This window comes from Sphingobacterium sp. NPDC055431, from assembly GCF_053644255.1.
In genome coordinates, this window is sequence record NZ_JBSHLH010000011.1 from 39,472 (window position 1) to 140,918 (window position 101,447).

Sequence of the window (101,447 nt, forward strand, 5' to 3'; positions counted from 1 at the left end):
TATTACCTTCGCCCCCCCTAGCTGTCGTCCTGACGAAGGAAGGATCTCGGAATTTTACAGACATATCAATTGCGGATGGCATTGGCGTACAGGTCCTTTACCTTCTCCCCCCCCTAGCTGTCGTCCTGACGAAGGAAGGATCTCGGAATTTTACAGACATATCAATTGCGGATGGCATTGGCGTACAGGTCCTCAATCTTCGATTGAGAATGACAAGGTCATGGGGGAGAAACGTACAGATTCTTCACTGATCGTTCAGAATCAAAATACGCTATTGAGGGATTCAGAGCGAAGCGAAGAATCTATTTTTTAATTTATTTTGGATCGTTGTCATCGTGAGCACAGCGAACGAACTGTTTTTTTTAATGAAAATTGATTGAAAAACATTTCACCCACGCTGTAGGCTCACCATTACAAATATCCAATTTCTATAAAGATGTTAGCCTCCCTGTGGGTTTTGCTAGATTCAAGCTTTCATTGAGACCATAAAAAAAGCGGATATCTACATTCAGATATCCGCTCTCTAAGAATAATCTATTATGGATTAACCTTTTTTAGCTTCCGCGTAACGTTTAGCTACGTCATCCCAATTTACTACGTTGAAGATCTCTTCTAGGTAGGCTGGGCGTTTATTCTGATATTTTAGGTAGTAAGCATGTTCCCATACATCGATACCAAAGATTGGAGTACCTTTTACTTCAGCAACATCCATCAAAGGGTTATCTTGATTAGGAGTAGATACTACAGCCAGTTTACCGTCTTGACCAACGATTAACCAAGACCATCCTGAACCGAATCTACCAGCACCTGCTTCTTGCAATTTCTTTTTCAATTCTGCGAATGAACCGAAAGTAGCATTAATATCATTTGCTAAATCTCCTGTAGGCTCACCACCTGCATTTGGGCCTAAAACCTTCCAGAAAAGATCATGGTTCCATACACCGCCTGCATTGTTTCTCACTGCTGCTGGGTACTTGCTCACATTCTTCAGGATTTCTTCCAAAGAAAGGTTTTCTGCATCGGTACCTGCAATAGCTTTGTTCAAGTTGTCTACATATGCTTGGTGGTGACGATCATGGTGAATGATCATTGTTTCTTTATCGATAGATGGTTCTAATGCGTCTGCTGGGTAAGGTAACGCCTCTAATTCAAATGCCATAACGTTTATATTTTATTTATTAATTATCAATACACGAATATAACAATTTAAGCGCGTTTTTGTTTCGTTTAGGCCCCAATTTGTGGATAACTCAACGTTTATTACGAAAAAAAGACATCATGAGTTCGGCACATTCCTTTTCCAGCACACCCGACTGAATGATCGTCTTGGGATGGATGATTTTTTCATGGATACTGGAATAGCCTCTCTTTTCATCGCGGGCCCCGTAGACAATCTTGCTGATCTGGGTCCAATAGCTTGCACCGGCACACATTACGCAGGGCTCAACCGTCACATAAAGGGTGCAATCCTTCAGATACTTTCCTCCGAGAAAGTTCGCTGCTGCCGTAAAGGCCTGCATTTCTGCATGGGCTGTTACATCATTCAACCTTTCGGTCATATTATAGCCCTTGCCAATGATCTTTCCATTGGACACAATGATGGCACCAATCGGGATTTCATCTTCCTCAAAGGCTTTCTTGGCAAGCTTCAAGGCTTCCTGCATATACTGCTCATCAAGACTGGGGATACCTTGTTGAGGAGTTTCTTCGAAATTGTACACCTTCATTACTTCAGCTTTGCACCGTTCGGAACCTTTCGTTCCACGGTTGTCAAAATAATATCTCCATTCTCATCCTCGAATCCCGTTACCAAGCACTCGGACATAAAATTGGCAATCTGTTTTTTAGGGAAATTCACGACTGCCACGACTTGTTTACCAATGAGCTCTTCCTTGGAATACTGTGCAGTGATTTGGGCGGAGGACTTGCGGGTCCCGATCTCCTCACCAAAATCTACCAGCAATTGGTAGGCTGGCCTTCGGGCTTTTGGGAAATCAGAAACTTCCAATATTGTCCCTACCCGTAGGTCCACCTGTTCAAACTCTTCCCAACTGATCAACTTCTCCATATCCTTCCTTATAGTCTATTTGACTCCAGGTCGGTCAATTCTTTGGAAAGGGTAAACACGACATAGTCTACATTACGGTTCAATCTTTTGGCAAGACGTTTCAAAAGTTCTTCCTCTTGGCCTGGACTGTATTGCAAGTCTTCTTCGGAAAGAGTGTTATATTTTCTTTTCAGTTTTAGTTTTAATATGGGCCATTCTTCGGCACTGATCTTGAAATTATACATATTAATATGCGCTTATTGAATAAAAACTACTAATTTAGTGTTTGGAATTAGTAAATATATAAATTTTTGATATGAAAAAAATCTTACTTGGATTAGCTGCCTTATTCTTATGCGTTCAGGCAACGCAAGCACAATTATTACCGAGCTTAAAGTTGGGTATTAAGGGCGCAGTAAACTTTTCGAGCTTGAAATCGGATGGTTCATGGTTGAATTCAGATACAAAAGCTGGATTCCAAGCAGGTATTTGGGGACGTGTAGGTGTTGCAGGTTTCCACGTTCAGCCGGAGTTGTACTATACGCAGAAAAAAGCTGGATATGAAACTGAAGATGGAACAAACAGTGAAGCAACCTTCAAGAGTGTTGATTTACCAGTTCTTTTAGGTACTAGAATTGGCTTAGGTCCAATCGGCGTACGTATCCAGGCAGGTCCAGTATTTTCATTCGCTCATGAGGGAGATATCAAATCGGTAGCCAATACAGATGCTTACAAAAAATCATCGACTGGAATCATCGGAGGTGTTGGTGCTGACATCAGCAAATTCACTGTTGACTTGAGATATGAACATGGCTTGAGTAATATGAGCAAAGATAATGCGCACAAGCAAAAGATCAGTATGTGGTCAATTGGAGTGGGTTACTCCTTCTTGTAAGCACTTAATAATAAAAAGTTTTTGGCCTGATTTGATAAAAATCGGGCCTTATTTTTTGGCGAAAATTAGAACCATTCTAAATTAGGTCTTTTTTATACATAAATCTCATTTATATGTCATCAAATAGATAGATTTGCGTACTTAAATTAAATTCATAGTAATAATGAGTAAATCAAAGCCAGTATTAACATCTTCACTAGGGAAGAAACTAATCATGAGCTTGACGGGATTGTTCTTATGTACTTTCTTGATAGTTCACTTGATCGGTAACTTACAACTATTTAAAGATGATGCGGGGTATGCGTTTAACAATTACGCTTATTTCATGACCCATTTTACCCCGATTAAAGTAGTATCATACCTACTTTATCTTTCTATCATTGTTCACGCGGTTTATGCTCTTATCCTAACTACAAAGAACAAAGCAGCACGTCCTATTGGTTACAACCAGTATGATGGAAACGCAAACAGCGCTTGGAATTCTCGTAACATGGGAATCTTGGGTACTGTTTTACTAATTTTCATTGTTACACACATGCAAAACTTCTGGTTTCAGTACAAATTTGGAACTACTCCTTACGTAGAGTACCGTACTGAAATCTCAACGGGCAACCAAGAGGTTTTACAGTTAGACGATATTCCTTCAGATTACATCGGGTATGTTCAATACGAAGACGCTGGATTTGAAGTAGTTAAATCTAAAGATTTATACAGACAAGTGGCCGTTACTTTCCAAAACCCTTTATTGGTTGGATTGTACCTTTTAGGAATGGCAGCATTAGCTTTCCACTTGATCCACGGTTTCCAATCTGCATTCCAAACGATTGGTTTTAACCACAGACGTTACAAAGGCATCATTAAAACAATCGGAATATGGGTATTCGGAATTATTATTCCAATCCTATTCGCGTCAATGCCATTGTATTTTTATTTTGTTAAATAGGTTATTTACAGATTACGCAATAGCAAGATCTTATAAATAAATAAAGGATATGTTAGATTCAAGAGTACCTTCAGGCCCTTTGGCCGAAAAATGGTCAAAACATAAATTTGAGATGAAGCTGGTCAACCCAGCCAACAAGCGTAAGTTTACCATTATCGTTGTTGGTACAGGTTTGGCAGGAGCATCTGCTGCCGCTGCATTAGCAGAATTAGGCTACAACGTTAAAACATTCTGTTATCAGGACTCTCCAAGACGTGCGCACTCTATTGCTGCGCAAGGGGGTATTAACGCTGCGAAAAACTATCAAAACGACGGTGACTCAGTTTACCGTCTATTCTACGATACGATCAAGGGTGGTGACTACCGCGCTCGTGAGGCAAACGTATACCGTTTGGCTGAAGTTTCGGTAAACATCATCGACCAATGTGTTGCTCAAGGTGTTCCTTTCGCACGTGAATATGGTGGTCTATTGGACAACCGTTCATTTGGTGGTGCACAGGTATCACGTACGTTCTACGCACGTGGTCAAACGGGACAACAATTATTGCTAGGTGCTTATTCAGCGCTTAACCGCCAGATTGAAGCTGGTAAAGTAAAATCCTACACTCGTCATGAAATGCTAGATTTAGTAAAGATCGATGGCGAAGCTAGAGGTATCATTACACGTGACCTTATCACCGGTGAGATCGAAGCTCACGAAGGTCATGCGGTATTATTATGTACTGGTGGATACGGAAACGTATTTTTCCTTTCTACAAATGCAATGGGCTGTAACGTAACGGCTGCATGGAGAGCGCACAAACGTGGTGCATTCTTTGCTAACCCTTGTTATACTCAGATCCACCCTACTTGTATCCCAGTTACCGGTGACCATCAATCCAAATTGACTTTGATGTCAGAGTCCTTGCGTAATGATGGCCGTGTATGGGTTCCAAAGACAATTGAATTGGCAGAGAAACTTCGTAAAGGAGAATTGAAGCCTAAAGATATCAAAGAAGACGATCGCGATTACTTCTTGGAAAGAAAATACCCTTCATTCGGTAACTTGGTACCTCGTGACGTGGCTTCACGTAACGCTAAGGAAATGGTTGACGAAGGACGTGGTGTTGGTAAAACTGGAGTAGCGGTATTCTTGGACTTCGCTGAAGCGATCCAACGTTTAGGAAAAGATGTAGTAGAAGCTAAGTATGGTAACTTATTCGACATGTATTACCAAATTACTGACGAAAACCCATACGAGCAACCAATGCGTATCTACCCTGCGGTTCACTATACCATGGGTGGTGTTTGGGTTGACTACAACTTGATGACAACGGTACCAGGTTTATACTGTTTAGGAGAGGCTAACTTCTCTGATCACGGTGCTAACCGTCTAGGTGCTTCGGCATTGATGCAGGGTCTTTCTGATGGTTACTTCGTAATCCCTTACACTGTAGGTGATTACTTAGCGAAAATCGGAAACTTCAAACCTGTTGACAAAAACAATCCTGCTTTCGAGCAAACCCGTAAAGAGGTTGAAGAAAAAATCAACAAGTTATTGGCCCTTAAGGGTAGCAAAACGGTTGATGATATCCACAAGAAATTAGGCCACATCATGTGGGAATACTGTGGAATGGCTCGTACAGCAGAAGGATTGGAAAAAGCAAAAGGCTTGATCCAAGATCTTCGCAAAGAGTTCTGGACTGACACGAAAGTATTGGGACAAAACGAAGAGTTGAACATGTCCCTAGAAAAAGCTGGCCGTGTTGCAGACTTTTTGGAATTAGGAGAATTAATGGTTGACGATGCTTTGAACAGAAATGAGTCTTGTGGTGGTCACTTTAGAGTGGAATCACAAACTGAAGAAGGAGAAGCAAAACGTAATGATGATGAATATGCATATGTTGCAGCTTGGCAATACAATGGTGATAACCAACCAGAGATCTTGCACAAGGAATCATTGGTATTCGAAAACGTTAAGTTAACACAAAGAAGTTATAAATAAGCCAAAGGGCTTCCTGTGAAGCCTTTTGCTACTCAAAAATATTATCATGAGTGCACATATGAATTTAACGCTAAAAGTTTGGCGTCAGAAAAACTCAAATGACAAAGGACAATTCGTGACTATCCAAGCTAAAGACATCGCTGATGATATGTCTTTCCTAGAAATGCTGGATGTGGTAAACGAAGACCTAACTCGTCAAGGGGAAGATCCTATCTATTTCGACCATGACTGTCGTGAAGGTATCTGTGGAATGTGCTCCTTAGTTATCAACGGACGTCCTCATGGACCTAAATACGGTATTACAACTTGCCAGCTGCATATGCGTTCTTTCCACGATGGCCAAACTATCGTAATTGAACCATGGAGAGCTGCAGCATTCCCTGTATTGAAAGATTTAGCTGTTGATAGAACATCATTTGACAGAATCCAACAAGCAGGTGGTTATATCAATATCAACACTGGTGGACCCCAGGATGCCAACAATATCTTGATCCCTAAGCGTATCGCTGATGAGGCTTTCGAATCGGCAACTTGTATCGGATGTGGAGCGTGTGTTGCTGCATGTAAAAATGCTTCAGCTATGCTATTCGTATCGGCTAAGATTTCACAATTCGCATTATTGCCGCAAGGTCAGACTGAACGCTATGAACGTGCTCAGGCAATGGTTGACCAAATGGACGCAGAAGGTTTCGGTAACTGTACAAATACCGGAGCTTGTGAAGCGGAATGTCCAAAAGGCATTAAATTAACAAACATCGCAAGAATGAACCGTGAGTATTTTACGGCGAAATTCTTCCGTCAAGAAGACGTTCACCAACACTAAGGTTGAATTTCTCTATAAAACTCCTCGTAAAATTATTTGCGAGGAGTTTTTTATTTATATTTACCCATTAGTAAAATCAGATAAATGGGTAATAAAATAAGAATCCTCTTACTAATCCTGACTGTATCTTTCCTCGCTACCGCCATCATGATCAACAAAATGGTAACCAAGGAAGATATGTTGGAATTGGATACCAGAACTCTTTCAAATAACATTCATCGATACGAAGACATTGTAGACGAGCTGTGGGCAGATTCTAATCTCATGAAAGCCTTCGTCAATGTTGAGGTCTACCCTACCCAAGTCCTAGATGTAGCCAAGAAATACGGCGACAAATACAAGATCTTCTTTTATATCTATAAGGACCATAAACCCATATTCTGGAGCAACAATATCTATGTTCCCCTTACGGATGGCGGCATCCAATCGGATGTGGTCTTTATACAGGAAGATAATCGATCCTTTATCCTCAAACGGAAGACATTAACCTCCAATACTTCTGTCCTCGCATTAATCCCTGTAAAGACCAATTTCTCGATTACCAATGAATATCTCGTCAATCATTTCTTCAATGAGCTCATTGCCACCAACAATCTGACCATTGCAGACTATACGGATACAGAGAACATAAAAAACATCTATAGCAAGACAGGGGCCTATTTATTCTCGGTTAAGCTAAATCAAGGGAAGCATGACAATATTTTTATGGATATCCAATTTATGTGTTGGGTATTCGCTTCGATCTGTTTCCTGATCTTGGTCAACAATATCTGTCTGATGATTGCAAAGAATGGCAGACCCTGGTTTTCACTTGCCTTCTTTACCTTTACTTTGATCCTGACCCGATATGTGGATCTAAACACAAACTGGCTGGCATCCTCATCAAGCATTGGACTCTTTGACCCTAAATATTACGCTTACAGTCCTCTCCTACCTAACCTCTGGGGTTTCTTTATGACCACCTTATTGGTAGGTTGGCTGGTTTTTTATTTCAGGGTTATCCAACCTTACCTTAGGATCCCATTGAAGAAACTGACTGGAAACCTAGCGACCATTACTGCCTTGCTTTCAATTTTGGGGATCTACCTGATCAGCAACTTACTGTTTTTCCATCTTTCTACCCTGATTACGAACAGTACCGCGGTAACATTGGACCTGACCAATTTACTTTCCTTTAACTCCTACAGCTGGTTGAACATCTTGATCATGTGCATCAACATGGTTATCCTGCTCTATTTCATAGATACGGTTGTCAATATCTTAAAGTCAATCCTACCGAATACAACATCCTTTCTGAACATTCAATTGATTGCTTTGGTTACAGCGATCATCTTGAATGCCATTTTTGTTGGCGACAATACCTTCTTTAACATCTTCTTGGCCGGCATCATCATGCTAAGGGCCTATAGTAAACTGAAGGTAAACCTGGCCATGTCCACTTTTATCCTTACCCTGGTTTTCCTAGCGTTCATGACCACCTCCGTCTACACCCGAAGCTTGGAGTCAAAGGTAGAAAGGGAAATGAAGGTGACGGTAAATCAGTTGGAGGCAGAAGACGACCTAAATGCCACTGCCCTGTTTGTGGATCTGGAAAGGAAGATAACAGCTGACGAAGGATTGCGACAATCTTTCGCCATCAGCTTGCCAAACACACAGATTGACATTATCAATGAATATATCAAGAACACCTATTTCAGTGGTTACCTTTCGAAATTTGAGTTCAACGGTTATTATTATTACAATGACCAGGCCCTAGGCAACTATGAGAACAATAAAATCGATGAATATCGAGAGAAGGTAATCAATAAGTCCACCAAGGTTCAACAGACCGAACATTTCTACCGTGTCCGTAGTGACTTGGGAACCCATGAATATTTCCTGCAATTTGATATACCAGTCGATACGACCGAAGACCGTGTGGTCCAAGTATTCATCAACCTCAAGAACAGGGCCTATGGCACGACGATGCCTTATCCAGAGATCCTTTCGGATAGCAAGGTGGAATTTATCAGGAACTACCAGAGCAATGCGACCTCCTTTGCACTATATCGTGATGGAGCATTGGTCACCCAAAATGGTTCATTCACCTACCCTAATAAGGATGATGCCTTTGGTGGGAAGGTACAGCAATACATAACAAGGGATGACTATAATGGCTACTTTAACCTGGTCTATAAACCGGATGCTAATACCACCCTTGTGGTCAGCACTCCGCAGCTAAGCTTATGGCAGTCTGTCGCGGTGTTCTCCTTCCTATTCCTATGCCTGTACATCTATTTCCTGATATTCGATGGTATCAAATATTTCTTTAGTACCATTACACAGAAATCATTCAATTTCCGAAGTATCAAATACCACTTCAAATTATTGATAAACCGTATCCAGTATAGTACGCGGATTCAGACCATGATCATTGGTGTCGTGATCTTTGCGATCGTAATCTCTGGATTTATTTCCTTTATCAGTATTTCGGGTCAATTGGAAAAATCGAAGGTGCAGCAACGTCTAGGTTATATCATGGATGTGGTAAAAAAGATTGAGAATAAGATCCAATCTTCCGATAACCTATCCGAGGCTGAAATACAGGACTTTGTAAAGAATTTCTCCGAAACCTCGGTCACTGACATCAACCTCTATAACAAAAACGGAAAGTTGATCTTTACCTCCCAACCCAAGATCTATGATATGGGATTGGTTTCACGGTTTATTAATCCGATCGCGTTCAATAACCTGAACGTTCTCAAAAAAACGGATTCCTTTATCAAGGAGAATGTTGTGACCTTTGAATACAATTCAAGTTATGCAACGATTAAAAACAATGAATACAACAATATCCTCTTCTTAAATATTCCATACTTTACATCCGTAGAGGAAGAAAATGAAAGCCAAAACTTATTGTTGAATACCCTCTTGAATATCTATACCATCATTATCCTAGGGTTAGGTTTCTTAACGGTCATGGTTGCCAACTCCATTACCAAACCATTGAGCTTGATCGGTAAAAAGCTTTCCCAAACGATATTCAGCAATAAACCAAACGAACCATTGTACTGGGAGCGTGATGATGAAATCGGCGCCTTGGTCAAGGAATACAATTTTATGATCGTGAAGCTGGAGGAAAATGCCAAACAGTTGATGAATGCTGAACGGGAATATGCTTGGCGCGAGATGGCTAAACAGATTGCACATGAGATCAAGAATCCATTGACTCCAATGAAATTGGGGATCCAACAATTGACACGTAGTTATACGGAGGATGATCCGAGGTTTGAAGAACGGTTCTTTAGGATCTCAAATTCCTTTATTGAACAGATCAACAGCTTGAGCAAGATTGCTACTGAGTTTTCAAATTTTGCCAAGTTACCAGATACCAATTTAGCAAAGATTAACCTGATCGAGAAGATCAATAAATCTGCGAACGTCTACCATAACAACCATAATACGTACATTAAGATTATCAATAACACGGATGATGAGAATGTTTATGTATTGGGAGATAGGGATCAATTGCTGAGGACCTTCAATAACTTGATCAAAAACTCCATTGAAGCATCGATTGGAAGAAAAAAACATCTGATCAGCATCTTGATCGAGCATTTGGACCAAAAGAAAGTCAAGATTATCGTGAAAGATAATGGGATGGGCATTCCGGCCGATGTGATTCCAAAGATATTCCAACCAAACTTTACAACGAAAAGTTCCGGGACAGGACTTGGATTGGCTTTTGTTAAGAAAACCGTCGAGTCCATGAATGGAGACATCTCCTTTGTGACTTTTGAAGGCATAGGAACGACTTTCACTATTATCCTGCCTCTTTATGAGGAAGAAGATAAATAAAGGTTTAAAAGCCAAGAAACGGCTGTTATTGGGAAGGGCTATGGTTAGCTTCTGATGAGAGCTTTGGAAATAAAAGCTTTTGTTGGGATGAAGGCTTTTTCTACACCCTCTTTGTGTCACCTTGAAGGGTCTCGGAACTATTCATGCTTCATTTAAAATAGTTTCCTCATCTTACGATTTCGGATTGACTTCAATCCTTAAAAAAAATAATAAAATAGATTCTTCGTTTCACGCTGAACCCCTCTTTAGCGTATATTGATTCTGACCGTTCAGTGAAGAATCTGTACGGATTTCCCCTTCATGACCTTGTAATTCTACATCGAAAAGGGAGGACCTGTACGCCAATGTAAATTATTGTAGATTGAAGAACCTTGCGCCAATGCAATGTGTTTTCAAATGGATTTTGCATGGTTCCGAGATTCTTCGTTCCTCAGAATGACCCCAAAAAGGGATTAAAAATGGAAAAAATATTTCACCCACACTGTGGGTTATCCGATTAACGATCAGATTCTCTACAAAGATTCCACCCCTTCCAGGGGTTCCCAATTTATACAAACATACATCCTTCCGAAGGAAGCACTTTAGCCACCGGCTCATTTCCAGTGGCGGAAAAATGGATAGAATGCCGTCGACTTGTGCGATGGGATTGGCCTTGGAATGCTTTCAGAAGATCATCCCATCAAAAGGGATGATCTTCTGAAAGATATTCCCGACAACAAGGCATTCTATCCATGTGCGCTGGATTGTGCGAAAAGCCACCTTAAATGGGCCGAAGGTTTTTGGTTACTTTTGGGCTCCAAAAGTAACAATGAGATCGGTAATCCTTAAATGGGCCGAAGCGTTACGGATTCGAGTTGTTTTTGGCATCCGTGAGCTCCTACGTCGGTTTGGTTACTTTTGGGCTTCAAAAGTAACGAAGAATCTAAATTTCTTTTCCTAATTTAATGACATTGCCCTTCGGGGAACCTTCTCAATGTAACACCGGAAAGGGGAACCAATACAATCATTAAATCTTACGATTCACCAAGCCGCTCCATTGGCACTCATCCACAAAAAACAAAAAAGGAGCTGAATATTCAGCTCCTTTCTTGTGTTTATATAATAACCTTTTTTATTTCAATACAACTGAGGAACGACCCATTATGGCATCATCCGCATAAAGCAATACCGTGTATGCTCCTTTTTGGAATTTGTGATTAGGATCAGACCACATAAATTGATATTCTTGACCGTTATTATTGAATTCAATGTTTTCTTTGAACGTATATTGTAATTTTTCACCATGCACTAAGAACAAATCCTCCGAGTTGGCAATTAGGTTACCTTTAGGGTTGATAATCCTAACATATACTTCCTTTTTCCCCATTGCCGCCAAAGGATTGTCCGCAACGGTAAAGTTGATCTGAAGTTTATCAATACGCTTAGCTTTATTTTCATTTTCTAAAGAGCCATTTCTTTTCTCTTCGATCCCGATGATATGTACATTGGATACTTTGATAGAAGAAGCTTTGGCAATTTTATCGGTAAGCGCATTTTTTTCCGTTACGAGCGTAGCAGCTTTTGCCTCGGAATCTTTGACTTGCTTATTGAGGTCTGAATTCGTTTCTGCCAACAGCTGATTTTTGATCTTCAAGGCCGTGACATCATCCTTCATTTTTGAAACCTGATCTTTCAACAAAGAAACATCAGCTTTGGCAGCCTCTATCTGAGGGCCAGTGATTTCATTGTTTTCGAGTCCTTTTCGTAAATCTTCAATCTTTTGCCTAGCGGACTGTTCTGCTGCAACCAAAGCGGCAGTACTGGTAATACCTTCAGATTTGATATTATCAAGTTCGGCCTCAATACGGTCTATTTCAATCTGTAAATTTTCTTTCTGAAGAGTCACTGTGTACAGTTTTTCACCAGAAGATTTATATTTTACATAGAAATATATATTGGTGGCCAAAAGGGCTGCAATTGCAATCACGAAAAAGTAGATCTTAGAATTATCCCTTTTTACTACAGGGGCGACTTGCGCTTCTTTTGTATCTATCTTGTTAACGTCTGTTTTCATTTTCCATTATCTCCATTGAACTGTTAAGTGGGGAGACACTAAACAATTACAAAATGAATATTTAATATTTATTTAACTTTCGGAAGCAAATATTGTTCCAAGTTGCTGCTATTCAAAATAATTTAGGATATCAAAGCCCCCTTTTTTGAGATATTCCTCTCTTTGCATAAGTTTGAGGTCAGAGAGTACCATTTCATTCACCAACATTTCAAGGTCGTATTTGGGTTTCCAACCTAATTTGTTGTTTGCCTTACTCGGATCACCAATCAATAGATCGACCTCCGTAGGGCGGTAATAAGCAGGATCTACTTTTACAATAGTTTGACCTAGCTTAATTTTCTCAGGATCAAGACCTAGCTCCTTCAATCTTTCGTTATCACGATCAATAATAACGCCTTTCTCAGCTTCTGCTTTACCGGAGAATTCCACTTCAATCCCTAGCTCAGCAAAGGCCATCCTGACAAATTCACGTACCGTAGTCGTCACACCGGTAGCTATAACAAAGTCTTCAGCCTTATCCTGTTGCAAGATCAGCCACATGGCTTCAACATAATCTTTGGCATGTCCCCAATCACGTTGTGCAGAGAGATTGCCTAAGTAAAGTTTATCCTGAAGACCTAATGCAATTTTCGCAGCAGCACGAGTAATCTTTCTAGTCACGAAAGTTTCTCCCCGCACAGGGCTTTCATGATTAAAAAGGATACCATTGCAGGCATACATATTATATGCTTCGCGGTAGTTCACCGTAATCCAATAGCCATAAAGTTTTGCAACGGCATATGGACTTCTTGGATAAAATGGAGTGGTTTCACTTTGAGGAACAGCCTGAACTAGCCCATAAAGCTCCGATGTAGAAGCTTGATAGATACGGGTATGTTCTGTCAACCCCAACAAACGGACAGCCTCAAGGATCCTTAGCGTTCCAAGTCCATCGGCATTTGCAGTATATTCTGGGGTATCAAAGCTCACTTTCACATGGGATTGTGCAGCGAGGTTATAAATTTCAGTAGGTTTCGTTTCTTGAATGATCCGGATCAGGTTGGTTGAATCTGTAAGATCGCCATAATGCAGGACGAAATTACGTCCTAATTGGTGCGGATCTTGGTACAAATGGTCGATACGGTCGGTATTAAACAAAGAACTTCTTCTTTTCAATCCATGCACGACATAGCCTTTTTTTAATAAAAACTCTGCTAAATATGCTCCGTCCTGTCCGGTAATACCGGTAATGAGAGCAACTTTATTACTTTCTTGACTCATTCTGATTGTTATAACTTGACAAATATAGAGATTTCAGACAAACGATTGAGAAAAACCTTACCGAAACCTGATAAAATGGCTTGCATAAAAAAAGCCGTAGATTTCGCTACGGCTTACATTCAAAAAATTCTTTTTGTGGAATTATTCTCCGGCTCTACTAAATTTAAGAACCAAGTTTCCAGTTTTACCGTCATTCAAATCTACCGGCAAACGCATCTCCAAGGAGTTTTCATCAGCATAAGACAAATCCAAACGGTAACCACTTGTTACGTTAGAAGCTTTGTCTCCAGCATAGATTTTCTTGAATTGGAATGCAGGCTGACCACCTGTTTTACCGGGATTGAAGATAGACCAAACAATGGTACGTACAGTTCCACTAGCACATAGGTTTCCATCCGCATTAAAGGTGATGCTTCCTCTTTGGTTTCCGCCAGGAAGGTTCCATAGCGAACCGATGAAACAATCAACCGGTGCTTCATCAAACATATTTTTAACGGTATAGCTGCTTGGGATGTTTTCGCGGGTCACGGAATTCAATGTCCATGTTCCTTTCACTCCCGAACGCCATTGTGATGCCGATGGGCCTGTAGCAGAAACAGCTCCTGATTCAGTACCACCTGTAGCGCCTTTTCTTGGTGCTCCACAACTACCTAAAACCAACAAAGCTGTTAGTAAAGATAAAAACGAAATAATACGTTTATGCATATTACAAATTTTAAAATAGTATAATAAATGTATATTAGTAAACAAAAAACTCAATTTTCATTGATGAACAACACTTCCAAAAATCATACCATAAGCAAAATTGTAGCCAAGGCTATTCTTCGTTTGATGATGATTGTTTTAATTGTCGGAATTGTATTCGCTTTTAGCAAAGATGCTAAAATACTGGATAATATTTCTTTAAATTTCCCAAACAAATGGGCTATATTTGCCCCCATTTCCTTATTCATTATCTTTATCATTTTGATGTTCATGATGTTAAAGGAAAAATACAGACGGATTGATTTGAATTGGTTATTCAGCTTGTGTGGAGGATTTCTGCTGATTTACCTGATTTTATTCTATTCCCGCATTTACCCGATGCTATAATTACAGCAAAAATTAAATGGAAAAATCAAAGATTTGGGAAATCGCAAAAAACATCCTAAAGGTACTGATCACAGCGGGTGCTCTGTATTGGGTTTCTACAAAAATATCATTCAAGGACCTTACTGAGGTATTAAAAGACAGTAATCCCCTATACTTATTCTTTGCCCTGTTGGCATATATATGCTCCATTTTAGTAGCATCCTCACGGTTGAACTCTTTCTTTAAAGCGATAGGACTCAAATTGACCGAACGCTATAATTTTAGACTCTATCAATTAGGCCTGCTCTATAATTTCTTTCTACCTGGAGGAATTGGTGGAGATGGCTATAAGATCTTTTTCTTAAAGAAGAATTTCCAGATTTCTCGTCGGCAGGTATTGGGTGCAGTTTTTTTTGATAGGTTATCGGGTCTTTGGGCCTTAAGTATCATCACCGGTGCCCTGATTATCTTCATGCCAAGGTTAGCCATACCAAATGCTGTTACCATAGCAGTCCTTTTTATAGGAACTATCAGCTACCTGTATGTGCTCCGTCTATTCTTCAAGCAGTTCCTTAAGAATTTTATCACGACCCATTTTAAGGCCTTATGTGTTCAGGGTTTTCAAACCTTGACCGCAACCTTCATATTATTGGCCATGAACTTTGATGGCAAGTTCTCTCCCTACCTATTGATCTTTATGGTCTCTCAATTGGTGGCTATTGTACCTTCCATTGGGGGAGCGATCGGACTAAGGGAATCTGTCATATTCAGTTTGGCAACCTACCTTAAATTGGACCCACATATCGCGGTAACCATTAGTTTGATATTCTATATCATATCTTTATTGGTTGCCTCAAGTGGTATATACTATATATTCAGGCCACAACGATTGGGAGCAGATAAATTACCATCTGCAAAAGAAGTAGAGGAAGAAATAGATAAAGAAGAGGAATAATAATGGCAAATATCATCATAACAGGCGCTAGCAGTGGAATAGGATTTGAAGCCGTGCTAGATTTGACCGCGAATAAGGAAAATAAGGTAATCGCCCTGGCGAGATCAGCAGATAAATTGAGAAAATTACATGAGATTGCGTCCTCATTGAACCATGATGGCGGAACACTCTATCCGGCACAATTTGACATTGTGTTTGACAATTATCCTGAATCTTTGGTCCCATTTATCCAATCCAAGTTTGACAAGGTTGATATCCTGATCAATAATGCAGGGGCGCTGATCAATAAGCCATTTTTGGAAACAAGCATGGAAGATGTTGCCCAGATGTTCCAATCCAACCTATTGGGGCATATACAGATGATTAAGCATATCGTTCCGATGATGAAAGAAGGAGGCCATATTGTCAACATCAGTAGTATGGGTGGGTTTCAAGGGTCTGCAAAATTCCCTGGCTTATCAGCATATTCCGCAAGCAAAGGGGCTTTGGCCATCTTAACGGAATGTTTAGCGGAAGAGTTAAAGGATAAAAATATTAAAGTGAATTGCCTAGCCTTAGGTTCATCACAGACTGAAATGTTTGAAGCAGCTTTCCCAGGTGTTGAGGCGGGAACCTTAGCTTTTGAAATGGGAAGATATGTCGCTGAGTTTGCCCAAAACGGACATAAATATTATAATGGAAAGATCCTTCCTGTTGCAAATACGACCCCTTAAATAAAAAAATACAAGAAATTAAAACGGCTATCATGGTACATGATAGCCGTTTTTTATTGTTTAAACATCGAATTGCTAAAATTAACTCCTCGCTTATAAAAGCGCTAATATTAAAAATTTTGACTATCATTTATTTGATTATTAAATTTTTCTATATTTAATTTAATAATCAAAGCCTAAAGGAGTTAGAACAGCTCCTCAAGTGAACACTAATCACTAACTGAAACTTATTTTATGAAAAGAAAACTACTTTTTTTCTTATCGTTGTGTCTGATGCATTTCATTGCATTTGGACAAGACCAAACGATTACAGGAACAGTAACTGACGCTGTAACCAATCAGCCCATTTCTGGAGTTACCGTTCGTGCAGTTGGAAGCAACTCTGCAGCACAGACCGATGCTCAGGGACGCTATGAAATCGGTGTAAGTGCTTCTATCAAAGCCTTACATTACACTTTTGTTGGCTATAGCTCCCAACAGCTGAGCATCGACAACCGAAAAAACATCGATGTTCAATTGACACCTGCTGCTGCAGACCTGGAAGAGGTTGTGGTAGTGGGTTATGGTACTCAGATCAAAAAGGACATGACCGGATCGGTCGCCAGTGTAAAAATGTCTGATTTGGAAGATGTACCTCTACAAACTGTTGAAAGTGCCCTGCAAGGTCGCGCACCTGGGGTATTTGTCAACTCAAGCTCTGGAAAATTAGGACAGGCCCTACAGATCCGTGTTCGAGGTATTTCCTCGATCTCAGCAGGTACTCAACCTCTGTATGTCATCGATGGAGTGCCAATTATTTCTTCTGCCATGGGTACTTATGATGAACCAGATAACCCATTGGCAGCCATCAGTCCTGATGACATTGAATCCTTGGATGTATTAAAGGATGCTGCTGCTACAGCAATCTATGGTGCCAGAGGTTCGAACGGTGTAGTGATCATCACGACCAAAAAGGGTAAAGCTGGAAGGACAAAATTTGAGTTAGGCTACTTTGGGGGGTTCAGCGATCCAACCAAAAAGGGTGAATTCCTGAATGGAACCCAGTATAAGGAATTATTGGGCACTGCCCTGAACAATGGCGGATACATCGGAACCGGTGAAGACCAATATCCTACATTAGCTGAATTTTGGGAGGATTGGACCGGGTCGGATGATTGGGACAAAAACTACAACAGCAATTGGGTAGACGAAGGATTGAGAAGAGGTGGAATCCAACAATACAGCCTAAATGTATCTGGAGGGGATGAAAAAACAAGATTTATTGCTTCTGGAAGTTATAACGACAATAAAGGTGTTATTATCGGCAACCGCTTTGTAAGGACCTCCGGCCGTTTAGGTTTGGACCATTCGGCAAATTCCTGGCTAGATGTTGGCGGTACGATCAATATCAATAAAATTGACAACTACCGTGTTAGCAGTGACAATGCCTTTTCAAACCCTTTACAATTAAATGCCCTTCCCCCTATCCAAGCGATCAGGGACGAGAATGGAGTATTGAACAATTATACAGTTTATTATAACAACCTGATTGATCTTGAAAATGGCAAAAACCTTTCAAACACCTACCGTACATTCGCAACGGCTTATGCCAGTGCTAAGATTAGCCCTAACCTGATCTTCCGTTCGGAATATGGTATGGATTTCCAAAACCTGGAGGAAGAAATCTTTCTAGGATCAAGAACCCAAGATGGTGGTGATGTTGGAGGTTACGGCTGGAATTACCAAGCCCGCTCAATCAATTTCAATACCAACAATACCTTGAACTATAGCAAGACATTCAATGAAATCCATGATTTCAGCGCGATGTTAGGTATGGCTTATCAAGAAGGACAATTAAGATCCACCATGGCTGAAGGTAAAGGTTTTCCTTCAGACCAATTCACTAAGATCATCAGTGCAGCAATAAAATCAAACGCCAGTTCATCTGAGTCTAGGTTCTCATTCCTATCTTACCTAGCGAGAGCTAACTACAAATTCAAGAACCGCTATTTATTGGAAGCGACCTTACGTATTGATGGGTCTTCCAGATTCGGTAAAGAATCTAGATATGGTTCTTTCCCAGCGGCTTCAGTAGGTTGGGTGGTTTCTGAAGAGGACTTCTTAAAAGGCAACTCAACCCTATCATTCCTAAAACTGCGAGCAAGTTACGGTCGTACCGGTAATGCCGAGATTGATAACTTTGGACCAAGGACACTGTACACAGGTGCTAACTATGCCGGTGTTCCGGGAACTGTTCCATTGAGATTAGGCGATGAAAAACTGACTTGGGAAAACACAACTTCAAGCAACTTCGGTGTTGACTTTGGTTTCTTCAACGATAGATTATCTGGAACCATCGATGCTTATTTCAAGAAAACAACCGACCTATTATTGGATGTGCCTATTGAATCTACCAATGGATTCACGACCATCCTTCAGAACGTAGGTGATATGCAGAACCGCGGTATGGAGTTCGCATTGAATTCTAAAAACTTTGTTGGCGAATTTAAATGGAGTACTTCATTCAATATCTCCTTCAATAAAAACAAAATCTTAAAGTTGGTTGATGGGCAGCCTATCTATCCAGGAGGTCGCTATTTGGGTAGAATTGAAGAAGGTATGCCTTATGGTTTCTTTTACGGCAAGGCCTATGCTGGTGTAGATACTGAAAATGGTGATGCTTTATATTATTTGGACGCAAGTCAAACGACAACAACCAACGAATACTCGGAAGCTGCTGATCAATGGATTGGCGACCCTAATCCTAAGTTCTTTGGTGGTTTCGGAAACAACTTCTCCTATAGGAGCTTCGATCTAGCCATCCAGACGCAATTTGTTTATGGCAATGATATCTACAATGCTGCAGGAGGTTTCCAATCAACCAATGGTGATTACTTCGATAACCAGACTTTAGATCAAATGGACTATTGGAAGAAACCTGGCGATGTGACCATGATTCCGCAACCTCGTTTTGATGAAGGAAATGGAACAAGACCTTCTTCTCGCTATATTCAAGATGGTTCCTACTTCCGTGTTAAAAATGTTGTCCTTGGTTATAACTTACCTTCTAGTATTGCCAACAAAGCTTATATGCAATCTGCTCGCATCTATGTTTCTGCTACAAACTTGTTGACTTTCACTAAATACAACGGTTATGACCCAGAGATCAACACGACCTTTGCCGGCAGGTATCAGCTAGGTACTGATTTTTATACAGCACCGCAGCCTAGAACGATCACATTTGGAGTTAACATTGGTTTTTAATCTTCTAAGCGAACTATCATGAACATCATAAAATATATTACAATTCCTGCTGTGGCAGTTGCACTGACCTTGGGATCATGCGGAAAAAAACTGGAGATTGAGCCTGTCGACGATATTTCGGCTGAAAAGGCACTTTCTACCCCTGCAGATGTAAACAACGCCCTCACCGGTGCTTATACCATTATTGCAGAAGGCGCATTATATGGAACGAACCTGGTTATGGTTCCGGATCTATTTGCCAGCCCTGGTTATTTAAACTGGACTGGATCCTTTTCAACTTATCGAGACATCTCGAATCAGAATATTATTGCAACCAATGAGGATGTTACCCGTACCTGGACCAATGCTTATCAGGCGATCAATGCCGCCAATACAGTCCTAGAAGCACTTCCTATCATCACTGATGAAGATATGAAGGCCCAAATTGAAGGTAAAGCTTATTTCATTCGTGGTATTATGTTCTTTGAACTTGTGCGTCTCTATGGCTTACCATATGAAGCAGGTGGAGCTAATTCAACCCCTGGTGTACCTATTCCCCTGAAAGCGGTTACTAAGTTTGAAGACCTGATCAAAGGGATTACGAGAAGCACAGTGACAGAGTCCTATGCACAGGCGGAAAAAGATCTATTGGCCTCCATCGCCAAATTAGCAGATTACCCTTCTGACCTCGCAGCCTCACAAGGGATGTTGGCACGTCTATATTTACAACAAGGCAAATATGACAAAGCCAGAGACCTAGCCAATGATATCATCGAAAGTGGAGAATATGAGCTATCTCCGACTTTGGAAGCTCCTTTCCGTACGCCAAATTCTTCTGAAGGCGTATTTGAGATTCAACAGAACGAACAAAGTAATGCTGGTTCTTCAAATGATGGATTAGCAACATTCTACTCTAGCTATTTGAACAATACAGGTGGAAAAGTTGGTCGTGGTGATTTGAGCATCTTGAATTCCTATTACAACACTTTTGATCCTACCGATAAACGCAGAACACAGATGATCTATGATGGCACTGGCGCCAAATCGGGTTGGTTTACCAAAAAATGGTACAATTATTTTGACAACATCCCAGTGGTTCGATTGACCGATTTGTATCTTATGCGCGCTGAATGTAACTTCAGATTGAGCACTGCCATCGGAGCCGATCCATTAGATGACATCAATGTACTACGTGAAAGGGCTGGACTCGAAGATCTAGAAGATCTGACCTTGGACGCTATCTTATTGGAACGTAGTAAGGAATTGGCCTTTGAGGGTCACAGATTGCACGACCTGAAGAGAACAAAAAAGAATATTGGTTCTCTTCCGTACAATTCTCCGAAAATGGTATTCCCTATTCCATATAGAGAAATCTCAGTGAACCCTGCATTGGTACAGAATCCAGGTTATTCACAATAAAAGATTATATAAAAATAGCGGTCTAAATTAGACCGCTATTTTTATTAAATACCTATACTTTATAAAGCTTTAATCCAAGCTGTAATCTCCTTTAACACTTCTGGACTAATTGTTTCTTCAATTTCAGCATATTCACCTACAGCCCCAGTTTTAGCATTCTGGAACAAATGGTTTAAGTTTGGGTAGACCTTTAAAAGGTCTTTTTTGTTTTTTGGAAGGTTGTCCGTTAGGCTTTCTATATTTCCAGCAGCGGGCACTTGGACATCCTTGCCCCCAAACGCTGCAAATGTAGGGATCTTGATCTTTTTGATAAATGGCACTGGATCTATCTTGATGAAATGACGGAACCATGGAGTCACCAAAGCAGCTAGCTGATCAGCACTTTCCATATTTTGGCTACCGCTTACTGAACGCATATTATTACGTATGGCGTCAAATGCCTTGTCGCCCGGAAGGTCGGAGGCCATAATCTCATAATTCTTCTTGATTATTGCACGTTCTGCTTCAGAAATATCCTTTCCTTGTGATTTCATGATTGCTGCATTCTGGAGAATCATCAGAGAGTCCATCCTTATCGTTGGACCAGCCAAGGTCACAATAAAATTCAACCCACTAGCTTGTTGCCCTGCGAGGATCGTGGCTATCAATCCGCCTTCACTATGGCCTATTATCCCAACTTTCATTGGATCTACTTGGGCTTGCTTGCGCAAGAAGCTCAAAGCTGCAAGTGCATCTTTTCCAAAATCACCCGTAGTAGACTTCGCAAAATCGCCTTGGGATTTCCCTACTCCTCTATCATCATAACGAAGAACCACAATATTGTTCTTAGTCAGGTAATCCGCCAATACCTTAAAGGGCTCATGGCCCATTAAAGTTTCATTCCGATCCTGGGGCCCGCTTCCAGAAACCAATATCACTGCTGGATATTTACCTGGTTCTTTGGGCTTGGTTATCGTTCCGGCAAGAGTTACCTTGTCTATTTTATTTTCAAATGTTACATCTACGGTATCATAAGGATATGGAGGATTTACGCGTTGGCTTCGTTTAAAAGTACCAGCTTCACTGGCTTGCTCAGCAGTAAGTTTGCTAAGGACTAATTCAGTCTTTAGCCCCCCTTGCTGAAACTTGCCATCGATTCTCATGCGGTCAGTGCTGATCTTTCCAGCATATTTTACGCCCATACTTTTCAGCTCCACAAATATCGAATCACCTTCGGCAAGAATGCTTGTCAAAGGAAATCTATTAGTGCTCTGTTTAGGACTCTGCATTGTCCCTTCCCAAGCTCCATTGTATTTAAATTCAAAGATTAATGGCAATTCCATCCCTGAAACCTGCAAAGCTCCCTTCCAGTTTCCTTCAAAGGATTGTGAAAATCCCATCGAACATGAACAAAACAGGACCAGTGCCAAAAAATAATTCTTCATATACTTAAAAATAAGGGTTTAATACATTCAAAATAACGTCCAAAACCAAAGTCAACAACACAATCGCTATAGTATGGAACAGTTTATTACTGTTGATGGCAATTTTCATACCTCTAACCAGTAAATGAAAAAAATAATAAATGGAAAAAATACTGAAGATTCCCGCCAAGGTGATGATCCCCAAATTAATAGGTGAAATATTTAGCTTATCAATATTACCTTTTTCAATTTCACCTTTAAGATCATCCATGATTCCCATTATGTATGGATTCAATAGAAAAAGGGCAATAACAACCAATACGCATTGCGCAATGAGCACTGAAATCAACACATCCAATAGTCTGGTCTTGGAATAATTGAACCTTGCATAGGCATACATTAAGGCAGTTAATGCCCCAGTATTGATAAGACCATAGATTAAATATTTCCAAAATGGCCTTGGATCAATAAAATGCAATTGAATAATCCCGTTGTTAATAAAATGGAAGAAAAACCCTAATATACTCAGCAGCAGAAAACCTAAACTACCAAAAATCAATAATTTACGACTAGTTACATCCTCAAATGGATTTAACATGATATTGACAAAATCTCTAGAACTCATCTTTGTAAGGTTTATATTGGTTTATTATTTTTTGGATCTCTTCAGGTTTTTGGGTCCCAATCATTAACTGGCTTCCGTCTTTCATGATCAATTGCAATCCTTGATCTCCTTTGGCAGAATAGGCTTTTCCCCACTTCCCTATTCTGTAACCCCAGCCTCCAAAATCCGCAAATGTATAGGTCCTAATATACGCAGAAGCAATGTCAGACCATGGAATAAATTTATTCCAGATAAAAGGGATGAAAACGATACGGATTCCTTCGGAATCATAGGTAGTCTTTAATTTAATCAGTAATAAGAACAGCAACACGATTACTGACAGCAGAAAGCCACTGGTTTTGAATACATCCATATAATAGGGACTGATGGCAAAAACTTGGGCAACTATAACCGCTAAAATGATTAAGAGCAACCAAGTGGTCAGCATATTTTGATTTTCTTTGAATTTCATGATTTTACTGAAGGTTTTTAACTTTATCTATCAATTCATCAAGCTTATTCCTAACGGTTGGATAGCTCTTTCCTAATTTATTGGCCATTTCCTTGAGACTTCCAGAGTTTAATAGAAACTCAATAATGAAGTCCTGTTCCTCAGGTTCCAAACGCATCAATAAAGGAAAATTAAATCTTCCAGCCACCTCTGTTTCGCAGTTGCTACAGTGCAATTTTACCACAGACATTTCATTATCGCATGCCGGACATTGAATAGGAAACTTCATATATTATAGATTTACTTAAATAAAGTTAAACATATATTTAATAATATTTAAACTTTGTTTAACATTTACAATTTAAGAATTGAAGAAAGGGATAAAATATACTAATTCGTATATTTGCTCAATTTTAGTTTACAGATGAGAAAGTTATTAGGATTTATCCTTACTCCGATATTTTATATTTGTTTTGCATTATCATTATTGATATTCCATCCCATTCAATGGTTATGCTTGAAACTAGGGGGTTATGCCGCCCATAAGAAAAGTGTTGATATCTTAAATGGCTTTCTGGTAGCATGTAACTATACCCTATTCAACAGGACACAGTTTATCGACAACAAAAACATTCCAGTTGGCAAACCCATTATCTTCATTGCCAATCACCAAAGTACCTACGATATCCCACCTTTGATTTACTTTTTGAGAAGATTCCATGGTAAGTTCATCTCTAAGATTGAATTGATGACCGCCAATATTCCAAGTATCTCCTTTAACCTAAAACATGGGGGAGCGGCAAATATTGACCGAAAAGATCCAAAACAGTCAATTGCAGAGATCTTGACCCTAGCCAATAACATGAAAAAGAATAATTGGTCAGCATTTATTTTTCCTGAAGGGACAAGGACTAAAACCGGAAAGATGAAGTCTTTCTCTGTAGGTGGAATTGCGACTTTGATGAAGAAAAACCCAGAAGCACTCGTTGTTCCAATTGCAATTAATGGGTCCTATAAAATGGTAGAATGGGGAGCATTTCCACTTAGGCCTTTCACCCACATGTCTTGGGAGGTTTTGGATCCCATTGATACCACGGGATTAAATCCAGAGGAGATTGTGAAGAAAGCCGAAGATTTGATCCGCGCCAAGGTGAAGGAAGAAAATCTGTAGAACTATTTGACGGTTCTGCCTTTCCAATCGTACTTACCTATATTTCCCACCACTCCGATATAGACAAAATAGAGCGAATGGACTACAGTTAGCAATGGTAGGTTCCAAAGCAGCTCCTTTCGGTTCACGAAGCTAAGGATGGGATAAAGAAAAGCCAGTTCCACCAACATCTTCATCATCAGGGAGGTTAATACCAGTTCACTAGCATCGTAAATACCAAACAACAGAAAGATCAAGCTCAGCAAAAAAGAAAGATTGAAGAGCCAGATACACACGCCCAATACAACTACCTTCTTGTCCTTATATTTGGTACTTTTTGAAGCCCAACGCTTTCTTTGGCTTAAGAATGATTTTAGGTTTTCTTTGGCATCGGTGTAAACTATTGCTTCTCTAGATTTACAGAAACCGATCCTGTCGGCATGTTTTTCCGCAACCTTATGCAGTAATAGCTCATCGTCGCCAGAAGCCAATTCATCAATACCATTAAATCCACCCATCTCAAAGAACAATGTCTTTCTATAAGCAAGGTTGGCACCATTACAGGTCGTTGGATTTCCGTTGCCTATTCCCGCTGCCCCTAAACCAATAAGGTAAAGGAATTCCAAGGTCTGCAAGCGTTCGAAATAAGATTGTTCCTGATCGTAACATACTGGAGAGGAAACCATCAGTTTATCTTGGCTTTCCATATATTGAACTATGCTCAATATCCATTTGGAGCCCATTCTACAGTCTGCATCGGTAGTAATGATTATATCACCAGAAGAAGCGTGAATAGCCTTGTTTATGGCAAACTTCTTATAAGAATTGAGTTTATTTCCTTCATTTAGGGTGATTAGCTTTACCCCACGGTCCGCATAACGGGTGACGATCTCTCCTGTCCTATCCGTAGAATGGTCATCAACCACGATCACTTCCAGTAAATCTTTAGGGTATTCCTGACTGACAATACAATCCAGCGTATTGCCAATGTTTGACTCTTCGTTCCGGGCAGCGATAATTACTGTCACTTTTGAAAGGGGCATAATGGATGTCAGGTGAAACATTGGCAGCTTCATCCAGCCATTGCGCATATAAAGGACCAATACCACATAGATAATGGTCATAATAAATAGGAAAAAACTAAGATTTATTATCACTGATATAATTCACGTTAAATACAAAAAACGACCCTATGATTGCCGGAAAAATGAGGTTAACAAACCAAACACATGAAACAATGGCCATCACTGCAATTTCTTGGGTCGTAATATACGCATACAAATTGCTGGCTACAAAACTACGAACACTAAAGTCAAAAATATCTAAGGAAGGAACGGCAGATTGAATAAAAAACATAATAAAGATCATTAATACCATTGAAACGAGCGGCAGCTCTGGTAATATGACCAACATCAAAATTATATATTGCGAAGTAAAAATGGCAAAGCGAAAAGCAGACAGCAGGAGCACATAGGCCAATTCTTTAACGGTAAAATCTTCCAGGACCGAGAAGAACGGCTTGATCTTCCGCAAAAACTTTACTTTCCCTACCAGATAATCCACCCAAGAGACATTGAAATACAAGATCAAAAAGGCCAATGCATAGATTGTGGCTATTAACCAAACCCCAAAATCCACTGAGGCAGGAGTTTCCAAAAAGGTCGTCACGAACCAAGCGATGCTCAAAGAACCAAAAACCGAAGTCAAAACCAATTGAGCAAATAATCCTACTCCCATGGCAACAGCGCCAGTAGCTCTGTTCTCGGGCTTCAACAACATAACCCGTCCACCGTATTCACCAATCCGATTAGGAGTGAATATTGCCCAGGTAAGTCCACAAAAAACTGATTTAATAGCCTTCCAAAGCCCTAACTTCTCTATCCTTTGACTTAGATATTGCCACTTTTTAACTTCAAGAAACCAATTGAAAAACATTAAGAGCACAACGACCAGCAATACCAATCGGATCGTAAGAGGGTCGATCTGATGGATAAGGTGTTCAAACTCCTTCAAGTTCTTTTGATTATTCACCTTGCTGACAACAAACCACATCGCCAACGCAACAATGGCTACTTTAATCAATAGATTGAGATATTTTCGCTGTGTCTTCGTCAATTTTGTCTAAGAAAGCACAATTTTAATAATTTTTTAATTAATAACCGTTTTTAGAAAGCAATGTTTAGAAAATCGTATTATTGCATATGCAAAAAGAACCGGCTAAAGAGAGGATTATTTTGGGAATTGACCCTGGAACGGTAGTTCTGGGTTATGGAATATTGAAGGAGGTGAATAAAAAAATATCCTTGATCACGCTTGGTGTCATAAAAATGGGGCATCTGGATGACCATGGCCTCAAGCTCCAACGCATCTTCAAAAAGACTAGCGCATTGATCGCAGAATACAAACCAGACTGTGTAGCTTTAGAGGCACCCTTTTACGGAAAGAACATCCAAGTCATGCTAAAGCTGGGTCGTGCCCAAGGAGTAGCGATGGCAGCTGCCCTGAACGCCGATATCCCAATCTTTGAGTATTCCCCCCGAAAAATAAAACAATCCGTTACAGGCAGCGGAAATGCGAGTAAGGAACAAGTGGCGGCCATGTTACAGACGCTACTTAGCTTCAAGGAAACTCCAGAGTTCCTGGATGCTACCGATGGCCTTGCTGTTGCGGTATGTCATGCCTTTCAACAAAATCAATCCACCGGTGGAAAAAACTATTCGGGTTGGGAAGCTTTCGTAAAGGATAACCAAAAACGAATCCGCTAAAGCTGGACCTGCCGTATGACATTCTTGACGTTGAGTTCAATAATATCGGTCATACTCTTGCATTTGAAGTAATTTTCATTCTCATAGAACCTTGCATAGCCTTCTTTCAGTTTCTCAATATTCTCTTTTGTTGAGAGTTGCTGTGTACTGGAGGCATCACGGAGGTCCTTGATACGATGCCTTTCGCTTCGAACCCGATGTACAATGGAAGATCTTTCTTCTTGCTGATACTGCAGGACCGTCTTCTCATTCAAATGGTCCATGGACAATTTGACATAAGGTAAGTTTTCCTTGAAGAATTGCGGAAGATACACCTTGATGTTCCCTTCATAGAATTGCTGGTCAAAATCAATCGCACGGATCCTAAATTGGAAATCATCAAAATCCGGAGTGATCTGCATCACGAAATTATAGGCCCGCATGTCCCCTAACATTGAGATCACACAACGTTCATTAAACTTGACAAATTCTTTCGCTATTCTCGTCTGGTTATAATCCGGAGCGCCCATCTTGGTCTTAGCAAATGTATCCCCAGGAATCCCCACAATATGTTCTTCCACCAAGGTATCGCGATCATAGAGATAATTGACTTGGTTTGGAGATACAATCTCTTCCAGCTCCAATCCATAGATCCTGGAGGCATCCGCTTGCTTGATATAGAAATAATCATAGACATCATTCAGTCTATTGACAATTTTGATTCGGAAGGGATGGGTATTACCAAAAGCACAGAATTCAATCTTTTCGATGACTTTATGCTGCACAATCCTGGTATTACCGGAAGCCTTCAATTGCGCATATACGATCTTGAGCTGGTCATATAGGGTATCTTGTATATGGGGCGGATATAAAGGGATTTCCCACAACGTATCATTGCCAAACTTGTCCAGGGAAGGAATCGTTTCTTGGAAATTCAAAAGATCGGAATAGGTCATGGGTAATTTACCATCCCGCTGATAAGCTTTTAGATATTTCAACAAACCCGTACCCACTGGAAAAATTGGCTTTTTCCTCGAAATCTTTACATCATCTTCTTTCATAACAAGCATTTGTGACTGAAACTAAAGTACGAAAAATAGTTGTTGTATACATCAATGAAAAAATGCTAAAAAAAATGACGTAATTTTATCATTCGAACATTAATATAACAATAATTGTTATTATTTTTGAAAAAATCAGAAAATTGAAAAATTTATTTGAAAGGCTTATAAATGGAAGAAGCTCCCCGGGCGAGGAGCTTCAACGCTAACCAATTATAAACCTATGTTATTTTGAGGGAAGTAATTACAAACTTTAGTGTTTTTTACCTCGTTTGTTATGACAAATTTAATTTTTTCAATAATTAAATAGAAATTTATTTTATTTTTTTAGATATTTTTAAAAACCTTATTACAAATTAACACACAAATACCATTTTTATGGAAAAAAACTATTCAAATTACGATTTAGACAACCTAGATGTTCAAATTTTATCCATTTTAATGGAAGATGCCTCAATTCCATATACAGAAATCGCTAAAAAACTAATAGTTTCTGGCGGAACCATCCATGTTCGCATGAAAAAAATGGAAGAATTGGGAATAATCAGAGGTTCTAACTTAATTATCAACCCTCAAAAGGTTGGATTTGACATTACTGCCTTCTTAGGAATCTATTTAGAGAAGGGTTCTCAGTATTCGGATGCTGTTGAACAGTTGAAACAAGTGAAAGAAGTGGTGGAATTACATTACTGTACTGGTCAATATAGTATGTTTGCAAAGATCATCTGTAAGGACACATCACATTTACGCAAAGTTTTGAATGAAGACATCCAAGGATTGAAAGGAATTCAACGTACAGAGACCATTATTTCCTTAGAAGAGAGCATCAAAAGACAAATCACCTTATAAGAACTGTATAAAAAGGAGATTTTTATCTTAGAACTACCATCTAGAGATAAAAAAAGCGGTCCAAGGCCCGCTTTTTTTATTGAATTTCTTATAATATCCCTTTCAGAAGGTCGATATAGTACCGGACCCCATCATTTATTTCTTGCAAATAAATAAATTCATCCGCAGTATGTGACCTCGCCGAATCTCCAGGTCCCGTTTTGATAGACGGAATATTCAATATGGCCTGATCACTCATCGTCGGACTGCCATATAATTCTTTCCCCAAAGATTTCCCGGATTGAACGATTGGATGTTCAATTGAAATCGAAGAAGGATTAAGGCGCGTAGAACGTGGCTCTACCGAAGACTTCACATGTTGTCTGATCATTTCCAAGACCTCCAGGTTACTGTACACATCGGTAGTCCTTACATCCACCACAAATTTACAGCTAGCCGGCACCACATTATGTTGTGACCCTGCTTCTATCATGGTGACACTCATCTTTACCGGCCCTAAAAACTCCGACTGTTTAGGAAATTGATAATTCTGGAACCAATTGATGTCTTCAATCGCATTATAAATCGCGTTTTCACCCTCTTCCCGTGCGGCATGACCAGATTTACCCGCCGCTTCACAGTCCAAAACCATCAATCCTTTTTCCGCCACTGCCAAATTCAACAGGGTGGGTTCACCAATAATGGCAAACTCACAAGGTTTGATGTGTTTATAGGCTTCTTCTAAGCCTCCTTTACCAGAAACCTCCTCTTCAGAGGAAGCTACCAAACAAAGGTTAAACGGCAAATCATCACGGTCATAAAAATAACGGAATGCTGCAATCAAGGAAACCAAACACCCACCGGCATCATTGCTCCCTAAGCCGTACAGCTTCCCATCCTCAACGATAGCCTTAAATGGATCTTTGCTATAGCCAGGGTTGGGTTTAACGGTATCATGATGCGAATTCAACAGGACATAAGGTTTTGAAGGATCTTCAAAACGGTTATAGGCGACCACATTGTTCCCTATCCTTTCAGTAGCTATGCCATGCTGCTGAAAATACTCCACAAGCAATTGAGCAGTCTGATCCTCTTCCCTACTGAATGACTGGGTTTCAATCAATCCTTTCAAGAGTGAGGTACTGTCTTCAATCAGTTGGGCAATATCAATCATTGTATAGGCCTCCAGCTTTTTTAGCAGACAATTTTATTCCTTTAATGAAAGCGGAACTGAAACCGTTGTGTTCCATTTCGTTCAATCCTGCAATGGTACAGCCTTTTGGAGAAGTCACCTTATCGATTTCACTTTCCGGATGGCTTTCCATCTGCAGCAACAGGTCGGCAGCACCTTTGGCCGTTTGAATGGCCATTTTTAAGGCGTCGTGAGCATGGAAACCGATCTCAACACCACCTTGTGAAGCTGCCCTGATACTTCTCAGGAAAAATGCGATTCCGCAAGCACATAGTGCCGTCGCGGAAGTCATTAAGTCCTCATTGATGACCACCACAGAACCTACCGACTCAAAGATCACCGAAACATCCTGGATTTTGTCCTCAGGAGCACTGTCAGTGGCAATACATGTCATGGACTGCCCTATCGCAATAGCCGTATTCGGCATTGCACGGATAACAACCTTATCTTGGCCCAATACATCCTTGATATCCTGGCAAGTTACGCCAGATACCACCGATATAATGGTTTGAGCGGGAGTCAGCACAGGAGCTAATTCATCCATCACCTTTCTGATCTGCTGGGGGAGAATGGCCAATACAATAAATTCAGACCCTTGAATCGCTTCAGGGTTTGAATCGCTCACCATAAAACCTTCTTCCTGTTCCACAGCCAAGGACGCCAGATTGCGCCTGGTGATGGTAATCTCATTAGCTTTGCAATATTTAGATTTCACCAGCCCTTTGGCCAATGACAACCCTATATTCCCGCCTCCAATAATTGTTATCTTATTCATTATATTTAAGTTTAGGCAATCAAGCAGGTTCCAAACTTCCGTTGCTGGAAGAGGTGCAAGTTATTGGCATGTCCGATATAGACATTACTAACACCCTTGGAAATCGCTTCAAATGCATTGTATAGTTTAGGGATCATTCCATCATGAATGGTCTTGCTATCTTTCAATCGTTCAAAATCAACCGAACGAATGGTCTCAATAACCGATTGCTCATCATTAACATCCAACAATACGCCATTTTTATCGAAACAATAGATCAATGAAACTTCATATAGTTTGGATAGCGCAACAGCCAAGGAAGATGCAATGGTATCGGCATTGGTATTCAATAATTGTCCATTACCGTTGTGGGTAATAGCTGAAAAGACAGGAATAAACTCCGCCTCCAATAGTTTTTTGATAGCCAATGAATCAATCGAATCAGCAAGGATATCACCTACAAAACCATAATCGATTTCCTTAACCGGTCTTTTTACCGCTTTGATCACATTTGCATCTGCTCCGCACAATCCTATGGCATTGCAATTGTATTTTTGCAGGGAAGCAACCAAGTTTTTATTGGTAAGGCCAGCGTAGACCATGGTCACGACATCAAGCATGGCAGCATCCGTAATACGTCTACCTTCCACCATCTTGGCTTCAATGCCCATATCTGATGCCATACGCGTGGCGATCTTTCCACCTCCATGCACCAGGATCTTTCGACCTGGCAATGCAGAAAATTTCTCTAAAAATTCCTCTAATTGTTCCGGGTTGTCAATGACATTCCCACCTATCTTGATAATATTTAATACCGACATCCTATATTTTAACCCTTCAAATCTTCCAACATTCTTTTCAATACTACCTGCGCAGCCCATACCCTATTGCTGGCTTCCTTGATCACCAATGAATTTGGACCATCCAATATCTCAGAAGATAGCTCCAAGTCCCTACGCACTGGCAAACAATGCATCACTTTTGCATCATTGGTCAATTTCAATTTCTCATTGTCCAAAAGCCAATTCCCATTGACCGGATAAACCTCTCCATACTCCTTAAATGAAGACCAGTTCTTCACATAAACAAAGTCTGCTCCTTCCAAGGCCTCATCCAGGTTCGTCGTGATATTGGCACCAGGAGTAAAGTCCTCGGAAAGTTCATAGCCTGCAGGATGAGCAATGGTAAAATCTACCAAACCTTCTTCCTGAGCACGGCACATCCATTCTGAAAAAGAATTGGGAACAGCTTGAGGTAATGCCTTCACATGCGGTGCCCAAGCCAATACAACCTTTGGTTTATCTGTTTTTTTATATTCCGTAATCGTGATCAAATCTGTCAAACTTTGCAATGGATGCCTCGTTGCACTTTCCAAGGAAACTACCGGAACTCCGCAATATTTGATAAATTTATTGAATAGGTCTTCCGAATAATCCGCTTCCTTATCTTTCAATGTAGGAAATGAACGCAGACCAAGAATATCACAATACTCTCCCATTACAGCCGCAGCTTCACGGATATGTTCCACTGTTGTTCCATTCATGATCACGCCATCGCGCGTTTCCAATGCCCAGCCATCCTTATCCATGTTCATCACCATGACGTTCATGCCAAGGTTCATCCCTGCCTTTTGCGTACTCAAGCGTGTTCTCAAACTTGGATTAAGAAATACCAAACCCAGCATTTTATGCTTCCCCAGGGTTTCATTGGAATAAGGGCTAGCCTTAATTTCTAAAGCCTCTGTAACGATGTCTTTCAGATTATCTACGTCTGCTACGGAAAAAAACTTCTTCATTTAATCTATTTTGATTTTTTATGCCTTTAATCTCTCTTCAAAAGCAGTTAAAAATTGATCAGCAATCTTATTGGTAATATTTAGTGCAGGCAACAGACGAATCACATTAGGTTTCGCCTCACCCGTAAAAATCTTGTTTTTTGACAACAAATCCTTCTTCACATGTGCCAATTCAGTTGGTAGTTCAATCCCAATCATTAAGCCTCTACCTCTCACTTCCAATACCTGATCAAACTTCTTAAGTTCTTCGATCAGATAACTGCCTACTTTTGCTGCATTTTCCATGAGGTTATCTTGCTTGATGATATCCAATACAGAAACAGCTGCTGCACATGCCAAATGATTACCACCGAAGGTCGTACCTAACATGCCATAAGAAGCCTTGAATTTTGGAGATATAGCAATCCCTCCGATTGGAAACCCATTGCCCATTCCTTTAGCCATCGAATAGATATCTGCATCTATTCCGGCATAGTCATGCGAGAAGAAGGTTCCAGTCCTTCCATATCCACATTGAACGGAATCCGCGATAAATACGGATCCATATTGGTCACACAGACTGCGGATCAGTTTCAAGAAAGGCACCGATGCTTCACGGATACCTCCTACCCCTTGAATTCCTTCAATGATTACGGCAGCTATTTCTTCGCCATTTTCCTTGAAGGCCTTTTCAAGTGCTTCTTCATCATTGAAAGGAAGGAATATTACATTATCAGTTTCATTTACAGGAGCAACGATAGCTGGATTATCTGTAGCAGCTACGGCTAAAGACGTACGTCCATGGAAGGATTTTGAAAAGGCGATTATCTTTTTTCGTCCGGTGTGAAATGATGCTAATTTCAAGGCATTTTCATTGGCCTCAGCACCAGAATTACAAAGAAACAAGGTATAGTCGGTCTTACCCGAAACTTCACCTAATTGTTTCGCTAATTGTTGTTGAATAGGGATCATGATTGAATTGGAATAGAATCCAATTTTATTCAACTGATCCGTGATACTTTTCACATAATGTGGATGGGTATGGCCAATAGAGATAACAGCATGACCTCCATATAGATCCAAATATTCAGTTCCTTGTTCATCCCAAACAGTAGAGCCTTGCGCTTTTACGATGTTGATAGGGTTAACAGGATAAACGTTAAATAGTTCCATGAAATGAAATAAATATGCTAAAGTTTAGTTTTTCAAATGTACAAATAATTAAATAGCTGAACTTACTATAAAAGCGTATAAAATAAAAAAGTCCTCTTGGATAAGAGGACTTTTCTATGATTCGTTTAAAGATTATTCATCAACTTTTTTTCCGCCGTCTAATTCGGCTTTAAGTTTTTCTAATTCTTCAAATTTTCCATCTGCAGCTAATTGTGCTTGTTCAGCCCAAGTAGTAGGATCTGCAGTGTTAAAGTTAGAACCAGCTTCAGTTAAGATTTCTTTAACTTTCTCAGCATCAGTTTTAGCTAATTCAGCGTAAGTTGCAATACCAGCAGCTGCTAATACCTCTGCAATCTTAGGACCGATACCTTCAACAATGGTTAAATCATCGCCAGCTTTAGTAGCTTTTGCCTCTTTTGATTCAGTTGTTGGAGTAGCTTTCTTTTTAGCAGAACCACGACGTCGAGTAGATTTTTTCTCAGTTTGAACAGTTTTACCGTAGATTTCGTTGTAATCAACTAATTCGATAAATGCCATTTCTGCGTTGTCACCCAAACGGTTCTCTAATTTAATGATACGAGTGTAACCTCCTGGACGTGATGCCACTTTTTCTGAAATCTCGCGGAACAAGATAGAAACTGCATCTTTGTCTTTCAAGTAAGCGAATACCGTACGACGTGAGTGTGTAGTGTCGTTTTTAGATTTTGTAATCAAAGGCTCCACATAAGTACGTAACGCTTTTGCTTTTGCTAAAGTCGTAGTAATACGTTTGTGTTTGATCAATGAAGTCGCCATGTTAGCTAACATCGCCTTACGGTGACTGTCAGTGCGGCCTAAGTGATTTACTTTTTTTCCGTGTCTCATTTTAGTTTTGATTTTGTGCGTACCGTTCTTTTTCTATAGACTGTAGTCCATATACTCCGGAGGAATTACGCAGCAGGTCGCTTATATTATTTAATTATTATTCTTCGTCCAATTTGTATTTAGACAGGTTCATACCAAATGATAAACCTTTTGATTTAACTAACTCTTGAATTTCGCTCAATGATTTTTTACCAAAGTTGCGGAATTTCAACATATCAGCTACATCATATGTAACCAATTCAGCTAAAGTGCGGATATCAGCAGCTTTCAAACAGTTCAATGCACGAACTGAAAGGTCTAAGTCTACTAATTCTGTTTTCAAGATCTTACGCATATGTAAGATTTCCTCGTCAACTACTTTAGTTTCTTCTTTAGTTTGTGACTCTAACAACATGTTTTCGTCAGAGAACAACATAAAGTGTTGGATCAAGATTTTAGCTGCTTCTTTCAAAGCATCTTCTGGATGAATAGAACCATCAGTAGAGATATCTAACAACAATTTCTCGTAGTCAGTCTTTTGCTCTACACGGTAGTTCTCAATGGTATATTTTACATTCTTAATTGGAGTGTAGATTGAGTCAATCGCAATTACTCCAACAGGACCATCAACCACTTTATTTTCCTCTGCATTAACGTATCCGCGGCCTTTTGCAACTGACAATTCAACTTCTACAGTTACTGAACTATCCATGTTACAGATGACCAAATCAGGATTCAATACAGTAAAATTATTGGAAAACTTCGTAATATCACCAGCTGTAAATTGATCTTGACCATTGATAACCACAAAGATCTTCTCGTTATCGCCTTGCTCACCTGATTTCTGGAAACGTACTTGTTTCAAGTTCAAGATGATCTCTGTAACGTCTTCTACTACGCCTTTAATCGTAGAGAATTCGTGCGACACGCCTGAAAATCTTACCGACGTAATTGCATATCCTTCTAAAGAGGACAATAAAATACGGCGTAAAGCATTACCAATAGTAACTCCAAAACCTGGCTCTAGTGGACGAAATTCAAAGGTACCATCAAAATCAGTTGATTTCTGCATGATAACTTTATCCGGTCTTTGAAATGCTAAAATTGCCATTTATGTTCTTTTAAGTTTATTTACTATTTATGAAAACAACAACATGCATCTATGACAATGCATGTTGTTATTAATTATTATTTAGAGTATAACTCTACAATTAAGTTCTCTTTAATGTTTTCTGGAATATCAGCTCTTTCAGGGAAATTAACGAATGTTCCTGTAAGTTTGTCTGCATCCCAATCCAACCAGCTGAATTTGTTGATTTTTCTTCCAGCTACTGAGTTTACGATTGCCTCTAATGATTGAGAACGCTCGCGAACTGCAATAACATCACCTGGACGGATACTGTATGATGGAATGTTAACTACTTGACCGTTAACAGTAATGTGCTTGTGCGAAACTAATTGACGAGCAGATGAACGTGTAGGAGCGATGCCTAAACGGTAAACGATGTTATCTAAACGTGCTTCTAATAATTTCAAGAAGTTCTCACCTGTAACACCTTGTTTTGCTGCTGCCTTAGCAAATAGGTTAGCGAATTGACGCTCTAATACACCGTAAGTGTATTTTGCTTTTTGCTTTTCTAACAACTGAATAGCGTATTCAGATTGTTTACCTCTTCTTTTTGATGGTCCGTGCTGACCTGGAGGATAATTCTTTTTTTCTAATGCCTTATCTGGGCCGAAAATTGGCTCTCTAAATTTACGAGCTATTTTGGACTTAGGTCCTGTATATCTTGCCATTTCTTATTCTGTTTGAAGTATCAATCAACCTATAGCTGACGAATCTTATCTTAAACAAATCTGTTATTAAACTCTTCTGCGTTTTGGAGGACGACAACCATTGTGAGGAAGTGGAGTAATATCCTTGATCGTGGTTACGTCGATACCAATACCTTGCAATGAACGGATAGCTGACTCACGTCCAGCGCCCGGACCTTTTACGAAAACTTCAACTTTACGCAATCCTAAATCATGTGCAACTTTACCACAGTCTGATGCAGCTTGTGATGCAGCGTATGGAGTGTTCTTTTTAGAACCTTTAAAGCCCATTTTACCAGCTGATGACCATGAAATTGTTTGACCTTGATTGTTAGTCAAAGTTACGATGATGTTGTTAAAAGTAGCGTTGATATGAGCTTGTCCTACAGGCTCGATAACTACGATACGTTTTTTAGTAACTTTTTTACTTTTAGCCATTTCTTACTTATTATTTAGTAGCTTTTTTCTTGTTTGCAACTGTCTTACGTTTACCTTTTCTGGTACGAGAGTTATTCTTAGTACGTTGTCCACGAACTGGAAGGTGTTTACGGTGGCGTAATCCACGGTAACAACCAATATCCATTAAACGTTTAATGTTCAACTGAACCTCTGAACGTAAAGCGCCTTCTACCTTAATCTCATCATTGATGATTGTACGGATAGCTGCTAATTGATCATCATTCCATTCTTGAACCTTTACATCTTGACTGATGCCTGCTTTCTCTAGGATATAAGCAGCAGTAGAACGACCAATACCGAAAATATAGGTAAGGCCAATGATGCCTCTTTTGTTTTTAGGTAAATCTATACCTGAGATCCTTGCCATATAATATTTTAAGCGATTATGTTAAAATTAACCCTGACGTTGTTTGAACTTAGGGTTCTTTTTATTGATTACAAATACTTTTCCTTTACGACGGATAATCTTACAATCCGCACTACGTTTTTTTATTGATGCTCTAACTTTCATTACAGTAAATTTTTAAAAGCTATTTTATTGAAGAAACTTACGTTTACTTATAGCGGTATGTAATTCTTCCTTTTGTTAAGTCGTATGGTGACATCTCTAACTTCACTTTGTCACCTGGTAATATTTTAATATAATGCATGCGCATTTTCCCAGAGATATGTGCAATGATTTCATGCCCATTCTCTAATTCTACGCGAAACATCGCGTTAGAAAGCGCTTCTTTGATTATGCCGTCTTGCTCAATCGAGGCTTGTTTAGCCATATAATCTATTATTTTAAATGATGATATACCCGCAAACAGGAGTGCAAAGATAAATAAAATAATTGAATACCAACTACTTTTTATTTAAAACTTTCTCTATCGCGTCAAAATTCAAAAGCACGTCCGGACTACCTTTTCTGATCGCCACCATCTGTTCAAAGTGTGCAGAAAGCTTTCCATCAACTGTACTCACTGTCCAACCATCATCCCAGAACTTGACCCCCGCCTTACCGGCATTGATCATCGGTTCGATACAGATTACCAATCCTTCTTCCAACTTCGGACCTGAACCACGTTTCCCGTAATTCGGAACCTCAGGTTTTTCGTGCAAATGAAAACCAACTCCATGACCTACCAATTCACGAACAATCCCATAGCGATATGGTGTTACATATTCCTGAACGGCAGCTGAAATATCGCCGACACGTTTCCCTGCGATTGCTTGATCGATCCCCGCTTGCAACGAACCTTTTGTTACTTCTAACAATTGTTTCGCCTCCTCAGAAATCTCTCCTACAGCAAAAGTATAAGCAGAATCACTGATAAAACCATTCAAATTCACCCCTCCGTCAACCGTTACGATATCCCCATCTTTCAGAACATAGTCACTCGGAAATCCGTGCACGACCTGGTCGTTCACAGAAATACACAATGAATAAGGAAAGCCTTGATAGTTCAAGAAAGCTGGTGTCCCTTTATGATCTTTAATAAAATCAAAGGCAAACTTATCTAGGGATAAGGTCGTGATGCCCGGTTTTACTAATCCTGCAATTTCAGCAAGTAACTGCGAGAGTACATTTGCTGACTCTCGCACTTGCTCAATTTCATCTGCTGTTTTATAATATACTTTAGACATTCAAAATTATAATGCGGATTGATCATAGCCTTCAACTGTAGTCGCAGTGCTTCTACCTTTGACGCGGCCTGTTTTCATCAACCCATCATAATGACGCATTAACAAATGACTCTCAATTTGCTGAATCGTATCCAGTACAACACCTACTAAGATCAATAGGGATGTACCACCATAGAAATGCGCAAATTGATTGTTTACTCCAAATAATGTTGCAATTGCCGGCAAGATCGCAATGATCGCCACAAATACAGCACCAGGGAAGGTAATATGTGATATTACGTTGTCGATAAACAAGTTGGTCTCATAACCTGGCTTAATGCCCGGAATAAAACCACCGTTCTTCTTCATGTCCTCAGACATCTGCTGTGGGTTCACCATAATCGCTGTATAGAAGAAGGTAAATGCAATGATCAACAAGGCAAATACCACATTATACGTTACGGATGTATAGTTACTCAACGAGTTCAGGAAATCTGACTGGACGTTCGGGAAGAACTGGGTCAACGACATCGGTAAAAACATAATCGCCTGAGCGAAAATGATTGGCATTACACCCGCCGCATTTACCTTTAAAGGAATGTATTGACGCACACCACCAATCTGTTTGTTACCAACGATTTTCTTCGCGTATTGTACAGGGATCTTACGAACACCTTGTACAACCAAGATCGTGAAGATCACGACGAAAAACAGAGCGACAAACTCCAATAACAATGGAATAGGACCACCACCACTCGGGCTCATTCTGGATGCCCACTCTGCAGTAATACCTGCAGGAAGCTGAGCAATAATACCAGCCATAATGATTAATGAAATACCATTACCAATTCCTTTATCGGTAATCTTTTCACCTAGCCACATCACAAACAATGTACCCGCTGTCAAAACAACTGCTGATAGAATGGAGAACATTGGATCCGCAATAGTCTTAGCTTCTGGTCCGATTTGAGTCTTCACATAGGCTACGGCTTGAACCAACGTAATCGCTACGGTAAGGTAACGAGTGATGTTGTTCATTTTCTTACGGCCAGATTCACCTTCTTTCTGCATCTTTTGAAAAGCAGGAACAGCAATCCCCAATAGCTGAACTACGATAGATGCCGAGATATAAGGCATAACACCAAGAGCAAAGATCGCCGCACGGGAGAAGGATCCCCCAGCAAACATATTGATCAAGTTCATGATGTCATTACCACCTTCTCTGTTTACTACCAACGCTTCTGGATTGACACCTGGTAAAACCACGTGACAACCAACGCGGTATATTAAAAGAAATAGTAACGTATTAAGAATACGGTTACGTAATTCTTCTATCTTCCATATATTGGTTAAGGTTGTGATTAGTTTCTTCATGTATTATTACAATTTAACGATAGAACCACCTGCTGCTTCGATAGCTTTTTGTGCTGAAGCTGAAAATGCATGGGCCTTTACTTCTACTTTTGCGCTGAACTCGCCACGACCTAAGATTTTAATCAAGTCATTTTTTGAAACTAATCCGTGCTCTTTCAAAGTATCGAAATCTACAGTGGTTAAGCTGTATTTCTCAACGATAGCTTGTAAAACATCTAAGTTAACACCTACATATTCTACACGGTTGATGTTCTTAAAACCAAATTTAGGTACACGACGTTGAAGAGGCATTTGACCACCTTCGAAACCGATCTTCGTAGAGTTACCTGAACGGGAACCTGCTCCTTTGTGACCACGTGTTGATGTACCACCACGGCCAGATCCTTGTCCACGACCAATACGTTTTTTAGTTTTAATTGAACCAGCTGCTGGTTTTAGATTACTTAAGTTCATTTTTAATCAAATTGTGCTACGCCTTCGCTCTCACTAAACAGGCCTTAGCATTCCATAAATTTATTAACAAAGAATGGAAAGGAAGTGAGTATCCTTTCCATCTATTCTTATAAAATGGACTCTACAGCCACTAGGTGGTTCACTTTACGAACCATACCAATGATTGCTGCTGTAGCTTCAACTTCTACCGAATGGTTGATCTTTTTCAAACCTAATGCTTCGATAGTTTTCTTTTGGCGCTCGCTTCTGTCGATAACGCTCTTTATCTGGGTGATTTTAATTTTTGCCATGATATTAACCGTTAAATACTTTGTTTAAATCGACACCACGTGTTTGCGCTACTGTATATGCGTCACGCATATTAGCTAATGCATCGATCGTTGCTTTTACCACGTTGTGTGGGTTTGAAGAACCTAATGATTTTGCTAATACGTCTGTAATGCCTGCAGACTCCAATACCGCACGCATAGCACCACCTGCCAATACTCCGGTACCACTTACAGCTGGTTTGATCAAAACTGAACCACCTGAATATTTACCGTATTGCTCGTGAGGTACTGTACCTTTGATAATAGGAACCTTTACTAAGTTTTTCTTTGCATCATCGATACCTTTAGTGATAGCTTCAGTAACCTCTTTAGCTTTTCCTAATCCGTATCCTACGATACCGTTCTCATCTCCAACTACAACAATAGCTGAGAAACTGAAGGTACGACCACCTTTGGTCACCTTGGCTACGCGCTGGATGCTTACTAAGCGATCTTTTAATTCGATTTCGCTTGATTTTACTCTTTTAATATTGCTTAATGCCATTTTCTTCTTTAATTAAAAGTCTAAACCGCCTTCGCGAGCACCTTCAGCCAATGATTTGATACGGCCATGGTATAAGTACCCATTACGGTCAAAAACTACTTTGCTAATTCCTGCTGCAACCGCTTTCTCAGCAACTAATTTACCTACTTCTTTCGATTGATCTACTTTGTTTCCTGATCCAGCAAACTCTTTTGACAAAGTGGATGCTGAAGCAATTGTTTTACCAGTTGTATCGTCGATGATCTGTGCGTAGATGCCTTTGTTACTTCTAAAAACCGTCAAACGAGGACGTTCAGTTGATCCAGCCAGGTGTTTTCTAATTCCTTTTTTGATTCGCTCTCTGCGAGTTGATTTAATTCCTGCCATGGTTATTATTTTTTAGCTGATTTACCTGCTTTTCTTCTCAATACTTCACCTGCAAACTTGATACCTTTACCTTTGTATGGCTCTGGCTTACGGAAGCTACGGATTTTCGCCGCTACTTGACCGATCAATTGTTTGTCGATAGATTCCAAAGTGATAGTTGGGTTCTTACCCTTATCAGCAGTTGTTGTTACTTTAATTTCCTGTGGCAATACGAATACAATCTGGTGAGAGAAACCTAAAGTTAACTCTAGCGTATTACCTGTGTTTGCTGCACGGTAACCAACACCAACTAGTTCTTGGGTAGTTTTGTATCCCTCGGTTACACCTACAACCATATTGCTCAATAGGGCGCGGTATAATCCATGTAATGCTTTGTGCTTCTTTTGTTCTGTTGAACGTGACACTACGATATTACCATCTTCTTCTTTAACGGTAATGTCGCGGTCTACTTGTTGTGTTAATTCACCTTTAGGGCCTTTAACAGTTACCAGATTCTTATCTGATACTGTAACCGTTACACCAGAAGGTATAGCGATAGGCGCTTTTCCAATTCTTGACATTCTGTGCTTTTTCCTAGATTAATAAATGTAACATAAAACCTCTCCACCAACGTTTTGTACGGCAGCTTCTTTGTCTGACATTACTCCTTTCGAAGTAGACAAAATCGCAATTCCTAAACCGTTTAATACACGAGGGATGCTGTCAACACTTGCATACTTTCTTAAACCAGGTTTACTCACACGTGTCAATGTGCGAATAGCCGGTACTTTGCTAATTGGATGGTATTTCAAGGCAATCTTGATGGAACCTTGAGGACCTTCTTCAATAAATTTGTAGTTAGCAATGTAACCTTTGTCGAAAAGAACTTTTGTGATTTCTTTTTTAAGGTTCGATGCAGGAATTTCAACAACCCTGTGGTTGGCCTTGATGGCATTCCTTACTCGGGTAAGGTAATCCGCTATTGGATCTGTATTCATTATGTATAAAATTGTGATAATGGTTTCCATGACTAACCGAAGCCACAGACCTTTTATCGGTTAAAATATTGCAATGCAAAAAAAACCCGATAAACCACAGTTCGTGGTTTATCCGGGCAAAAGTAATTATATTTTTTTGATTACCAAGAAGCTTTTTTCACTCCCGGGATTTTTCCGTCTAAGGCCATCTCACGGAATGTTACACGGGAGATACCGAATTGACGCATATATCCTTTTGGACGTCCAGTTAATTTACAACGGTTGTGCAATCTTACTGGTGACGCATTCTTTGGTAATTTATCTAAAGCTGCATAATCACCTGCTGCTTTTAAAGCCGCACGTTTCTCTGCAAATTTTGCTACTAATTTCTGACGCTTTACTTCGCGTGCTTTTAATCCTTCTTTAGCCATTGTTATTCGTGTTTTGGTTTTTGAATGGTAAACCGAATTGTTTCAATAATTCTAAAGCTTCGATATCGTTCTTAGCTGAAGTTACGAAAGTGATATCCATACCTTGGATCTTGTTGATCTTGTCAATGTTGATCTCAGGGAAGATGATCTGCTCAGTAATACCCAAATTGTAGTTACCATGTCCATCAAATCCTTTATCGTTGATTCCACGGAAGTCACGGATACGTGGTAAAGAAACCGCGATTAAACGATCTAAGAATTCGTACATATTGTTGTCACGTAAAGTTACGCGAGCACCAATTGGCATACCTTTACGCAATTTGAAGTTCGAGATATCTTTCTTGGATTTCGTAGGAACTGCTTGCTGACCAGTGATCGTCGTCAATTCTGTGATAGAGTTGTCGATCAATTTCTTGTCTGCTGTAGCGGCACCAATACCTTGTGATACTACGATTTTCTCCAGTTTAGGAACTTGCATAACGCTCTTATACTGGAATTTTTCCTTAAGCGCTGTACGGATATCTTCCGCATATTTCGCTTTTAATCTTGGTACGTAAGTCATTATTTAATTTCCTCCCCTGATTTTTTTGCGTAACGAACTATTTTACCATCTGCATTAACTTTACGTCCAACACGGGTAGGATTACCTGTCTTAGGATCGATTAAAGCTAAGTTAGAGATGTTGATTGCAGCTTCTTTCTCGATGATACCACCGTTCGGGTTAGCTGCGCTAGGTTTAGTGTGTTTCTTAACAATGTTAGCGCCTTCAACAACCGCTCTGTTAGTTTCAATAATAACCTGTAATACTTTACCTTGAACACCTTTAGAGTTACCAGCGATAACTTTCACTAAATCTCCACTTTTGATCTTGATCTTGTGAGTAGTTTTGTTTGTTTTCTTTGCCATAATTATAAAACCTCCGGTGCTAATGATACAATTTTCATGAACTGTTTCTCACGCAATTCTCTGGCAACTGGGCCGAAGATACGTGTTCCGCGTGGTTCATCGTTATTATTTAACAATACTGCAGCGTTGTCATCGAAGCGAATGTAAGAACCATCTTTACGACGGATCTCTTTTTTCGTACGTACTACAACTGCTTTTGAAACTGATCCTTTTTTCACGTTTCCTGAAGGTAGTGCGCTCTTAACGGTAACAACAATTTTATCACCGATAGATGCATAACGCTTGCGCGTACCGCCTAACACACGGATTACTAAAACTTCTTTAGCTCCGCTGTTGTCAGCTACATTTAGTCTTGATTCCTGTTGTACCATTATTTAGCCCTTTCTAAAATTTCTACTAATCTCCAGTTCTTAGTTTTACTCAGCGGACGTGTCTCCATAATTAATACCGTATCGCCGATACCGCAGGTATTTTGTTCGTCATGAGCTTTAAATTTAGTAGTTTTCTTAACGAATTTACCGTAAATAGGGTGCTTTACTTTACGTTCAACAGCCACTACGATAGATTTGTCCATCTTGTTGCTAACTACTAAGCCGATTCTTGTTTTTCTTAAATTTCTTTCCATTTCGACTTTAATTTTATGCCTCAGCGGCTGTTTCAGATTTTGCTGCATTAGTACGCTTTGAAATCTCGGTAGAGATACGAGCGATAGTTTTGCGAGCTGCTTTGATCACGTTTGGATTCTCAATAGCAGAAACAGCATGTGCAAATTTCAATTTGTTCAAGGCAGCTTTCTCTTCAGCAAGACGAGCTGTTAAATCCTCAGTTGATAATTCTACGATTTCTGAATTTTTCATTTTTCAATTTGTTGTGCCGGGTTATCTCGAGTGTTAAGCGGCCTTACTGGTAACGGCAGTAAGGCTGAACTCTTGACATTACCGACGATTATTATGCTTCAACGTAATCTCTACGTATCACAAATTTCGTTTGAACCGGTAATTTTTGTGCAGCTAAGCGTAATGCTTCTTTAGCGATTTCCAATGGAACGCCTTCTGCCTCAAATAACATACGGCCTGGGCGCACTACGGCTACCCAATATTCTGGAGCACCCTTACCTTTACCCATACGTACCTCTGCAGGTTTCTTGGTAACAGGTTTGTCAGGGAAAATGCGGATCCAAACTTGTCCTTCACGCTTCATATAACGTGTTACCGCAATACGAGCTGCCTCAATCTGACGGCTTGTGATCCATGCTGGTTCCATTGATTTGATACCGAAAGATCCGAAAGCTAATTCCGCTCCACGAGTGGCATTACCTTTCATGCGGCCTTTCTGCATCTTTCTGAACTTCGTTCTTTTTGGCTGTAACATGTTCGTATTTTTTTAAATCTGTTGAACAGATAATCTAAATCTTGTTATTAATTAATCTCTTTTACCTCCACGGTTGTTGTCACGGCGTCCGCCACGGTTTCCACCGCGACCTCCACGGTTGTCACGACGGTTGTTGTTATCACCACCTTCGTTGCCACCACGTGATTTTACGCCTGATGCTTGACCAATGTTTGGAGATAAATCTCTCTTACCGTAAACTTCACCTTTACAGATCCAAACTTTTACGCCAATCTTACCGTAAGTTGTCAATGCTTCTGCTAATGCATAATCGATATCTGCACGCAATGTGTGTAGAGGAGTTCTTCCTTCTTTGTACTGCTCGGTACGTGCCATCTCAGCACCACCTAAACGACCTGAACACATTACCTTGATACCTTCTGCTCCCATACGCATTGTAGATGCAATCGCAGTCTTCATTGCACGACGGAATGAAATACGTGCCTCTAATTGCTTAGCAATGCCTTCTGCAACTAGTTTTGCGTCTAATTCTGGGCGTTTGATCTCAAAAATGTTGATCTGAACATCTTTCTTAGTTAATTTCTTTAACTCTTCTTTGATCTTATCAACTTCTTGACCACCTTTACCAATTACGATTCCTGGACGTGCAGTATGGATCGTTACAGTGATACGTTTCAACGTTCTCTCAATAACAACTTTTGCTACACCGCCTTTTGCGATACGTACAGAAAGATATTTTCTTATTTTTTCGTCCTCAACCAACTTATCAGAATAGTTGTTGCCTCCGAACCAATTAGAATCCCATCCTTTGATGATTCCTAATCTGCTACCTATTGGATTTGCTTTTTGTCCCATTCTTAATATAATTAGTTGTTAACGTTATTAATACTGTCTACTACCAAAGTTACATGGTTTGAACGCTTGCGAATTCTATAGCCACGACCTTGTGGTGCTGGACGTAATCTCTTCAATTGACGACCGCCACCTACAGATACTTCCTTAACAAACAATCCACCGTCTTCTACTGAAGAACCTTCGTTGTGAGCTTCCCAGTTCTTGATCGCTGATAATAATAATTTCTCAACGCGGATTGAAGCTTCTTTTCCTGAATGTTTAAGGATGTAAAGAGCGTTCTCTACTTTCTGTCCACGGATAAGATCCACTACTAGACGCATCTTACGAGGTGAAGTAGGGCAATTCAATAACTTGGCAGTAGAAGCTCCTCCTACTTGAGCTTTTGCCTGCTCCTTGCGCTGCTTAATTAAAACAGACTTTTTGAGTTTTTTTGTTGCTTCCATTACCTATTATTTTTTCTTTTCTGCGTGGCCTCTGAAAGTACGCGTAGGCGCAAATTCACCAAGCTTGTGACCAACCATATTTTCTGTTACATAAACCGGAATGAATTTATTCCCGTTGTGCACTGCGAAGGTATGACCAACAAAATCAGGTGAAATCATTGATCTACGAGACCAAGTTTTGATTACTGATTTCTTGTTTGTTTCATTCATAGAAAGAACTTTTCTTTCTAAGTTGTGATCGATATAAGGACCTTTTTTAATTGAACGAGCCATTATTTTTTCCTTCTCTCAATGATGTAACGATTCGATGTTTTCTTCTTGTAGCGTGTTTTGTAGCCTTTAGCTAATACACCTGTGCGTGAGCGTGGGTGACCTCCTGATGAACGTCCTTCACCACCACCCATAGGGTGATCAACCGGGTTCATCGCAACACCACGAACTCTAGGACGACGACCTAACCAACGTTTACGACCTGCTTTACCCAATACTTGGTTTGCTTTCTCTGCGTTCGATACCGAACCGATCGTAGCAACACATGTCAATAAAATCATACGAGTCTCGCCTGAAGGCAATTTGATAATAGCATACTTACCATCACGTGCAGACAATTGTGCATATGTACCTGCTGAACGTGCAATGGAACCACCTTGTCCTGGATTCAACTCAATGTTGTGGATGATCGAACCCAATGGGATGTTTGCCAATGGCATAGTATTACCTACTTCTGGGGCTACTGATTCGCCTGCAATCACTGTCTGACCTACTGTTAATCCAGCTGGTGCAATGATGTAACGTTTCTCTCCATCTGCGTAGTGCAATAAAGCAATACGTGCAGTACGATTTGGATCGTACTCAATGGTAGCAACTTTTGCAGGGATATCTTTTTTATCGCGTTTGAAATCTATTAATCGGTATGATTTTTTGTGTCCCCCACCGATGTAACGCATAGTCATTTTACCGGAGTTATTACGACCACCTGATTTCTTGATGCTAACTACTAATGATTTCTCAGGTACGTTAGTTGTAACGTCTGAATAATCAGCACCTACTCTGAAGCGAGTACCAGGGGTAACCGGTTTGAATCTTTTAACTGCCATTTCTTATTATAGTGTACTGTAAAAGTCAATAGTTTCACCATCTTTAACTGTAATGATGGCCTTTTTATATTTAGGGCTTCTTCCGGATACAAATCCTGCTTTCGTGTAACGGCTTTTTGCCTTACCCGCAACAACTGCTGTGTTTACTGCTAATACAGTAACACCAAACATTTGCTCTACTGCAGCTTTGATTTGAATCTTGTTTGCTCTATGATCTACTTTGAAAGCGTAACGGTTTAATTTTTCCGTTAACAATGAAGCTTTCTCAGTTAAAATAGGTTTTTTGATAATCTCCATATTATTTAGCGAATGCTTCCTCCAAAGTTTTAACAGAATCAGCAGTTAACAATAATTTCGTAGCGTTCAATACATCATATGTATTCAAATCTGATGCTACGATAACTTTTGCTTTCTTCAAGTTTCTGCTTGATAAATAAACATTGTTATTGTATGCTGGCAATACCAATAAGGTTTTCTCGTCAGCAAGGTTTAACGCATTAACTAAAGCAACGTAGTTCTTAGTTTTGATCGAATCGAAGTTAACTTCATCCAATACCACAACATTGTTCTCTTGTGCTTTGTAAGATAATGCAGATTTACGTGCTAATTGCTTTAATTTTTTGTTCAATTTGAAGCTATAGTCACGAGGTTGAGGACCGAATACACGACCACCACCGTTAAACAATGGAGATTTGATAGAACCCGCACGAGCACCACCTGTTCCTTTTTGTTTGTGTAATTTACGAGTTGAACCCGCGATCTCATTACGTTGTTTTGATTTGTGTGTACCTTGGCGTTGGTTCGCTAAGTATTGTTTCACATCTAAATAGATCGCATGGTCGCTTGGCTTTACACCGAATACTGACTCAGGAAGTTGCACCTTGGCACCTGTTTCTTTTCCTGATAAATTTAATACTTTAACTTCCATCTCTACTATTTGTCTACGATTACATATGAACCCTTAGCTCCTGGTACGGAACCACTAACAACAATTAGGTTTTGTTCTGCGTAAACTTTCAAAATCTGTAAGTTTTGAACTTTTACTCTCTCGCCACCTGTACGACCCGCCATACGCATTCCTTTGAATACTCTTGAAGGCCAAGATGAAGCTCCCAATGAACCCGGTGCACGTAGTCTGTTGTGCTGACCGTGAGTCGCACCACCTACACCACCAAAGCCATGACGCTTCATTACACCTTGAAATCCTTTACCTTTTGAAGTACCGACTACATCTACGTACTCGCCTTCTTCAAATAAAGTAACATCAACGATGTCTCCTAGTTGCTTCTCATCTGTGAAAGTTTTGAATTCAACTAGTTTACGCTTAGGACTAACTCCTGCCTTTGCAAAATGTCCTTTTAGAGGAGCCGTCGTGTTCTTTTCCTTAGCTTCATCAAAGCCAAGTTGAACTGCCGAATAACCATCCTTCTCTTCCGTACGTATCTGCGTAACCACGCACGGCCCAGCCTCGATTACTGTACAAGGGATATTCTTCCCTTCAGCATTGAACAGGCTGGTCATTCCTACTTTTTTACCAATAATTCCTGACATGTTATAAATTAATTAATTAAACGTCCATCGAAGCAGTAGGGCTTCGCTCAAGACACAATTCCCCATTTAGGGACTGCAAAAGTACAAACAATTTTATAACTATCAAACAGTTAGTCAATTATTTTTAAAAAAAATAGCCCCGGTTTTTTTCCGGGGCTCCAAATCTTCTGCTTTTTATATTTTTATGGCAGGCCCTCCATCCAAAAGTCGTTGATACCGAACCAAGGCTTCTACATAATAATAGTCCGCATAGGTCAAGGGTACATCTACCTCCGAATCCAATGGCAATGCCCCTACGCTATGTTCCAATAAATAGCCCCCATTCGTACCTTTCTTCGCAAAATAAGCGCTTGAAGACAAACTTTTAAGCATGCCTTCCGCCTTGCGCAGATACGTTGTCGATTCTTTGCCCTTGGTATATTGGGAGAGCTCGATCAATGCCGATGCCGTGATCGCTGCAGCTGAGGCATCCCTCAAGCTTCTCCTGGAATAGGTCTTATCGTCTGCAGGAATCTTATCCTTATCAAAATCCCAATACGGAACCAGGTCTTCCGGAAGGTTAGGGCTCTTCAACATATAGTCCGCAATCTTTTTCGCCTGATCTAAATAGGCCTTATCCTTGGTTTCCCTGTACATCATCGTATAGCCATACAGACCCCAAGCCTGTCCCCTCGCCCATGCCGACTCATCAGCCGCACCCTGTGCGGTTTGCTTGGCAAGCACCGATCCAGTCTGAGGATCATAATCGATCACATGGTAAGAACTGTTATCCTTACGGAAATGGTTCTTTATGGTTGTGTTCGCATGGGTGATCGCTATATCGGAATATTTCTTGTTGCCGGTGGTCTTTGCCATCTGCATCAGGAACTCTAGGTTCATCATATTGTCAATGATCACTGGGAATTTCCAAACATTATGGTCCCAGGAACGGATGGTCTTGGTCGTCGGGTTAAAGCGGCTGCTCAATGATTCGGCTCCATTTTTCAGGATCGGTTGGTATTTGCTACTGTCACCTGTCAATCTCAAGGCATTTCCAAAACTACAGAAAAGCATAAACCCTAAATCATGGGTCCCTTTATTGAACTGTTCCTTTTCCAGGTCCTTCAGTTTATCAAGGCCGGCCTGTTTGAGTTTAGGGTCCGAGGTAGCTTCTCCAAGGTAAAGTAAGGTGCCGGGGTAAAATCCAGAACACCACCAACCTGAATTGGAGAATTCCTGCTTGCCAGATTCAAAAGTTTTTGGAAATTTATGTTCAGGTACAACGGAAACTAAATTTTGGTACTGTTCAGCTGAAGCCTTTAGCTGATCATCAATAAATTTGGAACTCAGTTTCAGGTCATGCTCCTGCCCAACTGAAACCTGCAATGAAATCAAGCAAACGGCTAAGGTTGAAAATAGGCCTTTCATATCTACGGTTTTTAATAAATTGTTATTCTTTAGGAATAACAAAATACTCATATAAAAACAAAAAAAAGCAATTATTTACTACAACGTTTTCATATTAGGTCAAATCGAACTAAATTCAACGAACTTTCCCATGGTTTCCATGCCTATACTTATTTAAGATTTCAGTATCCATCAAGCACCCTCGAATAGATTCGGACCTTGTTCGGGACACATTCGGAATTTTCGCAAAATGAGTGAAATCAAATCGATGGTATATTCGGAGCAAACTGCAAGATTTCCCGAACATGCCTCGAATGAGACCCGACCTTGACCTAGAAAAATCCAATAAAAAAGGACAATGAAAAATCATTGTCCCCTTAATAAATCTTTAAGTTCTGGATTAGTATTGTCCTGTATTCAGCATCACCAAAGTACAAGCTTCTACGACTTCAATGCCATTCGCCCTAGCTTTGTCGGCTAGTTCTGCATTTTCTGCACCTGGATTGAAAATAATACGCTTCGGCTTGGTCTTCAAGATATAATCATAGTATTGAGGCTGATTTTGCGGACCTACATATAAGGTCATCGTATCTATGTCAGTATGAATGTCCTCTGCAGGTTCGATCTCTACGCCAGCAACTTTCCCAGTTTTACGTCCAACATTCACGATTGGATGTCCTTTTCTAGCCAATTTATTGGCAACCAAATACGAATATCTTGCCGGGTTGGTACTCGCACCTAAAATCAAGGTCTTTTTCATATATTGTTGTTAGGTTTTCTTAATTTACTAATTCTCCACTTGAGTTATATGCATTTTGTCTCAAAATAGGCATTTCTAAGATTTTATACAAATCATCGAGGTGATTCAAACTGCCATTTGCCATATTTGTTAGCAAAACAATGGTCACATCGTTTTTCAGGTCGCGCACATAAAGGCTCTTGAAGCCATGCCACCAACCCGTATGATAGACGATAGGATTTTCGGGCGGACTAAAGGTACGCCAACCGTAACCATAACTGAATAGGCTGCGTTTTGCATCGCTTCTAGGCAAATACATCGAATCAAGAGTGGTCTTGTTCACCAAACGGCCTTCATTGATTGCCCTGTCCAATAGGTACATATCCTGGACGGTACTGTAAATACCCTTGTCGCCGACCGGACCATCTAAATAATTTCGCACTACCGAACGACGCCATACCTTATCATGTCCCATTACATTGGAAGGAGTTTTCTCGTACACGGCAGTAGAATATACCGCTGTATGCTTCATCCCTGCAGGATCGAAGATATTTTCCTTCATATAAACTGCAAAGTCTTTCCCCGTTACTTTTTCAATAATCGATGCAAGGACCATGAAGTTTGAGTTATTGTAATGGAACCTGCCATCTGGTGCTCCGTAGCGGTTAGGATGCTTTTCGATCAATAAGCTCATAGCATCCTGATTGGACATCGGTTTCTTGCGGTCTGGCCATGCTTCCTCCGAAAAGTAAACATAGTTTGGCAATCCCGAACGATGAGATAGCAGTTGGGCAATGGTAATCCCAGGATATGGGAAGTCAGGATAGAAATCGTTGACGGTATTTTCCATCTTCAGCTTTCCTTCCTGCACCAGCTTCATCACGCCTAATGCCGTGATAGGCTTGGACGCAGAAGCCAGCTCGAACTGCGAATTGATGTTCAGGCTATCTTTCAAAAGGTAATCTGCCCAACCAAAGGAATTCTGGTAAAGAATCTTTCCTTTTTTGGCTACCAATACATTCCCGTTAAATGCGGATTTCTTGTGTAGGTTTTGCATGAAAGCATCAATCTGCTTATCTGCTTTTGTGGAATCATAAATCAGTGCTACACTATCTTTTTTGGCCTGATCTATTTTTATCTCTTTTTGTTTTGCTTCTGGCGAAGAACAGGAGAACATCGCAAATGTCCCCAACCCCAATACGAATAATAAATTTTTTATTGACACGCTCCTAATCTGATTCTTTTAATGCTTATAATCTCTAATGATTATCAAGACAAATTACTATATATTGTGACAATTTACAATAAAAATTAGCTTTCTTTTGATAAAACTATAGTTACATTAAAGTATTGCCCCATTATCGATATTAATTCCTGATAATTACTAAACGGTTCAACTTTTCACTTATTGCAATTCGGCAAAAAATAAGGAAAGACATTTTAGGAGTTATGTTCTTTATGATGGAGGGAAGTATAAACACAAAAGCCAGCAAGATCTGCTGGCTTTTGTGTTTTTTATGGATGCTTCGATTACGCTAATAAACGGATCGGAGCTTCGATAAGTCCTTTTAGAGTTTGAAGGAATTGAGCACCGGTAGCACCATCGACTACGCGGTGGTCACAACCTAATGTCAACTTCATGATGTTTCCAGGAACAACAGCTCCGTTTTTCACAACCGGAACCTGTTGGATAGCACCTACCGAAAGGATAGCGCCATCAGGTGAGTTGATGATCGATGTGAATTCATCGATACCAAACATACCTAAGTTAGAAACAGTGAAAGTTGATCCTTCCCAATCTGAAGGCTGTAGTTTTTTAGCTTTTGCTTTTTGTGCAAAGTCTTTCACTTCAGCAGAGATATGGGATAGTGATTTACCGTCAGCAAAACGAACCACTGGAACCAATAGACCATCTTCAACAGCCATGGCTACACCAATGTTTGTATGCTCGTTGTAACGGATCTTATCACCTAACCAAGATGAGTTCACGTTAGGGTGTTGTTTCAAGGCAACGGCTACCGCTTTTACAACGATATCGTTGAATGAAACTTTCACTGGAGCTACCTCATTGATCTGCGCGCGTGCAGCCATTGCATTGTCCATATCTACACTGATAGTCAGGTAGAAGTGTGGAGCAGTGAACAATGACTCAGACAATCTGCGAGCAATCGTTTTACGCATTTGGTTAACAGGTTTCTCAGTGAAACGCTCTTCGCCAACAAATTGAGGTAAGCTGATTGTTTTTGCTTCAGACTCGGCAGCTGGTGCAGCGGAAGCCGAAGCAGCAGGTGCTGCAGAAGGTTTGAAGTTTTCAACGTCTTTTCTTACGATACGTCCGTTTTCTGCAGAACCTTTCACTTGGCTCAAGTCAATACCTTTTTCCTTAGCAATTTTCTTAGCTAAAGGAGAAGCTTTGATTCTTGAATCACTTGATGAAGAGGATGCAGCAACAGGTGCATCAGACTTGCTTTCTTGAACAGCTGGTTTATCTTCTTCTTTCTTAGATTCAGATTTGGTACCTGCTGAAGATTTTTGGTTCAACAAAGGCGTTACATCGGTTCCTGCAGGACCTACGATAGCAATGATATCATTTACTTTCGCAGCTTGTCCAGCTTCTAGACCAACATATAACAAGGTACCATCAGCATAAGCCGTAACTTCCATAGTCGCTTTATCAGTTTCTACGTCCGCAATAGCATCGTCTGATTTAATGGTATCCCCTACTTTGAAGTTCCATTGAGCGATTACCCCTTCAGTCATGGTATCACTCAATAAAGGCATGGTAATAACAGTAACACCTAAGTCTTCTGCCGTTACATTGCTTCCTGAATCAGCTGGAGCAGCTTCTTCAGTTTTATCTTCTTTAGTTTCTTTTTTGGATTCTTCTTTTGGCTCTTCTTTCTTCTCAGCAGCAGCACCATCTCCTTTGATCAGAGACTCGTAATCTTCACCTTCTTCACCTAACACCGCAATTACAGAATCAATTGGAACTGCATCTCCCTCTTTAGGGCCGATATACAACAAAGTACCTTCTTGGTATGATTCGAAGTCCATTGTCGCTTTGTCAGTTTCAACCTCTGCAATAAGGTCTCCTGAGTTTACTTTATCACCAACTTTTTTGTGCCATTTAGCGATTACACCTTCAGTCATGGTGTCGCTCATTTTTGGCATTCTTACTACTTCAGCCATCGTTTAGGAATGTTCTATTTTAGTTAAAGTAATTATCATTAATTAATCCATGACAAAAGGATAGTCCTCTTGTACATAAACGTCTTTGTAGATGTCAGAAGCATCTGGGTATGGAGACTCCTCAGCAAATTTCACTGATTCATCAACGATTTTCTTCACTTTTGCTTCTACTTCATCAAACCAAGCTTGATCAGCATATTTATTCTCAACAATAGCATGCTTTACAGCAATAATTGGATCTCTTTCTTTGTATTCTTCCAACTCTTCCTTGGTACGGTATTTCGCTGGGTCAGACATCGAGTGTCCTTTGTAACGGTAAGTACGGATCTCTAAGAAAGTTGGGCCTTCACCTGCACGAGCACGTTGAACGGCTTCGTCCATAGCGTTGTGAACGGCTACTACATCCATACCATCTACAGGTGCACTTGGCATATCAAATCCAAGACCCATTTTGTAGATATCCTGCATGTTTGTGGTACGTTTTACAGAAGTTCCCATCGCATATCCGTTGTTTTCACAAACGAAAATCACAGGTAATTTCCATAACATCGCCATATTCAAGGTCTCGTTGAAAGCACCTTGACGTACAGCACCGTCACCCATATAACAGATGTTTACATTGTCTGTTCCTAAATATTTCTCTGCAAAAGCAATACCTGCACCTAAAGGAATCTGACCTCCTACGATACCGTGCCCTCCCATGAACTTATGTTCTTTGGAGAAGAAGTGCATCGAGCCGCCTTTACCTTTTGAACAGCCTGTAACTTTACCAAACAATTCCGCCATACAAGCATCTGCAGACACTCCCTTTGCCAAGGCATGGGCGTGGTCACGATATGCTGTAATCAAAGAATCTTCTGGTTTGATCACTGACATGGTACCCGCTACTACAGCTTCTTGACCAATGTATAGGTGACAAAATCCACGAATCTTTTGCTGTCCATAAAGCTGTCCAGATTTCTCTTCAAATTTGCGCATGAGCAGCATGGATTCATACCACTCTAGGTAGGTTTCTTTTGTTATAGGTGTTGAACTCATTTCTAAGTATTGAATTTCTTTACTAAACTGACCACAAATTTAATCAATATTAACGAGATTTTTGATAATTTTTAGTTTACATTTCACTGTTTTATACGGATTATGTCAAAATAATACCACAATCCGCAGCTGGCTCAGTAACTCCTCCTCCAACATGGAACAGACTAAAACATTGGCAAGAATGAATATATGAGGTTCATAATGGACTATCCGCCGCTGTAGTTTCTAGCGATAAAATAAAAGTCACAAAAAAAGCGGTCTCTTAGGACCGCTTCTATTATTTCAATTTTTCTATTAACTCCTCTATGGTCAATTTTTCCTGAACACCACTTTCCATGTTCTTCAAGGACAACTGACCTGATCCTGCTTCCTCATCTCCTACCAAAAGGACATAAGGTATTCCCTTGGAATCAGCATAACTCATTTGTTTCTTTAACTTCACTGCTGCCGGATAGAGTTCCACGGCAACACCTGCTTCTCTCAATCTATACAGCAAAGGCAAGGTATAGCCTTCTAATGACTCTTCGAAATTAACGATCAGCAGTTTTGTTCTTTCAGAACCTTCCTGAGGGAATAGATTTAATTCTTCCAAGACATCATAGATACGGTCTGCTCCGAATGAAACCCCTACCCCTGTTAGGTCTTTCAGCCCGAACATCCCAGTAAGGTCATCATAGCGGCCACCGCCTCCGATGCTTCCCATTTGCACCTCATTGGTTTTCACCTCAAAAATACAACCTGTGTAATAGTTCAACCCTCTGGCCAAGGTGATATCCACTTCGACGATCTTTTCAAGAAGATCTGCACGTCCAAATTTATTCAGGTATTCGAAAACTTCCTCAAGTTCAGCGATCCCTTTCATTCCGACTTCTGAATTTGAAAGCACGGACTTCATGGATGCTAGCTTATCGGCATTGGAACCTTGCAATTCGATGATCGGTTTAAGGACCGCTAAATCCTCATCCGTGAATCCTCGTTCAAGCAATTCTTTATTCACCCCATCCAAACCTATCTTGTCTAGTTTGTCAATGGCTACCGTCATATCCACGATCAGCTCAGGTTTTCCTACCACTTCGGCAATTCCTGAAAGGATCTTTCTATTGTTAAGTTTTATGTTGAAATCCTTCAGACCCAGTTTCGCCAAGGCTTCATTATAGATCAGGATAAATTCTGCTTCGTTCAATAAAGAGCTAGAACCTACCACATCCACATCACATTGGTAAAATTCTCTGTAACGACCTCTTTGCGGACGGTCGGCACGCCAAACCGGTTGGATCTGGAATCTTTTGAAAGGAAGTGCAATATCGTTTTGATGCATCACCACATAACGGGCAAACGGGACGGTCAGATCATAGCGCAAAGCTTTTTCAGAGATATGTGAAATCAAGCTGGTCGAGTTTTTGGCTTCCAACAGATCTGCTGGAGCCTTGCTCATGTAGTCACCTGAATTCAAGATCTTGAAAATCAATTTGTCGCCTTCATCACCATACTTACCTGTCAAAGTACTTAAATTCTCGAATGAAGGGGTCTGGATCTCGGAATAACCGTATTTCCTGAAAATAGATTTTAACGTATTGAAAATATGATTACGTTTATCCATTTCAAGGGGCGAAAAATCACGAGTACCCTTTGCTAAAGATGGTTTAATTGATGCCATAGCCGCAAAGATAGACATTAGACATGAAATAATGGATGGGAGATTTGAGATTTGAGTATGGAGATATCATCCTAATCAAGATCTTTGCGATGCTCAAATCATTAAAACAATGGAATCAATAAGTATGATTGAAAACGATGGCTTATCAGATTTGATATCTCAAATCTAACCTCTCATATCTCAATACTACTCTTCGAATATCTTCAAATATTCGCAAGCGCGTTCTGCAGCGATCTTTTCAGCGCTCTTTTTATTGAAGTCACGTCCAAGGCCACATTCCTCGCCATCAACGACAGCTACCACAGAAAACATCTTATTGGACTCGCCTTCTGGGTTATCGACCTGCATAAAGCTGATTTCTTTGTTGTTGTGTTGGCACCATTCGATCAAGCGGCTTTTGAAGTTTGTTTCGGTCACTTCCAGTGTTTGAATATCGACATGGGGCTTGATAATGCGAGACAAGAGAAATTCCCTTGTAAAGGTGTAACCTTTGTCGAGATAGACAGCACCTACCAAGGCTTCAAAGGCATCTCCGAGAAGAGATCCTTGCTTGTTTGGATAACTGATCATTCGGGCATCGAATTCAATCATCTCGTTAAAACCTAACTTACGGGAAAGTTGGTTCAGGTTTGCCCTGGATACGATCTTTGAGCGCATCTCGGTCAAGAACCCCTCATCCTTGTATGGATAGAGCTTGAAGAGCAATTCAGCTACCACCGATCCTAAAACCGCATCGCCTAGAAATTCCAAACGCTCGTTACTGTTCTTGACGCCATCCTTGATCATGACCGCTACAGACTTATGTCTGAAGGCCATTTGGTACAGGCGTACATTGCCAGGTACGAAACCAAGCAAGTTCTTTAGTTTTCGAACGTAATTTCGATTTGGAGACAGATATAGATTATAGACCTGTGTGATAGGCATGGTAACTATAAATAACAAATAGGTAGTTGAAAAATGCAACTACCTATTTAAATGTTTAGCATGGTGAAAATGAATACATTTTAACCATTATACTTTTTCACAATAATTGTTGCATTATGGCCTCCGAAACCGAAGGTATTACTCAAGGCAGCATTTACAACTCTTTTTTGTGCTGTGTTGAACGTGAAGTTCAGTTTGCTGTCAATTTCAGGATCATCCGTGAAGTGATTGATCGTTGGAGGTACAATATCATTTTTGACTGCCAAGATAGAGGCAATAGCTTCAACCGCACCTGCAGCACCTAGAAGGTGACCTGTCATGGATTTGGTAGAACTGATATTCAGATTATAAGCATGTTCACCGAATAGGTCAACGATAGCTTTGGTTTCACTAACATCTCCCACCGGAGTTGATGTTCCATGGACATTGATGTAATCAATATCGGAGAAATCCATTCCAGCGTCCTTGATTGCCATTGTCATGGCTAATTTAGCTCCCAATCCTTCCGGGTGAGAAGCAGTGATATGGTATGCATCTGCACTCATTCCACCACCTACAACCTCAGCGTAAATTTTCGCTCCACGCGCTAATGCATGCTCTAGGCTTTCCAACACAATTGCTCCGGAACCTTCGCCAGACACAAATCCATCACGATCTTTATCGAATGGTCGAGATGCTGTCTTAGGATCATCGTTCCTGGTAGAAAGTGCGTGCATCGCATTGAAACCTCCGATACCAGCTTCATTGATAGTCGCTTCGGAACCACCGGTGATAATAATGTCAGACCTTCCCGAACGGATGTAAGTGAAGGCATCGATCATTGCATTGGTAGCCGAGGCACAAGCAGAAACTGATGAGAAGTTTGGACCTTGCAATCCATGGCGCATAGAAATATGGCCAGGAGCTAAATCGATAAGCATTTTGGGAATAAAGAAAGGATTGAACCTAGGCGTTCCATCCCCTTTGGAATACTGTGCAACTTCCTCAGTGAAAGTTGTTAATCCACCAATTCCAGAGCCCCAAATTACACCAATTCGCGTCCTGTCTAATTTATCGAAATCTAGACCTGCGTCTTTTACTGCTTCATCGGTAGATGCAATAGCATATTGGACAAAGGGATCCATCTTACGGGCTTCTTTACGGTCCATATAGACGTGCGGATCAAAACCTTTGACTTCGCAGGCAAACTGTGTTTTGAATTTTGACGCATCAAAGTGCGTGATAGGAGCGGCTCCACTTACACCGTTTATTAATCCATCCCAGTATTCTGAAACGGAATTACCAATAGGTGTAAGTGCGCCTAATCCTGTTACAACTACTCTCTTAAGCTCCATTTATGATGTTTGGCCTAATAAAATTAGTTAGTTAACGTTTTTTTCTAAGTAAGCGATTGCTTGTCCTACAGTACTGATGTTTTCAGCTTGGTCATCAGGAATTGCAACGTTGAATTCTTTCTCGAATTCCATGATCAACTCAACTGTATCAAGTGAGTCTGCACCTAAATCATTCGTGAAAGAAGCCTCTGGTGTCACTTCATTTTCGTCTACACCTAACTTTTCTACGATAATTGCTTTTACTCTTGATGCGATATCTGACATGATTTTCTAGTTTAATTGTTTAATAAATCTGTGCAAAGAAAAAATAAATATTCCCAAAAATCAAATCTTTTTGACTTTTGAAACTAAATAAAGAACAAAGTCATCTTAAATAAAGTTTTTAACACCTTATTAATTAACCTTAATCCAATAATACTAAAACAAATAAAGTTTTACAAACTTAATGCATATTTAATGATATTTTTACTTAACCTTCAAACTTAAATGCAGTAAAAACGTAATTTTGTAAATCATCAAAACAAATTGACTTGAGCAAAATAACCTTTAAACTCGAAACTGACTTTGACCTGGAACTCGATTTTGTCCTAATTGGGATCAGTTCGGTTTTGAGAGATTATCGACTTTGCCACTTTATCAACAAGCATACCGGACTCCAGCTGGTCTACGGGAAGGAAGATTACACGGACCATAACGGCCACAACAAGGAAAAACCCAAGGACGAACTGGATTACCACATTCTTTTTGAATCCAAGAAAAACAAACCCGTCGTAAAAAATCACTACAACATCTTCAGGTACCATAACCAATCTTTCGAATTTGAATTCTATTTGCTGAGCAACCGATCGGTCGAAGGTGCCGCGTTAATACCTGAAATTAGTAGCTTTGATTACTTCCTGATGATCAAACATTTTATCGACGAGGAGGATTTAGATGCTCTTTTAGAAAACATTAAGTCTATTCCGGAAGTTCTTTTAGTAAAAGAAATAGACCCAACAATATTGAAATCTAAAGAAAATCTGATATTTTAGCGGATTATTAAGATAGTGTATCTTATACACATAAACCTAATCATCTGCTTTAAGGGGAGAATAAAGCAGGAAATGACTTAATAGAGAATATAAATTTAAAATTTAATTTAAATGGATAAACTAAAAAAGCGGACCAAAATTGTTGCCACACTAGGTCCGGCTTCTTCAAAAAAAGATGTTTTAACCCGTATGATTGCAAAAGGGGTAGACGTATGTCGCCTTAACTTCTCACACGGTTCTCAGGAAGATCACTTAAAGGTAATCAACACAATCAACGAAATCAACCAAGAACACCCTTTCAACGTAGGTATTTTAGCCGATCTTCAAGGTCCTAAAATCCGTATCGGAAAAATGAAAGAAGGTGGTGCTATCCTTGTCAATGGAAGCACGGTAGAAATGACTACGCACGAACTTATCGGTGACGAAAAGAAAATCTACATCACTTATGACAACTTCCCTAACGACGTAAAAGAAGAAGAAATCATCCTATTGGATGACGGTAAACTGCAATTGCGCGTTCTTTCAACAAACCACTTGGACACAGTAACTTGTGAGGTTGTTCACGGGGGAATCCTGACTTCTAGAAAAGGTGTAAACCTTCCTAATACAAAAGTTTCTATCCCTTCATTAACAGAAGAGGATCTAGACAACTTGAACTTCGCCCTTGACCACGGTGCTGACTGGATTGCCATGTCTTTCGTGCGTTCAGCTGAAGACATCAAACAATGTAAGGAAATCATCAAGAAAAAAGGTTCACATGCTAAGGTGATCGCTAAGATCGAAAAACCTGAGGCTATTGACAATATCGACAGCATTATCGAAGCTACGGATGCGATCATGGTTGCTCGTGGTGACCTAGGTGTTGAACTTCCAATGGAAGAAGTACCAGGACTTCAAAAAATCATTGCTCAAAAATGTCGTAACCTTTCAAAACCGGTTATCATTGCAACACAGATGTTGGAAAGTATGATCACTACCCCTCGCCCAACACGTGCGGAGGTGAATGACGTTGCTAACTCTGTAATCGATGGTGCTGATGCTGTGATGTTGAGTGGTGAAACTTCAGTTGGTGAATTCCCAGAGATCGTAATCGAGACTATGGCGAAAGTGATCACCCATGTTGAAGCGACTTCATATCCGTACTACAGCGAAAAAGAGCAGTTAGGTACTGTTCCTGTAACGCGTATTCCAGATGCAATATGTAGCTCATCGATCTTCTTGGCAGAGAAAACCCATGCTTCTGCAATCGCTGTCATGACTTCTTCTGGCTATACTGCCATGGAAATCTCCAGCTACCGTCCTGATGCTGACATCTATGTCTTCACAGGTAACAAATCCTTGTTGCGTACGCTTAGCTTATGCTGGGGTGTGAAAGCATTCATTTACGAAAAATATGAATCTACTGATGGTACTATCCAAGATGTAAACTACTTATTGAGAGAACGTCACTTGGTAGAACCTGGCCAGATCGTAATCAACACTTCTTCTACCCCTCTTCATGAGAAAGGCAGAACGAACACCATCCGTGTTTCTGAAGTAAAATAATTACAAAACGATACAAAAAAAGAGCCTCAATGAGGCTCTTTTTTTGTATCGTCTATTTTCAAGCTATCTCTTGATTATTGGCGACTTGACGGTCGCTGAATCCTGTTTGACAATCCTAGAATGCTCGTCCAGCTTCTTTGTTCCCGGCATTTTCACCGACCCCTCACCTGACAGTTTTTTCTCCAAGATTACAGTATCATCATGCTCCTTCAGCACATCATGTGGAGTAACCATAAAGCCCTGTCTATTGCCCTTATAGGCATTGGGAATCTCTACTGATTTATTCATGGAATCCAACAAGGGGATCTTGAACTGCTTTAAACTATCCTTGGGATTAAGGTCAACCTTAAAATCTAATGGTTTCTTTTTTTGAATATTTTGATTATTTTCCGCAGAAGAAGGAATTGCCCAAATCAGGAATAAGAAGGAAATCAAGATGAAATTTTTCATAATCAGTATCTTAAGTCATTATTCTATAACAAAAGAAATCCTATTCTGCTAAAAAAGCTAAAAACTTGCTGTTAAATTGTGTTAAATGAGAAAATTAGCTGTTTTCCCTTATTACTTTTGTAACAAATGAAAAAAAGAAGTATTGCATTGATTATTTGGCTTATGTCCATTGCGCTGATCGGCGTAATGGCAATGCAGTATTATTTTGTGCGGGAATCCTTCATCAAGGAGTCCAAACTTTTTGATGAGGAAGTCAAGGCATCCCTTTCGGCCGTGGCCAATAAGATCGAGCGTCAGGAAATCTATGATTTCGCAAGGGAACAAGAACGACTTAACCAAGAGAAGTTCAGGATTGACCAGGAACGCATCCAAAAGAACGAGAAGATCCTTGCCTTGCAGGTGCAATACCAGGACAGCATCAAAACCTTGCAGAGAAGGGCTTTTGCCCATACCACCAGGTTCAACTTCCTGGAAAGAGAACTGAACCAACAGTTCCCGGCGGTACCCATCAGCAATGATTTCTACGAAACGTACCTAAAGAGAAAAGAATACAAGCACCTTGTGCGAATCACCTTGGAACAGGGCCTAACCTCCGACAATACCATTGGAGAGTTCACCAATGTGGAGGCCATCAAGGTCGTCCCTAGGGTTGCGCAGAAGGACGATAGCACCCGATACCTGATCCCCGTATTCAACCCACCTTCCACCGAAGCGATTGCTTACCAGATCAGGACCCTACCTCCGCGTTATGATTCCAAGACCCTGTCAAAGATCGAGGAACTCGAGATTAAGCTCAATAACCTGAGAGGACAGCGATTATCAGAGGCCGCAACACTATATGACACCATTGCCATGTTAGGAGGCAAGAAAAGCTCTGTAATCGCCGATGTAGCCATGGGTATGGAATTATCCAAAAGACCTTTGGCCGAACGTATCAACGGGAAGAAAACCGTCAATCTATTGATCCACGAACTCCGTGAAAGAGGAATAAAATCCTCCTTCGTCATGGAGATCAAGGATTTCAATAAGATGCCCGTTTTCCAAGGAGTCTATCAATTCAACAACGAGCAACTCAAGGAAGTCAATAATCCTTTGATCTATACCGCTAGACTATTCCAAGGAGACCGTGGCAATGCTCCTGGCGAGCTCAGCATACATTTCCCTAACAAGGGCGGAATTATTGCCGAGACCATGGGCTATTGGCTATTTCCGACCATCCTAGCCTTATTGGCGCTGTTGATCGGATGTTTTGCCTATACCTTGAGCATCATCTTCAAACAGAAGAAGATGTCGGAGATGAAAACCGACTTCATCAACAACATGACCCACGAGTTCAAGACGCCTGTAGCCACCATCATGATCGCCAGTGAATCCTTACGTGACCCTGAGATTTCCGCCGATGGCAAGCGTGTCAACAAATTGGCAAACATTATCTACGATGAGAATGTCCGTTTAGGCTCGCATATCGAACGCGTCCTGAACATTGCCCGTCTGGAGAAAGAAAACCTAAAGATCGAGCGCACCAATGTGCACATCAACTCCTTGGCCAACGCAGTCTTGGAGAGCATGCGACTACAGATGGACAAGGCAGAAGGCACCTTGAATATTGACATTTCAGCAGGCAATGATTTAGTGGTTGGCGATGAACTTCACCTTTCCAATGTGATGTTCAACCTGGTCGACAATGCAATTAAATACTCTCAAGAAAAACCAGAAATCACTTTTAAGACTTTTAATAGAGGGAACAGTATCGTAATATCAGTTGCAGACAAGGGAATGGGAATGACCAAGGACCAACAGGAAAAGATATTTGACCAGTTCTATCGCATACCTACGGGAAATATCCACAACGTGAAAGGCTTCGGTCTAGGGCTAAGCTATGTTAACGATATCATCAAAAGACTGAACGGAAAAATCTCCGTAAAAAGCGAAAAAGATAAAGGCACACAATTTGAAGTAACGCTTCCTTTAAAGGACGCATCCAAGGAAGTAGCATAACATAAGAAAGAGAAAAGTATGAATCAAAAGATATTATTAGCAGAAGATGATCCTAATTTGGGCGAATTACTGAAGGATTATCTTGAATTAAAAGGAAAATTTGACGTTGTGCTCTGTACAGATGGTCAAGAAGGAATGGATGCCTTCCGAAAGGAAGAATTCGACCTTTGCATCCTGGATGTCATGATGCCCAAAAAAGATGGCTTCTCCCTTGGAAAGGATATCCGCAAGATCAATCAGACGGTCCCTATCATCTATGCTACTGCAAAAGGCATGATGGAGGACAAAACCCAGGCCTTCGAACTAGGTGGTGACGACTATATCACCAAGCCTTTCCGTGTTGAAGAACTTTTATTGAGAATAAATGCGCTATTAAAGAGAGCTTCCAAGGACAAAGAAGAAGAAGTATCAGACAAGTTTGAGATCGGCGATTATTTCTTCGATTACACCAGTCAGATTATCTCCTACAAAGGTCAACAGCAGAAACTGTCTACCAAGGAGGCCGAGTTGCTTCGTTTGCTTTGCTTAAAGAAAAACGATGTCCTGACCCGCGAAGAAGCCCTGATCAAAATATGGCATGACGACAATTACTTTACCGGCCGAAGCATGGACGTATTCCTAAGTAAACTGAGGAAATACCTCAAAGAAGATCCAAACGTGGAAATCGTCAATGTGCATGGTAAAGGATATAAATTGTTGGTTAGCTAAAAAGACTTGAGACAATAGACATAAGACAGTAGACTGAAGATATGGGATAAATATCTGTCCAATTTCATGTCCTAAAGATAAAAATATTATTACCATAAGAAAGGGGAATAGTTTACACTATTCCCCTTTCTTATGGTTGTTTAAGGACCTCAGCTTTTCTATTGTCTTGTGTCTTTTGTCTGATAGTCTAAAGATTTTCCTTGGAAAATAAAAATCTTATCCATAACTTAGCCGACGCTTATAGAGAAAGGCAGAGGGACTAGACCCGATGAAGCCTTAGCAACCTGTCACTTGACAAGGTGCTACATTCTACCCCGATTGGGAAAGATAAGCTGGTTACAGGAATCCTAGGTAGCCTTCTCTTAGCAAAAAGACTTATTGGAATTTATTTAATTTAGTAGAGAACTATATGCTATTAACAAACAATTTAGGCTACCCACGTGTGGGTGCTTTCCGTGAACTGAAGAAAGCTAACGAAGCTTACTGGGCAAAGAAAATCAGCGCGGAAGAATTATTGCAGGCTGGACTTAAAATCCGTGAAAGCAATTGGAAGACTCAAAAAGATGCAGGTATCGAATTGATCCCATCGAATGATTTCTCATTCTATGACCAAGTCCTAGACTTATCTTTAACTGTTGGAGCTATTCCCGCTCGTTACAACTCCCTTTTGAACAAAATCGATCGCCAATATAACCTAGACTTATATTTTGCGATGGCTCGTGGTTTCCAAGAAGGTGGCGTTGATGTAACTGCCATGGAAATGACCAAGTGGTTTGATACAAACTACCACTATATCGTTCCTGAATTCGTGAAAGATCAAGAATTCAAACTGACTTCAGAAAAATTCCTAAGTGAATACAATGAAGCAAAACAATCAGGTATCGAAACTAAACCTGTCCTGATTGGCCCTATCACTTACTTATTGTTAGGTAAAGAAAAAGAAGCTGATTTTAACCGTATCGATCTAATCGACAGATTACTTCCAGTATACGAAGAGATCTTGGCTAAACTTGCTGATGCTGGCGCTAAATACGTGCAGATCGATGAGCCTTTCTTGGCTTTAGATATCGATGATGCTACCAAAGCTCTTTACGGAAAAGTATTCGAAAAGTTAGCTGCAGCTGCCAAAGGCATCAAATTAATCGTTGCTACATACTTCGAGGCATTAGGAAACAACGAAGACATTGCTGTTAACCTTCCTGTGCATGCGTTACACCTAGACTTAGTTCGTGGTGAAAACCAACTTGACACGATATTATCCAAAGTTCCTGCTTCCCTAACCCTTTCATTAGGTGTTGTTGAAGGCCGTAACATTTGGAAAAACGACTACGAAAACTCATTGAAAAAAATCAAACAAGCTGTTGATGCTTTAGGAAAAGACCGTGTATGGATCGCTCCTTCTTCATCTTTATTGCATGTTCCTTTTGATTTGGACAATGAGAACAATGAAGAGTCCCTACCTGCTGAGGTTAAAAACTGGTTAGCATTCGCTAAACAAAAATTAGCTGAGGTAAAAGACCTTGCAGTATTGGCTGAAGGTGAAGTTGATGCTGAAACACAAAAACGTTTCGACGCAAACAAAGAAGCTGCTGAAAGCCGCCGTACTTCTCCATTAATCCACAGACCAGAGGTTAAAAACCGCGTCAGCAACATCACTGATGAAGATGCTAAGCGTACTTCTACTTTCAACGCTCGTAAAGAAGCGCAACAAGCGAAGTTCAATCTTCCAGGATTCGCAACCACTACAATCGGTTCATTCCCACAAACTAAGGATGTTCGTAAATGGAGAGCTGACTTGAAAAAAGGTGCCATCTCTCAAGAAGAATACGATAAAGAAATCGCTGCTGAAACAGAAAGAACAATCCGTTTACAGGAAGATTTAGATATCGATGTATTGGTACACGGTGAATTCGAACGTAATGACATGGTGGAATACTTCGGTGAGCAATTAGCTGGATATGCATTCACACAAAACGGATGGGTTCAATCTTACGGTTCTCGTTGTGTTAAACCTCCAATTATTTTTGGTGATGTTTACCGTCCTGAAGACATGACTGTTCGTTGGTCTGCTTATGCGCAGTCTTTGACTAACCGTCCTGTAAAAGGAATGTTGACTGGTCCTGTAACCATCTTACAATGGTCATTCGTACGTAACGACCAACCTCGTTCTACAACTACATACCAAATCGCTTTGGCAATCTTGGACGAAGTTCAGGCATTGGAAAAAGCAGGTATCAAGATCATCCAAATTGATGAGCCAGCTATCCGTGAAGGACTTCCTCTACGCAAAGCTGATCAGCAGGAATACTTAGACTGGGCTGTACGTGCATTCCGCGTTTCTTCATCCAATGTTGATGACGATACACAAATCCACACGCACATGTGCTATTCTGAGTTCAACGATATTATCCAAGATATCGCTGCCATGGATGCTGACGTAATCACCATCGAGACTTCTCGTTCTCAAATGGAACTGTTAGATGCTTTCGCAGACTTCAAATATCCTAACGATATTGGTCCAGGTGTATATGATATCCACTCTCCACGTGTTCCTAGCACAGAAGAGATGGTTAACTTATTACGCAAAGCAAAAGCAGTAGTTCCTGCAGAGCAATTATGGGTAAACCCTGACTGTGGTCTGAAGACTCGTGCTTGGCCAGAAACTAAAGCTGCCTTAGAATCTATGGTAGAAGCTGCCAAAATCCTAAGAGCTGAATAAGAAACATTAGTAATTTAAAATAAGATAAAGGCCGAGCAATTTTTGTTCGGCCTTTTACTTATCATTTATTTTAATACAGGTTTCTTTCGATTGGCAAAATAATAGATCGGCACTCCCATCAGGATCAATATAAACCCAGGCCAGGTGTACTGTGGTTTATACAAGATCAAAAGCACACAGAAAGCTGTTCCGATCAAGAGATAGACCAATGGAGGGATAGGATATAAGAATGTTTTATAGGGTCTTTCCAGATCAGGTCTCTTCCAGCGCTGATACATCATCGCCAGGACCGTGATCATATAGAAAATCACGATCACAAAGGACACCATGTCCAATAGGTTCCCATACTGCCCGCTCAAACACAATAGCGAAGCCCAGATTCCCTGAAACCACAGGGACCTTTCCGGAACATCATTCTTGTTGTTTGGAATGGCCTGCTTCAGAAAAAGGCCATCCTTGGCCATGCTCTGAAAAACCCTTGCTCCTGAAAGCACAATTCCATTCACGCATCCAAAGGTTGAGATCATCACCAATATGGCCATGATAATGGTCCCTGCGCTTCCCAATAACTTTTCAGCAGCAGCTATCGCAACACGATCATTCGCGGCAAAGGCAATTTCTTCTCGATTTAAAGTGGCTAAATAAACATAATTGGCAAACAGGTAGAGGATCATCACCAAGCTGGTTCCGATCACCATGGCTATTACCACAGTCTTCTTCGCATTCTTAATCTCCCCCGCCACGAAGGTTACATTTTCCCAGGCTACACTACTGAAAACCGAACCTACCATGGCCGCAGCAATTCCACCAAGCAACACATTACCTGAAATCTCTTTCCAGCTTGAATGGTCCAGATTTTGCGAAGCAGACCAACCGAAGCTCATGTTCCCTGAAAACTGATTGCTCTCGATCAATAGAAGCCCGCCAACGATCAGGGCCAATAGGGCAATGACCTTGGAAGAGGTGAAGACGGATTGGACAATCTTGCCACTCCGCACCCCCTTACTGTTGATAAAAGTTAACAACAGTATGATTCCAATGGCAAGGATCTGCATCCAGGTGATCATAAAGGTGCCATTCTGGTAAATGGGAGCTGCATCATTCAGCTGTGGAAAGAGGTAGCCGGCGAATTTGCCAAAAGCAACCGCAACAGCGGCAATGGTTCCTGTCTGGATCACGGCAAATAAGCTCCATCCATACAGAAAGCCAGTCATTTTCCCAAAGACTTCAGTCAGGTAGGTATATTGTCCACCAGCTTTAGGGTACATCGAAGAAAGTTCACCATAACAGATTGCGGCAGCAATGGTCGCAACCGCAGTAATCAGCCATACAGCAATCAGCCAATAGCCCGACCCTAACTGTCGCATCATATCCGATGAAACAATAAAGATCCCACTTCCAATCATAGAACCCATGACAATCATAATGGAGTCCCATAAATTGAGTTTTTTATTCATAATTGGTTATTATATTCACCAAACGTACAAATAATTATTATGTTAATAATTTTCTTATTTCATAAAATTGTTGTTACCACATTTATTAGCGTAAATGAGACATCTCACACAGTATCAGCGTATCATGCCGTTACCTGAAGAAGAAAGGTTCTCGGAACATAGCATAGCTTTCCTGTAAATAAACCGGTATTGGCGTACAGTTCGTCAATCTTCGATTGACGATGACAGAGCCTTTTGCTGGAGTACCGAACAGATTCTTCACGAATTGTTCAGAATCAGAAGTTTTCTGAGAGGGATTCAGAGTGAAACGAAGAATCTATTACTGTTTTTTTTAATGGATTGTTATCATTGCGAAATCGTAAGATGAGCAATCTATTTTCTTTCCACAGAAAGATTCATTGAAAAATATTTCACCCACGCTGTGGGTTCTCTTTGTAGACAAACATTATCCTTCCGAAGGAAGCCCCTTAGCCACCGGCTTATTTCCAATGGCGGAAAAATGGAAAGAATGCCGTTGCCCTGTGCGATGGGATTGCTAAAATAAATCTGCCCTTCTAGGGCAGTATAGCTCAAAAATCATCCTTTACCCCTGTCAACCTGAAGCACGAAGGTTCTCGGAACCAGACAAATAATCTTGGCGAAAGGTTCCTGCACCTTCGGTCCAGGATGACACGCATGGGTATAAGAAAACCATACAGATTCCTCACTATACGTTCAGAATCAAAATGCGCTAAAGAAGGCTCCAAAAGTAACGAAGAGAATCATTTCACCTTTATGGCCATTCCCACTGTAGACCTCCAAATCAAACATTATCATTTTGAAATTGTTTAATAAACTAAACACAGAACTATGAATAGATATATTGGATTTTTGGCACTTGCACTGACAACATCATTGTTCAGCAGCTGTTCGTTAATTGAAGGAATTTTTAAAGCAGGGATGTGGTGGGGAATCATCTTGGTGATTGGCGCCGTTGTCCTCGTAATATGGTTGATTTCCAAGCTGTTTGGGGGACGCGGGGGAACAAATTAAACTTTAACTAAAATTTCATTATCACTTAATGCGAATATCAGTAACTTCCCATCAAAATAAATAAGATGAATAGATTCATTTTGAGCTTACTGATATTCGTTACTACTCACTATGCACAAGCCCAAGAAGGCTACCCTACTCCAACCAACAAAGAAAACCTGCTCTTCTATATCCAACACAATCGAGGTAAGAACACCTTTATCTACGACCTGAATAAGAATGGCTCAAATAAAGTGGACGAAGATGAACCCATCCGGGTATATCGCCAAATATTTGATAAGTCCGGAGAAATAAGACCCCTTACCGGTATTCAGAAAAACTTTGCCTATGGCATCGAAGCCAAGCCTATTGACGCCCATACCTACGAAGCAACCATTGTATCGCTTCCCAGTCAGAAATTTTACCTGACCGTTCCAACAAAAGGCAAGGCCTACGTTGTGACTACCGTCAATGGGCTAAAAATAAAAGTAAACAGGATTTTCATTAGACAAAAAGATGGCACATCTGGCTTAACAACCAAGGTCGATTACATTCTTTTTTACGGAACTTCCAAAAACAAAGAGGTCGTAGAGAAACTCCTGATCGACTAAAAGTCCCATTTTTAAAATATTTTAAATAGCTATTTCTGGTTCCCACCGCATAGCACAGGATGGATATTTCAATTTTTTAACCGTAATTTCGTGGGCACCACCTAAATCTTAAATAAAAATGAGTGTAAAAATCAAGTATCCCTATAACCCAGGGTATCCTTCTGTAGCTGACTTGAAGAAAAGAGCGAAATGGCGCATTCCAAAATTTGCATTTGATTACCTGGAAGGCGGATGTAATGAAGAGCTCAATTTGGCCAGAAATGAGAATGATTTTGATGATATTCTTTTAAAGCCGCAATACCTCCATGTTTCCGGAGATATTGATATGTCCGTTGAACTCTTCGGAAAAACCTATTCCGCACCTTTTGGGATTTCCCCCATCGGTTTGCAGGGTCTGATGTGGCCTAATGCACCCGAAATATTGGCTAAGGCAGCAGCAAAGAACAATGTTCCCTATATCCTGAGTACGGTATCGACCTCAAGCATTGAAAGAATTGCCGAAGTTTCCAATGGCGAAGCCTGGTTCCAGCTCTATCACCCTACCGAAGATCGCCTTCGTGACGATATATTAAATAGGCTTAAAGCCGTGGAATGTCCAGTGCTCGTGGTATTGGTCGATGTACCATCCTTTGGCCTTCGCTATCGCGAAATCAAGAGCGGACTGTCCATGCCTCCCAAAATGAATATCAGCAATATATTCCAGGCCATGATCTGTCCTGAATGGGGAATCAAGACCCTGCAGCACGGCATCCCAAATTTTGCAACCCTACAACCCTATATGGAAAAAGGTCTTGACCTATCCCAACTGGGGCAATTCATGAACAAGACCTTTACAGGTAAAGTAAACATCCAAAAGGTAAAGGCCATCCGTGATCTATGGCCAGGTCCACTGCTATTGAAGGGCATCACAACCCAAGAAGATATGGAAGCTGCAATTTCCATCGGGGTCGATGGCGTAATTGTTTCCAATCATGGCGGTAGACAGATTGATGCCGGTGAATCTTCTATCCATTCCTTGATCCGCTTGACACAAAATACCAGCTATGGCAGCAAGGTTAAGATCATGTTGGATGGAGGTATCCGATCAGGTGTAGACCTTGGACGCGCCTATGCAGTGGGATCTGACTTCAATTTTATGGGAAGACCATTCATGTATGGAGTGGGTGCCTTAGGCGATGAAGGTGGAGACCATACCATTAACATGTTTAAAGCGCAACTTTATCAAGTCATGCAACAATTAAGTATTGAAAATATAAAACAGTTCCCTTCAAGATTATTGTAACTCGATAATTTCTTGTAAAAAATAGGCTATAAACTCTTTTATAGCCTATTTTTTTGTACCCAGCCCCATTTGTTCCCGTTTTTTTGATGTACATTGGACAACTTTATGAAGCAACCTATTCATGAAAACCGTACAACCTAATCAAGATGTTATTTAAATTTTCGAACCTATTCTGGCTAATATGCCTTCTTTGCTTGCCATTCCAAACCCTTCAAGCTCAAATTGAAGTCAAACTCAACAACAATCAAGAATTTCGATACGACCTCAAAAAAGGTAGTTTTTCCTTGTTAGAAAACAAGAAACTGGTATTTGAAAATGCCATATCCAGCTACCAATTAAAAAGCGGCGCGGTTCAAGATGTTTCCTCATCAAATCCCCGGGCCTTAAAACAAAAGTTTAAGGACAATGCAGGCTCAGGCATCTGCTATTCCATTGAGCATCTCTCCAAAAATGGAACAAAAGCCATCCAAAACTTCTATTTCTATGAGGGAAGTCCTTTTTTCGTTATGGAGCTCGTCTTGAAAGGCAGGAACATCAGCTCAAATGCATTATCGCCTTTCCAACTAAAAGGACAATCCCTTCTATCTGGAAAAAACTTGAGTTCTGTCTTTGTCCCTTTCGACAACGATACATTTATCGAATACAAGCAGCAAGATTTTGCATCCGAACCGTATGAAAGCTCTGAGTTAGGGATTCTATATGACAATAATGACCAATCCGGATTCCTGACCGCATCTTTGGATCAATCAACCTGGAAAACGGGGATCTTGGCGAAGCAAGATCAACAGCAAACAGACCTTGAAGTCAAAAATGGCTTTGTCAAGGCAAGTGTTACCCGCGATTCCATGGAGCACGGTTATCTTTCCGGGAATGAAATCCGTTCCTCCAAAATCCTGATCTCTTATTCCAAAAATTGGCAAGACGGTCTGGATGAATTTGCAAAATTCCAAAGAAAACTTTTTCCTCCCAACATCAAGGCATGGACAGCAGGCACGCCAATAGGTTGGAACAGCTGGGGCGTGATCCAAACCAAGCTTTCCTGGGAAAATGCGACCGCAACGGTGGATTATTTCAAGGACAGCCTCCCAAAATTCAGAAAAGAAAACGGAAATGCCTATATCGACCTAGATTCTTTCTGGGACAATATGGTACCGGGAGGAATGACAGGTGATTACAGTAAATTAAAGGAATTTGCCGATTACTGTAAAGCTTCAGGATTGGAACCTGGGGTGTATTGGGCTCCATTTACTGATTGGGGGCATGGTTCTGGACCTGATCGAAAAGCCGAGGGATCGGACTATACCTTCGGAGAGATGTGGACCAAGACCAGTGCTGGATTCCATGACCTTGACGGTGGCAGGGCATTGGACCCTACCCATCCCGGCACGCAGGCCAGAATGAAATACATCCTCGGGAAACTAAAGGAATGTGGGTTCAAGATGATCAAAATAGACTTCCTTTCCCATGCTGCTATAGAATCAAGTAAATTCTACAATCCAAATGTCAAAACCGGAATGCAATCCTATGCGATTGGGATGACTTACCTGAATGAGCTGTTAGATAATCAAATGCTGATCTATGCAGCCATATCCCCTTCCCTTGCCACTTATAGGTATGCCCACATGCGTAGGATAGCTTGCGATGCTTGGAAGACGATCGATCAAACGGCCTATACCCTAAACGCCATAACCTTTGGCTTCTGGCAGACCTACCTCTATGATTATATCGATGCTGACCACTTGGTGTTTACAGGCGAATCCCATGATGTCAATATAGCAAGGTTCCTTTCAGGAGTTGTCGCTGGACCATTGATCTTGGGTGATGATTTCTCCCAGGTCGAAGAGTGGCATAACAGCATGGAACCCATTCTTCAGAACCCAGAGATCCTGAACATCATAAAAAATGGAAAAAGCTTTAGACCTCTTCCAATCATGCAGGATAATAGAACCAGCAATGTCTATTTGAAACGCGAAGGGAACAAAGCTTATTTGATTGCAATCAACTTCAAGGAAGCTCATGCTCATTTTGAAATTGACCTGAAAAATTTAGGTCTGACTGGAAACTACAAGATGCAGGACCTGATCAATACCCAGGAAAGTAAGGTTGCTTCAAAGCTGGAAATAGAATTTGAAAGCATTGGAGGTAGGATCTTTAAACTGGAAAAGGAATAATTGATGGAATCAACAAGCAGTGATTCTCGTTGTTATTCCCTTTGCCTATCCATATATCTTTTAATCAACAAAAGCAGATCGGAATAGCCTTTTTCAGACCTAATCATTCCTTTATCTTCATAAGTAGTAATTAAATCTCTTGTAGTTCCTTCCTGCATATAGATCTGCAAGGTAATTCTACAATCAGTTTCATTGACGGAATTCAATAGCACATTAATGGCTAGTTTATAATCACTTCTAAAGAGGTTATTGGTCCTCGAGAGAAATCCTAATTGTATAAAACCCTCTGCACGGTCTAACTTCTTGATGAAATAATCATTCTCAAGCGCAAATTGCTTGAGATGATCAAAGGTCTGGTCTTGGGTAAAACCAACTATATCTATTGATTTATTTATTTCTTGTCCATTAACCTGGAAGGATAGGAAAAAAAATAACGCTAAAATAAGGCTGTGCTGGATCGCTTTCATAATGGAGGCTTTTGTGTTTAGACCTCCAAAAATTCTACAGGTTTAAAACAAAATTATTTTGCTCCAAATTTCTCTTCGTAGGTTTTCTCCAGAGAGAACATTTCGTCCCGAAGTTTTGCAGCTTCCAAGAATTCCATTTCCTTGGCTGCTTTCTCCATACGTTTTCTCACAGTTTCTATCGCCTTCTTCATTTCCTTTTCACTCATATATTCGATCAAAGGATCAGCCGCAACGGAGGCACCTGCTTCCGGCTCAACATAAAACTTAGGTTCGCCTTTAAAGTCAGCCACTGAAGTTTGTTCCAGGATCTCCTCTTTGGTCTTCCCTACTGTCCTAGGTGTTATGCCATGCTCCAGGTTATAGGCAATCTGCTTATCCCTTCTGCGATTGGTTTCATCGATTGTCACACGCATACTATCCGTCATCTTATCGGCATACATGATCACACGTCCCTTGTCGTTACGAGCTGCGCGACCGATGGTCTGGATCAAGGATCTTTCCGAACGCAAGAAGCCTTCCTTATCCGCATCCAGGATGGCCACTAAGGTCACCTCTGGTAAGTCAAGTCCTTCCCTCAATAGATTGACCCCTACCAATACATCAAACTCGCCCAGACGCAGTCCCCTCAAGATCTCGACCCTTTCCAAAGTCTTTACCTCTGAGTGTATATACCGAACCTTGATATTTAATCGGGTCATGTATTTGGTCAGCTCCTCAGCCATCCGTTTGGTCAAGGTCGTAGCCAAAATCCTTCCACCCTCTTTTATCGTTTTATCAACCTGTTCCAAGAAATCGTCCACCTGATTCACCGCCGGTCTGACTTCCACAACCGGATCCAACAGTCCAGTCGGACGGATCACCTGTTCCACCACCACACCTTCGGTCTGTTGCAGTTCATAATCTCCAGGAGTCGCTGAAACATAGATGGTCTGATTGGTTAAAGACTCAAATTCCGGAAAGTTCAAAGGACGGTTATCCAATGCTGCTGGCAAACGGAAACCATGCTCAACCAAGGAAATCTTCCTGGATCGGTCACCACCATACATTGCCCGCAATTGCGGTATGGTCACATGGCTCTCATCGATCACCAACAGATAATCATCAGGGAAATAATCCAACAGGCAGAACGGTCGCATGCCCGGATCCCGGCCGTCAAAGAAACGGGAATAATTCTCGATTCCCGAGCAATAGCCCAACTCACGCATCATCTCCAAGTCGTAGTTCACCCGTTCTTCCAACCTTTTAGCTTCCAGCATTTTTCCTTCATCCTCCAATTGGGTTTTCCGAGCTACCAATTCATCCTGAATCGACCAGATGGACTGGGTAAATTTATCCTTTGGCGTCACGAAAAGATTCGCTGGAAATAAAGCCAGGCTTTCATGTTTTTCCAAAGTCCTTCCCGAAACCGGATCGATTTCACTCAACTCATCAATCTCATCTCCAAAGAAGGAAACACGATAGGCTACATCCAAATATGCAGGGTAAACATCTATGGTATCGCCCTTTACGCGAAATGTTCCACGTTTAAATTCAGCAGTAGTCCGTGCGTACAGGATTTCGACCAACTTATGCAGGAATGCATTCCTACTGATGGTAGTCCCTACGCCGAAACGGAATATAGACCTGGAAAAGTCTTCCGGATTACCCATACCATAAATACAGGAAACCGATGAAACCACGATAACATCACGTCTTCCAGACATCAGGGCCGAAGTCGTTGCCAATCGCAGCTTTTCAATCTCCTCATTGATAGCCAGATCTTTCTCGATATACGTGTTCGTATGGGCAATAAAAGCCTCGGGTTGATAGTAGTCATAATAGGACACAAAATAATTCACCGCATTGTTCGGGAAGAATTGCTTGAATTCTCCGTACAGCTGCGCCGCAAGGGTCTTGTTATGGCTTAATATCAAGGTGGGCTTCTGGGTTTGCTGGATGACATTCGCTACAGTAAATGTCTTCCCCGAACCTGTAACCCCCAAAAGGGTCTGATAGGTTTCGCCCTGATCCACGCCACTCACCAATTCTTTGATTGCTCCAGGTTGGTCACCTGTTGGTCTATACTCTGATGTTAACTCAAATTTCATAGAATGCCTTTCGTACACCTAAGTTATCAAATTTTATTCCCTTTATAGTTATCTGCCCTGCAAACAAACGAATCCGAAAAATTATTGTTATTTTGGTAGCTAACAAGACTTTTTGTCATGGTCACTATCTTAACGAAACAAAACAGCATTGCAAACCATTTCTTAGCAGAACTAAGGGATGTAGGGGTTCAAACAGACAGGATGCGATTCAGAAGGAATCTGGAACGCTTAGGCGAGGTAATGGCCTATGAAATCTCCAAAACCTTCGAATACAAATATTCAGAAGTGGAAACTCCACTTGGCGTGGCCAATACCCATCTCATGAGCATTCAACCGGTCATCGCAACGATAATCCGTGCAGGTTTGCCTTTTCACCAAGGCTTGTTGAATTATTTCGACAATGCAGACTCTGCTTTTATAGCTGCCTATAGGCATACCAAGAAAAGCGGTGAGTTTGAGATCCACAAGAAGTATCAGAACACCCCTAACCTAGATGGTAAGATCGTTATTATGGCCGATCCCATGCTAGCCACCGGCCGCAGTCTAGTCTTATGCTGCAAGGACCTCATGAATGATTATGACATCAAGGAACTGCATATCGCCACGGTCATCGCTTCTGAAGAAGGGTTACAGCATGTTCAGGCATTCTTGCCCGAAGTACAGATCTGGGTAGGTGCCGTGGACAATGAACTGACGAGCAAGTCTTATATCGTTCCGGGGTTAGGCGACGCTGGAGACTTGGCTTTTGGCAACAAAGAATAGAAAAAGCGCTTTAAATTAAACAAATACTTAGCAATTTATTAACATATAACAATTAGATAATGAATCACATATCCGTAAATTTAATAAACAAATTTTCATACTATGGAATGGCAAAAATACAACGGAGAGACAATAAAACTTCCTTTATGGTCCGCAGTTGAGGAGACCATTGTAAGGGAGAAAAATGCTGGCAACAAACTCAAGGTCTACATTGGCACTGACTCCCAAGTCAAAAGAGGAACGGTCGAGTTTGCAACAGTCGTTGTCTTCCTCAGAGAACACCGAGGTGGTTTTATGTTTATCAGAAAAGACAAGAAAAGTCACAACATGACCATCAAAGAAAGAATGCTTTTAGAAGTTCAGCATTCGATTGAAACCGCATACGAACTTTGCCCCCTCTTGGATCAATACCAAATCGATCTAGAAGTCCACGCCGACATCAATACAAATCCAAATTTCCAATCCAATACTGCACTGAAGGAAGCCATGGGCTACATCCTAGGAATGGGTTTTATTTTTAAGGCTAAACCAGAATCTTTCGCCAGCACGAATTGCGCCAATAAATTGGTTCAATAAGCCTGAACAGAGATCCCTTCTTAACCGAGTCACCTCTTTAATTACTCCCCGTAATTGAAGGATGCATAACTTACCCCCACAATTTTGATCTAAATCCTAGGTCAGTAAAAATCTTCTCCCCTAATTTTTCTGAAAACCTTGTAGAATTTTTTTGGTAACCTTTTAAGAAATCTTGCGGTTTCACCTTGACCTCATTCGAGACACATTCGGAAATTCCGAATTGGCTATAATTTTTTCAGAATGATCCTCGAATGATTCTCGAACATGCCTCGAATAAGACCCCTACTATTGGACCATATGCTGTCCTGAAATGGGAAATTTTTCTGACCATAATTTTTAATAATGGATTAGAATGGGCACTTTTATTGAAAATATCTAGAAAAAGAGCATGCAGGACTTCCTACAGCAATTGTATGAGCAGTTTCTGCTGACTTCTCCCCTGGAATGGTTGGCAACGATTACCGGTTTCCTGTGTGTCTATCTTGCCGCCAAGCAAAATATCTGGAATTGGCCTATCAGTATTGTTTCCGTCCTGACCTATTTATTTATCTTCTATCATAACAAGCTGTATGGCGACTCTATTCTGCAGATTTATTTTTTAGGGACAGCAATTTACGGGTGGTACTATTGGAATAAAAGGGCCCATTCTGAAGAGCGTCCGATCAGTTCCTTCAACAGCAAACAGATGCTTTTGACCAATGTCGTGATTGTGGTGCTTTCGGGGATATTGGGCTTGCTCTTAGACCGTTTTACCGACACCGATGTACCTTATGCAGATGGATTCTGTACAGCAACCAGTTTTGTTGCGCAGTTTCTGATGACGAGAAAGGTGCTTCAGAATTGGCTTTTGTGGGTATTTGTGGACATCTGCTATATACCCTTATATTTCCACAAGGACCTGCTCTTGACAGCTGTCCTCTATTTGGCTTTTGCCATTATTGCTTGGAATGGCTACCGGGATTGGAAGAAAACCTATCAAAATTTTCAGTAATATTGCCTTTCTATGGAAATTGAAAGAGTGCATCCCAGGAAGATTGCAGTGGTCGGTCCGGAATCAACGGGCAAATCCACCATGGCAAATTACCTTGCCAAAGAGTTAGGAACGGTCTGTGTCCCCGAATATGCTCGATATTATTGCAAAAACCTGAACAATCAATATACCTTACAGGATGAAACCAACATGTTCTACGGACAGATTGCACTGGAAGAAGCATTGACCGCATCGGCAAGCCATGGACTCTTGGTCTGTGATACCACGATATTGACGGTTAAGATTTGGTCTGATCATCTTTTTGGCTATACTCCAGAGGAAGTAACTGAAGAAATCAGATCAAGGAAGTATGACCTCTATCTCCTGATGGATATAGACCTACCATGGGAAGATGATCCATTACGGGATTTCCCTACAGAAAGAGCACACTTTATGCAAGTTTGGAAAGAGGAACTAAAGGCCCTCCAAGCGGAATACGTAATCATTTCCGGTCTAGAAGAGGCCAGACTACAGAACGGATTAAATGCCGTAAAAAAGCAATTAAAGCTATAAACAAGAAAGCCGAGGGATATCCCTCGGCTTTCTTATTTATAGGTTAAGCAATCAGCAAATTCTAAATACTAACTACTAATTACTAAATACTCATATTAATAACGGTATGCTTCTGGCTTATAAGGGCCTTCAACAGTTACACCGATATATTCAGCTTGTTCAGGAGTCAATTCATCCAATTCAACACCGATATGGGCAAGGTGCAGACGAGCAACTTTTTCATCAAGGTGTTTAGGAAGGGTGTACACTTCTTTTTTGTATTGGTCAGTATTGGTCCATAGTTCCAATTGAGCCAATGTTTGGTTGGTGAACGAGTTTGACATCACGAAAGATGGGTGACCTGTAGCACAACCTAGGTTTACCAAACGGCCTTCAGCTAAGAGGATGATATCTTTGCCATCGATTGTATATTTATCAACCTGCGGTTTGATTTCTACTTTAGAGCTGCCGTGGTTTTGGTTTAACCAAGCCACATCGATTTCATTGTCGAAGTGACCGATATTACAAACTACAGTCTTATCTTTCATTGCCTTGAAATGCTCAGGGCGGATGATGTCTTTGTTACCAGTCGTAGTTACCACGATATTGGCTTCTTTGATGGCATCTTCCATTTTCTTTACCTCATAACCTTCCATTGCCGCCTGCAAAGCACAGATTGGGTCAATTTCAGTTACCAATACACGCACACCTGCAGAACGCAATGATTCAGCAGAACCTTTACCTACATCACCATAGCCGGCAACTACCGCAACTTTACCTGCCAACATCAAATCGGTCGCACGGCGAATGGCATCAACCAAAGATTCACGACATCCGTACTTGTTATCAAATTTAGATTTCGTCACGGAGTCATTAACATTGATCGCTGGTAAATGAAGAGTACCGTTTTTCATACGTTCGTATAGACGGTGCACACCTGTAGTGGTTTCTTCAGAAAGACCTTTGATGCCATCGATCAATTCAGGGAACTGGTCGAATACCATATTGGTCAAGTCACCACCATCATCCAAGATCATGTTCAATGGTTGACGATCTTCTCCAAAAAACAAGGTTTGTTCTATACACCAGTTAAATTCCTCTTCATTCATGCCTTTCCAAGCATAAACAGGGATACCAGCAGCAGCAATAGCAGCAGCAGCATGATCTTGAGTAGAGAAGATATTACAAGAAGACCAAGATACATCCGCACCTAGTTCAACTAAGGTTTCAATCAATACAGCAGTTTGAATAGTCATGTGCAAACAGCCAGCGATTCTTGCGCCTTTTAAAGGTTTGGTTGCACCAAATTCCTTACGTAAGGACATTAAGCCTGGCATTTCCGCTTCTGCTAATTCTATTTCTTTACGGCCCCACTCTGCTAAAGAAATGTCTTTTACTTTGTAAGGTACGTAGGTAGTTTCTAATGATGACATAGTTTTCCTTTTTGATTTTAGAACCACAAAATTACTTGATAGTCAAATCAATTCAAAACATTGCTGCATTATTCACTGTAAAATTGACATTTTCTTGAGGATAACGGCTTGACTATGGTATCATTTAAGACTATATTTGCATAAATCATTAAGAATTAGAATATGTATCCAGAATATTTAGTAGCTCCAATGCGTCAAGAATTAGTTGATGCTGGATTTCAAGAATTAAAGTCAGCATCTGAGGTTGACTCTGCAATTCCTTCTGAAGGAACTGTATTCGTAGTAGTAAACTCGGTTTGTGGTTGTGCTGCTGCCAATGCGCGTCCAGCTGCAAAAGCTGCCGTTAAAAACGAAAAACACCCTGACAAATTGGTTACTGTATTTGCCGGAATGGAAAAAGAAGCAGTAGACAAAGCACGTCAGTATATGTTACCTTACCCTCCATCTTCTCCAGCAATGGCATTGTTCAAAGATGGTAAGTTGGTGCATATGATAGAAAGACATATGATTGAAGGCAGACCTGCTCAAATGATTGCTGACAACTTAGTTGCAGCTTTCGACGAGTACTGCTAACATTCATTGTATTTTGATTTTTGAATATCGAAAAAGCTTCTTTTAACCTTAAAAGAAGCTTTTTCTTATTCAGGGCAATTTCAGCTTTTTCTTAGTACATTTGTCTTAAATCATCTTAACGAAACGATGAATCTTAAAACCAACCTTATATTTCTATTTCTGATTAGCTTGTTCATAAGCTGTACCACCAATAAACAGATTGACTTGATAGTTTATAATGCGAAAGTGTACACGGTAGACTCTCTTTTTTCTACAGTGGAAGCCTTTGCCGTAAACAATGGCGTCATTGTCGAGCTGGGGGATTCACAAGATCTACTGAACAAATATGATGCAAAGGAGAAACTGGATGTGGAAGGCAAGTTTATCTATCCTGGGTTTTATGATGCCCATGCGCACTTCTTTATGTTAGCAGAGGGCATGGATGAGGTAAACTTGGTGGGTTCAAAGTCTTTTGATGAAGTATTAGAAAGGTTAAAAGCCTATGCTAGCGCCAATCCAGACAAAAAATGGATCATTGGTAATGGTTGGGACCAGAACCTATGGGAGGTAAAAGATTTCCCGACCAAGGATTCCTTGGATAAATATTTCCCGAATATTCCAATCTATTTGACAAGGGTGGATTATCATGCTGCGCTGGCAAATACCAGTGCATTGCAAAAAGCATCTCTAGACAGCGCTTATTTTGTTGAGGGTGGCGTTATATCGGTCAACGAGGAAGGATTACCTGACGGCATCCTGATCGACAATGCCATGCAGTTGGTTCAAAGCCACATTCCTAAACAACAAAATTCAGCTTTGCTGAAGATTTTAAGAAGAGCTCAAGATTCACTGCTTTCGGTAGGTCTGACCAGTATCGTCGATGCCGGATTAACCAAAGAACAGATCGAATCCCTAAAGATATTCTATAATGAGGATTCATTGGCCATCAGGGATTATGCCATGGTGCTTGCGAATGAACAAAGTGTAAAGGACTATTTGAGGTCCGGAACATTCGAGTCGGACCGATTGACGGTTCGTTCCTTTAAGTTAATGGCAGATGGAGCCTTGGGTTCTCGTGGTGCATGTCTATTGCACCCGTACCATGACGCACCAACCAATGGATTCCTATTGCAAAGCCCCGAAGAATTTGACAAGGTCATCAGAAGGTTGGCCAACAGCAATTTCCAGGTAAATACCCATGCTATCGGTGATTCTGCCAATAGGATTATCTTGGACACCTATGGCAAATACCTGAAAGATGGCAAAAAACGCCGTTGGAGGATAGAACATGCGCAGATCATTGCCCCTAATGATTTTGATAAATTCAAGGAATTCCAGATCATCCCATCGGTTCAACCGACCCATGCTACCTCGGATATGTACTGGGCAGAAGATCGCATCGGACCGGATCGTATCAAAGGCGCATATGCTTATAAGAAGCTTTTGGTAGAATATGGTTTATTGGCATTGGGCAGTGATTTCCCCGTGGAACATTACAATCCCCTATATGGTTTCCACGCTGCTGTAGCACGTGTGGACAAGGTAGGGTTCCCTGAGGGTGGTTTCCAGATGGAAAATGCCATTACAAGAGAGCAGGCTTTGCGAGGCATGACCATTTGGGCAGCATATTCTTGCTTCCAGGAAAAGAAACGCGGGAGTATAGAAAAAGGTAAAGATGCGGATTTCGTGATCTTGGAAGACGATATCATGACTGCTCCCAATGAGAAATTGAGAGATGTTAAAACCCTGAGAACGGTTATTGCTGGGCAGACCGAATATCTCAGGTCCAATAAATAAACTTATTCCAGCCCATCAAATTCCTTAGGTTTAAAATAGGCAATCAATCCTGCGATTATCAATAGTCCCGGGATTCCTATGATTGCAAACAGGAACAGGAAATACTTAAAATGGTAGATCGATAAGATATCTCGGTCTACATCTTGTCCTCTGTAAATATTGATGTAACCACTTTTAAAATAATCGTGAACTTGGGCCATCTCCTTAAAGACCTCATATTGTTCGCCCCTAGGAAATGCTTCAAAATAGTCAAAACCACGCACATTCATTTTCTTGAAATGGGCTATGGATCCTTTAGCAAACTTATCATCTAAGTGCTCATTCAGTTCCTTTCGACTAAATACCTTGCTATAGGCAAAACCCAACCATGCCTTGGCATGCGTTCGGTAGGCATCTGTTTTGGAGAAAATGGGCGCAATAAACAGGATATTGACCTGATGTTTCCCCATACTCAAGAGAGAAGGAGTACTGATGCTGCGGATGGGAATGACGCGCATGCGATCCACATACCAATCCTCTACTTCCAAAAAAACAGGGCTTTCACCGGCCTTCAGGTTATTGATGCTCTTCAGCTGTTGCACCGTAGCGAAATTGTAACGGATACTCTTGGCCAATGCTGGAAATAAGACTGCCGTAAGGATGGGAACAAGCACGAATAAAATCCCAATCGGCACCAGTTTCACGGCATCATTTGATATGTCGGGAAAAATTATGAGAAGGATACGATGGAGAAAGATATAGACAAAAAGGAGGCTCAGAGCAATAGGAAACATCCACAATACCCATTCTGGAAGATTAATATTCCAAAAGCGGACCAGCAGGAAATAGGCTAAACTGGTCAACAAAAGCAATAACAGCTCCAGTAGGAATAAGGGAAGAAATATTCTCTTGAAAAACATATCAAACACTATTGATAAAGGTTAAAAATAATGTATTCCAAAAAAAAATCCTTAGAATTCTAAGGATTTAATCTTTATTGCATATCGAAGAGATGTTTTTCAGCATGGTAGGATGATCTTACCAATGGTCCGGATTCTACGTATTTGAATCCCATTTTCAATCCGATTTCTTTATATTTTTCAAATTGTTCAGGGGTTACCCAATCAATAACAGGATGGTGTGCTTTTGTAGGTTGAAGGTATTGTCCGATGGTCAGGATATCTACCCCTACATTGTACAGATCTTGCATAGTTTCGATAACATCCTCTTCGGTCTCACCCAAACCTAACATAATACCCGACTTCGTACGAAGACCTGCTTCGGAGATCCTTCTCAAGCATTCCAATGAACGGTCATATTTAGCTTGGATTCGAACTTCACGGGTCAATCTTCTAACGGTCTCAATATTATGGGACACCACTTCAGGACGAACGGCCAATACGCGGTCTAGGTTTTCCCATTGCCCCTTAAAGTCAGGGATCAAGGTTTCCAAAGTTGTTTCAGGACTTTCCCTACGGATAGCCAAGATTGTCTCAGCCCAGATCTGTGAACCTCCATCCTTCTGGTCATCGCGGTCTACCGAGGTAATAACACAATGCTTAACCTGCATCAATTTGACCGAATTTGCCACACGGTTTGGTTCATCGTGATCTACTGGTAGTGGTCTACCGGTAGCTACGGCGCAGAATGAACACGATCGCGTACAGATATTTCCTAGGATCATAAAGGTAGCAGTACCTGCTCCCCAACATTCACCCATGTTAGGACAATTTCCACTTTCGCAAATGGTATGCAGCTTATGTTCATCAACCAAACTTCTTACATGTCGGTATTCTTTTCCAACAGGTAGCTTTACGCGCAACCAATCTGGTTTACGTTGAGTCTGGTTTACAGGAATTACAGGAAGTTCAATCATGCAACAAAGTTAATGATATTTACAGTATTTATGTTAAACGAATGTTAGGATAATCTCATAAAAACCATGTCTCTACTTTTATTGTTATCTAAATATTATTTTTTTAGGATATTTGCTAAAAATCAAACCCCTATTCTCCAATATGGTTCATCATCTGCGTAAATTACTCTTTTTGACCTGTTTGTTGCCCTTATGGCTATCTGCCCAAGAACAGGAAATTGCCATAATTCCACGACCTGTCAAAGTGGTCTCCCAAGAAGGAGATTTCAACCTCAATCAAAAACTAGATCTCTACTATACCGAGGAATTTTCCCAGGTTGCAGATCTGGTCAATGAGATACCAGGCATTCATATTGGAAATTCAGAGTTAGTTAAAAAGATCAAAAAACAGCATAATTCGGGAATTCGCCTGTTTAAGGCGGAAGAATATGACCGTGTTGACCCAAACGGCTACCTCATTGAGGTGGATGAACAGGGTATCCTCATTAAGGCGCATTCCGCTCAAGCGATGATCCCGGGAATCTATAGTCTGGTGCAATTGAGCTATCTGAACGACAGTAAGTCCTTGCCATTTGTACGCATCGAGGATAAGCCAAGATTTCCCTATAGAGGGATGCACTTGGATGTTTCCCGGAATTTTATGCCCTTTAATTTCCTAAAGAAATACATTGACCTATTGGCGCTTTATAAATTCAATTACTTCCATTGGCACCTAACAGATGGGGCTGGATGGAGATTGGAGATCAAGCAGTACCCAGAATTGACGAAGAAGGCCGCTTGGAGGACGCATACGCTGTGGAAAGATTGGTGGAACAATGGTCGACAATATGTAGACGAAGGTACCCCAAATGCCAGTGGAGGATATTATACGCAAGACCAAGCAAGGGAACTGGTAGCCTATGCCGCTAAGCGTGGAATTACCATTATTCCAGAGATTGAAATGCCAGGACATTCCGAAGAGGTATTAGCCGTTTACCCTGAACTATCCTGTACAGGCCAACCTTATACCCAAGGTGAATTCTGTTTAGGCAATGAGGACAGCTATAAATTCCTTAAGAATGTTTTGGATGAGGTAATGACCATCTTCCCTTCCCCGTATATCCATATCGGAGGCGATGAGGCTGATAAATCCCATTGGAAAAATTGTCCGAAATGCCAAGCCTTGATGAAGAAGGATAGCCTGAAGTCGGAAGATGAACTACAGTCCTATGCCATCAAGCAATTGGATGAGTACCTGCAATCCAAAGGCAGAAAGCTGATAGGCTGGGATGAGATATTAGAAGGAGGATTGACAGCGGGAGCCACCGTGATGAGCTGGAGAGGTGAAGAAGGCGGGATTAAATCAGCGAATGCTGGGCATGATGTCATTATGACGCCTGGGGCATATTTATATTTTGATGGTTACCAAACCGATCCTAGGACACAGCCTGAAGCCTTGGGTGGATTTTTGCCATTGGAAAAGGTCTATAGCTACAACCCTATCCCGGAAGGGATCCAAGATGATAAGAAAAAGCATATTCTAGGTGCACAGGCGAATGTATGGACGGAACACATCCCAACCTACCAACATGTGGAATACATGGCATTCCCAAGGGCATTAGCGCTATCGGAAGTGGTATGGACCGATAAGGAAAGTAAGTCCTGGCCTGATTTCCAAAAGAGACTGCAACAGCAATATAAGATATTACAGAAATTGGAAGTGAACTATTACCGTCCATCCTATAATGTGATCAATAAGGTAGAATTTGATTCTGTTCATGTCAGGAACACCGTTAGTTTGTCTTCGGAGCAGTTTAAACCAAACATCCGCTATACGATAGATGGGACGGAACCGAGCAAATCATCGACCTTGTACAATCTTCCGATCGAGCTATCGAAATCGGCGGTAATCAAGGCTGCATCCTTTTTGGATTCCGCTAGGGTCAGTCCGGTGGAGACCATAGAACTGGATATACATAAGGCCATTGGAAAAGAAGTGATTTATAAAACGGCTTGGGAAGGATATCCTGCCCAGGGCAACAGGACGCTGACCAACGGCATAAAAGGAACATTGACCTACCAGGATGGACAATGGCAGGGATTTACCAAAGGCGTAGATGTGATTGTGGATTTTGAGAGAAGAGAAGAGATAAAATCTGTGGCCTTAAATTTTATGCAAATTCCAGCACCGGGGGTATATTTTCCGGGAGAGTTTACGGTATTGGTTTCGGACAATGGAAAAAGTTACAGAGAATTGGGAACCGTAAAAAATCAGGTAAGCACGACAGACCCGGCATTGAAATTTCAGAAGTTTGAAATCAAGCTGGAAAAGCCGGTCATGGCACGATATATACAGATCAAGGCGACTAACCCGATGAAGGGTTATCTATTCGCCGATGAGATAGTCATTTATTAATGGAAAAAGGGAATTCAGATCATTGAGTTCCCTTTTTTATGGGCGAAACTTTTTGTGAGGATAAGCATAAAGGGATTAATTGGAGGAAAACGTAATGAATTCCTTAAATAAGCAGCTAGGAAGGTTCAATTTTTTCGATGAAATAATTCGTTCATTATTAAAATAAAAATGTAACTTTGCACTCCGACAAAGCAGTCGGAAAAACACCTCCCATTAAGGCAATCTCTGTCTGCAAACGTCCACTTAATTATTTGTATTTAACAATTGAAATAAAAAATAATGCCTAGAAACACCTCCATCAATTCGGTATTAATCATTGGATCTGGACCTATTGTTATCGGACAAGCCTGTGAGTTTGACTATTCAGGATCACAAGCAGCATTGTCTCTGAAAGAAGAAGGAATCTCTGTATCCATCATTAATTCAAACCCAGCTACAATCATGACCGATAGTGTTGTAGCAGATCACGTTTATTTACTTCCATTAACTTGCGAAAGTATCGAGCAGATCCTTCAAGAACGCCAAATCGATGCTGTACTACCAACTATGGGTGGTCAGACCGCTTTGAACCTATGTATTGAAGCATCCAACCGTGGTATTTGGGACAAATACAATGTTAAAGTGATAGGAGTTGATGTAGCTGCTATCGAGAAAACTGAAAACCGTGAAGAATTCCGCCAATTGATGATCGACATCGGTGTTGGTGTTGCGAACTCTAAGATTGCGAACTCCTTCTTGGAAGGTAAAGAAGCTGCGCAGTTGATCGGATTCCCATTAGTAATTCGCCCTTCTTACACATTGGCTGGAACCGGAGGTGGTTTTGTGCACAAGAAAGAAGAATTTGACGCTGCCTTGAACAGAGGTCTGCATGCATCCCCTACCCATGAGGTATTGGTGGAGCAAGCAGTATTGGGTTGGAAAGAATTTGAATTGGAATTATTACGTGATACAAACGATAACGTAATCATCATCTGTACGATCGAAAACTTTGATCCTATGGGTATCCATACCGGAGACTCCATTACAGTGGCTCCAGGGATGACCCTTTCGGACAAATGTTACCAAGATATGCGTAATCAAGCAATTAAGATGATGCGCTCTATCGGTAACTTCGCCGGGGGTTGTAACGTTCAGTTCTCTGTAAACCCTGAGAACGAAGAGATCATTGCTATCGAGATCAACCCACGTGTTTCCCGTTCATCAGCATTGGCTTCTAAAGCTACAGGTTACCCTATCGCTAAGATCGCTGCGAAATTGGCAATCGGTTATAACTTGGACGAACTTCAGAACCAGATCACTAAAAATACTTCAGCATACTTCGAGCCTACATTGGACTATGTAATCGTTAAGGTTCCACGCTTTAACTTTGACAAGTTCAAAGGTGCCAACAAGGAATTGGGCTTACAGATGAAGGCTGTAGGTGAGGTTATGGCAATCGGCCGTACTTTCATCGAAGCACTTCAAAAAGCGGCTCAATCGCTTGAGACTGGCCGTGCAGGTTTAGGTGCTGATGGTCGCCAATCAAGAAATTTAGAGGAAATCATGCACAGCTTGGAGCATCCAAGTGCTGATCGCCTTTTCCATATCAAAGATGCTTTCGAATTAGGGGTTCCTTTGGAATCTGTTCGTAAAGCGACCTTAATTGACAAATGGTTCTTATTGCAAATTCAAGAGCTTGTTCAATTAGAAGGTGAATTGCGCAGATACCAATTGAACAATATCCCTCGCGATTTCTTCATGACCTTGAAACAAAAAGGTTATTCAGATATACAAATCGCTTGGTTATTAGGGAATACAACAGAGGACGAGGTATATGCTCGCCGTAAAGAGTTGGGTATCCGTCGCGTTTACAAAATGGTTGACACCTGTGCCGCGGAATTCCCTGCACAGACTCCATACTACTACTCTACTTTCGAAGACGAAAACGAGTCGACAGCATCTGACCGCAAAAAGATCATCGTATTAGGTTCAGGACCTAACCGTATCGGTCAAGGTATCGAGTTTGATTACTCATGTGTACACGGTCTATTGGCCGCTAAAGAATGTGGTTACGAAGCGATCATGGTTAACTGTAACCCTGAGACGGTTTCTACAGACTTTAACATGGCTGACAAACTCTACTTCGAGCCAGTATTCTGGGAACACGTTCGTGAAATCATCGAATTGGAGAAACCGGTTGGTGTAATCGTTCAGTTAGGTGGTCAAACTGCCTTGAAAATGGCTGAGCGCCTAGAAGCCGAAGGCGTAAAGATCATCGGAACAAACTTTGCAAACATGGACTTGGCTGAAGACCGTGGAAGTTTCTCGGATCTATTGAAAGATTTAGATATCCCTTATCCAAAATATGGTGTGGCAACTTCTGCAGAGGAAGCGATCAAGGTTGCGAATGAAGTCGGTTACCCAGTATTGGTTCGTCCTTCCTATGTACTAGGTGGACAAGGAATGAGCATCGTGATCAACGATGAAGACTTGGAGAAAGCAGTAGTGAACCTATTAAAAAATCTTCCAGGTAACCATATCCTAATTGACCACTTCTTGGATAGAGCTGAAGAAGCGGAATCAGATTCGATCTGTGACGGTGAAGATGTTCACATCATCGGAATGATGGAGCACATCGAGCCTGCAGGTATCCACTCTGGTGACTCATCAGCAGTATTGCCTCCATTTAGCTTATCAGAAAAGGTTCAGCAGAAAATGGAAGAATATACCATCAAATTAGCGAAAGCATTGAATGTGATCGGTCTATTGAATATCCAATTCGCCATCAAAGATGAGAATGTATTTGTAATCGAGGCAAACCCTCGTGCATCACGTACAGTTCCATTTATCGCGAAAGCTTATGATGTACCTTACATCAATATCGCTACAAAGGTGATGTTGGGCGAGAACAAGTTGAAAGACTTCACGATCGAGCGCAAACTGAATGGATACGCCATCAAAGAGCCTGTATTCTCTTTCTCAAAATTCCCTGAGGTAGACAAGCAATTAGGCCCTGAGATGAAATCTACTGGTGAAGCAATCCGCTTTATCAAAGATCTTAACGATCCACATTTCAGAGAATTGTACAGCAAGAAATCAATGTTCTTGAATGCGCAGTAGCAGTACAGAGTACTAAGTATTTAGTATTTAGATATAAAAAAAACGAAAAGGTCTGAGAATAATTTCTCAGACCTTTTTGAATATTGAAGATGTCTAAATACTAAATACTCTCTACTAAATACTACTCTTGACACACCTAAACCCTACATTATTTGTCGGCGAATTGATTTCTCCTTTTCCTCGACTTCCGGCTTTATAGCGCTCGCAATATTGGTCATTGCAAAGGAATGAGCCTCCACGTTGTACGCGTTTGATGGTTCCGGGTTCTTGGGGATCGTAGGAATCTGCCGGTCCTTTGGGGTTACCTTTGGGACTATATTGGTAGTAATCTGGTCTGTAGAAGTCAGAACACCACTCCCAGACATTACCTTCCATATCGTAAAGGCCAAAGGCATTCGCTGGAAAGGACTTGACTGGTGCCGTAGCTTCGAATCCATCTTCTTTAGAGTTCTTGGTGGGGAATTCACCCTGGTAAATATTCGCTAGCCATTTGCCATCTTCCAACTTCTCAGACCCCCAATAGTAGGTTTCCGCTCGATGTTTACCTGCCTTGGCTGCATATTCCCATTCCGCTTCTGTTGGAAGTCGCTTTCCAGCCCATTTTGCATAGGCTTCTGCATCTTCGTAGGCAAGTTGCGTGACAGGATGGTTCTCTTTTCCTTTAATGCTACTCTTAGGTCCTTCAGGATGGCGCCAATTGGCATCGGGAACATATTCCCACCATTGCAAGTGATCTTGCAAACCTTGGACTTGTTTTGGAGCCGAGAAGACTGCTGAGCCTGGCACCAATAAAGCAGGGTCAGCTCCAGGGAAATCTTTTGGATCTAATGGCCGCTCCGCTACCGTTACATATCCAGTGGCTTTCACAAAGGCTTCAAACTGGGCATTGGTTACCTCATGCACGTCCATATAAAAGCTATTGACCGTAACTTGGTGCAAAGGTTGTGCATCCTGAAAGCTATTGCTTCCCATTTCAAAGGTTCCCCCTTCAATCAAGACCATTTCTGCTTTATCCTCCCCTAGGAGATTATTACCCACTGAATCCTTCTTTAGGTTTGCAAAACGGGAAGGAATGGATGAGGTATGACATACGGCAACCGAATCTGAAAAGACAACCTGTTCTTTATTCTTAGCACCAGATTGGCAAGCAGTGAACAATAAAAGGGAAATAGGAATAGATTTGAAAATGTTCATAGTATAGGATTGAAAGATCTCCTTTTACAAAGATAACAGAGTAATTGAAAAATGAAAACCAAGGACATTCGCCATGGAATCAGAAAGGAATCAAAAAAAGCTGCCTTTTGAGGCAGCTTTAATGAAAATATAGGATTTTTAACTATTTCACATTTAATTGAACATCCTTCGCGTTAACCTTTGGACGGATCTTGGTGTTACCACCACCGTTCAATGTCATGTCATGAGGTTTGTTTGTTTTCCAGTTACCTCTAGTGAAGTCAGGGATATCCACTGTTCTGCTGTTCTTAGAAACAGATTCAACGCTTAATGGAACGATTGCACTCCATACGGCGCCATCATATACCGTTTGATCAAGAGGAAGACCATTACGCAGACAGTCGATCATTCTCCAATCCATCATAAAGTCCATACCACCATGGCCACCAACTTCCTTAGCTTGTTCACCAATGAATTTCACCAGTTCCGGAGTGTACTGATCGTATAGTTTTTTAAGTTCTTCTGGTTTTACGAAGCTATGTCCGAAAGCGATTCCTTCTTGAGGGTACTTCTGTGCAAAGCCTTTTGTACCGCTCAATAAGTGGATACGAGAGTAAGGACGAGGTGATGTAACATCATGTTGAACCATTAATGTTTTACCTTTTTCCGTTTTGATCAAGGTCGTATCCATATTTCCTCTGTATTTCTTACCAACGAATTCTTGGAAGAAATCATCCTTTGCTGCTAATTCTCTAGCTCTGTCAGCCATCATAAAGTCATTAGACTGCATAGCAACGAGGTGGTTCAATTTATCGCCACAGTTGATGTTCATACATTGCGCGATTGGGCCAATACCGTGGGTTGGGTACAAGTTACCGTTCAATTTGATGTTCTCACGCAATCTCCACATGTTTTCATAACCTTTCTTATCGAAGTTCAAGTCCAATAAGTCATGGATATAAGCACCTTCAGCATGTACCAATTCGCCGAATAATCCTTGACGTACCATGTTCAAAGTCAACATTTCGAAGAAGTCATAACAACAGTTCTCCAACATCATACAATGTTTCTTGGTCGCTTCAGAAGTTTTTACTACTTCCCAGATTTCAGAGATCGTCAATCCCATTGGAACTTCTGTTGCAGCGTGTGCACCAGATTTCATTGCTTCAATAGCCATTGGAGCGTGGTATTCCCAAGGAGTTGTGATATATACAAGGTCTAGTTCTTCGTTTTTCAACATGGATTTCCAGCCATCTTCACCTGAATAGGCTTTAGCTTCCTTCAATCCTTTTTTAGTTAAGATAGTTTGAGCCTTGGTCACACGGTCTGCATGCTTATCACATAGTGCTACGATTTCTACGCCTTCAATGTATGAAAGACGATCCACGGCGCCAGGACCACGCATACCCAAACCAATTACGGCTACTTTTACTTTATCTATTTTTGGAGCAGCAAATCCAGACATATTAAAGTTGGAGCTTGCAAACACCTCGTTTTGCAAAGAGGGCAATGTAATTGCTGCGCTGGACAACAAACCAGCCTTCTTTAAAAAATCTCTACGGGAGTTATTCATAGTATAAATTTATTATCAAACTAATTTACAAAATAAAGGGGGACATAGTCCCCCTATAAATCACCTATTTTAAAACAAACTAAACAGTCAAATTTTGATTTATCACAAATTAACGAATGGTATAATTTGGTTGAGGGGCTTGATTATCAAACCACTAATACAATGATAATATGATTTTTGATAAAACAAAAACAATTTGACCACGCAAACGTTTGTCCAATTTGCACAACCGTTTGCTTTCTGTCAAAATATTGAGACAAAAGACTATAGATTGATATTTCCGATCATCTCCTTTAGTGCAAGCTCTGAAAGCTTGGCCTGTAAGCGAGAAGAATTGAACCTAGATACTGCATTGATAAAGTTTTCCTGTGCATCACGGAATTCTACGGCAGAGATGGTTCCTATCTTATATTTTTCTAAGGTAATATTGAGGTTCTGTCTGGCGATATCGGCGTTATTCTCCTCTAATCGTGCTAAAGACAGGTTTGTTTGATAAGATTCATATGCGGTGGACATGGCTGTCTTGATCAATAGATTCTGCTGATCGATCATCAATCCGGAGTTTTCCAATTGGATCTTGGCAACCCTTTCATTTTTACGTTGGTTAAATCCATCAAAAATATTGATCGAAGCTGTAACACCATAATTAAACCCTCGGGAGTTCGAACTGGATACGAAACCTAAACTGGATTCAGATTCTGAAAAATTGTAACCTGTATTCAATCGTACAATGGGATATCGATTTCCCTTGACTCTCTTCACTTCCAATTCAGCCATCCTTTTATTGATGGCTATGATCTGTAGGTCTGGATTGTATTCTTTGGCTTTGTTCAATAACTCATCATAAATCAATGAATCATCGTACTCAACTTCTCTTTCTACATCAAATTCAATATTTAGATCACGCGCCATCAGGCTGTTCAGGTTAATCTTTAAGTTCTTGACTACATTGGCTTGCCTTAGTCTATTTGATTCATCCTCATTGAGGTTCACTTGCACGTTCAATACTTCCAGGCGGGAAGCCTTTCCGATCATGAATCTATTTTCAGCTGTACGCAGGCGTTCCGTGGAGATATTGATACTTGAATCTATGGCATTTAGAAGATTCTGTTGCTCTACAATGGTGTAATAGGTGGAGATAACATCGGAGACCTTAGCCAAGATCGTTTTTTTAAGTTCAAACTCCCCTTGTTTCTGAAGCTCCTTTAATTGGTCATACCTGGAAAACATCGCAAAACCATCAAAGATGGTCCATCCAATGCTAACGCCATAGCTCATATTATTGTTTTTCGCATTTCTCAATGAACGTTGATCTCCATTGGCCTGAACCTGTGAAGAGTTCATGACAGAGTTGTTCTGGGAGAAATTACCTGTAACCGTAGGCAACATACCGGCATTGCCATAGGTCATGTTTTCCTGGGCAACACGCAGGTCATTCTGCGATAGTTTTATTTCAAAGTTATTCTCAAGAGCTATCTGAACAGCATCCTTAGCGGTCAATAGTCCCTGCGCATTCAAATTCACCCCTGCTAAGAGTATCAGACAGCCTAATAAGACAAGTTTCTTCATTTTATTCTTCAATTTCCTCCAGCATTTTAATTTCTTCCAATTCCGGATGTAAGTTCTTCTTCCTTGACATCATCAGGTAAAATGCAGGAATAACAAATAAAGTCAATATCAATGCGAAAATAGTTCCGCCTACGATCACCACCCCCATGCCGATACGGCTGGTTGAAGCTGCCCCTAGGGAAAGCGCAATTGGCAATGCCCCTAAAGCAATGGCTAGTGAAGTCATTAAAATAGGTCTTAACCTCGCTTCTGATGCTGTAACAACGGCATCGTATTTATTATAGCCTTCTTCACGTAGCTGGTTTGCAAATTCCACAATCAGGATACCGTTCTTCGTTACCAAACCAATCAACATGATCGTTCCGATCTGCGAAAAGATATTCCAGGATTGGCCAAAGAGCCAAAGCGAGAACATAGCTCCAGCAACTGCCATCGGAACCGTAATAATGATAATAATAGGGTCAATGAAACTCTCGAATTGGGCAGCTAGGATCAAAAAGATTAGCAATACCGCCAATCCAAAAGCGAACATCGTATTCGAACCACTTTCTACAAAGTCTCTGGACTCACCGCCAAGATCGGTGGTAAAGGTATCATCCAATACCCTTTCCTTGATCGCCTCCATCGCTTCAATCCCATCGCCCATGCTCTTACCTGGTGCAAGCCCCGCAGATACGGTCGCTGCCATATAGCGGTTGTTATGGAACAACTGTGGTGGACTGCTTCTCTCTTCGATCTCCACGATATTATCCAATTGTATCAACTGGCCCTGATTGTTCTTGACAAAAATAGAGGCTAGGTCCATCGGCGTTGAGCGATCCTTACGATCAAACTGCCCCATGACCTGATACTGCTTTCCATTCATCATAAAATAACCGAAGCGCTGTCCCGAAAGCGACATTTGTAAGGTCTGGGCAACATCTAAGACCGATACTCCTAAGGATTGGGCTTTTTCCCGATCAATGCTGACATATACTTCAGGTTTGTTGAACTTCAAATTGACGTCCGTAATGGAAAAAGTATTGTCCTTTGCCAATTCATCCATAAACTCCGGAATTTTCTCCTCCAATTTCTGAAAGTTAGGCGCTTGAATAATATATTGAATCGGCAGACCTCCCCTTCTATTGACAGAAATAGTAGGTTGTTGTGATACCGATACACGTCCTTCTGAGTAGCCTCTCGTCAACCTAGATAGGTCATCTGCGATCTCTTGTTGCGTCCTTTCCCTTTCACCAGGTTGCACTAATCCAAGGCGGACAAATCCTGAATTGGACGAAGCAGAACCAAATCCTGGGGATGTAATCACCAAACTAACCTTTTTCTCAGGTACTGAATCGTTGATCAACATGGTTAGGTCGGTCATAAATCTATCCATATAATCATAGGACACCCCTTCCGGAGCTGTTGCTCTCAGACTGATGTAACTCCTATCATCATAAGGAGCAGTTTCTTTAGGAAGTAATTGATAGAAGAAATAGATCAATGCAAAACAGGCCAAAATGGTGGCAAAACTAAGCCATTTCATGCTCAAGAAGCTTTTTAGCGAATCGGCATAGCCTGCGTTCATCATTTCAAAATAACGTTCGGTACGCATATAAAACTTCGATCTCTTCTGTTCGCCACCTTTCATGAGGTAGGCATTCAACATCGGTGTCAAGGTCAGGGAAACGAAGGCTGAAATCAATACAGCCGCCCCGATGACGACACCGAATTCCCGGAACAGCCTTCCCACGAACCCCTCTAAAAAGATTACCGGTAAAAACACTGCTGCCAACGTAATAGAAATGGAGATTACCGCAAAGAAGATCTCATTGGAACCTTTGATGGCCGCTTGAATGGGCGACATCCCCTCTTCCACTTTCTTAAAGATATTTTCTGTGACCACGATACCATCATCCACCACCAGACCGGTAGCCAATACAATGGCCAGCAAGGTCAGCACGTTGATGGAGAAACCACAGAGGTACATAATGAAAAATGTCGCAATCAATGATACGGGTATATCGATCAATGGCCTAAATGCAATGGACCAGTTTCGGAAGAACAGATAGATAATCAACACCACCAATACGATAGCGATCAATAGGGTTTCTACCACTTCCAATACCGCTTTCTTGACGAATTGGGTGTTATCTATTGCTATGTTCAATTCAAAGCCTTCCGGCAGCTCATTCTGCATACGGTCATATTCCGTATAGAACTGATCTGCAATTTCCAGATAGTTCGTGCCAGGCTGAGGGATTACTGCCAAACTCACCATGGGGAAACCCGAGTCGGACATCTTCGTCTCAAAGTTTTCAGCTTCCAGTGCGGCCTTACCTACATCCGAAAAGCGAACGATTCGGTTGTTATCTGATCGTATGATGATATTACTGAATTCTTCCTCTGTTGCAAGGTTTCCGATGGTCTTGATGGCCAATTCCGTATTGGCACCGGTCAGTTTGCCCGAAGGCAATTCCACGTTCTGCGTGGTCAAAGCCGTCCTAACATCCAGAACCGTCAGTCCATAGGATGCCAACTTCACAGGATCAATCCAAAGGCGCATGGCAAATTTCTTTTGCCCCCAAATCTGAACCGAACTCACCCCAGGTATTGTCTGTAGCCTTTGTGCGATTACATTTTCGGCATAATCCGAAAGCTCCAATACGTTTTTCGTTGCGCTTTGCATGGTCATCGTCAGGATAGGCTCTGAATCTGCATCAGCTTTGGAAACGACTGGCGGCGCATCAATATCTTGAGGCAAGCTCCGTAAAGCCTGCGAAACCTTGTCACGCACATCATTCGCAGCCTCCTCCAGGTTTTTGCTCAGGTTAAACTCGATAGTGATATTACTGGATCCTTGATTGGAAGAAGAAGATATATTTCGGATTCCATCAATTGAGTTAATGGATTTTTCCAAGGGTTCCGTAATCTGCGACTCAATGATGTCTGCATTTGCCCCAGCATAGTTTGTCCGCACAGAAATCTGTGCTGGATCAATAGAAGGGAATTCCCGCACACCCAAGAACGTGTATCCAATGATTCCAAAGAGAATCAGGATCAGGTTCATGACTATGGTCAGGACCGGCCGCTTAATACTTATGGTAGATAAACTCATTTCTTATCGATTATTGAAGGTTCACCTGAACTTTAGAGCCATTACGCAAGGACATTACCCCCGAAGTCAGTACCGTATCGCCACCCTGTATTCCTGAAGTAATCAATACGTCTTCATCCGTTCTCGCTCCTGTTTCAACCATGACCTCATTGGCCAGACCATTTTTCATTACAAATAGCTTCTTACCATTTTGAACAGGTATCAAAGCTTCCGCAGGCACCAGCAATCCATTTTCCAATGTTTCCAATGGAAAGATAATATTGGCAAATGTTCCCGGAATGATATGATCTGAACTGTTAGATGTGATTGCTTTTACCAATAATGTCCTTGTGTTTGCTTCTACGGCAGGTTCTGTAGCATAGATCTTCGCTGTAAATTCCCCTTCTACACCTTGGACACTAAATTTTATCTGATTATTGATCCTTACTTTATTGGCATATTTTTCAGGAATTGAAAAAGAAACCTTCAATCTATTGGTATTGACCAATTGGGCAATATTGGTAGTCGGAGTCACATAACTTCCTTTTGAAATATTCCTTAGACCGATCCGACCAGAAAAAGGAGCTCTGATTACCGTCTTGCTCAACTGTGCCTTGATCAATTGGATCTGTGATTGCGCGGTCCTGAAATCGGCACTAGCGATGTCGTACTCCTCCTGAGAGATCGCTTCCTTTTCTAAGAGAAGCTTTGCCCTCCTTTCATTTTCAGCAGCCAGGTTATTGCGGGTCTGGGCCTGAGCCAACTGTGCCTGCAACTCAGCATCATTGATCGTCAATAGAGGTTGTCCTTGAGAAACCCGTCCACCTTCAGTGAAATTGATAGATTCCACGATACCTGAAATCTCAGTATGAAGTTCTATTTGTTCATCAGCTTCAATGGCACCTGATAAAGAAAGGAAATCAGAGAAAGGCTGACCCTGAACAACCGTTCCATATACCTTTACGGAGGAATTGCCCCCTCTAGGTCCTTGTTGAGCAGCTGCTTTCTCTTTGTTTTTGTTGATCCTATAATAGACCATTCCACCAACAACCAGTACCGTTATCAATAATATTATAATGGATTTTCTTTTCATTTCAGGTTAGTTAAAAACTTATCGTTTTCACGTTTTATAAAACTGAAAAATAGAAAAAAAAGGAATAGGATAGTGTAATATTGTTATTATACTATTATTAGCAGAGGATGAACTAAGGATTGCTATACAGAAGGAACCCGCACAGAGCTCACAATATTGAGCTTTTTAAGGATAACATTGATCAATTGCCATAACTTGTCCACAGTGATTTCGAAGGTTTTTGCAATATTATCCAAACTAAATCCCTCCAAAAGGCGATGTACAATGTTCAATTCACGTTTAGATAATTTTCTTCTCGATTGAGGAGGTTGTTGAATACCAAAAAATAGAGATTTAGTAAGTTCTGGACTGACATAGGAGGAGCCATTGATGACATCGATGATGATATTCATCATATCCACTGCTTTCGTTCCTTTTTTCACAAAGGCATTCGCACCTGCAAGAAGGCTCTTTCGAACTATTGCTGGATTGTCAACATCGGAAAGCATAAGGATATGTACATTGGGATAAAGAGCCCTGATCATTGGGATACCTGAAATACCATCAATATCCGGCATCATGATATCCAAGAGGATTACCTCAGGAATATCTGCTGAGGAAGCCTTAGCTTGAAAGTCCAATATGGATTCTGCCTCGATTACAAAATCAAAGTGAACTGAATTTATGTTCAAGAGCTGAAATTTTGTCAAAGTACGACAAAAGACGCTATCGTCAACTATTCCTAATTTAATGCTCTGCATATGTATTAACTTAAATCCACTAAATTGATTTTTGGGCAAATCAATATTAACAACTTATTATCTTTCCTTATAAATATACAATTTGTACGCAAAATCAGAAAGAAACTATATGTAAAAGTAGGAATATTTTTTATGGATTAATTAATTTATAAAAATAAGAGATAATATTTTTCAATAGGGATAAGTGAAATAATTTAGCAAACCATCAGTAAAAATAAGCAAATAATTACATAAAATAAATGTTTAAACTTAAGTCTAAGGTTAAATTTAAGAATCATCGATTGAATTTCAATAAATTTATAGAATTATTGGACCAATCTGCAAGCTGAACTTGAGCTAGATTTAAAAAAACGGTTCAGCAATAACGGAGTCAACTTTTAATTTAAGCAGAAGCTGCCTGAATTCTATGTATATTATATAGGGAAGATATTTCTTTAACTATTGAACAAGGAAGAAGGAGCTAAAAAGGATGAGAGGATGGTTTGGTTTGAGATGGAAAAGGATGGGTTTGAACCAGGATTAAATGGATGAGAGGAATGGGCCAAGAACTGGGAACGGACCAGGATTAATGGGATGGGAGGATATTCCAGGAGCAGGATGGACATTATGGCGACGGAACGGATCCGCCTCCCTACCGGCATAACTTATTACCAATTGCCCCTAAAAACAGAAAGCCCGCTGTCTGTTGACAGCGGGCTCCCGTATAAAATTAGGCACCGACCTACTCTCCCACCTGTTACGGCAATACCATC

102 protein-coding genes and 1 riboswitch are annotated in these 101,447 nt (G+C 40.8%); of the genes, 31 read left to right on the forward strand and 71 right to left on the reverse strand.

Annotated features, from left to right (window positions below):
• Window positions 1-313, forward strand: a 313-nt coding sequence (locus ACWIB3_RS11280) for a hypothetical protein (protein ID WP_454291642.1), incomplete at its 5' end; no start/stop codon positions are given.
• Between the two features lie 231 nt (window positions 314-544).
• Here ACWIB3_RS11280 and ACWIB3_RS11285 read toward each other — a convergent pair.
• From ACWIB3_RS11285 to ACWIB3_RS11300, 4 genes are all read right to left on the reverse strand, one after another.
• Entirely contained in the window at window positions 545-1,159 is a 615-nt protein-coding gene (locus tag ACWIB3_RS11285; RefSeq protein WP_185217666.1) for a superoxide dismutase, read from the reverse strand.
• A gap of 91 nt (window positions 1,160-1,250) precedes the next feature.
• Complete coding sequence (locus tag ACWIB3_RS11290; protein ID WP_454291643.1) at window positions 1,251-1,727, reverse strand: nucleoside deaminase; 477 nt, start codon at window positions 1,725-1,727, stop codon at window positions 1,251-1,253.
• Window positions 1,727-2,068, reverse strand: coding sequence for a tRNA-binding protein (locus tag ACWIB3_RS11295; RefSeq protein ID WP_185213343.1), 342 nt, complete (start codon window positions 2,066-2,068; stop codon window positions 1,727-1,729). Before ACWIB3_RS11295 ends, ACWIB3_RS11290 begins: the two co-directional genes overlap by 1 nt.
• An 8-nt stretch (window positions 2,069-2,076) precedes the next feature.
• Window positions 2,077-2,292: a hypothetical protein gene (locus ACWIB3_RS11300; protein WP_185213342.1), complete on the reverse strand. Its 216-nt coding sequence runs from the start codon at window positions 2,290-2,292 to the stop codon at window positions 2,077-2,079.
• 71 nt (window positions 2,293-2,363) lie between these two features.
• On the opposite strand from ACWIB3_RS11300, the gene ACWIB3_RS11305 reads away from it, so the two are divergent.
• The 5 genes from ACWIB3_RS11305 (at window position 2,364) to ACWIB3_RS11325 (ending at window position 10,529) form a co-directional block, all read left to right on the forward strand.
• On the forward strand, window positions 2,364-2,942 hold the full coding sequence (locus tag ACWIB3_RS11305; protein ID WP_185213341.1) for a porin family protein: 579 nt from the start codon (window positions 2,364-2,366) through the stop codon (window positions 2,940-2,942).
• Between the two features lie 163 nt (window positions 2,943-3,105).
• Window positions 3,106-3,885 (forward strand): succinate dehydrogenase cytochrome b subunit, encoded by a 780-nt coding sequence (locus ACWIB3_RS11310; protein ID WP_185213340.1) that lies wholly within the window; start codon window positions 3,106-3,108, stop codon window positions 3,883-3,885.
• Window positions 3,886-3,934: 49 nt separating this feature from the next.
• Complete coding sequence (locus tag ACWIB3_RS11315; RefSeq protein ID WP_313261666.1) at window positions 3,935-5,869, forward strand: fumarate reductase/succinate dehydrogenase flavoprotein subunit; 1,935 nt, start codon at window positions 3,935-3,937, stop codon at window positions 5,867-5,869.
• A gap of 46 nt (window positions 5,870-5,915) precedes the next feature.
• Window positions 5,916-6,692: a succinate dehydrogenase/fumarate reductase iron-sulfur subunit gene (locus ACWIB3_RS11320; RefSeq protein WP_175486344.1), complete on the forward strand. Its 777-nt coding sequence runs from the start codon at window positions 5,916-5,918 to the stop codon at window positions 6,690-6,692.
• Between the two features lie 84 nt (window positions 6,693-6,776).
• On the forward strand, window positions 6,777-10,529 hold the full coding sequence (locus ACWIB3_RS11325; RefSeq protein WP_313261665.1) for an ATP-binding protein: 3,753 nt from the start codon (window positions 6,777-6,779) through the stop codon (window positions 10,527-10,529).
• A 1,111-nt stretch (window positions 10,530-11,640) separates the two neighbouring features.
• On the opposite strand, the gene ACWIB3_RS11330 is transcribed toward ACWIB3_RS11325, so the two are convergent.
• The 3 genes from ACWIB3_RS11330 to ACWIB3_RS11340 all read right to left on the reverse strand — a co-directional run bounded on the left by ACWIB3_RS11330 (window position 11,641) and on the right by ACWIB3_RS11340 (window position 14,547).
• Complete coding sequence (locus ACWIB3_RS11330; protein WP_254529608.1) at window positions 11,641-12,582, reverse strand: hypothetical protein; 942 nt, start codon at window positions 12,580-12,582, stop codon at window positions 11,641-11,643.
• Window positions 12,583-12,690: 108 nt separating this feature from the next.
• Window positions 12,691-13,842 carry a GDP-mannose 4,6-dehydratase gene (gene gmd, locus ACWIB3_RS11335; protein WP_185213335.1) on the reverse strand — a complete coding sequence of 384 codons (1,152 nt, stop codon included), beginning with the start codon at window positions 13,840-13,842 and terminating at the stop codon, window positions 12,691-12,693.
• Between the two features lie 141 nt (window positions 13,843-13,983).
• Window positions 13,984-14,547 carry a lipocalin family protein gene (locus tag ACWIB3_RS11340; RefSeq protein ID WP_454291644.1) on the reverse strand — a complete coding sequence of 188 codons (564 nt, stop codon included), beginning with the start codon at window positions 14,545-14,547 and terminating at the stop codon, window positions 13,984-13,986.
• 27 nt (window positions 14,548-14,574) lie between these two features.
• On the opposite strand from ACWIB3_RS11340, the gene ACWIB3_RS11345 reads away from it, so the two are divergent.
• The 5 genes from ACWIB3_RS11345 (at window position 14,575) to ACWIB3_RS11365 (ending at window position 21,222) form a co-directional block, all read left to right on the forward strand.
• Complete coding sequence (locus ACWIB3_RS11345) at window positions 14,575-14,934, forward strand: hypothetical protein (RefSeq protein WP_237219520.1); 360 nt, start codon at window positions 14,575-14,577, stop codon at window positions 14,932-14,934.
• 16 nt (window positions 14,935-14,950) lie between these two features.
• Window positions 14,951-15,868, forward strand: coding sequence for a lysylphosphatidylglycerol synthase transmembrane domain-containing protein (locus tag ACWIB3_RS11350; protein ID WP_185213333.1), 918 nt, complete (start codon window positions 14,951-14,953; stop codon window positions 15,866-15,868).
• Between the two features lie 2 nt (window positions 15,869-15,870).
• The gene (locus ACWIB3_RS11355) at window positions 15,871-16,581 is read left to right on the forward strand and encodes an SDR family NAD(P)-dependent oxidoreductase (RefSeq protein ID WP_254529612.1); all 711 of its coding nucleotides are present in this window, start codon (window positions 15,871-15,873) and stop codon (window positions 16,579-16,581) included.
• 234 nt (window positions 16,582-16,815) lie between these two features.
• On the forward strand, window positions 16,816-19,824 hold the full coding sequence (locus ACWIB3_RS11360) for a SusC/RagA family TonB-linked outer membrane protein (protein WP_313261662.1): 3,009 nt from the start codon (window positions 16,816-16,818) through the stop codon (window positions 19,822-19,824).
• 18 nt (window positions 19,825-19,842) lie between these two features.
• On the forward strand, window positions 19,843-21,222 hold the full coding sequence (locus ACWIB3_RS11365) for a RagB/SusD family nutrient uptake outer membrane protein (RefSeq protein WP_185213330.1): 1,380 nt from the start codon (window positions 19,843-19,845) through the stop codon (window positions 21,220-21,222).
• A 59-nt stretch (window positions 21,223-21,281) separates the two neighbouring features.
• Here the strand turns inward: ACWIB3_RS11365 and ACWIB3_RS11370 are convergent, their stop codons facing one another.
• From ACWIB3_RS11370 to ACWIB3_RS11385, 4 genes are read right to left on the reverse strand one after another with little or no spacing between them, the layout of a single operon-like run.
• The gene (locus tag ACWIB3_RS11370; protein ID WP_454291645.1) at window positions 21,282-22,646 is read right to left on the reverse strand and encodes an alpha/beta hydrolase family protein; all 1,365 of its coding nucleotides are present in this window, start codon (window positions 22,644-22,646) and stop codon (window positions 21,282-21,284) included.
• 4 nt (window positions 22,647-22,650) lie between these two features.
• Window positions 22,651-23,250, reverse strand: a complete 600-nt coding sequence (locus ACWIB3_RS11375) for a hypothetical protein (RefSeq protein ID WP_313261660.1) — start codon at window positions 23,248-23,250, stop codon at window positions 22,651-22,653.
• A complete protein-coding gene (locus ACWIB3_RS11380; RefSeq protein WP_454291646.1) occupies window positions 23,240-23,701 on the reverse strand; it encodes a hypothetical protein in 462 nt (153 codons plus the stop codon). The genes ACWIB3_RS11375 and ACWIB3_RS11380 overlap by 11 nt, the downstream gene beginning before the upstream one ends.
• A 4-nt stretch (window positions 23,702-23,705) precedes the next feature.
• On the reverse strand, window positions 23,706-23,969 hold the full coding sequence (locus tag ACWIB3_RS11385) for a DUF2089 family protein (RefSeq protein ID WP_185213326.1): 264 nt from the start codon (window positions 23,967-23,969) through the stop codon (window positions 23,706-23,708).
• 135 nt (window positions 23,970-24,104) lie between these two features.
• On the opposite strand from ACWIB3_RS11385, the gene ACWIB3_RS11390 reads away from it, so the two are divergent.
• Entirely contained in the window at window positions 24,105-24,851 is a 747-nt protein-coding gene (locus ACWIB3_RS11390; protein ID WP_185213325.1) for a lysophospholipid acyltransferase family protein, read from the forward strand.
• A gap of 2 nt (window positions 24,852-24,853) precedes the next feature.
• On the opposite strand, the gene ACWIB3_RS11395 is transcribed toward ACWIB3_RS11390, so the two are convergent.
• A complete protein-coding gene (locus ACWIB3_RS11395; protein WP_185213324.1) occupies window positions 24,854-25,954 on the reverse strand; it encodes a glycosyltransferase family 2 protein in 1,101 nt (366 codons plus the stop codon).
• 16 nt (window positions 25,955-25,970) lie between these two features.
• Window positions 25,971-26,945: a lysylphosphatidylglycerol synthase domain-containing protein gene (locus tag ACWIB3_RS11400; protein WP_313261658.1), complete on the reverse strand. Its 975-nt coding sequence runs from the start codon at window positions 26,943-26,945 to the stop codon at window positions 25,971-25,973.
• An 86-nt stretch (window positions 26,946-27,031) separates the two neighbouring features.
• Between ACWIB3_RS11400 and ruvC the strand changes: the two genes are divergently transcribed.
• Window positions 27,032-27,595: a crossover junction endodeoxyribonuclease RuvC gene (gene ruvC / locus ACWIB3_RS11405; protein ID WP_185213322.1), complete on the forward strand. Its 564-nt coding sequence runs from the start codon at window positions 27,032-27,034 to the stop codon at window positions 27,593-27,595.
• Here ruvC and ACWIB3_RS11410 read toward each other — a convergent pair.
• Window positions 27,592-28,635, reverse strand: coding sequence for a hypothetical protein (locus tag ACWIB3_RS11410; protein WP_454291647.1), 1,044 nt, complete (start codon window positions 28,633-28,635; stop codon window positions 27,592-27,594). The genes ruvC and ACWIB3_RS11410 overlap by 4 nt on opposite strands.
• Before the next feature lie 378 nt (window positions 28,636-29,013).
• On the opposite strand from ACWIB3_RS11410, the gene ACWIB3_RS11415 reads away from it, so the two are divergent.
• The gene (locus tag ACWIB3_RS11415) at window positions 29,014-29,484 is read left to right on the forward strand and encodes an Lrp/AsnC ligand binding domain-containing protein (protein ID WP_185213320.1); all 471 of its coding nucleotides are present in this window, start codon (window positions 29,014-29,016) and stop codon (window positions 29,482-29,484) included.
• Between the two features lie 88 nt (window positions 29,485-29,572).
• Here the strand turns inward: ACWIB3_RS11415 and ACWIB3_RS11420 are convergent, their stop codons facing one another.
• From ACWIB3_RS11420 to ACWIB3_RS11630, 43 genes are all read right to left on the reverse strand, one after another.
• Window positions 29,573-30,637, reverse strand: coding sequence for a M20 family metallo-hydrolase (locus ACWIB3_RS11420; protein WP_454291648.1), 1,065 nt, complete (start codon window positions 30,635-30,637; stop codon window positions 29,573-29,575).
• On the reverse strand, window positions 30,630-31,430 hold the full coding sequence (gene proC, locus ACWIB3_RS11425) for a pyrroline-5-carboxylate reductase (protein ID WP_454291649.1): 801 nt from the start codon (window positions 31,428-31,430) through the stop codon (window positions 30,630-30,632). Before proC ends, ACWIB3_RS11420 begins: the two co-directional genes overlap by 8 nt.
• Window positions 31,431-31,441: 11 nt before the next feature.
• Complete coding sequence (argB, locus tag ACWIB3_RS11430; protein WP_185213317.1) at window positions 31,442-32,230, reverse strand: acetylglutamate kinase; 789 nt, start codon at window positions 32,228-32,230, stop codon at window positions 31,442-31,444.
• 8 nt (window positions 32,231-32,238) lie between these two features.
• Window positions 32,239-33,204 carry an acetylornithine carbamoyltransferase gene (locus tag ACWIB3_RS11435; RefSeq protein ID WP_454291650.1) on the reverse strand — a complete coding sequence of 322 codons (966 nt, stop codon included), beginning with the start codon at window positions 33,202-33,204 and terminating at the stop codon, window positions 32,239-32,241.
• A gap of 18 nt (window positions 33,205-33,222) precedes the next feature.
• On the reverse strand, window positions 33,223-34,356 hold the full coding sequence (locus tag ACWIB3_RS11440) for an aspartate aminotransferase family protein (protein WP_454291651.1): 1,134 nt from the start codon (window positions 34,354-34,356) through the stop codon (window positions 33,223-33,225).
• Window positions 34,357-34,488: 132 nt separating this feature from the next.
• The gene (gene rplQ, locus ACWIB3_RS11445) at window positions 34,489-35,220 is read right to left on the reverse strand and encodes a 50S ribosomal protein L17 (RefSeq protein ID WP_185213314.1); all 732 of its coding nucleotides are present in this window, start codon (window positions 35,218-35,220) and stop codon (window positions 34,489-34,491) included.
• A 97-nt stretch (window positions 35,221-35,317) separates the two neighbouring features.
• The gene (locus ACWIB3_RS11450; protein WP_185213313.1) at window positions 35,318-36,310 is read right to left on the reverse strand and encodes a DNA-directed RNA polymerase subunit alpha; all 993 of its coding nucleotides are present in this window, start codon (window positions 36,308-36,310) and stop codon (window positions 35,318-35,320) included.
• Window positions 36,311-36,387: 77 nt separating this feature from the next.
• Entirely contained in the window at window positions 36,388-36,996 is a 609-nt protein-coding gene (gene rpsD, locus ACWIB3_RS11455; RefSeq protein WP_093100379.1) for a 30S ribosomal protein S4, read from the reverse strand.
• Window positions 36,997-37,062: 66 nt separating this feature from the next.
• Window positions 37,063-37,452 (reverse strand): 30S ribosomal protein S11, encoded by a 390-nt coding sequence (gene rpsK / locus ACWIB3_RS11460; RefSeq protein WP_093100381.1) that lies wholly within the window; start codon window positions 37,450-37,452, stop codon window positions 37,063-37,065.
• A 10-nt stretch (window positions 37,453-37,462) separates the two neighbouring features.
• A complete protein-coding gene (rpsM, locus tag ACWIB3_RS11465; protein ID WP_094257893.1) occupies window positions 37,463-37,840 on the reverse strand; it encodes a 30S ribosomal protein S13 in 378 nt (125 codons plus the stop codon).
• 27 nt (window positions 37,841-37,867) lie between these two features.
• Complete coding sequence (ykgO, locus tag ACWIB3_RS11470; protein ID WP_013665024.1) at window positions 37,868-37,984, reverse strand: type B 50S ribosomal protein L36; 117 nt, start codon at window positions 37,982-37,984, stop codon at window positions 37,868-37,870.
• A 43-nt stretch (window positions 37,985-38,027) separates the two neighbouring features.
• A complete protein-coding gene (infA, locus tag ACWIB3_RS11475) occupies window positions 38,028-38,246 on the reverse strand; it encodes a translation initiation factor IF-1 (RefSeq protein ID WP_021071231.1) in 219 nt (72 codons plus the stop codon).
• A gap of 73 nt (window positions 38,247-38,319) precedes the next feature.
• On the reverse strand, window positions 38,320-39,102 hold the full coding sequence (gene map, locus ACWIB3_RS11480; RefSeq protein ID WP_185213312.1) for a type I methionyl aminopeptidase: 783 nt from the start codon (window positions 39,100-39,102) through the stop codon (window positions 38,320-38,322).
• A gap of 6 nt (window positions 39,103-39,108) precedes the next feature.
• Window positions 39,109-40,455 (reverse strand): preprotein translocase subunit SecY, encoded by a 1,347-nt coding sequence (secY, locus tag ACWIB3_RS11485; protein ID WP_093100387.1) that lies wholly within the window; start codon window positions 40,453-40,455, stop codon window positions 39,109-39,111.
• 6 nt (window positions 40,456-40,461) lie between these two features.
• Window positions 40,462-40,908: a 50S ribosomal protein L15 gene (gene rplO / locus ACWIB3_RS11490; RefSeq protein WP_185213311.1), complete on the reverse strand. Its 447-nt coding sequence runs from the start codon at window positions 40,906-40,908 to the stop codon at window positions 40,462-40,464.
• A gap of 107 nt (window positions 40,909-41,015) precedes the next feature.
• Window positions 41,016-41,198: a 50S ribosomal protein L30 gene (gene rpmD / locus ACWIB3_RS11495; protein ID WP_454291652.1), complete on the reverse strand. Its 183-nt coding sequence runs from the start codon at window positions 41,196-41,198 to the stop codon at window positions 41,016-41,018.
• A 4-nt stretch (window positions 41,199-41,202) separates the two neighbouring features.
• Window positions 41,203-41,721 (reverse strand): 30S ribosomal protein S5, encoded by a 519-nt coding sequence (rpsE, locus tag ACWIB3_RS11500; RefSeq protein WP_093100392.1) that lies wholly within the window; start codon window positions 41,719-41,721, stop codon window positions 41,203-41,205.
• A gap of 12 nt (window positions 41,722-41,733) precedes the next feature.
• A complete protein-coding gene (rplR, locus tag ACWIB3_RS11505; protein ID WP_093100394.1) occupies window positions 41,734-42,087 on the reverse strand; it encodes a 50S ribosomal protein L18 in 354 nt (117 codons plus the stop codon).
• Window positions 42,088-42,092: 5 nt separating this feature from the next.
• Window positions 42,093-42,647 carry a 50S ribosomal protein L6 gene (gene rplF, locus ACWIB3_RS11510; RefSeq protein ID WP_185213310.1) on the reverse strand — a complete coding sequence of 185 codons (555 nt, stop codon included), beginning with the start codon at window positions 42,645-42,647 and terminating at the stop codon, window positions 42,093-42,095.
• Window positions 42,648-42,665: 18 nt separating this feature from the next.
• A complete protein-coding gene (rpsH, locus tag ACWIB3_RS11515; RefSeq protein WP_093100397.1) occupies window positions 42,666-43,064 on the reverse strand; it encodes a 30S ribosomal protein S8 in 399 nt (132 codons plus the stop codon).
• A gap of 140 nt (window positions 43,065-43,204) precedes the next feature.
• The gene (rpsN, locus tag ACWIB3_RS11520) at window positions 43,205-43,474 is read right to left on the reverse strand and encodes a 30S ribosomal protein S14 (RefSeq protein WP_093100399.1); all 270 of its coding nucleotides are present in this window, start codon (window positions 43,472-43,474) and stop codon (window positions 43,205-43,207) included.
• A complete protein-coding gene (gene rplE, locus ACWIB3_RS11525; RefSeq protein WP_185213309.1) occupies window positions 43,467-44,036 on the reverse strand; it encodes a 50S ribosomal protein L5 in 570 nt (189 codons plus the stop codon). Before rplE ends, rpsN begins: the two co-directional genes overlap by 8 nt.
• Window positions 44,036-44,380, reverse strand: coding sequence for a 50S ribosomal protein L24 (gene rplX / locus ACWIB3_RS11530; protein WP_214648470.1), 345 nt, complete (start codon window positions 44,378-44,380; stop codon window positions 44,036-44,038). Before rplX ends, rplE begins: the two co-directional genes overlap by 1 nt.
• Before the next feature lie 2 nt (window positions 44,381-44,382).
• Window positions 44,383-44,751, reverse strand: a complete 369-nt coding sequence (gene rplN, locus ACWIB3_RS11535; RefSeq protein ID WP_002997484.1) for a 50S ribosomal protein L14 — start codon at window positions 44,749-44,751, stop codon at window positions 44,383-44,385.
• Window positions 44,751-45,005 carry a 30S ribosomal protein S17 gene (rpsQ, locus tag ACWIB3_RS11540; RefSeq protein WP_013665010.1) on the reverse strand — a complete coding sequence of 85 codons (255 nt, stop codon included), beginning with the start codon at window positions 45,003-45,005 and terminating at the stop codon, window positions 44,751-44,753. Before rpsQ ends, rplN begins: the two co-directional genes overlap by 1 nt.
• Before the next feature lie 13 nt (window positions 45,006-45,018).
• Entirely contained in the window at window positions 45,019-45,237 is a 219-nt protein-coding gene (gene rpmC, locus ACWIB3_RS11545; RefSeq protein WP_185213308.1) for a 50S ribosomal protein L29, read from the reverse strand.
• Window positions 45,238-45,328: 91 nt separating this feature from the next.
• Entirely contained in the window at window positions 45,329-45,751 is a 423-nt protein-coding gene (gene rplP / locus ACWIB3_RS11550) for a 50S ribosomal protein L16 (protein ID WP_094257903.1), read from the reverse strand.
• 51 nt (window positions 45,752-45,802) lie between these two features.
• Window positions 45,803-46,585: a 30S ribosomal protein S3 gene (rpsC, locus tag ACWIB3_RS11555; protein ID WP_094257904.1), complete on the reverse strand. Its 783-nt coding sequence runs from the start codon at window positions 46,583-46,585 to the stop codon at window positions 45,803-45,805.
• An 11-nt stretch (window positions 46,586-46,596) separates the two neighbouring features.
• Entirely contained in the window at window positions 46,597-47,028 is a 432-nt protein-coding gene (rplV, locus tag ACWIB3_RS11560) for a 50S ribosomal protein L22 (protein WP_093100409.1), read from the reverse strand.
• Between the two features lie 6 nt (window positions 47,029-47,034).
• Window positions 47,035-47,301, reverse strand: coding sequence for a 30S ribosomal protein S19 (gene rpsS, locus ACWIB3_RS11565; RefSeq protein WP_002997495.1), 267 nt, complete (start codon window positions 47,299-47,301; stop codon window positions 47,035-47,037).
• Complete coding sequence (gene rplB, locus ACWIB3_RS11570) at window positions 47,301-48,125, reverse strand: 50S ribosomal protein L2 (protein ID WP_093100410.1); 825 nt, start codon at window positions 48,123-48,125, stop codon at window positions 47,301-47,303. Before rplB ends, rpsS begins: the two co-directional genes overlap by 1 nt.
• A gap of 6 nt (window positions 48,126-48,131) precedes the next feature.
• Window positions 48,132-48,422 carry a 50S ribosomal protein L23 gene (rplW, locus tag ACWIB3_RS11575; RefSeq protein ID WP_093100412.1) on the reverse strand — a complete coding sequence of 97 codons (291 nt, stop codon included), beginning with the start codon at window positions 48,420-48,422 and terminating at the stop codon, window positions 48,132-48,134.
• 1 nt (window position 48,423) lies between these two features.
• The gene (gene rplD / locus ACWIB3_RS11580) at window positions 48,424-49,053 is read right to left on the reverse strand and encodes a 50S ribosomal protein L4 (RefSeq protein WP_093100413.1); all 630 of its coding nucleotides are present in this window, start codon (window positions 49,051-49,053) and stop codon (window positions 48,424-48,426) included.
• A 5-nt stretch (window positions 49,054-49,058) separates the two neighbouring features.
• The gene (gene rplC / locus ACWIB3_RS11585) at window positions 49,059-49,676 is read right to left on the reverse strand and encodes a 50S ribosomal protein L3 (RefSeq protein WP_093100415.1); all 618 of its coding nucleotides are present in this window, start codon (window positions 49,674-49,676) and stop codon (window positions 49,059-49,061) included.
• Between the two features lie 174 nt (window positions 49,677-49,850).
• Window positions 49,851-51,083, reverse strand: a complete 1,233-nt coding sequence (locus tag ACWIB3_RS11590; protein ID WP_454291653.1) for a glycoside hydrolase family 88 protein — start codon at window positions 51,081-51,083, stop codon at window positions 49,851-49,853.
• Window positions 51,084-51,462: 379 nt separating this feature from the next.
• Complete coding sequence (locus tag ACWIB3_RS11595) at window positions 51,463-51,822, reverse strand: CoA-binding protein (RefSeq protein WP_185217651.1); 360 nt, start codon at window positions 51,820-51,822, stop codon at window positions 51,463-51,465.
• A 19-nt stretch (window positions 51,823-51,841) separates the two neighbouring features.
• On the reverse strand, window positions 51,842-53,020 hold the full coding sequence (locus ACWIB3_RS11600; protein ID WP_374671120.1) for a serine hydrolase domain-containing protein: 1,179 nt from the start codon (window positions 53,018-53,020) through the stop codon (window positions 51,842-51,844).
• Between the two features lie 311 nt (window positions 53,021-53,331).
• The gene (locus ACWIB3_RS11605; protein ID WP_185213305.1) at window positions 53,332-54,990 is read right to left on the reverse strand and encodes a pyruvate dehydrogenase complex dihydrolipoamide acetyltransferase; all 1,659 of its coding nucleotides are present in this window, start codon (window positions 54,988-54,990) and stop codon (window positions 53,332-53,334) included.
• A 42-nt stretch (window positions 54,991-55,032) separates the two neighbouring features.
• Complete coding sequence (pdhA, locus tag ACWIB3_RS11610) at window positions 55,033-56,028, reverse strand: pyruvate dehydrogenase (acetyl-transferring) E1 component subunit alpha (RefSeq protein ID WP_093100421.1); 996 nt, start codon at window positions 56,026-56,028, stop codon at window positions 55,033-55,035.
• A gap of 277 nt (window positions 56,029-56,305) precedes the next feature.
• Window positions 56,306-57,685: a histidine--tRNA ligase gene (hisS, locus tag ACWIB3_RS11615; RefSeq protein ID WP_454291654.1), complete on the reverse strand. Its 1,380-nt coding sequence runs from the start codon at window positions 57,683-57,685 to the stop codon at window positions 56,306-56,308.
• Window positions 57,686-57,871: 186 nt separating this feature from the next.
• Entirely contained in the window at window positions 57,872-58,609 is a 738-nt protein-coding gene (rnc, locus tag ACWIB3_RS11620; RefSeq protein WP_185213303.1) for a ribonuclease III, read from the reverse strand.
• A gap of 80 nt (window positions 58,610-58,689) precedes the next feature.
• The gene (fabF, locus tag ACWIB3_RS11625) at window positions 58,690-59,943 is read right to left on the reverse strand and encodes a beta-ketoacyl-ACP synthase II (RefSeq protein ID WP_185213302.1); all 1,254 of its coding nucleotides are present in this window, start codon (window positions 59,941-59,943) and stop codon (window positions 58,690-58,692) included.
• A 27-nt stretch (window positions 59,944-59,970) separates the two neighbouring features.
• Window positions 59,971-60,207, reverse strand: coding sequence for an acyl carrier protein (locus ACWIB3_RS11630; protein ID WP_079643602.1), 237 nt, complete (start codon window positions 60,205-60,207; stop codon window positions 59,971-59,973).
• A 266-nt stretch (window positions 60,208-60,473) separates the two neighbouring features.
• Between ACWIB3_RS11630 and ACWIB3_RS11635 the strand changes: the two genes are divergently transcribed.
• Both ACWIB3_RS11635 and pyk read left to right on the forward strand, forming a co-directional pair.
• The gene (locus ACWIB3_RS11635) at window positions 60,474-60,974 is read left to right on the forward strand and encodes an IPExxxVDY family protein (RefSeq protein WP_185217648.1); all 501 of its coding nucleotides are present in this window, start codon (window positions 60,474-60,476) and stop codon (window positions 60,972-60,974) included.
• Between the two features lie 111 nt (window positions 60,975-61,085).
• Complete coding sequence (pyk, locus tag ACWIB3_RS11640) at window positions 61,086-62,519, forward strand: pyruvate kinase (protein WP_185213300.1); 1,434 nt, start codon at window positions 61,086-61,088, stop codon at window positions 62,517-62,519.
• A gap of 63 nt (window positions 62,520-62,582) precedes the next feature.
• Here the strand turns inward: pyk and ACWIB3_RS11645 are convergent, their stop codons facing one another.
• Complete coding sequence (locus ACWIB3_RS11645; RefSeq protein WP_454291655.1) at window positions 62,583-62,969, reverse strand: hypothetical protein; 387 nt, start codon at window positions 62,967-62,969, stop codon at window positions 62,583-62,585.
• A gap of 126 nt (window positions 62,970-63,095) precedes the next feature.
• On the opposite strand from ACWIB3_RS11645, the gene ACWIB3_RS11650 reads away from it, so the two are divergent.
• The 3 genes from ACWIB3_RS11650 to metE all read left to right on the forward strand — a co-directional run bounded on the left by ACWIB3_RS11650 (window position 63,096) and on the right by metE (window position 68,394).
• Window positions 63,096-64,967 carry a sensor histidine kinase gene (locus ACWIB3_RS11650; RefSeq protein ID WP_313261639.1) on the forward strand — a complete coding sequence of 624 codons (1,872 nt, stop codon included), beginning with the start codon at window positions 63,096-63,098 and terminating at the stop codon, window positions 64,965-64,967.
• An 18-nt stretch (window positions 64,968-64,985) separates the two neighbouring features.
• Complete coding sequence (locus ACWIB3_RS11655; RefSeq protein ID WP_093100433.1) at window positions 64,986-65,675, forward strand: response regulator transcription factor; 690 nt, start codon at window positions 64,986-64,988, stop codon at window positions 65,673-65,675.
• A 235-nt stretch (window positions 65,676-65,910) separates the two neighbouring features.
• A riboswitch (SAM riboswitch) is annotated at window positions 65,911-66,009 on the forward strand.
• Window positions 66,010-66,084: 75 nt separating this feature from the next.
• On the forward strand, window positions 66,085-68,394 hold the full coding sequence (gene metE / locus ACWIB3_RS11660) for a 5-methyltetrahydropteroyltriglutamate--homocysteine S-methyltransferase (RefSeq protein ID WP_454291656.1): 2,310 nt from the start codon (window positions 66,085-66,087) through the stop codon (window positions 68,392-68,394).
• A 65-nt stretch (window positions 68,395-68,459) separates the two neighbouring features.
• Here the strand turns inward: metE and ACWIB3_RS11665 are convergent, their stop codons facing one another.
• Complete coding sequence (locus ACWIB3_RS11665) at window positions 68,460-69,851, reverse strand: APC family permease (RefSeq protein WP_313261636.1); 1,392 nt, start codon at window positions 69,849-69,851, stop codon at window positions 68,460-68,462.
• Between the two features lie 130 nt (window positions 69,852-69,981).
• Window positions 69,982-70,113: a hypothetical protein gene (locus ACWIB3_RS11670; RefSeq protein WP_313261635.1), complete on the reverse strand. Its 132-nt coding sequence runs from the start codon at window positions 70,111-70,113 to the stop codon at window positions 69,982-69,984.
• Window positions 70,114-70,700: 587 nt separating this feature from the next.
• Between ACWIB3_RS11670 and ACWIB3_RS11675 the strand changes: the two genes are divergently transcribed.
• The 4 genes from ACWIB3_RS11675 (at window position 70,701) to ACWIB3_RS11690 (ending at window position 74,926) form a co-directional block, all read left to right on the forward strand.
• A complete protein-coding gene (locus tag ACWIB3_RS11675) occupies window positions 70,701-70,883 on the forward strand; it encodes a hypothetical protein (protein WP_093100438.1) in 183 nt (60 codons plus the stop codon).
• 65 nt (window positions 70,884-70,948) lie between these two features.
• Window positions 70,949-71,473 (forward strand): DUF4833 domain-containing protein, encoded by a 525-nt coding sequence (locus tag ACWIB3_RS11680; RefSeq protein WP_185217645.1) that lies wholly within the window; start codon window positions 70,949-70,951, stop codon window positions 71,471-71,473.
• Window positions 71,474-71,591: 118 nt separating this feature from the next.
• The gene (locus ACWIB3_RS11685) at window positions 71,592-72,755 is read left to right on the forward strand and encodes an alpha-hydroxy acid oxidase (RefSeq protein WP_185217644.1); all 1,164 of its coding nucleotides are present in this window, start codon (window positions 71,592-71,594) and stop codon (window positions 72,753-72,755) included.
• A 146-nt stretch (window positions 72,756-72,901) separates the two neighbouring features.
• Window positions 72,902-74,926 (forward strand): alpha-galactosidase, encoded by a 2,025-nt coding sequence (locus tag ACWIB3_RS11690; protein ID WP_454291657.1) that lies wholly within the window; start codon window positions 72,902-72,904, stop codon window positions 74,924-74,926.
• Window positions 74,927-74,958: 32 nt separating this feature from the next.
• On the opposite strand, the gene ACWIB3_RS11695 is transcribed toward ACWIB3_RS11690, so the two are convergent.
• On the reverse strand, window positions 74,959-75,393 hold the full coding sequence (locus ACWIB3_RS11695) for a hypothetical protein (protein ID WP_454291658.1): 435 nt from the start codon (window positions 75,391-75,393) through the stop codon (window positions 74,959-74,961).
• 53 nt (window positions 75,394-75,446) lie between these two features.
• Window positions 75,447-77,480: an excinuclease ABC subunit UvrB gene (gene uvrB / locus ACWIB3_RS11700; RefSeq protein WP_313261627.1), complete on the reverse strand. Its 2,034-nt coding sequence runs from the start codon at window positions 77,478-77,480 to the stop codon at window positions 75,447-75,449.
• Between the two features lie 117 nt (window positions 77,481-77,597).
• Here uvrB and upp point away from each other — a divergent pair, with 117 nt between their 5' ends.
• The 4 genes from upp to ACWIB3_RS11720 all read left to right on the forward strand — a co-directional run bounded on the left by upp (window position 77,598) and on the right by ACWIB3_RS11720 (window position 80,361).
• On the forward strand, window positions 77,598-78,242 hold the full coding sequence (gene upp, locus ACWIB3_RS11705) for a uracil phosphoribosyltransferase (RefSeq protein WP_185213290.1): 645 nt from the start codon (window positions 77,598-77,600) through the stop codon (window positions 78,240-78,242).
• A 102-nt stretch (window positions 78,243-78,344) separates the two neighbouring features.
• Window positions 78,345-78,818, forward strand: coding sequence for a ribonuclease H-like YkuK family protein (locus tag ACWIB3_RS11710; protein ID WP_185213289.1), 474 nt, complete (start codon window positions 78,345-78,347; stop codon window positions 78,816-78,818).
• 388 nt (window positions 78,819-79,206) lie between these two features.
• A complete protein-coding gene (pnuC, locus tag ACWIB3_RS11715) occupies window positions 79,207-79,809 on the forward strand; it encodes a nicotinamide riboside transporter PnuC (RefSeq protein WP_454291659.1) in 603 nt (200 codons plus the stop codon).
• Window positions 79,810-79,821: 12 nt separating this feature from the next.
• Window positions 79,822-80,361 (forward strand): AAA family ATPase, encoded by a 540-nt coding sequence (locus ACWIB3_RS11720; RefSeq protein ID WP_454291660.1) that lies wholly within the window; start codon window positions 79,822-79,824, stop codon window positions 80,359-80,361.
• A gap of 95 nt (window positions 80,362-80,456) precedes the next feature.
• Here the strand turns inward: ACWIB3_RS11720 and ahcY are convergent, their stop codons facing one another.
• Window positions 80,457-81,773: an adenosylhomocysteinase gene (gene ahcY, locus ACWIB3_RS11725; protein WP_254529650.1), complete on the reverse strand. Its 1,317-nt coding sequence runs from the start codon at window positions 81,771-81,773 to the stop codon at window positions 80,457-80,459.
• A gap of 162 nt (window positions 81,774-81,935) precedes the next feature.
• Here ahcY and ACWIB3_RS11730 point away from each other — a divergent pair, with 162 nt between their 5' ends.
• The gene (locus ACWIB3_RS11730) at window positions 81,936-82,346 is read left to right on the forward strand and encodes a BrxA/BrxB family bacilliredoxin (protein WP_185213285.1); all 411 of its coding nucleotides are present in this window, start codon (window positions 81,936-81,938) and stop codon (window positions 82,344-82,346) included.
• 126 nt (window positions 82,347-82,472) lie between these two features.
• Window positions 82,473-84,122, forward strand: coding sequence for an amidohydrolase (locus ACWIB3_RS11735; protein WP_454291661.1), 1,650 nt, complete (start codon window positions 82,473-82,475; stop codon window positions 84,120-84,122).
• Window positions 84,123-84,124: 2 nt separating this feature from the next.
• Here the strand turns inward: ACWIB3_RS11735 and ACWIB3_RS11740 are convergent, their stop codons facing one another.
• Both ACWIB3_RS11740 and lipA read right to left on the reverse strand, forming a co-directional pair.
• The gene (locus ACWIB3_RS11740; RefSeq protein WP_454291662.1) at window positions 84,125-85,021 is read right to left on the reverse strand and encodes a hypothetical protein; all 897 of its coding nucleotides are present in this window, start codon (window positions 85,019-85,021) and stop codon (window positions 84,125-84,127) included.
• A gap of 74 nt (window positions 85,022-85,095) precedes the next feature.
• Window positions 85,096-85,977, reverse strand: coding sequence for a lipoyl synthase (lipA, locus tag ACWIB3_RS11745; RefSeq protein ID WP_185213281.1), 882 nt, complete (start codon window positions 85,975-85,977; stop codon window positions 85,096-85,098).
• Window positions 85,978-86,119: 142 nt separating this feature from the next.
• Between lipA and ACWIB3_RS11750 the strand changes: the two genes are divergently transcribed.
• Both ACWIB3_RS11750 and carB read left to right on the forward strand, forming a co-directional pair.
• A complete protein-coding gene (locus ACWIB3_RS11750; protein ID WP_454291663.1) occupies window positions 86,120-88,372 on the forward strand; it encodes a glycoside hydrolase family 20 protein in 2,253 nt (750 codons plus the stop codon).
• Window positions 88,373-88,651: 279 nt separating this feature from the next.
• A complete protein-coding gene (carB, locus tag ACWIB3_RS11755; protein WP_313191635.1) occupies window positions 88,652-91,471 on the forward strand; it encodes a carbamoyl-phosphate synthase large subunit in 2,820 nt (939 codons plus the stop codon).
• Between the two features lie 114 nt (window positions 91,472-91,585).
• Here the strand turns inward: carB and ACWIB3_RS11760 are convergent, their stop codons facing one another.
• The 6 genes from ACWIB3_RS11760 to ACWIB3_RS11785 all read right to left on the reverse strand — a co-directional run bounded on the left by ACWIB3_RS11760 (window position 91,586) and on the right by ACWIB3_RS11785 (window position 100,695).
• Window positions 91,586-92,665, reverse strand: a complete 1,080-nt coding sequence (locus tag ACWIB3_RS11760) for a formylglycine-generating enzyme family protein (protein WP_454291664.1) — start codon at window positions 92,663-92,665, stop codon at window positions 91,586-91,588.
• A 142-nt stretch (window positions 92,666-92,807) separates the two neighbouring features.
• Window positions 92,808-94,217, reverse strand: coding sequence for a Gfo/Idh/MocA family protein (locus tag ACWIB3_RS11765; RefSeq protein ID WP_185213277.1), 1,410 nt, complete (start codon window positions 94,215-94,217; stop codon window positions 92,808-92,810).
• Between the two features lie 264 nt (window positions 94,218-94,481).
• The gene (locus ACWIB3_RS11770; RefSeq protein ID WP_454291665.1) at window positions 94,482-95,786 is read right to left on the reverse strand and encodes a TolC family protein; all 1,305 of its coding nucleotides are present in this window, start codon (window positions 95,784-95,786) and stop codon (window positions 94,482-94,484) included.
• A 1-nt stretch (window position 95,787) separates the two neighbouring features.
• Entirely contained in the window at window positions 95,788-98,883 is a 3,096-nt protein-coding gene (locus tag ACWIB3_RS11775) for an efflux RND transporter permease subunit (protein ID WP_185217635.1), read from the reverse strand.
• A gap of 10 nt (window positions 98,884-98,893) precedes the next feature.
• Window positions 98,894-99,955, reverse strand: coding sequence for an efflux RND transporter periplasmic adaptor subunit (locus tag ACWIB3_RS11780; RefSeq protein WP_185213274.1), 1,062 nt, complete (start codon window positions 99,953-99,955; stop codon window positions 98,894-98,896).
• 122 nt (window positions 99,956-100,077) lie between these two features.
• Window positions 100,078-100,695 (reverse strand): response regulator transcription factor, encoded by a 618-nt coding sequence (locus ACWIB3_RS11785; protein WP_185213273.1) that lies wholly within the window; start codon window positions 100,693-100,695, stop codon window positions 100,078-100,080.
• Window positions 100,696-101,447 lie beyond the last annotated feature (752 nt).

What these genes read in the sequence shown, in the direction of transcription:
- ACWIB3_RS11285 (WP_185217666.1), bottom strand. Translation starts at nt 1,159, where the DNA reads ATGGCATTTGAATTAGAGGCGTTACCTTACCCAGCAGACGCATTAGAA.
- ACWIB3_RS11290 (WP_454291643.1), bottom strand. Translation starts at nt 1,727, where the DNA reads ATGAAGGTGTACAATTTCGAAGAAACTCCTCAACAAGGTATCCCCAGT.
- ACWIB3_RS11295 (WP_185213343.1), bottom strand. Translation starts at nt 2,068, where the DNA reads ATGGAGAAGTTGATCAGTTGGGAAGAGTTTGAACAGGTGGACCTACGG.
- ACWIB3_RS11300 (WP_185213342.1), bottom strand. Translation starts at nt 2,292, where the DNA reads ATGTATAATTTCAAGATCAGTGCCGAAGAATGGCCCATATTAAAACTA.
- ACWIB3_RS11305 (WP_185213341.1), top strand. Translation starts at nt 2,364, where the DNA reads ATGAAAAAAATCTTACTTGGATTAGCTGCCTTATTCTTATGCGTTCAG.
- ACWIB3_RS11310 (WP_185213340.1), top strand. Translation starts at nt 3,106, where the DNA reads ATGAGTAAATCAAAGCCAGTATTAACATCTTCACTAGGGAAGAAACTA.
- ACWIB3_RS11315 (WP_313261666.1), top strand. Translation starts at nt 3,935, where the DNA reads ATGTTAGATTCAAGAGTACCTTCAGGCCCTTTGGCCGAAAAATGGTCA.
- ACWIB3_RS11320 (WP_175486344.1), top strand. Translation starts at nt 5,916, where the DNA reads ATGAGTGCACATATGAATTTAACGCTAAAAGTTTGGCGTCAGAAAAAC.
- ACWIB3_RS11325 (WP_313261665.1), top strand. Translation starts at nt 6,777, where the DNA reads ATGGGTAATAAAATAAGAATCCTCTTACTAATCCTGACTGTATCTTTC.
- ACWIB3_RS11330 (WP_254529608.1), bottom strand. Translation starts at nt 12,582, where the DNA reads ATGAAAACAGACGTTAACAAGATAGATACAAAAGAAGCGCAAGTCGCC.
- gmd (WP_185213335.1), bottom strand. Translation starts at nt 13,842, where the DNA reads ATGAGTCAAGAAAGTAATAAAGTTGCTCTCATTACCGGTATTACCGGA.
- ACWIB3_RS11340 (WP_454291644.1), bottom strand. Translation starts at nt 14,547, where the DNA reads ATGCATAAACGTATTATTTCGTTTTTATCTTTACTAACAGCTTTGTTG.
- ACWIB3_RS11345 (WP_237219520.1), top strand. Translation starts at nt 14,575, where the DNA reads ATGTATATTAGTAAACAAAAAACTCAATTTTCATTGATGAACAACACT.
- ACWIB3_RS11350 (WP_185213333.1), top strand. Translation starts at nt 14,951, where the DNA reads ATGGAAAAATCAAAGATTTGGGAAATCGCAAAAAACATCCTAAAGGTA.
- ACWIB3_RS11355 (WP_254529612.1), top strand. Translation starts at nt 15,871, where the DNA reads ATGGCAAATATCATCATAACAGGCGCTAGCAGTGGAATAGGATTTGAA.
- ACWIB3_RS11360 (WP_313261662.1), top strand. Translation starts at nt 16,816, where the DNA reads ATGAAAAGAAAACTACTTTTTTTCTTATCGTTGTGTCTGATGCATTTC.
- ACWIB3_RS11365 (WP_185213330.1), top strand. Translation starts at nt 19,843, where the DNA reads ATGAACATCATAAAATATATTACAATTCCTGCTGTGGCAGTTGCACTG.
- ACWIB3_RS11370 (WP_454291645.1), bottom strand. Translation starts at nt 22,646, where the DNA reads ATGAAGAATTATTTTTTGGCACTGGTCCTGTTTTGTTCATGTTCGATG.
- ACWIB3_RS11375 (WP_313261660.1), bottom strand. Translation starts at nt 23,250, where the DNA reads ATGAGTTCTAGAGATTTTGTCAATATCATGTTAAATCCATTTGAGGAT.
- ACWIB3_RS11380 (WP_454291646.1), bottom strand. Translation starts at nt 23,701, where the DNA reads ATGAAATTCAAAGAAAATCAAAATATGCTGACCACTTGGTTGCTCTTA.
- ACWIB3_RS11385 (WP_185213326.1), bottom strand. Translation starts at nt 23,969, where the DNA reads ATGAAGTTTCCTATTCAATGTCCGGCATGCGATAATGAAATGTCTGTG.
- ACWIB3_RS11390 (WP_185213325.1), top strand. Translation starts at nt 24,105, where the DNA reads ATGAGAAAGTTATTAGGATTTATCCTTACTCCGATATTTTATATTTGT.
- ACWIB3_RS11395 (WP_185213324.1), bottom strand. Translation starts at nt 25,954, where the DNA reads ATGACCATTATCTATGTGGTATTGGTCCTTTATATGCGCAATGGCTGG.
- ruvC (WP_185213322.1), top strand. Translation starts at nt 27,032, where the DNA reads ATGCAAAAAGAACCGGCTAAAGAGAGGATTATTTTGGGAATTGACCCT.
- ACWIB3_RS11410 (WP_454291647.1), bottom strand. Translation starts at nt 28,635, where the DNA reads ATGAAAGAAGATGATGTAAAGATTTCGAGGAAAAAGCCAATTTTTCCA.
- ACWIB3_RS11415 (WP_185213320.1), top strand. Translation starts at nt 29,014, where the DNA reads ATGGAAAAAAACTATTCAAATTACGATTTAGACAACCTAGATGTTCAA.
- ACWIB3_RS11420 (WP_454291648.1), bottom strand. Translation starts at nt 30,637, where the DNA reads ATGATTGATATTGCCCAACTGATTGAAGACAGTACCTCACTCTTGAAA.
- proC (WP_454291649.1), bottom strand. Translation starts at nt 31,430, where the DNA reads ATGAATAAGATAACAATTATTGGAGGCGGGAATATAGGGTTGTCATTG.
- argB (WP_185213317.1), bottom strand. Translation starts at nt 32,230, where the DNA reads ATGTCGGTATTAAATATTATCAAGATAGGTGGGAATGTCATTGACAAC.
- ACWIB3_RS11435 (WP_454291650.1), bottom strand. Translation starts at nt 33,204, where the DNA reads ATGAAGAAGTTTTTTTCCGTAGCAGACGTAGATAATCTGAAAGACATC.
- ACWIB3_RS11440 (WP_454291651.1), bottom strand. Translation starts at nt 34,356, where the DNA reads ATGGAACTATTTAACGTTTATCCTGTTAACCCTATCAACATCGTAAAA.
- rplQ (WP_185213314.1), bottom strand. Translation starts at nt 35,220, where the DNA reads ATGAGACACGGAAAAAAAGTAAATCACTTAGGCCGCACTGACAGTCAC.
- ACWIB3_RS11450 (WP_185213313.1), bottom strand. Translation starts at nt 36,310, where the DNA reads ATGGCAATTTTAGCATTTCAAAGACCGGATAAAGTTATCATGCAGAAA.
- rpsD (WP_093100379.1), bottom strand. Translation starts at nt 36,996, where the DNA reads ATGGCAAGATATACAGGACCTAAGTCCAAAATAGCTCGTAAATTTAGA.
- rpsK (WP_093100381.1), bottom strand. Translation starts at nt 37,452, where the DNA reads ATGGCTAAAAGTAAAAAAGTTACTAAAAAACGTATCGTAGTTATCGAG.
- rpsM (WP_094257893.1), bottom strand. Translation starts at nt 37,840, where the DNA reads ATGGCAAGGATCTCAGGTATAGATTTACCTAAAAACAAAAGAGGCATC.
- ykgO (WP_013665024.1), bottom strand. Translation starts at nt 37,984, where the DNA reads ATGAAAGTTAGAGCATCAATAAAAAAACGTAGTGCGGATTGTAAGATT.
- infA (WP_021071231.1), bottom strand. Translation starts at nt 38,246, where the DNA reads ATGGCTAAACAAGCCTCGATTGAGCAAGACGGCATAATCAAAGAAGCG.
- map (WP_185213312.1), bottom strand. Translation starts at nt 39,102, where the DNA reads ATGTCTAAAGTATATTATAAAACAGCAGATGAAATTGAGCAAGTGCGA.
- secY (WP_093100387.1), bottom strand. Translation starts at nt 40,455, where the DNA reads ATGAAGAAACTAATCACAACCTTAACCAATATATGGAAGATAGAAGAA.
- rplO (WP_185213311.1), bottom strand. Translation starts at nt 40,908, where the DNA reads ATGAACTTAAGTAATCTAAAACCAGCAGCTGGTTCAATTAAAACTAAA.
- rpmD (WP_454291652.1), bottom strand. Translation starts at nt 41,198, where the DNA reads ATGGCAAAAATTAAAATCACCCAGATAAAGAGCGTTATCGACAGAAGC.
- rpsE (WP_093100392.1), bottom strand. Translation starts at nt 41,721, where the DNA reads ATGGCATTAAGCAATATTAAAAGAGTAAAATCAAGCGAAATCGAATTA.
- rplR (WP_093100394.1), bottom strand. Translation starts at nt 42,087, where the DNA reads ATGGCAGGAATTAAATCAACTCGCAGAGAGCGAATCAAAAAAGGAATT.
- rplF (WP_185213310.1), bottom strand. Translation starts at nt 42,647, where the DNA reads ATGTCAAGAATTGGAAAAGCGCCTATCGCTATACCTTCTGGTGTAACG.
- rpsH (WP_093100397.1), bottom strand. Translation starts at nt 43,064, where the DNA reads ATGAATACAGATCCAATAGCGGATTACCTTACCCGAGTAAGGAATGCC.
- rpsN (WP_093100399.1), bottom strand. Translation starts at nt 43,474, where the DNA reads ATGGCTAAAGAAGGATTAAAAGCACGCGAAGTAAAGCGTCAGAAATTA.
- rplE (WP_185213309.1), bottom strand. Translation starts at nt 44,036, where the DNA reads ATGACTTACGTACCAAGATTAAAAGCGAAATATGCGGAAGATATCCGT.
- rplX (WP_214648470.1), bottom strand. Translation starts at nt 44,380, where the DNA reads ATGGCAAAGAAAACAAACAAAACTACTCACAAGATCAAGATCAAAAGT.
- rplN (WP_002997484.1), bottom strand. Translation starts at nt 44,751, where the DNA reads ATGGTACAACAGGAATCAAGACTAAATGTAGCTGACAACAGCGGAGCT.
- rpsQ (WP_013665010.1), bottom strand. Translation starts at nt 45,005, where the DNA reads ATGGAAAGAAATTTAAGAAAAACAAGAATCGGCTTAGTAGTTAGCAAC.
- rpmC (WP_185213308.1), bottom strand. Translation starts at nt 45,237, where the DNA reads ATGAAAAATTCAGAAATCGTAGAATTATCAACTGAGGATTTAACAGCT.
- rplP (WP_094257903.1), bottom strand. Translation starts at nt 45,751, where the DNA reads ATGTTACAGCCAAAAAGAACGAAGTTCAGAAAGATGCAGAAAGGCCGC.
- rpsC (WP_094257904.1), bottom strand. Translation starts at nt 46,585, where the DNA reads ATGGGACAAAAAGCAAATCCAATAGGTAGCAGATTAGGAATCATCAAA.
- rplV (WP_093100409.1), bottom strand. Translation starts at nt 47,028, where the DNA reads ATGGAAGCAACAAAAAAACTCAAAAAGTCTGTTTTAATTAAGCAGCGC.
- rpsS (WP_002997495.1), bottom strand. Translation starts at nt 47,301, where the DNA reads ATGGCTCGTTCAATTAAAAAAGGTCCTTATATCGATCACAACTTAGAA.
- rplB (WP_093100410.1), bottom strand. Translation starts at nt 48,125, where the DNA reads ATGGCAGTTAAAAGATTCAAACCGGTTACCCCTGGTACTCGCTTCAGA.
- rplW (WP_093100412.1), bottom strand. Translation starts at nt 48,422, where the DNA reads ATGGAGATTATCAAAAAACCTATTTTAACTGAGAAAGCTTCATTGTTA.
- rplD (WP_093100413.1), bottom strand. Translation starts at nt 49,053, where the DNA reads ATGGAAGTTAAAGTATTAAATTTATCAGGAAAAGAAACAGGTGCCAAG.
- rplC (WP_093100415.1), bottom strand. Translation starts at nt 49,676, where the DNA reads ATGTCAGGAATTATTGGTAAAAAAGTAGGAATGACCAGCCTGTTCAAT.
- ACWIB3_RS11590 (WP_454291653.1), bottom strand. Translation starts at nt 51,083, where the DNA reads ATGAAAGGCCTATTTTCAACCTTAGCCGTTTGCTTGATTTCATTGCAG.
- ACWIB3_RS11595 (WP_185217651.1), bottom strand. Translation starts at nt 51,822, where the DNA reads ATGAAAAAGACCTTGATTTTAGGTGCGAGTACCAACCCGGCAAGATAT.
- ACWIB3_RS11605 (WP_185213305.1), bottom strand. Translation starts at nt 54,990, where the DNA reads ATGGCTGAAGTAGTAAGAATGCCAAAAATGAGCGACACCATGACTGAA.
- pdhA (WP_093100421.1), bottom strand. Translation starts at nt 56,028, where the DNA reads ATGAGTTCAACACCTATAACAAAAGAAACCTACCTAGAGTGGTATGAA.
- hisS (WP_454291654.1), bottom strand. Translation starts at nt 57,685, where the DNA reads ATGGCATCAATTAAACCATCTTTAGCAAAGGGTACTCGTGATTTTTCG.
- rnc (WP_185213303.1), bottom strand. Translation starts at nt 58,609, where the DNA reads ATGCCTATCACACAGGTCTATAATCTATATCTGTCTCCAAATCGAAAT.
- fabF (WP_185213302.1), bottom strand. Translation starts at nt 59,943, where the DNA reads ATGGAGCTTAAGAGAGTAGTTGTAACAGGATTAGGCGCACTTACACCT.
- ACWIB3_RS11630 (WP_079643602.1), bottom strand. Translation starts at nt 60,207, where the DNA reads ATGTCAGATATCGCATCAAGAGTAAAAGCAATTATCGTAGAAAAGTTA.
- pyk (WP_185213300.1), top strand. Translation starts at nt 61,086, where the DNA reads ATGGATAAACTAAAAAAGCGGACCAAAATTGTTGCCACACTAGGTCCG.
- ACWIB3_RS11645 (WP_454291655.1), bottom strand. Translation starts at nt 62,969, where the DNA reads ATGAAAAATTTCATCTTGATTTCCTTCTTATTCCTGATTTGGGCAATT.
- ACWIB3_RS11650 (WP_313261639.1), top strand. Translation starts at nt 63,096, where the DNA reads ATGAAAAAAAGAAGTATTGCATTGATTATTTGGCTTATGTCCATTGCG.
- ACWIB3_RS11655 (WP_093100433.1), top strand. Translation starts at nt 64,986, where the DNA reads ATGAATCAAAAGATATTATTAGCAGAAGATGATCCTAATTTGGGCGAA.
- metE (WP_454291656.1), top strand. Translation starts at nt 66,085, where the DNA reads ATGCTATTAACAAACAATTTAGGCTACCCACGTGTGGGTGCTTTCCGT.
- ACWIB3_RS11665 (WP_313261636.1), bottom strand. Translation starts at nt 69,851, where the DNA reads ATGAATAAAAAACTCAATTTATGGGACTCCATTATGATTGTCATGGGT.
- ACWIB3_RS11675 (WP_093100438.1), top strand. Translation starts at nt 70,701, where the DNA reads ATGAATAGATATATTGGATTTTTGGCACTTGCACTGACAACATCATTG.
- ACWIB3_RS11680 (WP_185217645.1), top strand. Translation starts at nt 70,949, where the DNA reads ATGAATAGATTCATTTTGAGCTTACTGATATTCGTTACTACTCACTAT.
- ACWIB3_RS11685 (WP_185217644.1), top strand. Translation starts at nt 71,592, where the DNA reads ATGAGTGTAAAAATCAAGTATCCCTATAACCCAGGGTATCCTTCTGTA.
- ACWIB3_RS11690 (WP_454291657.1), top strand. Translation starts at nt 72,902, where the DNA reads ATGTTATTTAAATTTTCGAACCTATTCTGGCTAATATGCCTTCTTTGC.
- ACWIB3_RS11695 (WP_454291658.1), bottom strand. Translation starts at nt 75,393, where the DNA reads ATGAAAGCGATCCAGCACAGCCTTATTTTAGCGTTATTTTTTTTCCTA.
- uvrB (WP_313261627.1), bottom strand. Translation starts at nt 77,480, where the DNA reads ATGAAATTTGAGTTAACATCAGAGTATAGACCAACAGGTGACCAACCT.
- upp (WP_185213290.1), top strand. Translation starts at nt 77,598, where the DNA reads ATGGTCACTATCTTAACGAAACAAAACAGCATTGCAAACCATTTCTTA.
- ACWIB3_RS11710 (WP_185213289.1), top strand. Translation starts at nt 78,345, where the DNA reads ATGGAATGGCAAAAATACAACGGAGAGACAATAAAACTTCCTTTATGG.
- pnuC (WP_454291659.1), top strand. Translation starts at nt 79,207, where the DNA reads ATGCAGGACTTCCTACAGCAATTGTATGAGCAGTTTCTGCTGACTTCT.
- ACWIB3_RS11720 (WP_454291660.1), top strand. Translation starts at nt 79,822, where the DNA reads ATGGAAATTGAAAGAGTGCATCCCAGGAAGATTGCAGTGGTCGGTCCG.
- ahcY (WP_254529650.1), bottom strand. Translation starts at nt 81,773, where the DNA reads ATGTCATCATTAGAAACTACCTACGTACCTTACAAAGTAAAAGACATT.
- ACWIB3_RS11730 (WP_185213285.1), top strand. Translation starts at nt 81,936, where the DNA reads ATGTATCCAGAATATTTAGTAGCTCCAATGCGTCAAGAATTAGTTGAT.
- ACWIB3_RS11735 (WP_454291661.1), top strand. Translation starts at nt 82,473, where the DNA reads ATGAATCTTAAAACCAACCTTATATTTCTATTTCTGATTAGCTTGTTC.
- ACWIB3_RS11740 (WP_454291662.1), bottom strand. Translation starts at nt 85,021, where the DNA reads ATGTTTTTCAAGAGAATATTTCTTCCCTTATTCCTACTGGAGCTGTTA.
- lipA (WP_185213281.1), bottom strand. Translation starts at nt 85,977, where the DNA reads ATGATTGAACTTCCTGTAATTCCTGTAAACCAGACTCAACGTAAACCA.
- ACWIB3_RS11750 (WP_454291663.1), top strand. Translation starts at nt 86,120, where the DNA reads ATGGTTCATCATCTGCGTAAATTACTCTTTTTGACCTGTTTGTTGCCC.
- carB (WP_313191635.1), top strand. Translation starts at nt 88,652, where the DNA reads ATGCCTAGAAACACCTCCATCAATTCGGTATTAATCATTGGATCTGGA.
- ACWIB3_RS11760 (WP_454291664.1), bottom strand. Translation starts at nt 92,665, where the DNA reads ATGAACATTTTCAAATCTATTCCTATTTCCCTTTTATTGTTCACTGCT.
- ACWIB3_RS11765 (WP_185213277.1), bottom strand. Translation starts at nt 94,217, where the DNA reads ATGAATAACTCCCGTAGAGATTTTTTAAAGAAGGCTGGTTTGTTGTCC.
- ACWIB3_RS11770 (WP_454291665.1), bottom strand. Translation starts at nt 95,786, where the DNA reads ATGAAGAAACTTGTCTTATTAGGCTGTCTGATACTCTTAGCAGGGGTG.
- ACWIB3_RS11775 (WP_185217635.1), bottom strand. Translation starts at nt 98,883, where the DNA reads ATGAGTTTATCTACCATAAGTATTAAGCGGCCGGTCCTGACCATAGTC.
- ACWIB3_RS11780 (WP_185213274.1), bottom strand. Translation starts at nt 99,955, where the DNA reads ATGAAAAGAAAATCCATTATAATATTATTGATAACGGTACTGGTTGTT.
- ACWIB3_RS11785 (WP_185213273.1), bottom strand. Translation starts at nt 100,695, where the DNA reads ATGCAGAGCATTAAATTAGGAATAGTTGACGATAGCGTCTTTTGTCGT.